101 protein-coding genes and 15 pseudogenes (1 of these 116 cut by a window edge) are annotated in these 114,691 nt (G+C 58.5%); 66 read left to right on the top strand and 50 right to left on the bottom strand.

Going from position 1 to position 114,691, the window contains the following annotated elements:
• The 3 genes in view from AC0L4F_RS00580 to fliP are tightly spaced (each overlapping or abutting the next) and all read left to right on the top strand, a layout consistent with a single transcriptional unit that may run on beyond the window.
• Positions 1–442, top strand: the 3' portion of a protein-coding gene (locus AC0L4F_RS00580) for a FliH/SctL family protein (RefSeq protein WP_244684065.1). Its footprint begins 173 nt before the window's first position; only the last 442 of its 615 coding nucleotides appear in the window; its start codon lies beyond the left edge, outside the window; it ends in the stop codon at positions 440–442.
• The gene (locus AC0L4F_RS00575; protein ID WP_244684063.1) at positions 420–710 is read left to right on the top strand and encodes a FliM/FliN family flagellar motor switch protein; all 291 of its coding nucleotides are present in this window, start codon (positions 420–422) and stop codon (positions 708–710) included. The genes AC0L4F_RS00580 and AC0L4F_RS00575 overlap by 23 nt, the downstream gene beginning before the upstream one ends.
• A complete protein-coding gene (gene fliP / locus AC0L4F_RS00570) occupies positions 710–1,453 on the top strand; it encodes a flagellar type III secretion system pore protein FliP (protein ID WP_244684060.1) in 744 nt (247 codons plus the stop codon). The genes AC0L4F_RS00575 and fliP overlap by 1 nt, the downstream gene beginning before the upstream one ends.
• 226 nt (positions 1,454–1,679) lie before the next feature.
• Here the strand turns inward: fliP and AC0L4F_RS00565 are convergent, their stop codons facing one another.
• Both AC0L4F_RS00565 and AC0L4F_RS00560 read right to left on the bottom strand, forming a co-directional pair.
• Positions 1,680–1,928 (bottom strand): hypothetical protein, encoded by a 249-nt coding sequence (locus tag AC0L4F_RS00565; protein WP_244684058.1) that lies wholly within the window; start codon positions 1,926–1,928, stop codon positions 1,680–1,682.
• 48 nt (positions 1,929–1,976) lie between these two features.
• Complete coding sequence (locus tag AC0L4F_RS00560) at positions 1,977–2,132, bottom strand: hypothetical protein (RefSeq protein WP_244684056.1); 156 nt, start codon at positions 2,130–2,132, stop codon at positions 1,977–1,979.
• Between the two features lie 233 nt (positions 2,133–2,365).
• Between AC0L4F_RS00560 and AC0L4F_RS00555 the strand changes: the two genes are divergently transcribed.
• Entirely contained in the window at positions 2,366–2,530 is a 165-nt protein-coding gene (locus AC0L4F_RS00555) for a hypothetical protein (protein WP_244684054.1), read from the top strand.
• Between the two features lie 69 nt (positions 2,531–2,599).
• Here AC0L4F_RS00555 and AC0L4F_RS00550 read toward each other — a convergent pair whose 3' ends face one another.
• On the bottom strand, positions 2,600–3,508 hold the full coding sequence (locus AC0L4F_RS00550; protein ID WP_244684052.1) for an AEC family transporter: 909 nt from the start codon (positions 3,506–3,508) through the stop codon (positions 2,600–2,602).
• A gap of 55 nt (positions 3,509–3,563) precedes the next feature.
• Between AC0L4F_RS00550 and AC0L4F_RS00545 the strand changes: the two genes are divergently transcribed.
• Positions 3,564–3,833, top strand: coding sequence for a hypothetical protein (locus tag AC0L4F_RS00545; RefSeq protein WP_348524042.1), 270 nt, complete (start codon positions 3,564–3,566; stop codon positions 3,831–3,833).
• 196 nt (positions 3,834–4,029) lie between these two features.
• Here AC0L4F_RS00545 and AC0L4F_RS00540 read toward each other — a convergent pair whose 3' ends face one another.
• The 7 genes from AC0L4F_RS00540 to AC0L4F_RS00510 all read right to left on the bottom strand — a co-directional run bounded on the left by AC0L4F_RS00540 (position 4,030) and on the right by AC0L4F_RS00510 (position 10,127).
• The gene (locus tag AC0L4F_RS00540) at positions 4,030–4,215 is read right to left on the bottom strand and encodes a hypothetical protein (RefSeq protein ID WP_244684047.1); all 186 of its coding nucleotides are present in this window, start codon (positions 4,213–4,215) and stop codon (positions 4,030–4,032) included.
• A 67-nt stretch (positions 4,216–4,282) separates the two neighbouring features.
• Positions 4,283–5,386, bottom strand: a complete 1,104-nt coding sequence (locus tag AC0L4F_RS00535; RefSeq protein ID WP_244684045.1) for a flagellar basal body P-ring protein FlgI — start codon at positions 5,384–5,386, stop codon at positions 4,283–4,285.
• Between the two features lie 4 nt (positions 5,387–5,390).
• The gene (locus tag AC0L4F_RS00530) at positions 5,391–5,663 is read right to left on the bottom strand and encodes a flagellin (protein ID WP_473445816.1); all 273 of its coding nucleotides are present in this window, start codon (positions 5,661–5,663) and stop codon (positions 5,391–5,393) included.
• Positions 5,572–6,402 (bottom strand): flagellin, encoded by an 831-nt coding sequence (locus AC0L4F_RS00525; RefSeq protein ID WP_244684043.1) that lies wholly within the window; start codon positions 6,400–6,402, stop codon positions 5,572–5,574. Before AC0L4F_RS00525 ends, AC0L4F_RS00530 begins: the two co-directional genes overlap by 92 nt.
• Entirely contained in the window at positions 6,402–7,859 is a 1,458-nt protein-coding gene (gene flgK / locus AC0L4F_RS00520; protein WP_244684041.1) for a flagellar hook-associated protein FlgK, read from the bottom strand. Before flgK ends, AC0L4F_RS00525 begins: the two co-directional genes overlap by 1 nt.
• 28 nt (positions 7,860–7,887) lie before the next feature.
• The gene (locus AC0L4F_RS00515; protein WP_244684039.1) at positions 7,888–9,186 is read right to left on the bottom strand and encodes a flagellar hook protein FlgE; all 1,299 of its coding nucleotides are present in this window, start codon (positions 9,184–9,186) and stop codon (positions 7,888–7,890) included.
• A gap of 83 nt (positions 9,187–9,269) precedes the next feature.
• Entirely contained in the window at positions 9,270–10,127 is an 858-nt protein-coding gene (locus tag AC0L4F_RS00510; protein ID WP_244684036.1) for a flagellar motor protein MotB, read from the bottom strand.
• Between the two features lie 204 nt (positions 10,128–10,331).
• Here AC0L4F_RS00510 and AC0L4F_RS00505 point away from each other — a divergent pair, with 204 nt between their 5' ends.
• Both AC0L4F_RS00505 and AC0L4F_RS00500 read left to right on the top strand, forming a co-directional pair.
• Positions 10,332–12,458, top strand: a complete 2,127-nt coding sequence (locus tag AC0L4F_RS00505) for a YjbH domain-containing protein (RefSeq protein WP_244684026.1) — start codon at positions 10,332–10,334, stop codon at positions 12,456–12,458.
• Complete coding sequence (locus AC0L4F_RS00500; protein ID WP_244684015.1) at positions 12,455–13,132, top strand: YjbF family lipoprotein; 678 nt, start codon at positions 12,455–12,457, stop codon at positions 13,130–13,132. Before AC0L4F_RS00505 ends, AC0L4F_RS00500 begins: the two co-directional genes overlap by 4 nt.
• Before the next feature lie 133 nt (positions 13,133–13,265).
• Here the strand turns inward: AC0L4F_RS00500 and AC0L4F_RS00495 are convergent, their stop codons facing one another.
• The 3 genes from AC0L4F_RS00495 to AC0L4F_RS00485 form a co-directional block, all read right to left on the bottom strand.
• A complete protein-coding gene (locus AC0L4F_RS00495) occupies positions 13,266–15,149 on the bottom strand; it encodes a polysaccharide biosynthesis protein (RefSeq protein ID WP_244684005.1) in 1,884 nt (627 codons plus the stop codon).
• Between the two features lie 149 nt (positions 15,150–15,298).
• Positions 15,299–15,943 (bottom strand): sugar transferase, encoded by a 645-nt coding sequence (locus tag AC0L4F_RS00490; protein WP_244684002.1) that lies wholly within the window; start codon positions 15,941–15,943, stop codon positions 15,299–15,301.
• Positions 15,940–16,785 carry an NAD-dependent epimerase/dehydratase family protein gene (locus AC0L4F_RS00485; RefSeq protein WP_244684000.1) on the bottom strand — a complete coding sequence of 282 codons (846 nt, stop codon included), beginning with the start codon at positions 16,783–16,785 and terminating at the stop codon, positions 15,940–15,942. The genes AC0L4F_RS00490 and AC0L4F_RS00485 overlap by 4 nt, the downstream gene beginning before the upstream one ends.
• Before the next feature lie 185 nt (positions 16,786–16,970).
• Between AC0L4F_RS00485 and AC0L4F_RS00480 the strand changes: the two genes are divergently transcribed.
• Both AC0L4F_RS00480 and AC0L4F_RS00475 read left to right on the top strand, forming a co-directional pair.
• The gene (locus tag AC0L4F_RS00480; RefSeq protein WP_244683998.1) at positions 16,971–18,014 is read left to right on the top strand and encodes a polysaccharide biosynthesis/export family protein; all 1,044 of its coding nucleotides are present in this window, start codon (positions 16,971–16,973) and stop codon (positions 18,012–18,014) included.
• Between the two features lie 95 nt (positions 18,015–18,109).
• Positions 18,110–19,293 (top strand): annotated as a pseudogene (locus AC0L4F_RS00475) (MFS transporter).
• 8 nt (positions 19,294–19,301) lie between these two features.
• Here the strand turns inward: AC0L4F_RS00475 and AC0L4F_RS00470 are convergent.
• From AC0L4F_RS00470 to AC0L4F_RS00460, 3 genes and pseudogenes are all read right to left on the bottom strand, one after another.
• Entirely contained in the window at positions 19,302–19,898 is a 597-nt protein-coding gene (locus AC0L4F_RS00470; protein ID WP_244683996.1) for a Smr/MutS family protein, read from the bottom strand.
• Entirely contained in the window at positions 19,895–20,932 is a 1,038-nt protein-coding gene (mltA, locus tag AC0L4F_RS00465) for a murein transglycosylase A (protein WP_244683994.1), read from the bottom strand. Before mltA ends, AC0L4F_RS00470 begins: the two co-directional genes overlap by 4 nt.
• Before the next feature lie 9 nt (positions 20,933–20,941).
• Positions 20,942–21,602, bottom strand: a pseudogene (locus tag AC0L4F_RS00460) (Tim44/TimA family putative adaptor protein).
• Positions 21,603–21,711: 109 nt separating this feature from the next.
• On the opposite strand from AC0L4F_RS00460, the gene AC0L4F_RS00455 reads away from it, so the two are divergent.
• Both AC0L4F_RS00455 and secB read left to right on the top strand, forming a co-directional pair.
• Entirely contained in the window at positions 21,712–22,200 is a 489-nt protein-coding gene (locus tag AC0L4F_RS00455) for an FxsA family protein (protein WP_244683992.1), read from the top strand.
• A gap of 52 nt (positions 22,201–22,252) precedes the next feature.
• Positions 22,253–22,747, top strand: a complete 495-nt coding sequence (secB, locus tag AC0L4F_RS00450) for a protein-export chaperone SecB (RefSeq protein WP_244683990.1) — start codon at positions 22,253–22,255, stop codon at positions 22,745–22,747.
• Positions 22,748–22,751: 4 nt separating this feature from the next.
• On the opposite strand, the gene dnaQ is transcribed toward secB, so the two are convergent.
• From dnaQ to AC0L4F_RS00430, 4 genes and pseudogenes are all read right to left on the bottom strand, one after another.
• Positions 22,752–23,441 (bottom strand): DNA polymerase III subunit epsilon, encoded by a 690-nt coding sequence (gene dnaQ, locus AC0L4F_RS00445; RefSeq protein WP_244683978.1) that lies wholly within the window; start codon positions 23,439–23,441, stop codon positions 22,752–22,754.
• The gene (coaE, locus tag AC0L4F_RS00440) at positions 23,434–24,027 is read right to left on the bottom strand and encodes a dephospho-CoA kinase (RefSeq protein ID WP_244683976.1); all 594 of its coding nucleotides are present in this window, start codon (positions 24,025–24,027) and stop codon (positions 23,434–23,436) included. Before coaE ends, dnaQ begins: the two co-directional genes overlap by 8 nt.
• Positions 24,024–24,853: pseudogene (locus AC0L4F_RS00435) on the bottom strand (shikimate dehydrogenase). Before AC0L4F_RS00435 ends, coaE begins: the two are co-directional and overlap by 4 nt.
• Entirely contained in the window at positions 24,850–25,449 is a 600-nt protein-coding gene (locus AC0L4F_RS00430; protein WP_244683973.1) for a Maf family protein, read from the bottom strand. The pseudogene AC0L4F_RS00435 and the gene AC0L4F_RS00430 overlap by 4 nt, the downstream one beginning before the upstream one ends.
• A gap of 555 nt (positions 25,450–26,004) precedes the next feature.
• Between AC0L4F_RS00430 and rho the strand changes: the two genes are divergently transcribed.
• From rho to AC0L4F_RS00400, 6 genes and pseudogenes are all read left to right on the top strand, one after another.
• Positions 26,005–27,276, top strand: a complete 1,272-nt coding sequence (rho, locus tag AC0L4F_RS00425) for a transcription termination factor Rho (RefSeq protein ID WP_244683971.1) — start codon at positions 26,005–26,007, stop codon at positions 27,274–27,276.
• A 13-nt stretch (positions 27,277–27,289) separates the two neighbouring features.
• Positions 27,290–28,575: pseudogene (gene mnmE, locus AC0L4F_RS00420) on the top strand (tRNA uridine-5-carboxymethylaminomethyl(34) synthesis GTPase MnmE).
• A gap of 11 nt (positions 28,576–28,586) precedes the next feature.
• Positions 28,587–30,449, top strand: coding sequence for a tRNA uridine-5-carboxymethylaminomethyl(34) synthesis enzyme MnmG (gene mnmG, locus AC0L4F_RS00415; RefSeq protein WP_244683969.1), 1,863 nt, complete (start codon positions 28,587–28,589; stop codon positions 30,447–30,449).
• 79 nt (positions 30,450–30,528) lie between these two features.
• A complete protein-coding gene (locus AC0L4F_RS00410; RefSeq protein ID WP_348524041.1) occupies positions 30,529–31,050 on the top strand; it encodes an RsmG family class I SAM-dependent methyltransferase in 522 nt (173 codons plus the stop codon).
• Entirely contained in the window at positions 31,043–31,852 is an 810-nt protein-coding gene (locus tag AC0L4F_RS00405; RefSeq protein ID WP_244683967.1) for a ParA family protein, read from the top strand. Before AC0L4F_RS00410 ends, AC0L4F_RS00405 begins: the two co-directional genes overlap by 8 nt.
• Before the next feature lie 13 nt (positions 31,853–31,865).
• The gene (locus tag AC0L4F_RS00400) at positions 31,866–32,759 is read left to right on the top strand and encodes a ParB/RepB/Spo0J family partition protein (protein WP_244683965.1); all 894 of its coding nucleotides are present in this window, start codon (positions 31,866–31,868) and stop codon (positions 32,757–32,759) included.
• Between the two features lie 43 nt (positions 32,760–32,802).
• Here AC0L4F_RS00400 and hemW read toward each other — a convergent pair whose 3' ends face one another.
• Genes hemW through rph form a run of 3 tightly spaced genes read right to left on the bottom strand, consistent with a single transcriptional unit; the run spans position 32,803 to position 35,277 of the window.
• Positions 32,803–33,963: a radical SAM family heme chaperone HemW gene (gene hemW, locus AC0L4F_RS00395; RefSeq protein WP_244683963.1), complete on the bottom strand. Its 1,161-nt coding sequence runs from the start codon at positions 33,961–33,963 to the stop codon at positions 32,803–32,805.
• Positions 33,956–34,567, bottom strand: a complete 612-nt coding sequence (gene rdgB / locus AC0L4F_RS00390; protein WP_244683960.1) for an RdgB/HAM1 family non-canonical purine NTP pyrophosphatase — start codon at positions 34,565–34,567, stop codon at positions 33,956–33,958. The genes hemW and rdgB overlap by 8 nt, the downstream gene beginning before the upstream one ends.
• The gene (gene rph, locus AC0L4F_RS00385) at positions 34,564–35,277 is read right to left on the bottom strand and encodes a ribonuclease PH (protein ID WP_244683949.1); all 714 of its coding nucleotides are present in this window, start codon (positions 35,275–35,277) and stop codon (positions 34,564–34,566) included. Before rph ends, rdgB begins: the two co-directional genes overlap by 4 nt.
• Positions 35,278–35,394: 117 nt before the next feature.
• Between rph and hrcA the strand changes: the two genes are divergently transcribed.
• Both hrcA and AC0L4F_RS00375 read left to right on the top strand, forming a co-directional pair.
• Positions 35,395–36,459 (top strand): heat-inducible transcriptional repressor HrcA, encoded by a 1,065-nt coding sequence (gene hrcA, locus AC0L4F_RS00380; RefSeq protein WP_244683947.1) that lies wholly within the window; start codon positions 35,395–35,397, stop codon positions 36,457–36,459.
• Positions 36,460–36,468: 9 nt separating this feature from the next.
• The gene (locus AC0L4F_RS00375; RefSeq protein WP_244683944.1) at positions 36,469–37,032 is read left to right on the top strand and encodes a nucleotide exchange factor GrpE; all 564 of its coding nucleotides are present in this window, start codon (positions 36,469–36,471) and stop codon (positions 37,030–37,032) included.
• 60 nt (positions 37,033–37,092) lie between these two features.
• On the opposite strand, the gene mutS is transcribed toward AC0L4F_RS00375, so the two are convergent.
• Complete coding sequence (mutS, locus tag AC0L4F_RS00370) at positions 37,093–39,744, bottom strand: DNA mismatch repair protein MutS (RefSeq protein WP_244683942.1); 2,652 nt, start codon at positions 39,742–39,744, stop codon at positions 37,093–37,095.
• A 153-nt stretch (positions 39,745–39,897) separates the two neighbouring features.
• On the opposite strand from mutS, the gene AC0L4F_RS00365 reads away from it, so the two are divergent.
• Entirely contained in the window at positions 39,898–42,153 is a 2,256-nt protein-coding gene (locus AC0L4F_RS00365; protein ID WP_244683939.1) for an NADP-dependent malic enzyme, read from the top strand.
• Positions 42,154–42,161: 8 nt separating this feature from the next.
• Positions 42,162–43,031 carry a ribokinase gene (locus tag AC0L4F_RS00360; RefSeq protein WP_244683937.1) on the top strand — a complete coding sequence of 290 codons (870 nt, stop codon included), beginning with the start codon at positions 42,162–42,164 and terminating at the stop codon, positions 43,029–43,031.
• 57 nt (positions 43,032–43,088) lie between these two features.
• Here the strand turns inward: AC0L4F_RS00360 and msrA are convergent, their stop codons facing one another.
• A complete protein-coding gene (gene msrA / locus AC0L4F_RS00355) occupies positions 43,089–43,751 on the bottom strand; it encodes a peptide-methionine (S)-S-oxide reductase MsrA (RefSeq protein ID WP_244683935.1) in 663 nt (220 codons plus the stop codon).
• A 234-nt stretch (positions 43,752–43,985) separates the two neighbouring features.
• Between msrA and AC0L4F_RS00350 the strand changes: the two genes are divergently transcribed.
• Positions 43,986–44,402, top strand: coding sequence for a DUF7282 domain-containing protein (locus tag AC0L4F_RS00350; protein WP_473445804.1), 417 nt, complete (start codon positions 43,986–43,988; stop codon positions 44,400–44,402).
• A 104-nt stretch (positions 44,403–44,506) separates the two neighbouring features.
• On the opposite strand, the gene AC0L4F_RS00345 is transcribed toward AC0L4F_RS00350, so the two are convergent.
• Entirely contained in the window at positions 44,507–45,727 is a 1,221-nt protein-coding gene (locus tag AC0L4F_RS00345; RefSeq protein ID WP_244683922.1) for an argininosuccinate synthase, read from the bottom strand.
• Between the two features lie 222 nt (positions 45,728–45,949).
• Between AC0L4F_RS00345 and AC0L4F_RS00340 the strand changes: the two genes are divergently transcribed.
• The 4 genes from AC0L4F_RS00340 to AC0L4F_RS00325 all read left to right on the top strand — a co-directional run bounded on the left by AC0L4F_RS00340 (position 45,950) and on the right by AC0L4F_RS00325 (position 49,224).
• Positions 45,950–46,636, top strand: a complete 687-nt coding sequence (locus AC0L4F_RS00340) for a hypothetical protein (RefSeq protein WP_473446055.1) — start codon at positions 45,950–45,952, stop codon at positions 46,634–46,636.
• 134 nt (positions 46,637–46,770) lie between these two features.
• Complete coding sequence (locus tag AC0L4F_RS00335; protein ID WP_244683917.1) at positions 46,771–47,295, top strand: flavin reductase family protein; 525 nt, start codon at positions 46,771–46,773, stop codon at positions 47,293–47,295.
• A complete protein-coding gene (locus AC0L4F_RS00330) occupies positions 47,276–47,986 on the top strand; it encodes a 4'-phosphopantetheinyl transferase family protein (protein ID WP_244683913.1) in 711 nt (236 codons plus the stop codon). Before AC0L4F_RS00335 ends, AC0L4F_RS00330 begins: the two co-directional genes overlap by 20 nt.
• On the top strand, positions 47,983–49,224 hold the full coding sequence (locus AC0L4F_RS00325; protein ID WP_244683901.1) for a glycerate kinase type-2 family protein: 1,242 nt from the start codon (positions 47,983–47,985) through the stop codon (positions 49,222–49,224). Before AC0L4F_RS00330 ends, AC0L4F_RS00325 begins: the two co-directional genes overlap by 4 nt.
• Here AC0L4F_RS00325 and AC0L4F_RS00320 read toward each other — a convergent pair.
• Entirely contained in the window at positions 49,134–49,565 is a 432-nt protein-coding gene (locus tag AC0L4F_RS00320) for an Hpt domain-containing protein (RefSeq protein ID WP_348524040.1), read from the bottom strand. The two genes, AC0L4F_RS00325 and AC0L4F_RS00320, sit on opposite strands and share 91 nt — an antisense overlap.
• A gap of 206 nt (positions 49,566–49,771) precedes the next feature.
• Between AC0L4F_RS00320 and AC0L4F_RS00315 the strand changes: the two genes are divergently transcribed.
• Complete coding sequence (locus AC0L4F_RS00315) at positions 49,772–50,992, top strand: PP2C family protein-serine/threonine phosphatase (protein WP_244683899.1); 1,221 nt, start codon at positions 49,772–49,774, stop codon at positions 50,990–50,992.
• Here AC0L4F_RS00315 and AC0L4F_RS00310 read toward each other — a convergent pair.
• Positions 50,989–51,441, bottom strand: a complete 453-nt coding sequence (locus AC0L4F_RS00310) for an NUDIX domain-containing protein (protein WP_244683896.1) — start codon at positions 51,439–51,441, stop codon at positions 50,989–50,991. The genes AC0L4F_RS00315 and AC0L4F_RS00310 overlap by 4 nt on opposite strands.
• Positions 51,442–51,516: 75 nt before the next feature.
• On the opposite strand from AC0L4F_RS00310, the pseudogene hslO reads away from it, so the two are divergent.
• The 10 genes and pseudogenes from hslO (at position 51,517) to AC0L4F_RS00260 (ending at position 61,847) form a co-directional block, all read left to right on the top strand.
• Positions 51,517–52,505, top strand: a pseudogene (hslO, locus tag AC0L4F_RS00305) (Hsp33 family molecular chaperone HslO).
• Positions 52,495–53,094 carry a CoA pyrophosphatase gene (locus tag AC0L4F_RS00300; RefSeq protein ID WP_244683893.1) on the top strand — a complete coding sequence of 200 codons (600 nt, stop codon included), beginning with the start codon at positions 52,495–52,497 and terminating at the stop codon, positions 53,092–53,094. Before hslO ends, AC0L4F_RS00300 begins: the two are co-directional and overlap by 11 nt.
• Positions 53,091–54,287, top strand: a complete 1,197-nt coding sequence (locus AC0L4F_RS00295) for a CCA tRNA nucleotidyltransferase (protein WP_244683890.1) — start codon at positions 53,091–53,093, stop codon at positions 54,285–54,287. The genes AC0L4F_RS00300 and AC0L4F_RS00295 overlap by 4 nt, the downstream gene beginning before the upstream one ends.
• Positions 54,280–54,858 carry a LysE family translocator gene (locus AC0L4F_RS00290; protein ID WP_244683887.1) on the top strand — a complete coding sequence of 193 codons (579 nt, stop codon included), beginning with the start codon at positions 54,280–54,282 and terminating at the stop codon, positions 54,856–54,858. Before AC0L4F_RS00295 ends, AC0L4F_RS00290 begins: the two co-directional genes overlap by 8 nt.
• A 183-nt stretch (positions 54,859–55,041) precedes the next feature.
• A pseudogene (locus AC0L4F_RS00285) lies at positions 55,042–56,899 on the top strand (ABC transporter ATP-binding protein).
• Positions 56,896–58,727: pseudogene (locus tag AC0L4F_RS00280) on the top strand (ABC transporter ATP-binding protein). Before AC0L4F_RS00285 ends, AC0L4F_RS00280 begins: the two co-directional pseudogenes overlap by 4 nt.
• Positions 58,724–59,251, top strand: coding sequence for a P-loop NTPase family protein (locus AC0L4F_RS00275; protein ID WP_244683874.1), 528 nt, complete (start codon positions 58,724–58,726; stop codon positions 59,249–59,251). Before AC0L4F_RS00280 ends, AC0L4F_RS00275 begins: the two are co-directional and overlap by 4 nt.
• A 22-nt stretch (positions 59,252–59,273) precedes the next feature.
• Positions 59,274–60,496 (top strand): annotated as a pseudogene (locus tag AC0L4F_RS00270) (class I SAM-dependent RNA methyltransferase).
• A gap of 23 nt (positions 60,497–60,519) precedes the next feature.
• Positions 60,520–61,293 (top strand): ion transporter, encoded by a 774-nt coding sequence (locus AC0L4F_RS00265; protein ID WP_244683864.1) that lies wholly within the window; start codon positions 60,520–60,522, stop codon positions 61,291–61,293.
• Between the two features lie 62 nt (positions 61,294–61,355).
• Positions 61,356–61,847, top strand: a complete 492-nt coding sequence (locus AC0L4F_RS00260) for a L,D-transpeptidase family protein (RefSeq protein ID WP_244683862.1) — start codon at positions 61,356–61,358, stop codon at positions 61,845–61,847.
• Positions 61,848–61,854: 7 nt separating this feature from the next.
• On the opposite strand, the pseudogene AC0L4F_RS00255 reads toward AC0L4F_RS00260, so the two are convergent.
• Positions 61,855–62,788: pseudogene (locus AC0L4F_RS00255) on the bottom strand (ABC transporter ATP-binding protein).
• A 127-nt stretch (positions 62,789–62,915) separates the two neighbouring features.
• Here AC0L4F_RS00255 and AC0L4F_RS00250 point away from each other — a divergent pair.
• Both AC0L4F_RS00250 and AC0L4F_RS00245 read left to right on the top strand, forming a co-directional pair.
• Entirely contained in the window at positions 62,916–63,101 is a 186-nt protein-coding gene (locus AC0L4F_RS00250) for a zinc-finger domain-containing protein (protein WP_244683860.1), read from the top strand.
• Between the two features lie 14 nt (positions 63,102–63,115).
• A complete protein-coding gene (locus tag AC0L4F_RS00245) occupies positions 63,116–63,412 on the top strand; it encodes a hypothetical protein (RefSeq protein WP_244683858.1) in 297 nt (98 codons plus the stop codon).
• Positions 63,413–63,421: 9 nt separating this feature from the next.
• Here the strand turns inward: AC0L4F_RS00245 and AC0L4F_RS00240 are convergent.
• Together AC0L4F_RS00240 and AC0L4F_RS00235 are read right to left on the bottom strand one after the other, a co-directional pair.
• Positions 63,422–63,862 (bottom strand): annotated as a pseudogene (locus AC0L4F_RS00240) (GAF domain-containing protein); the annotation flags it as partial.
• A 230-nt stretch (positions 63,863–64,092) separates the two neighbouring features.
• Positions 64,093–64,650: a GAF domain-containing protein gene (locus AC0L4F_RS00235; RefSeq protein WP_244683846.1), complete on the bottom strand. Its 558-nt coding sequence runs from the start codon at positions 64,648–64,650 to the stop codon at positions 64,093–64,095.
• A gap of 180 nt (positions 64,651–64,830) precedes the next feature.
• Between AC0L4F_RS00235 and polA the strand changes: the two are divergent.
• A pseudogene (gene polA / locus AC0L4F_RS00230) lies at positions 64,831–67,631 on the top strand (DNA polymerase I).
• A gap of 102 nt (positions 67,632–67,733) precedes the next feature.
• On the opposite strand, the gene AC0L4F_RS00225 reads toward polA, so the two are convergent.
• The gene (locus tag AC0L4F_RS00225) at positions 67,734–67,937 is read right to left on the bottom strand and encodes a CsbD family protein (RefSeq protein WP_244683843.1); all 204 of its coding nucleotides are present in this window, start codon (positions 67,935–67,937) and stop codon (positions 67,734–67,736) included.
• Between the two features lie 95 nt (positions 67,938–68,032).
• Positions 68,033–68,624, bottom strand: a pseudogene (locus AC0L4F_RS00220) (DUF1285 domain-containing protein).
• A 69-nt stretch (positions 68,625–68,693) separates the two neighbouring features.
• Between AC0L4F_RS00220 and AC0L4F_RS00215 the strand changes: the two are divergent.
• The 5 genes and pseudogenes from AC0L4F_RS00215 to AC0L4F_RS00195 form a co-directional block, all read left to right on the top strand.
• Positions 68,694–69,686 (top strand): annotated as a pseudogene (locus tag AC0L4F_RS00215) (AAA family ATPase); the annotation flags it as partial.
• Positions 69,678–70,577: a DUF58 domain-containing protein gene (locus AC0L4F_RS00210; RefSeq protein WP_244686273.1), complete on the top strand. Its 900-nt coding sequence runs from the start codon at positions 69,678–69,680 to the stop codon at positions 70,575–70,577. The pseudogene AC0L4F_RS00215 and the gene AC0L4F_RS00210, both read left to right, overlap by 9 nt.
• Positions 70,574–73,339: a DUF4159 domain-containing protein gene (locus AC0L4F_RS00205; RefSeq protein ID WP_244683841.1), complete on the top strand. Its 2,766-nt coding sequence runs from the start codon at positions 70,574–70,576 to the stop codon at positions 73,337–73,339. The genes AC0L4F_RS00210 and AC0L4F_RS00205 overlap by 4 nt, the downstream gene beginning before the upstream one ends.
• The gene (locus AC0L4F_RS00200) at positions 73,336–75,375 is read left to right on the top strand and encodes a DUF7408 domain-containing protein (RefSeq protein ID WP_244683838.1); all 2,040 of its coding nucleotides are present in this window, start codon (positions 73,336–73,338) and stop codon (positions 75,373–75,375) included. Before AC0L4F_RS00205 ends, AC0L4F_RS00200 begins: the two co-directional genes overlap by 4 nt.
• Before the next feature lie 500 nt (positions 75,376–75,875).
• The gene (locus AC0L4F_RS00195) at positions 75,876–77,318 is read left to right on the top strand and encodes an NAD-dependent succinate-semialdehyde dehydrogenase (protein ID WP_244683836.1); all 1,443 of its coding nucleotides are present in this window, start codon (positions 75,876–75,878) and stop codon (positions 77,316–77,318) included.
• A 113-nt stretch (positions 77,319–77,431) separates the two neighbouring features.
• Here the strand turns inward: AC0L4F_RS00195 and AC0L4F_RS00190 are convergent, their stop codons facing one another.
• Positions 77,432–78,286 carry a DUF4437 domain-containing protein gene (locus tag AC0L4F_RS00190; protein WP_244683826.1) on the bottom strand — a complete coding sequence of 285 codons (855 nt, stop codon included), beginning with the start codon at positions 78,284–78,286 and terminating at the stop codon, positions 77,432–77,434.
• 393 nt (positions 78,287–78,679) lie between these two features.
• Between AC0L4F_RS00190 and AC0L4F_RS00185 the strand changes: the two genes are divergently transcribed.
• The 4 genes from AC0L4F_RS00185 (at position 78,680) to dctP (ending at position 82,541) form a co-directional block, all read left to right on the top strand.
• Positions 78,680–79,468, top strand: coding sequence for an SDR family NAD(P)-dependent oxidoreductase (locus AC0L4F_RS00185; protein ID WP_244683824.1), 789 nt, complete (start codon positions 78,680–78,682; stop codon positions 79,466–79,468).
• Positions 79,469–79,537: 69 nt separating this feature from the next.
• Positions 79,538–80,080 (top strand): TRAP transporter small permease, encoded by a 543-nt coding sequence (locus AC0L4F_RS00180; protein ID WP_244683822.1) that lies wholly within the window; start codon positions 79,538–79,540, stop codon positions 80,078–80,080.
• 76 nt (positions 80,081–80,156) lie between these two features.
• Entirely contained in the window at positions 80,157–81,443 is a 1,287-nt protein-coding gene (locus AC0L4F_RS00175) for a TRAP transporter large permease (protein WP_244683812.1), read from the top strand.
• A 45-nt stretch (positions 81,444–81,488) separates the two neighbouring features.
• On the top strand, positions 81,489–82,541 hold the full coding sequence (gene dctP / locus AC0L4F_RS00170; protein WP_244683810.1) for a TRAP transporter substrate-binding protein DctP: 1,053 nt from the start codon (positions 81,489–81,491) through the stop codon (positions 82,539–82,541).
• A 54-nt stretch (positions 82,542–82,595) separates the two neighbouring features.
• On the opposite strand, the gene AC0L4F_RS00165 is transcribed toward dctP, so the two are convergent.
• Positions 82,596–82,967, bottom strand: coding sequence for a winged helix-turn-helix transcriptional regulator (locus AC0L4F_RS00165; protein WP_244683808.1), 372 nt, complete (start codon positions 82,965–82,967; stop codon positions 82,596–82,598).
• Positions 82,968–83,116: 149 nt separating this feature from the next.
• Between AC0L4F_RS00165 and AC0L4F_RS00160 the strand changes: the two genes are divergently transcribed.
• Complete coding sequence (locus tag AC0L4F_RS00160; RefSeq protein ID WP_244683806.1) at positions 83,117–84,139, top strand: zinc-binding alcohol dehydrogenase family protein; 1,023 nt, start codon at positions 83,117–83,119, stop codon at positions 84,137–84,139.
• A gap of 42 nt (positions 84,140–84,181) precedes the next feature.
• Positions 84,182–84,910: an SDR family NAD(P)-dependent oxidoreductase gene (locus tag AC0L4F_RS00155; protein WP_244683804.1), complete on the top strand. Its 729-nt coding sequence runs from the start codon at positions 84,182–84,184 to the stop codon at positions 84,908–84,910.
• A gap of 100 nt (positions 84,911–85,010) precedes the next feature.
• On the opposite strand, the gene AC0L4F_RS00150 is transcribed toward AC0L4F_RS00155, so the two are convergent.
• The 4 genes and pseudogenes from AC0L4F_RS00150 to AC0L4F_RS00135 all read right to left on the bottom strand — a co-directional run.
• Complete coding sequence (locus tag AC0L4F_RS00150) at positions 85,011–86,132, bottom strand: mandelate racemase/muconate lactonizing enzyme family protein (protein ID WP_244683801.1); 1,122 nt, start codon at positions 86,130–86,132, stop codon at positions 85,011–85,013.
• Positions 86,133–86,148: 16 nt separating this feature from the next.
• Positions 86,149–87,753: a GMC family oxidoreductase gene (locus AC0L4F_RS00145; RefSeq protein WP_244683799.1), complete on the bottom strand. Its 1,605-nt coding sequence runs from the start codon at positions 87,751–87,753 to the stop codon at positions 86,149–86,151.
• A gap of 80 nt (positions 87,754–87,833) precedes the next feature.
• On the bottom strand, positions 87,834–88,208 hold the full coding sequence (locus AC0L4F_RS00140) for a beta-keto acid cleavage family enzyme (RefSeq protein WP_280520463.1): 375 nt from the start codon (positions 88,206–88,208) through the stop codon (positions 87,834–87,836).
• Between the two features lie 22 nt (positions 88,209–88,230).
• A pseudogene (locus AC0L4F_RS00135) lies at positions 88,231–88,698 on the bottom strand (beta-keto acid cleavage family enzyme); the annotation flags it as partial.
• Between the two features lie 237 nt (positions 88,699–88,935).
• Between AC0L4F_RS00135 and AC0L4F_RS00130 the strand changes: the two are divergent.
• Positions 88,936–89,700: an SDR family NAD(P)-dependent oxidoreductase gene (locus tag AC0L4F_RS00130; protein ID WP_244683796.1), complete on the top strand. Its 765-nt coding sequence runs from the start codon at positions 88,936–88,938 to the stop codon at positions 89,698–89,700.
• Positions 89,701–89,716: 16 nt separating this feature from the next.
• Here the strand turns inward: AC0L4F_RS00130 and AC0L4F_RS00125 are convergent, their stop codons facing one another.
• Positions 89,717–90,427 (bottom strand): GntR family transcriptional regulator, encoded by a 711-nt coding sequence (locus AC0L4F_RS00125; protein WP_244683794.1) that lies wholly within the window; start codon positions 90,425–90,427, stop codon positions 89,717–89,719.
• Between the two features lie 202 nt (positions 90,428–90,629).
• Between AC0L4F_RS00125 and AC0L4F_RS00120 the strand changes: the two genes are divergently transcribed.
• From AC0L4F_RS00120 to AC0L4F_RS00105, 4 genes are read left to right on the top strand one after another with little or no spacing between them, the layout of a single operon-like run.
• Complete coding sequence (locus AC0L4F_RS00120) at positions 90,630–91,337, top strand: CoA transferase subunit A (protein WP_244683792.1); 708 nt, start codon at positions 90,630–90,632, stop codon at positions 91,335–91,337.
• Positions 91,338–91,395: 58 nt separating this feature from the next.
• Complete coding sequence (locus tag AC0L4F_RS00115) at positions 91,396–92,019, top strand: CoA transferase subunit B (RefSeq protein ID WP_244683789.1); 624 nt, start codon at positions 91,396–91,398, stop codon at positions 92,017–92,019.
• Between the two features lie 28 nt (positions 92,020–92,047).
• Complete coding sequence (locus AC0L4F_RS00110; protein ID WP_244683787.1) at positions 92,048–92,836, top strand: 3-hydroxybutyrate dehydrogenase; 789 nt, start codon at positions 92,048–92,050, stop codon at positions 92,834–92,836.
• 2 nt (positions 92,837–92,838) lie between these two features.
• The gene (locus AC0L4F_RS00105) at positions 92,839–94,761 is read left to right on the top strand and encodes an acyl CoA:acetate/3-ketoacid CoA transferase (protein WP_244683784.1); all 1,923 of its coding nucleotides are present in this window, start codon (positions 92,839–92,841) and stop codon (positions 94,759–94,761) included.
• Positions 94,762–94,782: 21 nt separating this feature from the next.
• Here AC0L4F_RS00105 and AC0L4F_RS00100 read toward each other — a convergent pair whose 3' ends face one another.
• Together AC0L4F_RS00100 and AC0L4F_RS00095 are read right to left on the bottom strand one after the other, a co-directional pair.
• Positions 94,783–95,313, bottom strand: a complete 531-nt coding sequence (locus tag AC0L4F_RS00100) for a gamma carbonic anhydrase family protein (protein ID WP_244683782.1) — start codon at positions 95,311–95,313, stop codon at positions 94,783–94,785.
• Positions 95,314–95,370: 57 nt separating this feature from the next.
• Positions 95,371–96,390, bottom strand: a complete 1,020-nt coding sequence (locus AC0L4F_RS00095) for a LacI family DNA-binding transcriptional regulator (RefSeq protein WP_244683780.1) — start codon at positions 96,388–96,390, stop codon at positions 95,371–95,373.
• Between the two features lie 316 nt (positions 96,391–96,706).
• On the opposite strand from AC0L4F_RS00095, the gene AC0L4F_RS00090 reads away from it, so the two are divergent.
• Entirely contained in the window at positions 96,707–97,360 is a 654-nt protein-coding gene (locus tag AC0L4F_RS00090; RefSeq protein ID WP_244683778.1) for a ZinT family metal-binding protein, read from the top strand.
• 60 nt (positions 97,361–97,420) lie between these two features.
• Positions 97,421–98,650 (top strand): GTP-binding protein, encoded by a 1,230-nt coding sequence (locus AC0L4F_RS00085; RefSeq protein WP_244686271.1) that lies wholly within the window; start codon positions 97,421–97,423, stop codon positions 98,648–98,650.
• A gap of 112 nt (positions 98,651–98,762) precedes the next feature.
• Here the strand turns inward: AC0L4F_RS00085 and AC0L4F_RS00080 are convergent, their stop codons facing one another.
• From AC0L4F_RS00080 to AC0L4F_RS00065, 4 genes are read right to left on the bottom strand one after another with little or no spacing between them, the layout of a single operon-like run.
• Positions 98,763–100,274, bottom strand: a complete 1,512-nt coding sequence (locus tag AC0L4F_RS00080) for a tripartite tricarboxylate transporter permease (RefSeq protein ID WP_244683775.1) — start codon at positions 100,272–100,274, stop codon at positions 98,763–98,765.
• Positions 100,275–100,277: 3 nt separating this feature from the next.
• Entirely contained in the window at positions 100,278–100,724 is a 447-nt protein-coding gene (locus tag AC0L4F_RS00075) for a tripartite tricarboxylate transporter TctB family protein (RefSeq protein WP_244683773.1), read from the bottom strand.
• A complete protein-coding gene (locus AC0L4F_RS00070) occupies positions 100,706–101,632 on the bottom strand; it encodes a BMP family lipoprotein (protein ID WP_244683771.1) in 927 nt (308 codons plus the stop codon). The genes AC0L4F_RS00075 and AC0L4F_RS00070 overlap by 19 nt, the downstream gene beginning before the upstream one ends.
• A 20-nt stretch (positions 101,633–101,652) precedes the next feature.
• The gene (locus AC0L4F_RS00065) at positions 101,653–102,615 is read right to left on the bottom strand and encodes a Bug family tripartite tricarboxylate transporter substrate binding protein (RefSeq protein ID WP_244683768.1); all 963 of its coding nucleotides are present in this window, start codon (positions 102,613–102,615) and stop codon (positions 101,653–101,655) included.
• Between the two features lie 264 nt (positions 102,616–102,879).
• On the opposite strand from AC0L4F_RS00065, the gene AC0L4F_RS00060 reads away from it, so the two are divergent.
• Positions 102,880–103,728, top strand: coding sequence for a MurR/RpiR family transcriptional regulator (locus AC0L4F_RS00060; protein ID WP_244683766.1), 849 nt, complete (start codon positions 102,880–102,882; stop codon positions 103,726–103,728).
• On the opposite strand, the gene AC0L4F_RS00055 is transcribed toward AC0L4F_RS00060, so the two are convergent.
• The 3 genes and pseudogenes from AC0L4F_RS00055 to araD all read right to left on the bottom strand — a co-directional run.
• Positions 103,725–104,618, bottom strand: coding sequence for an SMP-30/gluconolactonase/LRE family protein (locus AC0L4F_RS00055; protein ID WP_244683764.1), 894 nt, complete (start codon positions 104,616–104,618; stop codon positions 103,725–103,727). The two genes, AC0L4F_RS00060 and AC0L4F_RS00055, sit on opposite strands and share 4 nt — an antisense overlap.
• 46 nt (positions 104,619–104,664) lie before the next feature.
• The gene (locus tag AC0L4F_RS00050) at positions 104,665–105,561 is read right to left on the bottom strand and encodes a dihydrodipicolinate synthase family protein (RefSeq protein ID WP_244683762.1); all 897 of its coding nucleotides are present in this window, start codon (positions 105,559–105,561) and stop codon (positions 104,665–104,667) included.
• Positions 105,562–105,577: 16 nt separating this feature from the next.
• Positions 105,578–107,302, bottom strand: a pseudogene (gene araD / locus AC0L4F_RS00045) (L-arabinonate dehydratase); the annotation flags it as partial.
• 240 nt (positions 107,303–107,542) lie between these two features.
• Here araD and AC0L4F_RS00040 point away from each other — a divergent pair.
• From AC0L4F_RS00040 to AC0L4F_RS00025, 4 genes are read left to right on the top strand one after another with little or no spacing between them, the layout of a single operon-like run.
• Positions 107,543–108,592, top strand: coding sequence for a type 2 periplasmic-binding domain-containing protein (locus tag AC0L4F_RS00040; RefSeq protein ID WP_244683758.1), 1,050 nt, complete (start codon positions 107,543–107,545; stop codon positions 108,590–108,592).
• Between the two features lie 59 nt (positions 108,593–108,651).
• On the top strand, positions 108,652–110,583 hold the full coding sequence (locus AC0L4F_RS00035) for a tripartite tricarboxylate transporter permease (protein WP_244683756.1): 1,932 nt from the start codon (positions 108,652–108,654) through the stop codon (positions 110,581–110,583).
• A gap of 21 nt (positions 110,584–110,604) precedes the next feature.
• Positions 110,605–110,832, top strand: coding sequence for a LacI family DNA-binding transcriptional regulator (locus tag AC0L4F_RS00030; protein ID WP_244683754.1), 228 nt, complete (start codon positions 110,605–110,607; stop codon positions 110,830–110,832).
• Positions 110,784–111,635 carry a substrate-binding domain-containing protein gene (locus tag AC0L4F_RS00025; protein WP_244683752.1) on the top strand — a complete coding sequence of 284 codons (852 nt, stop codon included), beginning with the start codon at positions 110,784–110,786 and terminating at the stop codon, positions 111,633–111,635. Before AC0L4F_RS00030 ends, AC0L4F_RS00025 begins: the two co-directional genes overlap by 49 nt.
• Here the strand turns inward: AC0L4F_RS00025 and AC0L4F_RS00020 are convergent.
• The gene (locus tag AC0L4F_RS00020; RefSeq protein WP_244683749.1) at positions 111,613–111,885 is read right to left on the bottom strand and encodes a hypothetical protein; all 273 of its coding nucleotides are present in this window, start codon (positions 111,883–111,885) and stop codon (positions 111,613–111,615) included. The genes AC0L4F_RS00025 and AC0L4F_RS00020 overlap by 23 nt on opposite strands.
• A gap of 356 nt (positions 111,886–112,241) precedes the next feature.
• Here AC0L4F_RS00020 and AC0L4F_RS00015 point away from each other — a divergent pair, with 356 nt between their 5' ends.
• The 3 genes from AC0L4F_RS00015 to AC0L4F_RS00005 all read left to right on the top strand — a co-directional run.
• Positions 112,242–113,315, top strand: a complete 1,074-nt coding sequence (locus AC0L4F_RS00015) for an ABC transporter substrate-binding protein (protein WP_244683747.1) — start codon at positions 112,242–112,244, stop codon at positions 113,313–113,315.
• The gene (locus tag AC0L4F_RS00010) at positions 113,251–113,850 is read left to right on the top strand and encodes an ABC transporter substrate-binding protein (RefSeq protein WP_244683745.1); all 600 of its coding nucleotides are present in this window, start codon (positions 113,251–113,253) and stop codon (positions 113,848–113,850) included. The genes AC0L4F_RS00015 and AC0L4F_RS00010 overlap by 65 nt, the downstream gene beginning before the upstream one ends.
• A gap of 108 nt (positions 113,851–113,958) precedes the next feature.
• Positions 113,959–114,691: ABC transporter permease (locus tag AC0L4F_RS00005; protein WP_244683743.1), on the top strand; the 733-nt coding region annotated here is incomplete at its 3' end.

Genomic DNA, 114,691 nt, shown 5'->3' with positions numbered 1-114,691 from the left:
GACCTCTGATTTGGCTCAGAATCTCTTGGATCTCTCCTTTACCTACAATGAGGCCTATAGCCATCTGCTGCGCGAAATGCGGCCCCTTCTGATTGAAATTATTGACAAACTCTTACCAGAAGTCATGCGCCGCTCTATTGGACCCCGGATTGTCGAAGAGCTTCAAAATGCCGCCAGCGAAAATCTTGCCTGCGATGCCCATATCCTGGTCCATCCCGGTTTGGTCGAAACGGTTGAATCCCTGATCGAACGCGAAGACAGCTTTCCGGTCCTGATCCGTGGCGATGTGAAAATGGCCGAGGGTCAGGCGCAGCTTTCTCTCGCTGACCGCGAAATCGAAATCAATCTGGATGACGTGATTTCGGAAATTTCCGCCGCGCTGGACGCATTCACCCTCGATCTTCAGAAGGAAGACAGCCATGGGCGACAACACGCCGTTTGATACCACCAAAAGTCCGTTCACCTCGGTCCCGATCGAAATTACGATTTCCGTCGGCAAAGCCCGGCCCACCGTCCGTGACCTTCTGCGTCTTGGGCCGGAATCTGTGCTGACGCTCGACAAACGGGTCGATGACCCTGTCGAACTTTATGTTGGGACACGCCTGATTGCGCGCGGCGAATTGATGGAGGCCGGGGAAGATATGCCCGGGCAATTGGCCGTTCGCCTGACCGAGGTCGCAGACCTGCGAGACAACCTGGAAGAAGGCTGATGTCGGCCTGTCTTACGCGCGTTGTCCCGGTTGTTTTGATCGTCTTTCTTGCGCTCACCGGAACAGAAATCCAGGCTCAGGAATTGTCGCTGGATCTTGGCGATGGCGGGTCAATCACCGTGCGGTCGATTCAGTTGATCCTATTGATCACGGTGCTCAGCCTTGCGCCGGGCATCGCCATCATGGTCACGTGTTTTCCGTTTATTGTCACGGTGTTATCCATTTTGCGCCAGGCTCTGGGCCTGCAACAGGCGCCGCCGAACATGTTGATTGTGACGCTGGCCATGTTCCTGACCTATTACGTCATGGATCCGGTGTTTACCGCCGCGTGGGAACAGGGAATTCAGCCGGTTTTTGAAGAATCCCTGCCGTTGGAAGATGGTTTCAAACGGGCACTCAATCCTTTTCGCGCCTTCATGGCTGCCCGGCTTGATTCTGATACGTTTGATGCCATGGCCGCCTTGCGCCCCGATGTCGAGGCAGAGGTGTCGCCCGAGGCGCCGTTGAGCGTGCTGATCCCCTCTTTTCTGTTATCCGAAATTTCCCGGGCATTTCAGGTCGGGTTCCTGATTTTCCTACCCTTCCTCATTATCGATCTGGTGGTTGCGGCGATCCTGATGTCGATGGGCATGATGATGGTGCCGCCGGCCATTGTGTCCCTGCCGTTCAAACTGGCGTTTTTTGTGGTCGCGGATGGCTGGGCCTTGGTCACCAGCAGTCTGGTGCGCGGCTATCTGGAGTAGAAATTCCAACCGGATGCCAGTTACACTGGCGGCTGATCTAGCGCAAAACTGGGTTTCTCAGGTCATCTTTCCACGCTGGGGCTGATCCCAGCGAAATGTCCGGCAGCATGGCAATCATCGTTATCATCCATGATCTTGATACCATCGCCAACCTGTGTCACCGCATTCTGGTGGTTGATGCCGTTCGGAACATCGAAACCGGGAGAGCGTGCATCAACACTCGAAATCAACGGCACGTTTGCAGGTTAACCCGCCGCCAGCCGTTGCTTTCTGGCAGGTCTTTGCACGCCGCTTCGATCCGGTCGCAACCATCCTCCAGAACCTCCATCGAGGTGGCCGTGGAAATCGAAATATGCGGTTCCATGCCGTAAGCTGCACCATGGATCGAGGCCACGCCGACGCTTTCCAACAGATAGATCACGAAATCCAGATCGGTTTCGATTGTCCTGCTTTCGGGTGTGATCTTGCCGGGCAACCCCTCGACTGCCGCCGCTTGACTGATCGAAGCGGAACAAGAGAATGATTACGATTGCAGTTTGTTGAACGCGCCGATCAACAAACCAGTCATCGAAAATGGTTCCGGCACCGCAGACGCAATCGCGGTAACGGTGTAGTCGGCGCACCAAATACGGTCGTAAATCTCTTCGCAGAACACAAACACCTGCGGGGGGGTCTTCAACACCTCACCCAGCGCGACCAAAAACAAGATCTGTTAAAGACCACCGCCCACACAGATCCGGTCAAGGGCGACATCCATCTCAGGCCGACCATACATGTGGGATCGCGACAGCTGCGGGTCGATGCACTTGGCCGACGGGTGCACACCCCGGATGCGTAGAAACCGACATTTTCGCGCATCTTGAAAACATCAGCCCCGAAGAAGCAAAACGCAAGTATTTCGAAGGCTTCGAGATGCCGCAGGTGTCCGACATTGCCGACGCCGTGGAATACGCCGTTGATACGCCGCAATATGTCAATATCGGCTTGATCGAGCTTCTGCCGACCTTGCAAGTGCCGGGTGGATTGCGCACCGGCAAACGGGTCGGTGACGAGGTGGTTTTGACCGGCAACAAATAAGCGACACGCATTGCAGACGACGGCCGGGTTCCCAGGATCCGGCCATTTTTCCATACGGGGCCACCCGTATTAGCCGGGGGCAAAAATCATCAGGACCAGAGGTATTGTGATCGCTGCCAACAATGTCTGACAGGTCACAAGCCCCGCCATCAACGCGCCGTCACCGCCCAATTGCCGCGTAAGGACATAGGACGTTGGCGCCGTCGACACCGCCGAAAACACCACCAAGACCAGCGCCGTGCCGACGTCGAGACCAAAAGCCAAGGCAACCAGCCAGGCCAGCATCGGCATGCCAAACAAGCGCAGCACCGTATTGCCCGCCAAAACCAAAAGATCGCGCCGCAGCGCCGCGGGTTGCAGGGCCGCCCCCACACACAGAAGCCCAAGCGGCAGGCTGGCCCGTGCCAGAAGATTCAGAAAGCTGCCCGTGCCATAGGGCAGGCCAAACCCCGTCAGCGCCACGGCAAATCCGCCGATACAGGCCAGGATCAGCGGGTTGCCGAAAATTGTCTTCAGCAAGGCCACAGGCCGACGGGCCGGACCGGCCTCGGTCAAGGCCAGGATCGACAACAGGTTGACCAGCGGCACCGCAATCGCAAGGTAGACCGCCGCGCGGCCAACCGCCTCGGCACCGCCAAGGCTGCCGATGACAGCAAATCCAAGATAGGTATTGAAGCGGACAACCCCCTGAAATGCCGGCCCAAAGCGGGCGGCTGGGGTTGGCCGCATCCGGCGCGCCAGCCACAGCCCCCCAGCGGCAACCAGGATCGTGGCCACGGCCGCAGCACCCATGCGGGCCAGCGCCGGGTCACTTAATGGCGCACGCGACAGACTGGTAAACAGCAGCGCGGGAAAGAAAATGAAATAGGTCAGTCTCTCGGCACCGACCCAGAAATCAGGATGCGGAAACCCGGACCGTGCCAGCCAGAACCCCAGACCAATCAGCGCAAAAAGCGGCCATATTGTAAAGAAAAGCACGTTGTGTCACCGGAAATTCGGACAGATCCCTTTTCTTTAGAACCGCACAAAAGCAATGTCACGGGCGTCGTCAATCCTGCATATCGCGCAACCGACGCTCAGCCAACAGATCGCTTACCTCGAAACGTATTTCAGCATTGTCCTGCTTAACAACAAGGATATAGGCGGCGTGAACAGCGAACTTCACACCATACGCCAGGTGATTGAAACCGCCGCAACCCGCGCTGGTATCGGCCCATGTGCCGGGCAGATTTTCAAGTTGGACATCAAAACCGCGGGCCTCCGCCGTGGCAACGATCTCACCCAACAGATCCGCGACGCGTGAAAACTCTGCCGGATCGGATGTCGCCCTTCGACGGTGCGTGCCTCAAAAGTGGTAATGCCATGCTCTACGGCGGTGCGGAAAATACTATCCAAACTTCCCGGCGATGTAAGTGGGGCAACTTCGTTGGTGACGGCGGCAAGATTCATCGGTTCACGCAGCTTTCTGTGTTTTGGAACATGGATTGGGCACAACGCCGTCAATCGCCCCAAATATGCTCACCGCTGCCCTCAATTGGAAAATACCAATGAAGCATGTCGTCATACCGGAATTCTATGCAGATCGTCGGTGGTCGCACCGAGTGTCGCAAAGCCGAAAGAAAATTATTGGCGCCCGAGACACCCAAAGCAACGGCAAACGGCATGCGCGCCACCGGATCGGCCACCTAAGCCACTGAAATTATACACACCAGCCAGATGATGACTGATGTTCTCAATGCTTCTTGCGATGCGCTAACGCACCACAAACTCTGCATGAAGCGCGCCGGCGGCTTTGATCGCCTTGAGGATGTCGATCATGTCACGCGGGGACACCCCCAGGGCATTCAGGCCTGCGACCACCTCAGACAGGGATGTGCCATCCGGCACCTCCGCAAGATTGATGCCCGGCTCTTCCTCAATCTCGGCACGGGTACGGGGCACAACAACCGTTTCACCCTCGGAAAAAGGATTGGGTTGCACCGCGACCGGGGCCTCTTCGATCCGTAAGGTCAAATTGCCCTGGCTGACAGCCACCCGCGAAATTCGCACATCTTCGCCCATGACAATGGTGCCGGATCTCTGATCAACCACGACGCGGGCCTTTCGCTCCGGCTCGACCAGCAGGTTTTCGATACGTCCCAATGCGTGGGCGGTCGACGGCATCCGCGTCGCCCCGATGTCGAGCCGCACCGTGCCGGAATCCAACATCAATGCAACCTGCCGCCCAAAATTCCGATTGATGGCGGTTTCGATACGGGCTGCGGTGGTGAAATCCGGTTCGCGCAACGCCAAGCGCATCACATCCAGCGAAGAAAGATCGAAATCGACCTCCCGTTCGATCCGTGCACCCGCGGGAATGACGCCCGCCGTCGGCACACCAAATGTGACCTGCGCGGCATCGCCTTCGGCCTTGGCGCCTCCGGAAATCACCGTGCCTTGTGCAACGGCATAGATCTCGCCATCGGCGGCATTCAGCGGCGTCATGATCAACGTGCCACCCAAAAGACTTTTGGCATCACCAATCGCCGAAACAGTGACATCAATCATACTGCCGGACCGGGCAAAGGGCGGCAAGGTGGCGGTGACAAACACGGCGGCCACGTTTTTCGGCCGAAACTGTTCACCCGTGACGTTCACACCCAACCGTTCGAGGATGTTGGTCATGATTTCTTCGGTAAATGGCGCGTTGCGCAGCCCGTCGCCAGATCCATCCAGCCCGACAACCAAGCCGTAACCAACAAGGTCATTGCCCCGCACGCCATCAAATTCCACCAGATCCTTGATCCGGATCGGGCTTGCCGTGAGAACCGATGGCAGGATCAGAAAAAAGGCCGCGAAGAGAAGTTTTAAACGCACAAAGTCACCTCATGAAATCCAGCATGGTCAATCGCGATGCCCGCACGGTCACCGCATACAAAGTCTCGATCTGGGTTTGGACCTGTTCCAATCGGGTCGCGGATTCAAACGGATCGACCGAAAGCAAGGCGTTGCGCGACACCTCCAGCGCGAGGGCGGCAGATTCATTTCTGGTCCGGCTCTGTTCAATCTGTGACTGAACAAGCCCCAGACCAGCAATGGTGTCGGTCAATTCCGGTTGCAATTCCAACAGTGCATTGCCCGCCTGATTGACCATGACCACCTGCAAATCCTGGCTGAATCCAAGGGTTTGATCCCCTGCGAGCGCCGCCATTGCCACGGATTTCAGCGATTTCTCGAAAAATCGGATCATCCGCACGGATCGACAGGCCAACCCGAACATCTTCTGACAGTTGCAATGGCGTGCCATCCACCGTGGATCCAACATATCCCAAGGTTTCGAAATCACCACCGGGGGTGTCAAACCAAGCGTCGAGCGCAGATTGAACACCAGTCAAAGTGGTTTCACCAGCGACCGCCGCGCGCAACCCCGACATCAGTTCCGAGGCCGGCGCCAATGCGCTGGTATCAAAAGACGCGCCTGCAAACAAAGATCTGTTTGCTGCATTGGTATTCAATTGGCCGACGATCGTGGCAAAGGACTGTTCCGCCTGGGCCGATGCGGTTTTCAACCCCTGTTGTCCCCCCGGTTGCGCCGCCAGAAACAAAGCTGAGGAAAGCTCTACCGTCACGTCCTGGATAACACCGAGCGAACTCTGCATCGCCAGGGTTGTCGTGTCACTCTCTGTGATGGCAAAGCGATAGCTGTCCAACATTTTCAAGCTGCGCTCGATGTCGTTCAGATGCGCGTAATCACCCTGAAGGTGGCTGCGGGTGTCCGCGGCCAATCCGGTGGTAAGCTCCATTTGCAGCTTCTGAGATTCTGTTTTCAGGTCGAATTGACGCTTGCGCAGCGCGAAACTATGGGACAGGTCGCCAAGTGTTGTCAGGTTCATCAGGTAATCCCCAAGAGAAGATCGTACATCTCATCGACAGTTTTCAAAACCTGTGCATTGGCGGCATAGGCTTTTTCGATTTGCAGAAGTTTCTGAAGTTCCGTGTCGGTATCGACACCGGATCGCAATTTCTGTTCGGTCAGCTCGCTGCTGCGGGCGGCTGCAAAGCTCAGGCGGTCTTCGGTTCTGGAAAGATCTGCGCCAATCTTGGAGAACAGGGTTGTCGTCAATTCAGAGGCGGTAGCAGCCAGCCCGGCCTGATCACCAGATGCGACGGTCAAATCCTCGTTCAATCGGTCGATCATCGACAAAATGAGATCACCCTGTCCCGGCGGCCCGGGTATCGTGGCATAAAGACCATCGCGCAACCGCCACAACGCACCACCCGCATCCGTGTTCACCTGATCATTCAACGATAGACGACGGGCAAGGCCAACCTCTTCTGTGGTGTCAAACGCCTGGCCATTATCGGTAAACAAACCCGGATCATTCACCCCGATCGTCGGGTCCAATCCCGAACTCTGGAACCGCTCGACCAGATTTCGCGCCAGCGCATCAACTTCGGCCTGATAAGTGACCAAAGTATCATCCCGCAGTTCAAACAAGGCCGCCATGCGACCGCCTTTGACCCTGCTGTTTTCGGATCCCACCGGAATGTCGATGCCATCAATGGTCAGGCCAGATAGCGCACCATTTTCCAACGACTTGAATTCAGTCACCATAGTGGCGGCAGTAAACTCAATTTCGGCTGCGTTTCCGTCCAACAAAACAGCGCCGGACGTTGTGACCAAGGCAACCGCCCCCCGATCACGGGGCAGGACACGCAATGGTACGATTTCAGAAACCTTATCAATGGCTTCTTGTCGAATATCATAAAGCGCCTGCGTATTGTCACCGGTCAACTCTGCGCGGGAAATCCGGGTGTTCAGCTCGACAATATTACTTAGATGACTGTTCAAGTCCGCAACCATACGGCCAATCCCCTGGTCAATTTCGGTGCGCAAGCTCTGCACGCCCGAAGACGCCTGGGAAAAAGCAGTCACAAGATCATTTGCCTGGGAATAGACATCCTGCAACCTGTTCGTCAGATCCGGCCTGCTCGCCGCGGACACCAGCGCGGATTCAAACCGTGTCATCAAATCCGCCAGTGATCCCGCATCATCCGGCGCGCCGAACAATTCTTCCACCCGTGACAGATAGCTGGTGGTGGTATCGAGCTCTGATGTGCTGGCGCTGGCGCGGCGCCATTCGTCCAGCAGGGTCGGATCGACGGAACGTGTAATTCCGTCAATTCTGACCCCGCCGGACGTGCCATTCACGCGGGAGGAAACTTCGATATTGCGCGTTGCGTAATTCTCGTTCGTGGCGTTGGCCAAATTGGAAGACACCAATTCGGCCGCCAGGGAAGAGGCGCGCAACCCCGAAAGTGCATTGGATATTGAACCGGTGAAGGACATGGATCACCTCAAATCGGCGCGACGGCCGTTAACGTTTGATGTTGGTGGTTTCCTGAAGCATCTCATCCACGGTTTGAATAACCTTGGCATTGGATGAATAGGCCCGCTGGGTCTTGATCATCGAGGTCAGCTCTGTCGCCACGTCGGTGGTCGATTCCTCGCGCGAGAAGGATTTGATGTCGCCGGTTGGACCCTCACCTGAATCCCACAGGAAGTAAGACCCGCTTTCTGGCGAGGCACGATAGGTCTGCTGATCAAGCGCCTGCAACCCGTTAGGATTCGGCATATCGGCAAGCGGCACCTGGTATAGCCGCTGAGTTTCGCCACTGTCATAAATCGCGTAAACAAAGCCGTTTTCATCCACTTCGACCGAGGTCATATTGCCAACCGAAGAGCCGTCTTTGGTGATCGAAATTGGTGCAAAACTGTCGGACAATTGCGACAATCCGCGCGTGTCCCCAACCGTACCAATGTTGAAATTGATCGGCCCGCCGGCGACGGTTACCTCAACCGATCCGGTGGCGGGATCATAGGCGCCGCCGGACACCGTGGTGACCGATGCAATCGTGCCGCCAGTGGCGCGGCTGTTGTCAAAGGCGACAGTGTATTCCCCAACCACAGCATCATCCTGGGCGGAATCGGTCATCACCATCGTCCATTCATTTGATGACCCGGTGGCCGGAACCGTTGGTGTGAACGACATTGAAATCGTCTGCGATGTGCCGAGATTGTCAAAATATTCGACCGAAAGCGAATATGGATCGCCAGATGACCCGGCATCGGTTGCCGTGGCCGGCAGATTGAGGCTCATATCAACTGTGGTTGTCGGATCTCCGGTCAGGTTCTGCGAAAACTGAATTGGTTCCAACCCATCGGCCGTATCGCGGGAAAACGCCGGGATCGTCCCATCAATGCCGGCAGGCCAGCCCATCAACACCAGCCCGGATGGGGTGCTGAGGTAGCCATCTTCGTCAATGCGGAAAGACCCGGTTGTGGTCAGCAGCATTTCCGCATCAACGCCGTTGGACCGCACGTCCCCCCCGGCGGCAACCGGCAACATGCCACGCCCACGCACCGCAAGATCGGTTGGATTGGAGGTGGTGACCAACGACCCGCCCTGATCAATCATCCTTTGTGTGCTGGTGCGGACGCCCCCGGCGGTATAGGTGCGCGAAGATTGGTTAAGGACCAGGGAATGAAAATCCGTTTCAACCCGTTTATATCCATAGGTCGAAGAATTCGCGATATTGTCGGAAATACCTGCCAATCGGGTGGCATTTGCGGTTAACCCCGCAACGCCCGCATTCAGGGAGGAGGAAATCGTCATGGACACGCCTTTCTGCTGCATCAAACTTAGATGCAACAGATAGACATCGCCCCTTAACGCTGACCTAACAGCTAAAATGCGCTCTAGTTTTGGTTCCGCAGAAAAATCACTTCCAACCGGCTGTTGCGCAGGGAAAGCGGATTTACCTCTGCCAGTTCCCGGTCGGCATGGCCGGTCACCCGCGCCACATCCCCCTTGGGCAGGCCCTCTTGCTCCATCAGGTTACGAAAGGCCTGGGCCCGCTGAACCGATTGATCCCAACTGACATTTCGGCGCACGACAATCGGGCTTGTGGGCACATGACCCTCGATTGCAACCGGGTTTGACACCGTTTTCGCAGCCTCGGCCAGCGCATCGGCCAGCACGGAAAGTGTCTCTGTCGGATTGCCAAGATCGTCAAACAACCGGCTGTCCGGCAGTTCGAACAATTCAACCACAAGCCCCTCATCCGTGCTTTTCAGCACAACATGTTTCAGGGCGTTTTCGATAACCATGCTTTCACCACCATGGCCATAAAGCGCCTCTTTGATGGTATTTGCCCGCTCTTGAAATGCATCGTCATCGCCCTGGCCATTGTTTTCGCCCTGGGGATTGATCCCGGTATCCCCCCGCGCCTGGGCGCTGTTGGTCGGGTGTCGGCTTGACGCGCCGGTGCCGTTTTGCGGCAGGGTTTCCTCGGAAAACACGCTGTCACCGCCAAAGGCCCCCGTGCCGCCGCCGGACACCCGGTTGACCGGAATGGTTGGCGCAAAATAATCCGCCAAACCCTTTCTTTGTTTTTCCGTTGTCGCGTTCAACAGCCACATCAAAAGGAAAAACGCCATCATCGCCGTGACAAAGTCCGCATATGCGACCTTCCAAGCACCGCCATGGTGCGCATCACTGGCAACAACTTTTTTCCTTTTGATGATCACTGGCGCGACGTTTCCGTCTACAGCCATTTTTCACCACCTATTTTCACCCACCTTTTGCAATATCAGGCCAGCTGTTACCGCTGCCTTAACACTTACAATTGGAACTTTTTTCGCCCTGGCAGATCGGCGTTCGGTATTTGCCACAATCCTGGGTTTCCCTTGGCAGCACGATGGACTTGTCCCGACATTACCCGTAGTAATCCAGAGAGTTTCAGCGGGCGGGACGTATTGATGCCAAATACTTTGAAAGCTACCCTGAAGGGCAGTGCAGCTGTGATGCTGGCGGGCGCAAGCCTGTTTGCCGCGCCGGCCGGTCTGGCCGAAGGCATCCCATCATACAATCTGTATGGTGTGCCCGGTCTGATCGACATGCCGACGGCCAATGTATCGCCGGATGCCACGCTGAGCATCACGGCGGCCAATGCCGGAAACCACACGCGCGGCACGCTGAGCTTTCAGATCACGCCGCGCCTGTCCGGCAGTTTCCGCTATTCCGGGATTTCCGAATTTCCGATCGGTGGGTCGGTTGATGGCGTCTATTACGACCGCAGTTTCGACCTGCGCTACCAATTGCTTAAGGAAACTGACTACCTGCCCAGCGTTGTGGTCGGGTTACAGGATTTCATCGGCACCGGCATTTATGGTGGGGAGTATCTGGTCGCGACCAAAGAGGTGCTGCCGGGTCTTGAGCTGACTGGCGGGATTGGGTGGGGCCGATTGGGCTCTCGCAATCCCTTTGGGTCGACGGGCACACGCCCGAATGTAGACATCGGCACGGGCGGAACGCCGACCTATGACCAATGGTTTCGCGGCGATGCCGCCGGCTTTGGCGGGGTCAGCTATTCACCCACCGAATTCCTGACATTCTCGGCGGAATATTCCTCCGATACCTATGCCCAGGAACAGCAACGCGGCGAGCATGACGACGATTCGCCATGGAACTTTGGCGTGGATTACCGGTTCCGCGATGGCACGCAGCTTTCGCTTTACCATACCTTTGGCAACACCTTTGGCGCGCAGATTTCTTTCCACACCAATCCGAAATCTGCGGCGACCCCGGGCGGACGCGAAACCGCCCCGGTCCCGGTATCGGTGCGACGGCCCGGCGCGGCAAATGACCTCGGCTGGACGGCTCTGCCCACAAACAGCTATCGGCAGACTCTGACCGCTGCGCTGGAAAATGATGAATTGGTGCTTGAGGGGCTGACCCTAGAGCCCCGTCAGGCCACCGTGCGTCTGCGCAATCCGCGTTACGGCCAGGTGCCACAGGCCATTGGTCGCACGGCCCGCGCCATGACACGTGTTCTGCCCGCATCGGTGGAAACCTTTGTCATTGTGCCAGTGGTCGAAGGTATGGCGCTTTCTGCGGTCACGGTGCGCCGGTCCGATCTTGAAGCTTTGGAACATTCCGACAATGCCGAAATTCTGGCACGCGCGTCGATCACCGATGGTTTCGGTCGCGCGCCTTCGGCTTTTGACGAAGTATACCCACGGTTCGGTTGGGCGATTGCACCTTACACGCAATTTTCGGTTTTTGACCCGGATAACCCGGCACGGGCTGACCTTGGCATTCGGGCCAGCGCAAGTTTCCGGCCGACCGCGAATTTGGTGTTTTCCGGATCGATCACCAAAAAGCTCGCCGGCAACCTGGACGAATCCAGCCGGAACACCGGATCGGCTCTGCCGTCGGTACGCACGGAAAAGGCCCGGTATTCACAAGAGGGCGATCCCGCCATCGAGCGGCTGACCGTCGCACATTATGCCCGTCCCGGAACAAATCTGTATAGCCGCGTGACCGCGGGTTACCTTGAATCAATGTATGCCGGGGTGTCCGGCGAATTGTTGTGGAAACCAGTAAACAGCCGTTTGGCCCTTGGCGTCGAAATGAATTACGTCAAACCACGCGACTACGATCAGCTGTTCGGCCTGCGGTCTTCGGAAACCCGCGCTGGCGTGATCCCGGATTTCAACGGCCATGTGTCGGCCTATTACGACATTGGCAACGGGTTCCACGGCCAGCTTGATGTCGGCCGTTACCTTGCCGGCGATTATGGTGCGACAGTGACTCTGGATCGCGAATTTGCCAATGGCTGGCGCGTCGGGGCCTATGCCACCTTTACCAACGTTGATTACGATGACTTTGGCGAAGGGTCGTTTGACAAAGGCATCCGCGTAACCATTCCGCTTGGAAGCGTGTCCGGTTCGCCATCGACCGACAGAACCACTTTTGACATTCAATCGCTGACGCGTGATGGCGGGGCCAAGGTGCTTGTTGATGGGCGACTTTATGAACAGGTTCGCGACTATCACCAACCACAAATGGCCAAGACCTGGGGCAAGTTCTGGAGATCAGCGTGAAACAAAAGATCCGGCGGAGTGGTTTCGCCCCCGTGGCCGCGTTGTGCGCGACGGCCTTGCTCGCGGCCTGTAGCGGTGGCGGCGAAGGCCGAGATGGCCCGGAACTCATTCGTAACGCCGTTGTGGAACGGTTTGGTCCCAACGGTCGTGGGCCCGTGCGTGTTACCCCCGCCCAGGTTCAGCAATTGACCGCAAGAGCGACCAATGCGTTGATCTTGATCGACTTTCCCAAGACCCAGTCGAATGCCGTTCTGGTCCGTATTGGCCAAAACCGGTCTGTGGAAACCTATGCCACAGCCGCCCGCCAGACCTTGTCCATGGAAAATGGTCTGTTGCGCGGCACCCGCGGTATGGGCGGTGATTTGATGTCAGCTGATCTTGGTCGGTTGCCACAGCTGATCGCCCGTCGGCAATCCGGGTCGACACAGCGGGAAGTGCGGATTCTGAACGGCGAAGACATCACCGTGCGGCAGCAGTTCAGCTGCGACGTGGCTGTGACCGGGACCGGTGGCGCGCCGCGCGTGACCACAATGACCGAAAACTGCACCCAACAGAACGGCAACATCCGCTTTACCAATACCTATGACGTGGATGGTCAGGGCCGTGTTGTCAGCTCTGATCAATGGGCCAGCAACTATCTGGGCCAGGTCAAGATTCAGCAACTGCGCTTTTGATCGCCTGGATCACTCTCACTGCTTAACTATGTGAGAGTGGTCGAGGCAAAGACCACCATTTCACCGATAGATCATAATGCCCGCCCAACACATCTGGCACGGCATTATGCGGGGCTGAGGATCTACAAAATCCTCAGATGACCTCCAGCGTTCCTTCGGACTGCTGATTTTTGTCTCGCCGACGCTCGACCCAGCGGGTAGCAATTTCATTTGCCGCATCACAATCATGCGCCGCCACCGCCTTGCGCACTTCGGCCATGACATTCGCCATTTCCAGCTCGGACAAATGGGTTTCCTGCGCACGCAGAATTTTCGGGTGCGGTGTTGTCAGCATGTCGGTGCCAATCAACAATTCTTCCTCAAGCTTTTCACCGGGGCGCAAACCGGTAAACATGATCTCGATATCACCATTAGGATTGGCGGCATCCCGCACCTTGTCGCCGGCATTTTCGATCAGCTTGCGGGCAATTTGCCAGATCGAAATCGGCTTGCCCATGTCCAGCACAAAGACATCACCGCCGCGGGCAAACGACCCGGCCAAAAGCACCAAACGCACAGCTTCGCTGACGGTCATGAAATAGCGGGTCACATCGGAATGCGTCACCGTGACCGGCCCGCCTTTGGCGATCTGATCCTGAAACAGCGGGATGACCGACCCGGAAGAGCCAAGCACATTGCCAAACCGCACCATCGAATACATCGTATGTTCAGACCGGGTGGCAAGATCCTGGATCAACATCTCTGCCAGCCGCTTTGTCACGCCCAGAACACTGGTCGGGCGCACAGCCTTGTCCGTGGAAATCAGGATGAACCGTTCCACGTGATTTCGCCGCGCAGCATCCGCCAGCAATTTGGTGCCAATGACATTGTTACGCATGCCTTCGATGGTGTTCAGCTCTAGCAACGGCAGGTGTTTATAGGCCGCTGCGTGCAACACCACATCAATGTCGTGATCGCCAAACACCCGGTCCACAAGACCCTGTTCACAGATCGAGCCCAGCACCGTGACGATTTCCACACCGGGATTGATCGACGCCAACCGCCGCTGGATATTATACAGCAGCAGCTCCGAGTGATCGAAAAGGATAACTTTTGATGGCTGGCAGCTTGCGATCTGACGGCAGAGTTCCGATCCGATTGATCCCCCTGCCCCGGTGACCATCACACATTTGCCTTCATAGGCGCCGCTCACCCCGGGCAATTCTGCCTCCAGGTGGTTGCGCCCCAGCAGTTTGGAGAAATCCAGCGGTGTGGTCGACACCGGGCCGCTTTGCGTGATCAACATCTGGGCAAAGGACGGCATGATATGCACTTCGCAGGACAGATGGCTGAGCTGATGCGCGATGCGCGCCTTGTCAGCCTCGCTTGCGGAGGGCATCGCCAAAATAATCCGGTCAATTCGCAGGTTTTCAACCATACGCTCCACCCGGCTGGACGGGGCCACCTTGAAGCCCGCAATTGTCAGCCCGTGCATCGCCGGATTGTCATCGACAAACCCGACAAGCGACAATTCAATATCGGTCAGCAACGCTGATGCCAGCTGTTGCCCTGTGCGCCCGGCACCGTAAATCAACACCCGTTTCAAAGACTTGCCGCGACGATAGATCCGGATCACCACCTCGCGCAGGATCAGGCGAATGCTGGCAGAGGAAATCAGCAGGATCATGGATGCGATGACAAAAAGCTGGGGTGAGATACGCGAGCCAATCATCACTGAGGTCAAAAGCCCGGACACGCCAACAGCCGCCGCAACCAGGGCGGTCTGTAAGACACCCTTAAGCTCATATGAGATAAGTTTGGTTCGGTGCAGGTCGAAATAAAGGACCACGGCCAAGGCAACCGGACCCATCACAGCCAAATAAGGCAGACTTGCGCGCAAGACCTCGAAAGACGGAACCTGGCCCACCAAAAGCGAATTGGCCCCCACAAAGGAAAGCACAACAAGACAAAAATCGATCGTTGCAATGATCACAGCCTTCTGGCCACGGCTCATCCGAACCAATAGACTGTATAGCATTGGCATTCCCCAGGCAGTTGCGACACCGATCAGCAAGGACAGCGCAGACTTACATATCGGCGTATTAGTCACTGTATCGTGACAGGTCTATTCGGGCTAAATTCGTTCTCGCGGGTGCAGCATTAGCGCCACATATGGCAATTTTCCGCCTATTTGCCCGGCAAACCGGCTGATTTACGCGACGTTCTTACAGGAATTGCGCGAAACACAGTGGCAAACATCAACCTAAGGTCGAAAAACACCGATTGATGTGCGGCATAGATCAAATCCAGTCGGGCTTTGCGGGGCACACAGCGGCGGGCATAAACCGCATCGGTTTCTTCCGACGACTGACAGGGACGCAAGAGCATTTCTTCGTGGCGATGAAAGACCAAGGTCGCGAGACCGGTCACACCTGGCCGCGACTGCAGCACCTTGGAATAATATTCTGGAAACCGTTCCACATACATCTGCAGCGGCGGGCGCGGGCCGACAAAGCTCAGATCACCTTTCAGGATATTCAGAAGTTGCGGCAATTCATCCAATCGCTTGGCGCGCAGAAACTTGCCCGTCTTGGTGATGCGCCCGGATTTGTCACCGCCAGAGACACCGGTGTTCTGGTCGGTTTTGGTCATTGTGCGGAATTTGTACAAATTGAATGGCACCCCCGGTGCTTTCATCCGCTCCGACACGTACAGAACCGGCGCGCCATCCCGCCAATAAATCAAAAACGCCACCCAAAGGATAAGGGGGCTCAGCACGACCAGCAGAAACAAAGCACTGGCAATATCAAACAAACGTTTCTGTGGTGTCACGCCCCACCCCCGTATTTGCGCCATTCCTGAACCAGCTCAACGGCATCTGTGCTTTGCGCCCCCAAGTCAACCAAGGCGTTCAATCGTCCGACATCCACCGCCATAACCGGCAGGGCCTCTTGCGGGGCGGCGCGCCATAACACTGGCCGATCCGCCGCGACCACAATATCCTGCATGGCAACCGGCGTTTTCCCGGCCACATTGATCACCTGCGGCAGGTGCTCTGTCGGCAAGGACACCAGTGTTTCTATCACCTGAGCCAAGGTTGACGGCTGCACGTAGCTGCGCCGGGGCCCGGTGCCATCGGCAAATTGATCCAGGGTGATAGGCCCATCACCGGCCAAGGCAGAAAACACCCCATCAGCGCCCGCGACATTGGCAATCCGCAAACACACAGATCGGGGCGAGGATTTGGAAACCGCCGTCTCCATTTGCAATTTTGCCCGCCCATAGGCGTTGCGGGGCACGCAAGGCGCGGATTTATCCAAAACCTGATCGGATGGCGTATAGACCGCAACGCTTGACGCATGAATGACGCGGTCAGCACCACAAGATGTGCCAATTTGTTGGGCAATGCGGGCCAAATCAATGTTTTCTTCGACCGGCGCGCCTCCGCCTGGCACCACACCCCACAACGCAACGACGGCATCGGCCCGTGGCAATTTGGCCACATTGTCACCCGGTGCCCATTGACAGTCCACGCCGCGGCCCGCTTTGCGCGCGACCCGGACAAAGATTATGTTTTCGGATGGTTTTTCCAGCCAGACCTTGGCCAGCATTGCGGCAACCCGCCCGGATGCGCCCAAGACCAAAACCGTCTTTTTCGTCGTCGTTTGAGTCATACAAGCAATACTCTGAATTTTCTTCACCTCACACTCTGTTTATCATCGCCAAGAGCCGCTAGAAAGCGCTTGGACGATGCGACGGTGATCAGGAGAATATCTTCGTGAAGATGATGACGCGCCTTCTGGCCATTGCTTTAATGTTTGCGGTCTCTGCTTGTGGCAACCTGCCCCGCGGTGCCGCCTTGCAACGTGAAGTTATCCGCGAAGCAAACGCCGAAACGGCCCAATTCGATTTGGTGCCAGTCACCCGCGCAAATGCTGAATTGATTGCCAAATGGCCGGTGACCGGTTGGACCGGCGGGTTTCATTGGATCAAATCAAGCCGTGGTCCCAAGAGCCAGGTGCTGCGCACCGGCGACCGGATCGATCTTAATATCTGGGACAACCAGGAAAATTCCCTGCTGACCCAATCCGGCAACAATTTGGCGATATTGAACGGGTTGATGGTGTCGCCTTCCGGCACGATTTTCATTCCCTACATTGGCGATGTCGTGGTGAACGGGTTGACCCCGGACGGGGCCCGCAAACGCATTCAAAGCGAACTGGCCACCATCGCGCCAGACGCCCAGGTCCAGCTGACCGCCACACCGGGCGTCGACAATTCGGTGTCTGTGGTTGGTGGCGTGGCGTCACCCGGAAGTTACCCGCTGCCGAACCGCAATACCTCTATTCTCAGTGTGATAGCCTCTGCGGGCGGTATCAATAACAACTTCCGCAATCCGGTGGTTTCCCTGCACCGTGGCAACGCGACATATTCGATCCCGGCCAAGGATCTGTTTGCCAGCCCAGACAAAAACGCCCGGCTTTATGGCGATGACAAGATTATCGTTCAACAGGACGAACGCGCCTTTACCGCACTTGGCGCATCCGGTTCGGAAAGCCTGATTTACTTCCCCAAGGAATATGTCACCGCGCTTGAGGCGATGTCGTTGATGGGCGGAATTCAAGATGACCGGGCCGACCCCAAAGGCATTCTGGTCCTGCGGGAGTACCCGGCAAAGGCCGTTGTTGCCGAACCCAAAGTGGGACCGCGCCAGCAACAAGTCATCTTTTCGCTTGATCTCACGACAGCAGACGGGTTGTTTGCCGCACGTAACTTCTTGATCAATCCCAATGACACTGTTCTGGCAACTGAATCGCCGGTTGTGGCCCTGCGCACCGTTCTGTCCCTGTTTGGGGCGGCGTTGAACACCACGACCCGGGTCGCCACAGCGGTTTCGAATTAACCTGTAATCCAGCGCGACTGCTCCGGCACGAACGTGCAAGAGGAGCAATCGCTTTGCGTGACCGATCTTTTTTGGTTGCTAACGCGCCCTGGTTGATGGCCGGGACGTTGCTGACCTTTTTGTCCAGCTTCGGCCAAACTTATTTCATTTCGATATTTTCCGGCGAAATTCGTGCGGAATTTGGCCTGACACATGGGCAATGGGGCGGGATTTATTCCCTTGGAACCACATTGTCGGCCGCCGTCATGGTCTGGTCTGGCGGGCTGACGGATCGGTTTCGGTCCCGATTGCTGGGGTCGGGCGTTCTGATCCTTTTGGCCTTGGCATGTCTGGCGATGGCTGTGTCCACTGTTTGGCTGTTGCCGGCGGTGATATTTGCCCTGCGCCTGACAGGTCAGGGGATGACAGTCCATATTGCCGCTGTTTCCATGGCGCGCTGGTTTGTTGCCTCACGCGGCAAGGCGCTGTCGATCGCCTCGGTCGGATCATCGCTGGCCGAAGCGGTGATGCCAATCCTGTTTGTCGCCCTGTTGACGGTCTGGGATTGGCGCCAGCTTTGGGTTCTGTCCGCTTTGATCGCCATTGCCGGCGTGCCGCTGTTGCGATTGTTGCTGCGCCGCGAGCGTACACCTCAAAGCATGGCGGAAAACGATCAAAGCACAGGCATGAAAAACATGCATTGGACCCGCGGCCAGACGCTGCGCCATCCGTTGTTCTGGTTCATGGTGCCCGCGCTATTGGGCCCGCCGCGTTCATCACAGCGTTTTTCTTTCAACAGGTCCATTATGCAGAGATCAAAGGCTGGACCCATCTTGATCTGGTCAGCCTGTTCCCAATCTACACCGGGTTTGGCATTGCGGCGATGCTGGGGTCGGGGTGGTTGCTGGACCGTGTCGGCACCGGTCGTCTGATCCCATATTACCAATTGCCGATGGTTGTGGCCTTTGCGTGGTTCGCCATTGCCGGCTCGCCAATGTCGGCGCTGGTTGGATTGTTCTTCCTGGCGATGACCGCCGGGGCCAACGCCACATTGCCAAACGCCTTTTGGGCCGAGTTTTACGGCACCGCCAATCTGGGCGCGATCAAGGCGATGTCCGCCGCTGTCATGGTGCTGGGATCTGCGCTTGGGCCGGGGCTGACCGGCGCTTTGATCGACCTTGGGATCGGGATCGAGACGCAATATCTGTTTGTTGCCGGCTATTTCATCTTTGCCACGGTGATGATGAAAATTGGCATCGCGCAGGTGGGTCATACCCAATCGGACAGATCAAAAGGCTAAGATCGACGTCACCGCCGCCGGCGCAGATACACATAATACGCGCCTCCACCGCCATGGCGCAAATGCGCTTCGCTGATCTGCATCACCAAGGGGCCAAGCGGCGGCATCCGCAGCCATTGCGGCACTTGATGGCGCAAAACCCCCATGCGTTGCGGGATTGGGCCTTCGTCGGGTTTGTGTTTGCCTTTGCCGGTGATCACCAGAACCAGCCGCAGATCGCGGGCGGCGGCGCGCTGAATGAACCCGATCAACGCCGGATAGGCCCGATCCAGGGTCATACCATGCAGGTCCAACCGGGCCTCGGGCTTCAGCTTGCCACGCTTCAGGCGCGTGAACGCCTTTTTGTCCATCGCAATTGGATCGGCGGCCAATGACGCCGACAGGGAAGGGGCCAGCGAATGCGGTAGTCTGTCCTGGCGCGCCGTTTCGCCGACCCGAAACTCCGGTATCTGTTGCGGGTGTTCCGGTGCCGACTTTGGGCTGGGTGATTTTGGCGCGGGTCGCGCGGCGGGGGTCGAACGGGGTTTTCCCAATGGGGTGGTGGTCTTGGCCACTTGCCCCCAAAGTTCAACTTCTTCGGCCCGCAGCTTGCGCTTGCGCGTCATTGAATCGATTCCGGCAGCAAGGCATAGGCGCGTTGAATTGGCATCAGCACCAGCAACCGACCGGGGTCGCGCAGCTTGCCCGCCGCACGCCCCGCGGCATCGCCGGTGCCAAAAAACACATCCGCGCGCTGTGCGCCTTTGATCGCTGACCCTGTGTCCTGGGCAATCATCAACCGGCGCAGCGGATCGGCACCGTCCTTTTCAATCCAGACAGGCGAGCCCAACCGCACAATAGAAGGGTCAACCGCGATCGAGCGCATGGTGGTGAGCGATCTGTTCATGGCCCCCAAAGGCCCCTTGTCGGCAGGCACCTCTGATACTTCGCGGAAAAACACATAGGACGGGTTATGGTGCAACAGATCCTCACCCAAATCGCCGTTGCGTTTCACCCAGTTCTTGATCACTTGCGCTGACACCTGATGCGCCTGATAGACGCCGCGCCGCACCAGTTCCATCCCGACAGAGCGGTATTCATGACCGTTCTTGCCACCATATCCGACCCGGACCACCGATCCATCGTTCATGCGAATACGGCCAGAGCCCTGAACCTGAAGGAAAAACAATTCGACCGGATCATCTACCCAGGCAATTTCCAACCCGCGCCCATCCATGACCCCAGTGGTCAGGATGTCGCGCCGGCTTAGCCAAGGTTGGTTGCGCCGTGCTTCGCCCGGCATGCGGTAGACCGGATAACGATAGCGCGGCGTGCGATAGCGTGATCCGTCAAGCTCTGGTTCAAAATATCCGGTGAAAAGGGCCGGTTGCCCATCTTCGATCAGCACCGGCCGGAACGTCAGTTCAAAAAACGCCCGGCCGTCTGACATGTCATGCGCCAAAGCGCAAAGCGCCTTCCAGTCCGGGCCCTTCATATCAATGCAGGTATTGCGGAAAACCGTCAGGGCCGCATCGTGATCATCCTCTTGCCAGCCGTCCAGCTGGTCAAAGGACATCACCGAATATGTGGTCTCAGCAGAGGTCGGCGCACCGCCCATCGTCAGGCCAATCAAGCCAAGAAGGGACAGCAACCTCCGCATCGTAACAGATCACTCATCCGTGGCCACAAGCGCCCAATTCGGGTCATCGGAGCCCATATCGCGCGCAAAGGTCCAGATATCTTTTTGCTTTTTGACCTGGGTCGGGCTGCCTTCGATGATCTCACCGCTGCGGTCGCGCACAATCTGGGTCAATTCGCCGATGAACTTCATCGTGATCTCGGCCCGGTTTGTGGCTTCGTCCAATGTCGCGTTGTGCAGGGTCAATTCGCGCACGCCGACAAATTCGGCTTCGATGGTCAGACCCTGCTCTTCACGAGAACTCCACCACCTCGGCAAATGTTTCATACACATCTTCGGCCAGGAACGGCTTGATCTCTGCCAGATCACCGCGTTCAAAACCCATCAAGATCATTTCATAGGCACCGCGAGCGCCGCCCATGAATTCCGAAACGCTGAACCCCGGTTCAATCCGCTTCATCCGCGCCAGCGCATCAGCGGCGTCGCTGTCGGCGTCGACGTTATCAACGATATCGTGATCTGGCCCGCCTTCGATGACCTCGAACTCGCGGCGCGAATCCTTGGGCTCGGCCCCGCGTGGCACTGGCGGCTTCTCAAAACCGTCACGTGTGCCGAGCACGGATTTCAGCCGCAGAATTAGAAAAACAGCAATCCCAGCAAGGACTAAGAGCTGGAGCAGGGGCGAATTCATCTGGACCTTAATCATTGGCGCACTTTGAAAGCGGTTGGTGTTGCACTTATGTAAGCGCTAGGTGGGGTCAAGTCCACCACACCATCGGTAACCTTCGGGATAACAACAAATGTATCTTCTACTGGCCTTCCTTATCGTCCCCATCATCGAGATTGCGCTTTTCATCCAGGTCGGTGGCGCAATTGGCCTGTGGCCGACATTGGCAATTGTGGTGATCACCGCGATCCTTGGCACGATGCTGGTCAAACAACAGGGACGTCAGGCGCTGGCCGGTTTGCAACGCTCGTTTTCTGAACTCCAGGATCCAACCAAACCACTGGCGGACGGGGCGATGATCCTGATCTCTGGGGCATTGCTGCTGACACCGGGATTTTTCACCGATGCGGTTGGGTTTGCCCTGTTGATGCCGCCGGTGCGCCAGGCGGTCTATGAATTTGCCCGCACGCGGATCAAAGTCCAGAAATTCCAGATGGGGCAGGGGCAACCGCATGATCCCCGCCAACACCGGCCCCAGGACACCGTGATTGACGCCGAATATTCCGAAGTCCCGCCAGAAAAGGACGACAAAGCCGGCCCATCAGGATGGAGCAACCATTGAGGATAGGACACGGGGCTGGTAAAGCACCAAAAACTTCCTGCGGAGAGGACATATGGCGGAAATCGAAAATGGCGCGGCGGAACAAGCTGCACCGGTCAAAATGAACGTTCTGGCACAATATGTGCGCGATCTATCGTTCGAAAACATCCTGTCGCAAAAAGGCGCCACCGGAGAAGTCCAGCCTGACGTTCAGGTTCAGGTCAATCTGGATGCCAAGAAGCGCCAGCAGCCGAACCAATACGAAGTTGTGTTGAAGCTGAAAATCACCTCGAAAGCCAAAGAAGGTGACGCGGTTCTGTTCCTGTTGGAAATGGATTACGCTGGCGTTTTCAATATCGAAAACGTGCCAGAAGAACAGCTGCATCCGTTCCTGTTGATCGAATGCCCGCGGATGATTTTCCCATTCGCACGCCGCATCGTCAGCGATGTGACCCGCGATGGTGGCTTCCCGCCGCTTAACCTGGAAAACATTGATTTTATTGCACTTTATCGCAATGAAATCGCGCGCCGGGCTGCGGAACAGGCCAAGGTCACACCCGACGCATAAGCCGTCAGGCTTTTTTCCATAAAGCATCATCGCCCATGGCGTCGACAAATTCGGCATGGGCGGCCAATTCGGCCTCTGTCAGACGCGGGGGTAGGGGATTGGCCCGCGGTTTGGGTTTCCAAACACCGCCCTGGCTGGCAACATTGGTTTTCTCGACATTGGCAAGGACAAGCCCCGGCTGTCGGCCACCAATAAGTTCCAGATAGACTTCGGCCAGAATTTCACTGTCGAGAAGCGCGCCGTGCAAGGTCCGTGCGGAATTGTCGATATTGAACCGACGACACAGCGCATCCAGCGACGCCGGCGAGCCGGGAAATTTCTTGCGCGCCATGGCGACCGTGTCCAGCGACCTCTCCATTGGGATCTTTGGCATGTTAAGCCAGCCAAGTTCCGCATTGAGGAATTTCATGTCAAAGGACGCATTGTGGATCACGAGGATCGAATCCTCGGCCACGAAATCAAGAAAATCCTGCGCAATCGCCTTGAACAACGGTTTGTCAGCCAGAAATTCGTCACCCAAACCATGCACTTCGAAGGCTTCTTTTGGCATGGACCGCTGGGGGTTGATGTATTGATGATAGGTGCGGCCGGTCGGCATGTGGTTCAGCAATTCCACCGCGCCGATTTCCACAATCCGATCGCCACTTTCGGGTTCAAACCCGGTGGTTTCCGTATCCAGAACGATCTCACGCATCTGCAAATCCCGATCTTATCTGTTGCACCACATCTTTGACCTGTGTCCGCGCATGTTCAAGCGTATCGGTCTCGATCTGAAAAGTGGCCCGCGCCAATTTTTCGTCAATCGGCATCTGCTTCGCGAGAATTTGCTCAAACTGAGCGGCGGTCATTGTCCCACGCGCCATGACGCGGCTGCGCTGGACCTCTGGGGTCACAAACACGCAGGCCACGGCGTCCATCATCGCCTCGCCGCCGGTTTCGAACAACAATGGAATATCAAACACCAGAATGTCCGCATCTGGATCGCGGGCAAAATTGCCCCGGTCCTGGGCAACCAGCGGATGCACTATTTCTTCCAGCTGATGCAAGGCATCTGGATCGGCGGCGATGATGTCCTTCAATCTTGCCCGAGAGACAGCGCCATCCTGGATTGCCGCCGGCCAGACCTTGGCGATTGGTGCCACCGCGGCACCGCCGACATCATACAATTGATGAACCGCCGCATCCGCATCCCAAACACGACAACCCAGTTCCGCAAACATGGCGGCCGTGGTGGATTTTCCCATGCCAATTGACCCGGTCAGGCCGAGCCGGAAGGTCATGACAGGACAGCCGCCCGCAAGGCGTCATCAACGTCGGGGCGATGCCCAAACCAGCGTTCGAATCCCGGCACCGCCTGATGCAAGAGCATTCCCAAACCATCAACGGTGTGACAGCCGCGCTGCGCGGCTTCTTCCAGAAGATGGGTGCGCAGCGGGTTATAGACCAGATCCGTGACCAAGGTGCCCGGGCGCAGCCCATCCAAGGGCACGCGCATGTCTGGCTGCCCGGTCATACCCAAGGCCGTGGTATTGACCACCAGCGCAGCCTCTTCGAGGTAATTGCCAACCTGAACCCATTCAACCACTTGAATTCGCTTGCCAAAATCATGTTGCAGTTGCTCTGCCTTGATCTTTGTCCGATTGGACAAAAGTATCCTGGGCACGCCGGCATCAATCAATGACGACACCACCGCGCGACTGGCACCGCCGCGCCAAACACCACCGCGGGCCCATCTGTCGCCGCCCATTGCGGCGCATGTTGGCGAAGGTTTTCGATAAACCCGTATCCGTCGGTGTTGTCGGCCATGATCTTGCCATCACGCCGAAAGATCAGCGTATTGGCCGCACCGATAATTGTGGCGCGATCTGTGATCTGATCGGCGATCTCCAGCACCTTGATCTTGTGCGGGATGGTGATGTTGACCCCGACAAACCCCATCTTTGGCAATGCCCGCAACACAGAGTCCAGGTTCGCCGATGCGACATCCATCGGGATATAATGCCCGCGAATGCCATACCGCCGCAGCCAATGGCCATGCAGCACCGGTGATTTTGATTGTGTGATCGGATGTCCGATCACCCCGGCCAGGGGCACATTTTCAATCATGTTGCAATGTCTCCTCGAATCGCGAGCCAATTCAACAGGGGCAGAAGCGGAAGGCCAAGTACAGAGAAGTAATCTCCGCTGATTGATGTAAACAAGCGGCTGCCTTCTTCTTCCAATTTATAGGCGCCAACGCTGGATTGGATGCTGTCCCAGTTGCGGTCGACATAGTCGTCCACATAAGTATCCGACAGGTCGCGCATCTGCAGGGTCACAACCCCGACATGTCGCCAGACCGGTTTGCCGTCTTCCACCGCGACGCAGGCAGACAGAAGCTTGTGCCGTTGACCCCGCATTAGATGCAATTTCCGGACCGCATCCTGTGGCGAACTTGGTTTCGACAGCAGGCTGCCGTTCAGGTCCAGCACCTGATCACAACCAAGCACAAGCGCATCGGGCCGTTTACCAGCGGCCTTGGTTGCTTTCATCTCTGCCAGCAGATCGGCGATATCCCGTGGGCTGGCATCTTCGGCCAACATCCCGGCCTTTACCAATTCTTCATCAATCCGTGATGGCATCGTTTCAACCTGCACATGTGCCCGCCGCAGCAAATCTGCGCGAACTTCGGAGGCAGATGCCAAAACAAGCGGTTTTTTCATGTGGATAAATCCGTGGATAAGCGGCGGAACGAATTAAGGAATACCGAAGCGAAACTTAAAGGTCGAGACCGGATACATCCACAGACCGCGTATCTCGTGGCCTTGTCACAAAAGTTTTAACAACGGGAAAAGCATAAACCCGCAGCAGGGGGGATATCATCCATCCTGATTTCACCCCCGGAGATACACACAGGCCGGAACAGGCCAAATCCCTGGTCAACGGGCTGAAAACAATTGAAATTTCCAAAGACTGATTGCCGAGGTCCAAATCTTTCCCCCAAGCACCTGTCAGGTTTCGCACAGTGTTGATAAGTCTAGGGATCACAAGATAATCCACAAGAAACCGCGACACTAACCTTCATCATCCTTTCTTTTCTTTTCTTTATTTTAATAAGAACCCACACGAACGACAGGCCGCCGAAGAAAATCGGTAACGGCAAAGATTGACTTTGGTCGCCAGTCTCTTTACCTAAGGCCTACGCTACCGTCCGGTTGGCGCATTTCCCATTCAGAACTTGCCAGAACGCCAAGAAGCGGCGCAGGCGCGGATATTTCATGACAGAAGAACACCTGAACCTTGCTGACCTGAAGGCCAAGAGCCCCAAGGACCTCCTTTCCATGGCAGAGGAGCTGGAGATCGAGAATGCCTCGACCATGCGCAAGGGTGAGATCATGTTCCAAATCCTGCGTGAACGCGCGGATGAGGGATGGAAAGTCTCTGGTGATGGTGTTCTGGAGGTGTTGCAGGACGGGTTTGGATTTCTGAGATCCCCCGAAGCGAATTACCTTCCGGGTCCTGATGACATCTATGTATCGCCGACGATGATCCGCAAGTTCTCCTTGCGCACCGGGGATACGATTGAAGGGGAAATCAGCGCGCCGGACGACAGCGAACGCTATTTTGCCTTGATCAATGTGACAGCGATCAATTTCCAGGATCCTGAACGCGCCAAGCACAAGATTGCTTTTGATAACCTGACGCCGCTTTACCCCGATGAACGGTTCAAGATGGAAATCGAAGATCCGACCATCAAGGACCGCTCGGCACGGGTGATCGACCTGGTTGCGCCGATTGGCAAGGGCCAGCGGGCCTTGATCGTCGCGCCGCCGCGGACCGGTAAAACCGTGTTGCTCCAGAATATTGCGCATTCGATCGAATCCAATCACCCGGAATGCTATCTGATCGTTTTGCTGATTGATGAACGTCCCGAAGAAGTGACGGACATGCAGCGGTCGGTCAAAGGCGAGGTCATTTCGTCGACCTTTGATGAACCTGCGGCGCGTCACGTTGCAGTGTCGGAGATGGTGATCGAGAAAGCCAAACGTCTGGTTGAACATAAACGCGACGTGGTGATCCTGCTCGATTCCATCACGCGGCTCGGCCGGGCGTTCAACACGGTGGTGCCGTCCTCCGGCAAGGTTCTGACCGGTGGTGTCGACGCCAACGCCCTGCAGCGTCCGAAACGGTTTTTTGGTGCGGCGCGTAACATCGAAGAGGGTGGTTCGCTTACCATTATCTCAACTGCACTGATCGACACCGGCAGCCGGATGGATAAGGTGATCTTTGAGGAATTCAAAGGGACCGGCAACTGTGAGATTGTCTTGGATCGCAAGGTTGCAGACAAACGCGTGTTCCCGGCGATCGATATTCTGAAATCCGGAACGCGGAAAGAAGATCTGTTGATCGAAAAGCTGGATCTGCAAAAGACATTTGTGTTGCGGCGCATCCTGAACCCGATGGGGACAACAGATGCGGTGGAATTCCTGCTGTCGAAATTGAAGCAGACCAAAACGAATTCGGAATTCTTCGATTCGATGAACACCTGAGCCGGGGGCGGCAATGGACACCATATTTGCCCTGGCATCGGCCCAGGGAAAGGCCGGCGTGTCGGTCATTCGGATTTCCGGCCCGCAGGCATTTGCCGCGGGCCGATTGCTTTGCGGGGATCTGCCAGAGCCGCGTCGCGCTGGCCTGCGGATCCTGACCGATCGGGCAGGGCGCCGCATTGATCAGGCGCTGGTTTTGTGTTTCTCCAACGGCGCGAGCTTTACTGGGGAAGAGAGTGTTGAGCTGCAAGTTCATGGCTCTGTTGCGGTGGTGCGCAAGATTCTGGCAGAGCTGACGGCAATGTCCGGTCTTCGGTTGGCGCAAGCCGCGAATTTACCCGCCGTGCATTTGACAATGAATGTATGGATCTGGCCCAGACCGAAGGCTTGGTAGATTTGATTGATGCCGAGACCGAGGCGCAGAGACGTCAGGCGTTGCGCGTGCTGTCCGGTGATCTTGGGCGATTGGTTGCGAAATGGCGCAATGATTTGGTCCGGGCCGCGGCGCTGTTAGAGGCGGTCATTGATTTTGCCGATGAAGAAGTGCCGGTTGATGTCACGCCAGAGGTCGCGTCGCTGTTGGATGGTGTTGAAGAGGATATTGCACGGCAGGTTGCGGGGGTTGCAGTATCAGAACGGATTCGATCCGGATTCGAAGTCGCAATTGTTGGAAAACCCAACGTCGGAAAATCGACGCTGCTCAATGCCCTGGCGGGTCGTGAAGCGGCGATCACATCGGAAATTGCTGGCACAACGCGGGATGTGATTGAAGTTCGCATGGATTTGAATGGCCTTCCGGTGACCTTGCTTGATACTGCGGGTCTGCGTGAGACCGAAGATCAGATTGAGGCAATGGGCGTTGCGCGGGCGCGCGAAAGGGCGCTGGCGGCAGATCTGCGCATGATACTTTTGCTTCCAGGAGATACCCCGGATATAGAAGTCTTGCCGGGTGATCTTGTGGTGACTGCGAAGGCCGATCTTCATCAAGTAGACGGATTGTCGGTTTCCGCGAAATCTGGTGTAGGAATCGACCATCTTGTGTCTCGCATAACGGATGTGTTGACGGATCGAAGTGCAAATGCGGGTTTGGCGACGCATATGCGGCACCGTGACGAAATGGAACGCGCGCTGGCGGGACTTAAGATTGCGAAAGATTGGGTTCAAAAAGGACCGGATGGATATGATATAGCTGCAGAAGAGTTACGCATCGCGATTCGTGCGTTAGAGGGGTTGCTCGGGCGGGTCGACGTCGAGGACCTGCTTGATGAAATATTCTCTCGGTTCTGTGTCGGAAAATAGGAGTGTTTCACGTGAAACATTTTGACGTCATCGTGGTGGGTGGTGGACATGCTGGTTGTGATGCCGCGCATGCTTCGGCGCGGATGGGGGCCAAGACCGCTCTTGTTACGCTGAAAATCGACGGGATAGGGGTTCTTTCCTGTAATCCCGCTGTTGGCGGGTTGGGTAAAGGCCATTTGGTTCGCGAAGTTGATGCGCTGGACGGCGTCATCGGCCGCGTTGCCGACCGTGCCGGTATTCAGTTTCGATTGCTCAATCGGCGTAAAGGCCCCGCTGTTCAAGGCCCCAGAGCGCAGGTAGATCGTGCGGTTTATCGTCAAGAGATGTTGAAGGAAATGCAGTCTCTTCCCGGTCTTACGATTGTCGAGGGTGAGGTTGCCGATCTGCGCATGACTGGAACGACCGTCAATGGCGTCGTTCTCTCGGATGGATCTGAGCTGAGTGCGACTGCCGTGGTTTTGACCACCGGCACGTTTTTGCACGGATTGATCCATATCGGGGATGTGTCTTATTCCGGCGGACGAATGGGCGATAATGCTTCGAACGCGCTGGCGGATCGTTTGTACGCAATGGACCTGCCGATCGGCCGCTTGAAAACAGGTACACCGCCGAGATTGAATTCCGAGACCATCAATTGGGATCTATTGGAAAATCAGCCGGGCGATAGAACCCTGTGTTGTTTTCCTTTCTGTCCACCGGGCCGACATTGGCACAGCTTCCCTGTGGGATTACCCATACGAATGAAGCCACCCACGAGATTATTCGCAAGAATTCTTGATCGCTCAGCGATGTACGGTGGTCATATTGATGGCGTCGGCCCGCGGTATTGTCCGTCGATTGAGGATAAGGTCGTACGCTTTGCCGACAAAGCCAGTCACCAAATTTTTCTGGAACCTGAGGGACTTAACACCAACGCGGTCTATCCAAATGGGATTTCCACTAGCCTTCCAGAAGAAGTTCAACACGACTATGTCCGGTCAATCCGTGGGCTGGAGAATGTGGAAATTCTTCAACCCGGGTATGCAATCGAATATGATTACGTCGACCCACGCGCGCTGAACTCGCAACTTGCACTAAAGGGGTTGAGCGGCTTCTTTTTGGCTGGTCAAATCAATGGCACCACGGGCTATGAAGAAGCTGCGGCCCAGGGTCTGGTTGCCGGATTGAACGCGGCGACGCATGCTCTGAAAAAAGATCCCGTTCTGTTTAGCCGTTCGGAAAGTTACATTGGTGTGATGGTCGATGACCTGATCAGCAGAGGCGTGTCCGAGCCCTATCGGATGTTCACCTCTCGGGCTGAGTTCCGTCTTTCTCTCAGAGCTGACAATGCAGATCAGCGACTGACGCCGCGTGGCATCTCAATAGGTTGCGTGGGTGACGCGCGGAAAGCGGTGTATAGTGAAAAGGCAGAAAAACTCGAGACCGGACTGGATATGCTACAGTCCAATACCTTCACGCCGCGCGATGTTGCGGGTGTTGGAATTGTTGTTGCCAATGACGGTGTTCGCCGCAGCGCCTATCAACTTCTATCCTTTCCCAACGTGACCGTTGCTGAACTTGGCCCATTGGTTCCCGGATTGAACGATCTCGATCCGGAAATTGTTGATCAGTTGGCTCGCGATGCTCTCTACTCAAACTATGTGGATCGGCAGAACCGTGATGTTGAGGCGCTCAAACGTGACGAGAAACTGACAATCCCGGCGGATTTTTCCTATGACCTGGTGCAGGGGCTGTCGAACGAATTGAAGTCAAAGCTGAACACAGCCCGGCCAGAGAATATCCTTCAAGCGTCTCGGGTAGAGGGTATGACGCCGGCGGCGCTGACATTGATCCTTTCGTGGTTGCGAAAACTTTCACAGCGGCGCAGTGCATGATTAACCCAACACCTGAGTCTCTCAATGTTTCACGTGAAACATTTGATCGATTGGAAATATTCGTGGCATTGCTTCGCAAGTGGTCACCGCGCATAAACCTTGTGTCCAAGTCAACGATGGATCAAGTCTGGGAGCGTCATATTGCAATTTAATCCAGGTTGTTGAGGCAGCTGGAGCTACGGGTGAAAAATGGGTTGATCTTGGTTCGGGCGGTGGCCTGCCTGGATTGGTGATTGCGTTGTCTAATCCAGATCTAACGGTCACAATGGTCGAGTCCGATTTACGTAAATCGACCTTCCTGCGAACTGTCCTTCGCGAAACCGGATGTAAGGCAGAGGTTATTGCCGAGAGAATAGAGGCGATTACGCCCCAGAACGCAGACGTAATTTCCGCCCGAGCACTTGCGCCGCTGGCCAAGTTGCTTGATTTCGCCAGTCTACACCTCAACCCCGATGGATTCGCGCTCTTTCCAAAGGGCGTGACCTGGAAAAAAGAGCTGAAAGAGGCAGAGAGCATGTTTTCATTTCAGCACGAGATAATTAAAAGTCGTACCCAAGAAGGCGCCGTCATTCTTCGAATAGGAGAGATTTCCCGTGTCTGATCCGATCCGGCCCGCTGGTCCAAAGATCATCGCTGTCGCTAATCAAAAAGGTGGAGTTGGTAAAACCACGACCACAATCAACCTCGGCGCGGCTTTGGCCGAGCAGGGGTTCAATGTTCTGATTGTCGATCTCGACCCTCAGGGCAACGCATCTACCGGAATGGGGGTGGTGCCGAAGGATCGGGACCTTACAACCTATGAATTGTTGCTGGAAGATGTCGATCTTGCAGAGGCAATCAAGACCACGGCTGTCAAAAACCTCGCGATCATACCGGCAACTGTGGACCTCTCATCGGCAGATATCGAACTGATCTCAAACGAAAAACGCAGTTTTCTGTTGCATGATTCCTTGCGGCAAACGGCCATTGATCAATTCAAATTCGACTTCGTCTTGATAGATTGCCCACCTTCGCTGAACCTTTTGACAGTGAACGCCATGGTGGCTGCACATTCCATTCTTGTTCCACTTCAAAGCGAATTTTTTGCCTTGGAGGGGCTCTCGCAATTGATGTTGACCATTCGGGAAGTGCGCCAAACCGCAAACCCCGCACTCCGGATCGAGGGCGTGGTGCTGACCATGTACGATTCCCGCAACAATCTTTCGCAACAGGTCGAAACGGACGCGCGGGATAATCTTGGTGATTTGGTGTTCCAAACCCTGATTCCCAGAAATGTTCGGGTTAGCGAAGCACCGTCCTATTCCATTCCCGTGTTGGAATATGATAGTGGTTCCAAAGGCGCGATGGCATATCGCGCTTTGGCGCAAGAACTCGTCGGCAAGAACGCACGACGCGCAGCATAATCGGGGGCGATCTATGAATTCAGGAAAAGAGAAGCGCCGCGGCCTGGGTCGCGGTCTTTCCGCGTTGATGGCGGACGTTGAACCTACTGAAAACGCGGAAACACCTCGGCGCGCGGATCGTCACATTCCGGTTGAACAGATCTTCCCAAATCCTGAACAGCCACGGCGGCAATTTTTGCCGGATGCGCTGCAGGAATTGGCGAATTCCATTGCGACCAAGGGTGTCATCCAGCCGCTGATCGTGCGGCCAAAAGGCGAGGATCAGTTCGAAATCGTTGCGGGGGAACGCCGCTGGCGCGCCGCCCAAATGGCGCAACTGCATGAAGTTCCGGTTATTGTTCGCGAGTTTACTGACACAGAAGTGTTGGAAGTTGCGATCATTGAAAACATCCAACGTGCGGATCTGAACCCCGTGGAAGAGGCGATGGGCTATCGCCAATTGATGGATAGGTTTGGTCATACCCAAGAAAAATTGGCCAGTGCGCTCGGCAAAAGCCGCAGCCACATTGCCAACCTACTTCGCCTTTTGAATCTGCCCGGTGACGTGCTTGACATGTTGCGCGCCGGGGATCTTTCGGCCGGACACGCCCGGGCGCTTGTTCCCTGCGAAGATCCGATTGGCATGGCGCGTCGGATCGTATCACAGGGCCTTTCTGTCCGTGATACGGAAAAAGCTGTCAAATCGCCCAAGCCAGAGGCCCCCTCGAAAAGTGAGTTCGGTGGAGCTGCATCATCAGGCGGCGGAAAAGACGCCGACACGCGCGCACTTGAGGGCGATCTATCTGCGCATCTGGGGCTTCGAGTGAGTGTAGAGCACAAAGCAGGGACCGAAGGCGGCAAGCTCGTACTGAACTATAGTTCGCTGGAGCAACTTGATGACATTTGTCGATTGCTCGCCGGATCGTGAAATCGACGGCGAAGCAATATTCTGCCAACAATAGGACGTTTGATCAGCTGAAATCTCTGATCAACTCGCCGATTACCGCATTGAGTACCGGACGTCCGGCGGCGGTGACGGCAATTTGGCGATCCTGATGGGTCAAAACCCCAAGTGAGACGAGAGATTGCAATCTGTCGGATGGGATGGATAGGCCGGTGCGACGCTCCAGCCTGTCCAAATCAAGTGGTTCAATAGTACGAAGCCCCATCATCAGGTATTCCAACCCAATATCTTGAAGTGATAGGGGATCACGCTGCTCTGCGTCGTTTTCCTTGACGGCGTGGAGCCAGGCACCGGGGTTGCGCCGGGCCTCTGTGGCCCACCGTTGCCCTTGCAGCGTCAGCCGCCCGTGTGCGCCCGGCCCGATACCGGCGTAATCTCCGCCCCGCCAATAGATCAAATTATGTCGGGATTCCTGACCGCTGCGCGCATGATTTGACACCTCATAGGCCGGCAATCCCGCGGCGGAACACATCTCCTGTGTCACCTCATACATATCAGCGGCGATGTCGTCTTGCGGCAGACCCCGCAGTTTTCCGGCGCGAAATCGGTCCCCAAATGCGGTGCCGTCTTCGATTGTCAATTGATAGAGCGACAGATGACTTGCGCCCATGTCCAAAGCACGTTGCAGCTCAGCCCGCCAATCATCAATGCTTTGGTCCTGACGGGCGTAGATCAGATCGAAACTCATCCGGTCAAACGTCGTTTGCGCAATTTCAATTGCCGCTTCGGCCTGGCCGAGATCATGCAACCTGCCGAGGCGTTTCAAATCCGGATCATTCAACGCCTGAACCCCAAGCGACACGCGGTTGACACCGGCGTCGCGAAAGCCGGCAAACCGCGCTGCTTCAACGGAACTTGGGTTGGCCTCAAGGGTGATTTCAACGTCATTCGCCAGGGTCCAGCGCGCAGCGATACGTTCCAAAATGGCGCCGACGGTGCTGACCTGCATCAACGACGGTGTCCCACCGCCAAAATAAACCGACCGCAAGACCCGGTCCGGGGTCTCTGCGGCAATTCGGTCGATTTCTATCAAATAGGCTGCGGTCCAGGTCTCATGATCAATTCGGCGGGTGACATGGCTGTTAAAATCGCAATAGGGGCATTTCGCCTCGCAAAACGGCCAATGAAGATAAAGCCCAAATCCGCCGAGTTGCCAATCTTCAGTCAAAGCATCCTGCCACAAGTTTTTTAAATGCGTCGCCGCGATGGCTTATCCGGTTTTTTTCCCAACGATCCATTTCACTACAGGTGATGTCATAGCCGTCCGGCATGAAAATCGGATCATAGCCATGGCCCAGCGCGCCGCGCATCGGCCAGACAACCTGGCCCGCCATCACGCCGGGGAAAACCTCGTCGTGGCCATCTGGCCAAGCCAGCACCAAGGTGCAGCAAAACCGGGCCAGACGGGGGTGCGGGGCATTGCGCGCTTCCAGCGCGTCATGACTGCGCTGCATTGCCATGACAAAATCGCGCCCATTTGGGGTCTCCGCCCAATCGGCGGTATAGACACCGGGCGCATTGTCCAGCGCCTCGATCTCGATACCACTGTCATCCGCCAGCGCAGGCAGGCCCGTGGCCTGCGCTGCTGCATGTGCTTTGATCCGGGCATTGCCGACGAAGGTATCTTCGGTTTCGTCCGGTTCCGCCAGCCCCAGCTCGGCGGCGCCAACAACCTCGATCCCATAGGGCTTCAGCAGGTCCTGAATTTCTTCCAGCTTGCCCTTGTTGTGGGTGGCAATAACCAGCTTCTTGTCGGCAAATTTCCGGGTCATGCCACCGCCGCTCTTTGCAGTTCGGCCAATTCGGTCACGCCTTTTTCGGCCAGGTCCAGAAGTTCGTTCATCTGAGCGCGGGAATATGTCGATCCCTCGGCCGACATTTGCACTTCGATCAATTGTTTGCTGGCCAGCATTATGAAATTGCCGTCGACGCCGGCTTCGCTGTCTTCGGGATAATCGAGGTCCAGCACCGGCTGACCGGCATAAATACCGCAGCTGACAGCGGCAACCGGGTCGACCAATGGGTCCGATATAACATCGCCGACCTTCATCAGCTTGTTCACCGCCAGTTTCAAGGCCACCCAACCACCGGTAATTGCGGCACAGCGCGTCCCGCCATCGGCCTGAATGACGTCGCAATCGACGGTAATCTGACGTTCGCCAAGGGCCACGCGATCGACACCGGCCCGCAGGGAGCGACCGATAAGTCGCTGAATTTCAACAGTTCTTCCGCCCTGTTTCCCCATCGAGGCCTCGCGGCGCATCCGTGTGTTGGTGGCGCGGGGCAGCATGCCATATTCGGCAGTGACCCAGCCAAGACCCGAACCCTTGATAAAGGGCGGCACGCGGTCTTCGATCGTGGCGGTGCACAACACATGGGTGTCACCAACTTTGATCAGGCAAGAGCCCTCGGCATGTTTGGTCACACCGGTTTCGATTGAAACGGCGCGCATTTCGCTTAAATTCCGTCCAGAGGGTCGCATGATCTTGTCCTTGTTGGTTTCAATGTTGGGATACGGGGGGTAGGCATGTTTCGCAACCCTGTCGTGATCCGGTGAAAAACCGGGGAAAGCGCCGGAATAGGAAAGGTAGCGAACCAGATGAGCGATGGTTCCAGACTTCTGGAAGAAATGAATGACCGCTCGCGCGAAGTGTTTCGTCGCGTTGTCGAAGGTTATCTGAGCAATGGCGAGCCTGTCGGCTCTCGCACGTTGACCCGCAGCATGTCGGAAAAGGTCAGCGCCGCGACAGTGCGCAATGTGATGCAGGATCTGGAATACCTTGGTCTGCTCGACAGCCCGCATATCTCGGCCGGGCGCATCCCGACGCAACAGGGGTTGCGGATGTTTGTCGATGGCCTGCTAGAGGTTGATGACCTCGCGGTTGAGGATCGTGCGGCGATTGATTCCACCCTTGGCGACAATGGGCGGGATGTGTCGAACCTGTTGGATCGGGTTGGATCGGCCTTGTCGGGGGTGACGCATGGCGCGTCGTTGGTGCTGACCCCGAAACACGAAGCGCCCATTCGCCACATCGAATTTGTCTCGCTGGCCCAGGATCGCGCGTTGGTGGTTCTGGTCTTTGCGGATGGACATGTGGAAAATCGCATCTTCACGCCACCGCCGGGCCAGACCCCCAGCTCGATGCGCGAAGCCGCGAATTTTCTGAATTCCCTGATTGGGGGCCGCACGCTCAGCGAATTGCGCACGCAGTTTACCCGCGAAATTGCCAACCGCCGGCAAGAAATCGACCAACTCAGCCACGATCTGGTGGAAAGCGGCCTTGCCGTCTGGTCGGAAGAGGCCGCTGATTCGGCGCGTCTTTTGGTTCGGGGGCGGTCGAATCTTCTGGGGGATCAGGATGAAGAGGCCGACCTGGATCGCATCCGGGTGCTGTTTGACGACCTGGAACGCAAACGTGACATTGCGGAATTTCTGGAACTGACCGAAACCGGCGAAGGTGTGCGCATTTTTATCGGCTCCGAGAACAAACTTTTCTCACTTTCGGGTTCCTCTTTGGTGGTCTCTCCATATATGAACGCGGATCGAAAGATCATCGGTGCGGTCGGTGTGATTGGCCCCACGCGGCTGAACTACGGGCGCATCGTTCCGATCGTGGATTACACGGCACAGCTGGTTGGAAAATTGATTTCCGACCGAAGTTAGAGGTGAAGAATGGCAGAGCCGGAAAAGGACGATTTCCTCGATGATATCGACGAAGCCGAGGCCGAGGAATTGGCGGATGAGTTTGAGGAATTGGAGCCGGAAGCGATAGAGTTGGATTCGCTGCGCGCGGAACGTGATGCGCTTCAGGACAAATTCATGCGGGCTTTGGCGGATGCCGAAAACTCGCGCAAGCGGGCGCAAAAGGAACGTCATGATGCCGAACGCTATGGCGGTTCGCGCTTGGCGCGGGATTTGCTGCCGGTGTACGACAACCTGAAGCGTGCTGTTGAATCCGCGCCGCAGGAGCAAAAGGAACTTGCCGCTGCCCTGATCGAAGGTGTCGAATTGACGATGCGGGAAATGGTTTCTGTGCTGAAAAAACACGGGATCGAACCCATTGCACCCAAGGTTGGTGACAAATTCGATCCGCAGCACCACGAGGCGATGTTCGAAGCGCCGGTGCCCGGCACCAAAGCGGGCGAGATCATTCAGGTCTCTGCTGACGGTTTCATCATGCACGACCGGCTGTTGCGCCCGGCGCAGGTGGGTGTGTCGTCAAACACCGGCGGCTAAGGTCAAATGTGCGGGGCGGTTGCCGCGCACATTTTCCTGCCTGGTTCTATTTGACCGCCCTCACTGGACGGTCAGTGCCTTCAAGTCATAGATCAATTGCAAGGCTTCGCGTGGCGAAAGCTCGTCTGGATGAATTTCATCCAGTCGGGCTTTGATCGGTGATGTCTCTGCTGCGGGCGCGGGCGCTGGCGCGGCGGCAACTGCAGAAAACAACGGCAGATCGTCGATTACGGCCTTTTGCTTGCCGCCCTCACGCTCGCCTTTTTCCAACGCATCCAGGATTTCCCGCGCACGGCTGACCACCACTGGCGGCAGCCCTGCCAATTGCGCGACCTGCACACCATAGCTGCGATCCGCCGCGCCCTTTTTGACCTCATGCAGGAAAATCACCTCGTTTTCCCAATCCTTGACGGCAACGGTGGCGTTTTCCACACCATCCATGCGCCCGGCCAGTGACGTCATTTCGTGGTAATGCGTGGCAAACAATCCGCGACAGCGGTTCATGTCATGCAGATGTTCCAGCGTCGCCCAGGCAATCGACAACCCGTCATAGGTCGCTGTGCCCCGGCCGATTTCATCCAGGATCACCAGCGCGCGGTCGTCCGCCTGATTGAGGATCGCAGCAGTTTCGACCATTTCGACCATAAAGGTTGATCGGCCCCGCGCCAGATCATCCGACGCGCCGACCCGGCTGAACAATTGGCTGACCAATCCGATGTGCGCCACCTCTGCCGGGACAAAAGACCCCATTTGCGCCAGGACCGCGATCAGGGCGTTCTGGCGCAGAAAGGTCGATTTACCCGCCATGTTCGGCCCGGTCAGCAACCAGATGGCCGCCGCGCTGTCGCCATCGCTCAGGTCACAATCATTGGCGACAAAGGCATCACCGGATTTTCGCAATGCCGCTTCGACCACCGGATGGCGTCCCCGTTCCACGTGAAACATCCGCGAGGAATCGACGGTTGGTTTGGTCCAATCCTGTTGCACGGCCAGTTCTGCCAAGGCGGTGCTGACATCCAGCTCGCTCAGGGCACGTGCCAAATCGCCAAGGGGCCCGGCCGCGTCGAGCACGCTTTGCCGCAGATCCGCAAACAGCCGTTTTTCGATCTCTAGCGCGCGATTGCCGGCGTTCAGGATCCGGGTTTCCAGCTCGGACAGTTCAACGGTGGTGAAACGCACCTGATTGGCCGTGGTCTGGCGGTGGATGTAACGTTCCGACAGTGGTGCCGACAGCATCTTTTCTGCATGGGTGGCCGTGGTTTCGATGAAATAACCCAACACGTTGTTATGCTTGATTTTCAGCGAATTGATGCCGGTGTCGGCAATATAATCCTGCTGCATCCGTGCAATCACACTGCGGCCTTCGTCGCGCAGCGTGCGCGCCTCGTCCAGTTCTTGGTGATAGCCGGCTGCGATGAACCCACCATCACGCGCCAAAAGCGGCGGTTCCGCCACCAATGCCTGATCCAACAGGTCGTGAAGCGCGTCATACCCCGACAGGCGCGCCACGGCATCCTGCAACCGGGCCGGCAAGTCGGCGTCTTGCTGATCCGCACCGATCCTCGCGGCCTGTTCCAACGCATTGCGCATTGCGGTCAGATCGCGGGGGCCACCCCGGTCCAGCGCCAATCGTGACAGGGCGCGGTCAATGTCCGGCACCTTGCGCAGCGCATCCCGCAGCGCGGATCGAAACCCGGTGTTTTCCGTGGCAAAGCCTACAGCCTCCAATCGTGCTGAAATTTCAGCCATATCGCGGGACGGGCTGGACAATCGCCGTTCCAGCAACCGCCCGCCGCCAGCCGTCACCGACAGATCAATGGTCGCCAACAAAGATCCAGCACGCCCGCCGGACAAGGCCGAGGTCAACTCCAGATTGCGCCGGGTGGCGGCGTCGATCTGCATGACACCGCCGCTGGATTCCTTTTGTGGCCGGCGCAGCAGCGGCAATTTGCCTTTCTGGGTGATTTTCAGATAATCGACCAAGGCCCCCATGGCCGACAGTTCGGCACGCTCGAAATGGCCAAAGGCCTCAAGCGAGGCGACGCCAAACACTTCTGTGATCCGGTCGGCGGCCAAAGCGGAATCAAACGATCCTCGGCCCAATGTGGTCAGCGCCGCGCCGGCATCGGTCACCACATCCGCGATGTCGCGTTCATGGGCTTCGGCCACCAGCACCTCAGAGGGTGACAGACGCGCCAATTCCGGGCCGAACCGGACCTGTGGCAAGCTCATCACGTGAAACGCCCCGGTGGATATGTCGACCCAGGCCAGGGCGGCCTCGTCACGGACCAGGGCACAAGCGGCCAGGAAGTTATGTCGCCGCGCCTCCAGCAGGGTCTCTTCGGTCAAGGTGCCCGGCGTGACCAGCCGCACGACATCGCGTTTCACCACGGATTTCGATCCGCGTTTCTTGGCCTCGGCGGGGTTTTCCATCTGTTCACAGACCGCGACGCGAAACCCCTTGCGGATCAGCGTCAGCAAATAGCCCTCGGCGGCATGCACCGGCACGCCGCACATCGGAATATCCACGCCGTCATGTTTGCCACGTTTGGTCAACGCAATGTCCAGCGCCTCTGCTGCGGCGCGGGCGTCGTCAAAGAACATTTCGTAAAAATCACCCATCCGGTAAAACAGAAGTGAATCCGTATGATTGGATTTCAGCTCCAGATACTGTGCCATCATTGGCGTGACGGTTGATTTTTCGCGGCTCATAAAGTCCCCCAGGGTTTCGGCGGACCATACAAAGCCCGCATTGTCACGAAAAGCCGAAAGCACCATCGGCCAGACACTGCAACAGCTGTCCTTGGCAGCGGGTCAGCGCTTCGGTAAGAGCAATAGGACCATATGGAACGGGAGGCCCATCAAATGCCAAAAGCCAAGATCACACGGGAAGAAGCACTGGCCTTCCACCTGGAGCCGACACCGGGCAAATTCGAAATTTCGGCCACGGTGCCGATGACCACCCAGCGGGATCTGTCGCTGGCCTATTCCCCCGGTGTGGCCGTCCCCTGCGAAGAAATCGCTGCCAATCCGGAAACCGCGTATGATTACACCAACAAGGGCAACCTTGTGGCGGTGATTTCCAACGGTACGGCGGTTCTGGGCCTTGGCAATCTTGGCGCGCTGGGATCAAAACCGGTGATGGAGGGCAAGGCGGTGCTGTTCAAACGCTTTGCCGACGTCAATTCCATCGACATCGAACTGGATACCGAAGACCCGGACGCCTTTTGCAATGCGGTGCGTCTGATGGGGCCGACGTTCGGCGGCATCAACCTTGAGGACATCAAGGCGCCCGAATGTTTCATCATCGAACAGCGCCTGAAAGAAGAGATGGACATCCCGGTGTTCCACGATGATCAGCACGGCACAGCGGTGATCTGTGCGGCCGGGTTGATCAATGCGCTGCATCTGTCGGGCAAGAGGATCGAAGATTGCCGCATCGTGTTGAATGGGGCCGGCGCGGCGGGGATTGCCTGTCTGGAGCTGGTGAAATCCATGGGCGCGCAGCAGGACAACTGCATCATGTGCGACACCAAGGGCGTGATCTATCAGGGCCGTACCGAAGGTATGAACCAGTGGAAATCGGCCCATGCCGCCAATACCGATCTGCGCACTCTGGAAGAAGCGATGAAAGGGGCGGATGTGTTCCTTGGGGTGTCGGCCAAGGGCGCGGTGACCCAGGACATGGTCACCAGCATGGCCGACAATCCGGTGATTTTTGCCATGGCAAACCCCGATCCCGAAATCACCCCGGAAGAAGCGCATGAGGTTCGCCCCGATGCCATCGTCGCCACCGGGCGCAGCGATTACCCCAATCAGGTCAACAACGTTCTGGGGTTCCCGTATCTGTTCCGTGGGGCGCTGGACGTGCATGCCCGCGCGATCAACGACGAAATGAAAATCGCCTGTGCCGAGGCGCTGGCCGAACTCGCCCGCGAAGATGTGCCCGACGAAGTGGCGCTGGCCTATGGCAAAAACCTGACCTTCGGGCGGGATTACATCATTCCGACGCCGTTTGACCCACGGCTGATCCACCGTATTCCGCCCGCCGTGGCCAAGGCCGGGATGGACACCGGCGCTGCGCGGCGGCCGATTGTCGATATGGAGGCTTATGAACAAAGCCTGAAATCCCGGCTTGATCCGACCGCGTCCATCCTGCGCGGCATCAATACCCGTGCGCGGGCCAATCAGGCGCGGATGATCTTTGCCGAAGGTGATGATCCCCGCGTGTTGCGCGCGGCGGTGATGTATCAACGCAATGGTCTGGGCAAAGCTCTGGTGGTGGGGCGCGAAGACGACGTGCGCATGAAGCTTGAAGCCGCCGGTCTGGGCGATGCGGCCCGCGAGCTGGAAATCATCAATGCGGCGAATTCCCGTTACCTCGATACCTACAAGGATTTTCTCTATCAGCGCCTGCAACGCAAGGGCCATGACATGAAGGACATTCACCGGCTCGCCGCGCGCGACCGGCATGTCTTTGCCGCGCTGATGTTGGCGCATGGTCATGGGGACGGGCTTATCACCGGGGCGACCCGCAAATCGGCGCATGTGCTGGAGCGGATGAATTATGTCTTTGATGCCGATGCCGAACATGGCGCGGTGGGTGTCACGGCGTTGCTGCACAAGGGGCGGATTGTTCTGATCAGCGATACATTGGTGCAGGAATGGCCGGACGAGGAAGATCTGGCCACCATCGCCGAACGCAGCGCCGATGTGGCCCGCGATCTGGGGTTGGAACCGCGCGTTGCCTTTGTCAGCTTTTCAACCTTTGGCTATCCGGTGTCGGAACGCGCCACCAAAATGCATGTCGCGTCCCAGGTTCTGGACCGGCGCGGGGTGAATTTCGAATACGAAGGCGAAATGACCGTCGATGTGGCGCTGAACACCAATGCGCAAAAAGCCTATCCGTTTTCGCGTCTGACCGGACCTGCCAATATCCTGGTCGTGCCGGCACGGCATTCGGCCAGCATTTCGGTCAAATTGCTTCAGGAAATGGCAGGCGCAACGGTGATCGGGCCAATTTTGGCGGGGGTCGATAATTCTATCCAGATATGTTCGAGCAATTCGACCGCAAATGACATTCTCAACATGGCGGTGTTGGCAGCCTGCAAAGTGGGCTAGGGCGCGCGATGATTTACAATCTTGGGTCAATCAACGCCGATCTGTTTTATCAGCTGCCGCATCTTCCGGGGCCGGGGGAAACCTTGGCCTCGACCGGGTTTCATCGCGGGCTTGGTGGCAAAGGGGCCAATATGTCGGTGGCGGCGGCCCGTGCGGCGGCCCATGTCGCCCATATTGGCGCGGTGGGTGAGGATGGCAAATGGGCGGTTGCCCGGCTTATGGAATACGGCGTTGATACCCGTCATATCGCCAGCAGTGAGGCCGCCACCGGCCATGCGGTGATCTATGTGGATGGTGCGGGCGAAAACCAGATTGTGTTGTTTGGCGGTGCCAATCTGGGTCTGGGGCAGGGGCATGTGACCGCCGCGCTGGGCGACGCGGGGCCAACCGATACCCTGATGTTCCAGAACGAGACCAATCTGCAAAGCTATGCTGCCGGCCTGGCCCGCCAAAAAGGAATGCGCGTGGTCTATGCCGCCGCGCCATTTGATGCCGCCGCCGTGGCCGAGGTGTTGGAACGTATCGACCTGTTGGTGTTGAACGAGGTAGAGGCCGCGCAGCTGACGCAAGCCATGGGATGCGCGATCACCGCTCTGGATGTGGCGGATATTGTCATCACCCTGGGTGGTGATGGGTGCCGTCATATTTCCAGCGGCGCCGGGATCGACCGGCATTTCCCCGGCATCAAGGTCGAGGTGGTCGATACCACCGGGGCCGGCGATACGTTTACCGGTTATCTTGTGGCGGGTCTGGATGCCGGCATGTCGATGGAGGCGTCGATCGAACGCGCCCAGCGGGCTGGCGCGTTGATGGTGACACGCCAGGGCACGGCGGATGTGATCCCGGATCTGAAGGATCTGGCCGGGTTCCAGCGCTGATTTTGCGTTGAAACCCGGGTTTGGGGTGCGCGTCAGCGAACGGCGCGCAGCCCGGCGTCAGCTTCCAGCAAATGGCGCAGCATCACCCCAGAGGGCCCGCACCTTGGCATCACGACCACAGGCCGCGCGATACTTCTTGTACGCCTTGGCACGGGTGACATAGCCGAACCGGGTTAATGTGCTCTCGGTCGATTTATAGTAGTTCTGGTGAAAGTCTTCGGCGGGATAGAATGCCGATGTGTTCAGCACGGGTGTCACAATTTTCCGGCCCAATTCTGCCTGGGCTGCGGTCTTGGCCTCGTTGGCCAGTGTTTTTTCCTGCGCCCCATTGGCGAAAATCGCCGTGCGGTAAGAGTCACCTCTGTCACAGAACTGGCCGCCCGCGTCCGTCGGATCAACAGAACGGAAAAACAGCGACAGCAGCTGCCTGCGGCTGACCACATCGGCGTCGAACATGATCTGAACCGCCTCGTAATGGCCAGAGCCACCGCGCGTCACATCCTTGTAGCTTGGGTTCGCCTTGGTCCCGCCGGTGTAGCCGCTGACAACCTCTGTCACGCCTTTGACCTTTTCAAAATCGGCTTCGACGCACCAGAAACAGCCGCCAGCCACGGTCAGCACCTGTTTGTCTGCCGCTTGGGCTTGTTGTGATTGGGCGCATAGCCCGACGATGATCAGCGCCGCCAACAGCGCAGGTTTAAAAATGTCAAAACGGGTCATGATCGGTCCTCCTGATGTCAGCCTTGTCCGGGACGGCGCCGTCGGACAAGCCCTGACATCAAACGTCACACAGAGGTGAGCCGAGTTTACCGACCACGGCGACCGCGGGGGGCGAAAATTCGCGGTGTGAGAAAAAAACTTTTCCTGAAATGAAACTTTTTCGGAAACCGCTGCGTATCTCCCTCAGATGGCGGGGATGCTCCGCTGTAACCAAAGACCGAAGGAGACTATCAAATGACACGTTTCGCCATTGCAACCGTCGCCGCAGCCCTGACCGCCACGGCCGTTTTCGCGGGTGGGCACGGTATGGCCCCCGCTGTCGAAGCCGTCGATCAGGATGTATCGAACGGCGTTGTAAGTGCCTCCAAAATCACTGCGGGTGAAAATGGCTGGCTGGTTGTGCACCGCACCGATGCAGAGATGAAGCCCGGCCCGGTCGTGGCCTATGCCCCGATCCGCAAAGGTGAAACCACCGACGTGGCCGCGATCCTGCAAGAAGAGGTCGCATCCGGGGACATGTTGATGCTGATGATCCACGCCGAAGCGGGCGGGATGAAAACCGGTGTGTTCGAATACACCCTTGGCGCAACCGAAGATGGCCCGATCAAACCCGACGGCAAGCTGGTGATGACAACCATCACCGCCCAGTAACCGCCGGATCTATGTCTTAACGAGTTCGATTTTATGCGTCACCAATTGCCCGGCAAAACCCTCAGCCGCCGGGCAGTTGGCTTAACGAGTGGTGCGCGGGGCTGTCAGCCCTTCAGCCGACGGTTCCGCGCTGCCAACAGTTTCAGCCGCAGGGCATTCAATTGGATGAAGCCGGCTGCGTCTTTCTGATCATATGCGCCCGCGTCATCTTCGAAGGTCACATGCGCCTCTGAATAGAGCGAATGATCGGACCAGCGGGCCACGGTGCGCGCCATGCCCTTGAACAGCATCAGTTTGACCGTGCCGGTGACATGTTCCTGGCTTTTGTCGATCAGCGCCTGCAACATGTCGCGTTCCGGGCTGAACCAGAAACCGTTGTAGATCAGTTCCGCATAGCGCGGCATGATCGAATCTTTCAGATGGCCTGCGCCGCTGTCCAATGTGATCTGTTCGATGCCGCGATGCGCCTCAAGCAGGATGGTGCCGCCGGGCGTTTCATAGATGCCGCGCGATTTCATGCCGACAAAGCGGTTTTCGACGAAATCCAGACGCCCAATGCCATGACGGCGGCCATATTCATTCAATTCGGTCAGGATGGTTGCCGGGCTTTTTGCCACGCCATTGATCGCAACCGCGTCACCCTTTTCGAAGGTCACTTCGATGTATTCAGGCGCATCCGGTCCGCCAATCGGGTCTTCGGTGCGCTGATAGACGTACTCTGGTGCCAGTTCTGCCGGATCTTCCAGCACCTTGCCCTCGGACGAGGTGTGCAGAAGGTTGGCATCAACCGAAAACGGCGCTTCGCCGCGTTTGTCCTTGGCGACCGGGATTTGATGCGCTTCGGCGAATTCCAGCAATCTGGTGCGCGACGACAGATCCCATTCCCGCCACGGCGCGATCACCTTGATATCGGGGTTCAGCGCATAACAGGCCAGTTCGAACCGCACCTGATCATTGCCCTTGCCGGTCGCGCCATGCGCCACCGCATCGGCGCCGGTTTCTTCGGCAATCTCGACCAGACGTTTGGAAATCAACGGGCGCGCGATCGAGGTGCCCAGCAGATACAGCCCCTCATATACCGCATTGGCGCGGAACATCGGGAAGACGAAGTCGCGTACAAACTCTTCGCGCAGATCTTCGACATAGATGCCGGCCGCGCCCATCATCTCGGCTTTTTTGCGGGCCGGTTCCAATTCCTCGCCCTGGCCCAGATCGGCGGTGAAGGTCACCACCTCACAGCCATATTCCGTTTGCAGCCATTTCAGAATGATCGAGGTATCAAGGCCGCCGGAATAGGCCAGGACAACTTTCTTGGGCGCGGACATGTGCGATTTCCTTTTTGAATGACGGCACGCTGGAACAACGGCGGGAATAACAGCAGTATTAGCGGCGGGCGATAGCGGTTTTTGCGTCTCGGGGCAAGGTGGTGGCGTTGACCTTGGTCGCGGCAACGCCCACCATGCCGCCAAACAGTTGTTTCAGGAGTTCGCGATGAAAGCCCTTTCGATGTTCACCCATTCTGTGCGGCTGGTGGTGCAGAATTGGATGTGGCGTTGCGGATCTCGCTGGTGCTTTATGCGGTTCAGGTCGTGTCCCAGATCTATAGCCACAATGCCAGCAGCGGCGAGATGGTCACAGATTTATTTGGTGTTCAGGTGCCGCTGATTTCGCCTGCCGAGGGGTTCATGATGCTGATCCTGAGTTTGGCCGCCACATGCGCCAGCCTGTGGATCGCGGTGGCGTGGCATCGCTATGTCCTGTTGGGGGAAACGCCGGACGGTTGGTTGCCGAAATGGCCGGGCAGCGCGATTTTGGGCTATCTGTGGCGGTCGATCCTTTTGGGGCTGACCGTGGGTGCGGCGATCGTCCCGGTGATCATTGTGTTTGGCTTTCTTCTGGCGCCGATCCTGATGATCGCGGCGGCGGTGGGGGTCGGATCTTATGTGTTTTTCCGCCTGTCGCCGATCCTTCCGGCCATTGCTTTGGGTGACAATATGACCTTTCGCGATGCTTGGCGTGTCACTGCCGAACATGCCAGCACCGTCTTCGGGCTGGCGGGGTTGATGATCCTCATGTCGCTGGTGTTGCAGATCCCGACCCTGGTCAGCGGCGATCCGTCATCCTTGATCAGCCTGATTTACAGCATCGTCGTCAGCTGGTTCGCCACAATGATCGGGATTTCGCTTTTGACCACGGTGTTTGGTCATTGCGTCGAGGGGCGCGGCATAGATTAAGCCCGCTTGTGCCCCATTTTCGTCGCGAAATTCCGGTATTTTCAGCATGAGATCAGCGAAAACAGGGCACAGTCGGGGGTGATCCGGCAGTTTGGTTTTCGCTTTACCCTGTAACCAGTGAATGCGATGTGCTGATGAATACGCCCTTTCGGACCAATATGATGATCACACCTGTGCCTTTTCGACCTGATGCCGAGCATATGCGACTTTATCGCAATGCACTGGGCCAGTTCGCGACCGGGGTTACCGTGGTCACCACAATGACCGATCAGGGGCCGACCGGCATGACGGTGAATTCCTTTACCTCGGTGTCCCTGACCCCGCCGCTGGTGCTTTGGTGCCTCTCGGACCGGTCGCATCGCTATGATCTGTTCTGCAACGCCCAGACCTATGTGTTGAACGTGCTGCATTCCGGGCAATACGATCTGGCCATGGCCTTTGCCAAGGACGGCGGTCATTTCACCGAAGACAACAGCGAGATCGGCGCGCTGGGCGTGCCGGTTCTGCGTGATGCGCTGGCCAGCTTTGAATGCAGGCTGCATGAAACCGTCCCGGCGGGGGATCATTCGATCATTCTGGGTCAGGTCGCGCATCTGCGGTATCGCGACGGCGATCCTTTGGTTTTTCATGGCGGGCATTTTGGCACCTTTGCTGGCTGATCCATCCTTTGAAGGGCAGGGGTTTCTAACCCCGCCAGAGCTGCGCAGCCAAAGCGACACCCGTGTTTTGATGTTGGCGCAGTATGATCTTGATCAGTATCACGACAGACACTTTGCACATTTCGGCCTGACCCGACCGGGGTTTCTGGATCGGGCGGTGCCAAAACGGCGGGCCGAGTTTCTGGCCGGGCGTGTTTTGGCGGGGTGTGCGCTTGCGCTGTTTGGGGTCAAAAATGGCGCGGTCGGACGCGGGGCCCAGGGCAATCCGCTCTGGCCGTTGGGATTTCGCGGTTCAATCAGCCACAGTCACGGGACGGTCGGTGTCTGGCTCGGGCGGGCGCAGATCGACCTGGGGTTGGATATCGAGGCTTATGCCGACCCCCGCGCCACACGTGCCATTCGCCAATCGGTATTGACTAAAGGTGACTTGGCGGTGCTGGGCCCCGAACCGGAATCCGCCACCTGTACCGCAGTGTTTTCGGCTAAAGAGGCGCTGTACAAGGCGCTTTTCCCGCGCGTCGGCCGGTTGTTTGGTTTCGACCATGCCGAGGTGATCACACAACACGCCGAAGGTTTGACCCTTCGGTTGACCAAACCCCTGCCGCCGGATTTGGTTGTGGGGCAAACATTTGACATTGGCGTGCAATGTGACGACACCAAGGTCATCAGCCGCTGTGAGATCCCGATATGACATCCCAAGACCTGCGCGACACTGCCCTTCACCTGTTTGCCAAAGCGGTCGAAGCCGCTGATCCGGCCTTGGCCCTGCGCCATGCCTTGGGGGAGCATCCTTTGCCTGACCCCGCCGGTGAATTGCATGTGATTGCCATTGGCAAGGCCGCGCCGGCCATGTTGCAAGAGGCGCTGCGCCATGTGGATCGCCCGGTGCAGGCCCTTGCTGTGACGCATTACGAAAACGAAATGGATGTGCCGGGTGCCACTGTGCTGCGGTCGGCCCATCCGGTGCCGGATGCGGCGGGTCTGCGTGCGGGCCAGGACATCATGACCCGATTGGCGGCTGTCGGGGCACAGGATGCGGTTGTGGTTTTGGTGTCCGGGGGTGGATCGGCGCTTGTGCCTGCGCCGGCGGACGGCATTTCGCTGGACGACAAGGCGGCGGTGAACAAATTGCTGTTGGGCGCCGGGTTGGACATTGTCCGCATGAACCTGGTGCGCCAACAATTGTCACAGCTGAAAGGCGGCGGGTTGCTGCATTGCGCGGCACCGGCACCGGTCACTGCCTATTTGTTGTCTGACGTGATTGGCGACGATCTTCGGGCGATTGCTTCTGGCCCCACGGTCGGCCCGATCGGCAGCAAGGAAGAAGCGGTTGCGGTGCTGAAAAACGCCGGTGTTTGGGACGATTGCCCCGAAAATGTGCGGAACCATCTGTTGGCGGAATCGGTGGCTGTATCCACACCGCCAGTGCAAAACCATTTGATCGGCTCGAACCGCAAAAGTCTTGAGGCGATGTTGGCGGCGACAACCGGCAAAGCCGAAATCGTGTCTGACGCGCTGGAGGGCGATGTCGCCGATGCGGCGGAATTTGTCCTGCAAGCGGCATCGCAGGCGCGGGGCAAAGGGCCGATGGCGCTGATTTTTGGCGGTGAAACCACGGTCGTTCTGCGCGGTGACGGACGTGGTGGTCGCAATCAAGAGCTGGCTTTGCGGGTCGCAATGGCGGCGAAAAACCATGAGCTGCCGGAAAATTGGTTGTTCCTGTCCGGCGGCACTGATGGTCGCGATGGTCCGACCGATGCGGCCTGCGGCATTGTTGGCCCCGAAACCGCGGATGCGATCGGCGCCGACGCAGAAACCCTGTTGGCCAATAACGACAGTTACGAAGCGCTGCGTCGGGCCGGGGCCTTGTTGATCACCGCGGCCACCGGCACCAATGTCGCCGATGTCCAGGTGTTCCTGATCGGCTGATCGCCGATGCGCCGCTCGCCGGCCAGCCGGGTTTCCAGACCCGAGGCAAATTCCGCCCGCGACGCGATATAAACCTCGCGAATGTGATTGGTGTCGACGCTGGCGCCGTTGCCCGCCCCGGCTGCGGTTTCACCGGATTGGCAGAGTGCGGCGAACCGGTCGAAACCCAGGTTCATTGCACTGCCCTTCAGGAAATGCAGTTGCGATTCAAGATCTTCGTGGTCTGACACCAATGTGTCCATGACCCCATCTACCTCTTCCAGGAACAGCTCGACAACTTCGGCAAAGTCTTCTTCGCCGATTTCTTCGCGCAGTTCCGAAACCCGTGCCCAGTCAATCATGTTTCGGCCTTTCAAAATATCCCGAGACTTACGCTAGCAATTCGAAGTCAAGATTCTCTTTCGGAAATAGATCAAATTTTCGAAGAATGCCGACTTTCACCTGAGGTTAATCCTGGGGGTTCATATCAAAGGAACCAAGGAATCACTGTGGGTTACAAGTAATGGATGTGGCGACACGACCAACCGATCAAATGGATGCGAAATTAATGCCAAGTCAGTTTCGTGTCCTGATCGTCGATGACAGCAAGCTTCAGCGCAAGATTCTGTCATCTTCGCTGCGCAGGCAGGGCTATGATGTTGTCGAGGCCGAAAGCGGCAAGGCGGCATTGGCCTTGTGTGAAACCATGCCGCCGGATCTGGTGCTGAGCGACTGGATGATGCCGGGGATGGATGGGCTGGAATTTTGCAAGCGGTTCCGCGAAATGGAACGCGCGGCTTATGGCTATTTCATTCTGTTGACGTCCAAAAGTGAAAAGGGTGCCGTGGCGCGTGGTCTGGACAATGGCGCCGATGATTTCCTGGCAAAACCGGTCAACGGTGACGAATTGCGGGCCCGGATCACGGCGGGCGAACGCATCATTCGAATGCAACGCCAGCTTAGCGATCAAAACCGGGTCATTTCCCAGAATATGGCGGAACTTCAGGGGCTTTATGACGCGCTCGACAATGACCTGATCGAAGCAAAAAAGCTTCAGCAATCTTTGGTGCGCGATCGGTTCCGGCAATTTCAAACGGCGGATCTGTCGTTGCTGTTGCACCCCAGCGGCCATGTTGGCGGCGATCTGGTTGGGTTCTTTCCGGTCGGCAAAACCCGGTTGGGGGTCTATGCGATTGACGTCTCTGGTCACGGCATTTCTTCGGCGCTAATGACCGCGAGATTGGCGGGATACCTGTCTTCGACCACGCCGGAGCAGAATGTTGCGTTACGCGAAACCGGCGACGGGTTGTTCATCATGCTTCCCCCGGCAGAGGTGATTGCCCGGTTGAATGCCCTGGTCCTGGAGGAAATGGACACAGAGCATTACTTTACCATGCTCTTGGCTGATGTGGATCTGTTGTCGGGGCGGGTGCGCATGGCGCAGGCCGGGCATCCACATCCGCTGGTGCTGCGGGCCGATGGCAGTCAGGAACTGATCGGGTCCGGGGGGCTTCCCGTCGGGTTGATTGAGGGGGCAAAATTTGAACAGTTTGAAACACTTCTCCGCCCCGGTGACCGGTTGTTCCTGTATTCGGACGGCATTACCGAATGCCCGCTGCGTGATGGCGGATTTGTCGAGGATGACGGGTTGAAGTCCCTTTGCCACAATATGGCGCATCTGGCAGGCCAGGACTTTCTTAAATCCATGGTGTGGAATTTGGCGGAACTGGCGGGCCAGGACGAATTTCCGGATGATGTCTCTGCCGCGTTGCTGGAATTTCACGGTTAACGGATAAGCCCTGCGCGCAATGCCTTTTGGGTCATCAACCGGTCTACTGGATTGTCCAGCAGGTCGGGCGCCATGTGGGTATCAATGAAATTCACCGAATGATCTGCCTCACTCGGGGGGCCGTGGCGGCGCACCGGGTGGGCAATATATATCGTACAAAGTTTTTCCGCCCACAGATCGTATTCGGGCATGAAAATATAGCGTCGCGCCGCTGCCATCCGCCGCGGGCGGGCAATGTGCCATCCGGTTTCCTCAAACACTTCGCGGTGCAATGACTGGATCGGCGATTCACCGGGATCAATGCCGCCGCCGGGCAATTGAAGCGGCTCGTCCGCGCCGCCCTGATGGGTCACCAACAGCTGACCGCCGAGCGGCAAAATGGCATAAACACCGGGCCGAAGCCGATAGGAAATGCCGGGTTTTGGTGCCTGTCCCACACGTCGGATCATATCGCCCCCCTTGGCCCTTGGGATCTCGTCGCTATATAGAGGCCTTACGCCGACCACGGGCAACAAGGAAATCCCATGACATCCGTAAATGCCATCGCCTGGGACGATACTGTCCTGCCGTTTCAGCTTGACGCTTCTGACATCCGGGGACGTGTTGCCCGGCTTGACGGGGTATTGGGCGGTATCCTGAAACAACATGACTATCCGCAGCAGGTCGAGGCGCTGGTTGCTGAAATGGCGCTTTTGACCGCGTTGATCGGGCAAACCATCAAATTGCGGTGGAAATTGTCGCTTCAGGTGCAATCGAACGGCCCGGTGCGGATGATTGCCACCGATTATTACGGTCCCACCGACGAAGGTGACCCCGCCCGCATTCGCGCCTATGCCAGTTTTGACAAGGATCGTTTGACCGACGCCAACCCATTTGACCAATTGGGCAGCGGGTATTTCGCCGTGTTGATCGACCAGGGTCAGGGCATGCAGCCCTATCAGGGGATCACGCCGCTGGCCGGCGCCTCGCTCAGCGCCTGTGCGGAAAGCTATTTTGCCCAATCGGAACAATTGCCAACCCGGTTTTCGCTCAGCTTTGGCACCTCGATTGAACCGGGGCAGCCGGAACATTGGCGCGCTGGCGGCATCATGCTGCAACATATGCCCAAGGCCTCGCCATTTGTTGCCACGGATGGCGGCTCGGGGATGATGAGGGGCTTTTGACCGTTGATGATTTGCTGGCGGATGATGAAGAGGGCGAGAACTGGAACCGGGCGAATATCCTGCTGGATTCCGTAGAACAGCTGGAATTGATCGGGCCGACGGTCCCGCCCAACGATCTTTTGGTGCGGTTGTTTCACGAGGAACGGCCAAGGGTTTTCGATACCCAGCCGGTGACCTTTGGCTGTACCTGCTCCGAAGATCGGGTGCGCCAGAGCCTGTCGATCTATTCCGCGCGCGACATCGAAAAGATGACCACGGATAAGGGGCTTGTGACCGCAGATTGCCAATTCTGCGGGGCACATTACGAGATGGACCCGAAATCGGTCGGACAGGGGTCTGATGGCGGCTGACCCCCTCGCGCCCGTTCTGGCGGCGTTGCATTGCACCAGCGTGACGTCGTCGGATTTCGATCTGAACCCGGACATCAAATTGCCCGCGGGCCGAAAATTGCGGCCAGCGGGCGTGCTTTGTGCCTTTGTTTTGCGCGATGGCGCACCGCATGTCGTGTTGACCAAGAGATCCTCGGCGTTGAAGCACCATCCGGGGCAAATCGCCTTTCCCGGTGGCAAACAGGACGAGGGCGATGCAGATGTCACCGCCGCCGCCCTGCGCGAAGCGCATGAAGAGGTCGGCCTGCGCCCGGATCAGGTCGAGGTTCTGGGCCAGTTGCCAACGCATGAAACGGTCAGCAGTTTTCTGGTGACGCCGGTGTTGGCGCGTGTGCATGGCGATTTCGTCGCGATCCCGGAACCGGGCGAGGTGTCCGAAGTGTTCACGGTACCGCTGTCGCATGTCGCGGATCCAACCCGGTATCTGATCCAATCTCGGCGCTGGCGCGGGGTGCGGCGATACTATTACACTGTGCCATATGGCCCTTATTACATCTGGGGTGCGACGGCCCGCATTTTGCGCGGCCTGGCAGAGAGGATGGCGCAATGAAACTGGTCAACAAGATCAAAGGCAAGGTTGATCTACCGGAACGGGTTTCGGGCGACTGGCTGCGCAATTCGGTGACACAAAGCGTCTGCGCCATGCTGACCGATGCCGGTCATGCGGCGCATTTTGTCGGCGGCTGTGTGCGCAATGCGCTGATTGATGCCCCGGTGTCCGATATCGACATCAGCACCGATGCCCGGCCAGAGCGGGTGATGGAACTGGCCCGGACGGCGGGGTTTCACGTGGTGCCAACCGGGATCGACCATGGCACGGTGACCGTCGTTGCCGATCACATTCCGCATGAAATCACCACATGGCGCAAGGATGTGGAAACCGATGGTCGTCGCGCGGTGGTGGCTTTTGCCGATAGTATTGACGAAGATGCCCGGCGGCGCGATTTCACCATGAACGCCCTTTATGCGGATGCCGAAGGGGTGATCACCGATCCGGTTGGCGGCCTTGCCGATCTGGCAGAGCGCAATATCCGCTTTATCGACGATGCGGATGCCCGTATCCGCGAAGATTACCTGCGCAGTTTGCGGTTTTTCCGCTTCAACGCGTGGTACGGCGCGGCCAAGGGTGGTTTTGACGCAGATGCGCTTGCGGCGATTGCCAGCAATCTCGATGGTCTCGACAGCCTGTCACGGGAACGGGTTGGATCAGAATTGATTAAGCTTCTGGCGGCCCCCGATCCGACGCGTGCGGTGGCGGCGATGAAGCAATCCGGCGTTTTGCTGCGGCTTTTACCGGGGGCGGATGATACCGCGATTGGCCCGCTGGTCTATGTCGAAGAAGAAACCGGAATTGCCCCCGATCCGATCCTGCGTCTGGCGGCGCTGGGCGGTATTGATGTCAGCGACCGGTTGCGCCTGTCCAAGCCTCAGGCCAAGGATCTGGCATTTTTTCATCAATCGGTGGGCGCGATGACCCCGCCGGGTGAAATCGGTTACCGCTTTGGCGCCGAGCTGGCAGAGAAGCTTTTGGTTCTGCGTGCGGCGATGATGCAGGAACATATTGACGCGCGGGCATTGGCGCGGGTGGCAGAGGGCGCCGCTGCGCAATTTCCGATCACCGCCGCCGATCTGATGCCGGAATTCCAGGGTCCGGCGCTGGGCGACCGGTTGCGTCAGCTTGAGGCGCGCTGGATTGCCTCTGGGTTTTCGCTGGGGCGAGAAGATCTTTTGCCGGATGATTGATCCGCTTTTTGGTTTTGTGTTTTTCGGGCTGTTTTCGCCGGGGCCGAATGTCATTCTTTTGACGGCCTCGGGCGCGCGGTTCGGATTCACCGCGACCCTGCCGCATCTTCTGGGGGTGGTTCTGGGGGTCGGGATCACGGCGGGATTGACCGGGTTTGGGCTTGGCGCGCTCTTGGCGGCGGCACCGCGATTGGAAACCGTGTTGCGGATTGCGGCGGCGCTGTGGATCTTGTTCATGGCCTGGACGTTGTGGAATGCCAAACCCAAAGACGCCGAAACCGGGCAGCGCCCGATGACATTGGTGCAGGCGGTTTTGTTCCAATGGGTCAACCCCAAGGTCTGGGCCGTGGCGCTGGCGGCAGCTTCCGCCTATCCCGGTGGTGTGTCACCCTGGGCCGAGGCGCTGCGCCTGGGCGCGACGTTTTCCGGTATCAACCTGTTTGTCTGCCTGTTCTGGACCAGTGCGGGGGCCTTGCTGGCCTTTTTGCTGAAGGCTCCTGCGGCCTGGCGGGTGTTTAACCGGGGCATGGCATTGGCGCTGGCCAGCTATGCAATGTTGTTGTTTTTGTGAAGATGGCCCAAAGGGGGTGACAAACCGTCACAGGCGGGCTAAGAGATCATCCATCTGAACAGGAGAGATCAATATGGAGCCAGTAAACCGTTTTTGCCTCGGCTGAACCGCGTTTTCTGATGCGTGGTTTGTGCCACGCCTTTGTCCATTTGATCCCGTACTTTTGCTCGCAGGAGCGTCTCCATGTTCAAATTTTTCGAAATCCCTGATTGATCCCTATTGCCCCTATCCCCAGACCGATCACCCACCGCAGACGCTTTGGGCGTTCATGTGGAATTTTTCCCAACCCTTCAAACGGGTGTTTGTGATCGCGGCGGTGCTGTCGGTTTTGGTGGCGGCGGTGGAAATTGGCCTGATCTGGGCCATGGGCTGGGTTGTGGACATATTGTCCGGCACCCCGGAACAGGTCTGGGCCGATTATGGCAATTGGTTGATTGGATTGGCGGTTTTTCTGTTGGTGCTGCGGCCGTTGCTTCAGGCGCTGGATGTTGCGATCCTCAACAATACCATTCTGCCCAACTTTGGCACGTTGATCCGGTGGCGGGCGCATGGCCATGTGCTGCGCCAATCTGTGGGCTGGTTTGAAAACGATTTTGCCGGTCGCATTGCTAATCGCATCATGCAGACCCCGCCAGCGGCGGGCGAAGCGGTGTTTCAGGTCTTTGACGCCATTACCTTTTCTCTGGCTTACGCCATTGGCGCTTTTGTGCTGCTGGGTCAGGCTGACTGGCGGCTGGCGGTGCCGATGGTGTGTTGGCTGGTGCTCTATGGGGTTCTGATCCGGTGGACGGTGAAACGGGTTGGCCCCGCGTCAAAAGAGGCCAGTGATGCGCGGTCACTGGTGACCGGACGTGTGGTTGATGCCTATTCCAACATTCATTCGGTCAAGATGTTCGCCCATCAGGATCATGAATTGAACTTTGCCCGTGAGGCGATCGAAAATGCCCGTGTCACCTTTCAAAAGGAAATGCGGATTTTCACCACGATGGATTTACTGCTGACGGTCCTGAACGGGTTTCTGATTGTCGGGGTCGTCGGTTGGGCATTGGCGCTTTGGATGCAGGGTCAGGCGAGTGTGGGTATCGTTGCGGCGGCAACGGCACTAAGCCTGCGGTTGAATGCGATGACCGGCTGGATCATGTGGGCACTGACCTCTTTCTTTCGGGAATTGGGGGTTGTGGCGGAAGGCATGGAAACGATTGCCCAGCCGATTGAACTGCGCGACGTGGCACATGCCCCGGCGCTGGATCTGACCAAGGGCCGGATCGAACTTGACGGGTTGTCCCATCATTATGGTCGCGGGCGTGGCGGGCTGGACCGGGTCACGCTGACGATTGAACCGGGCGAAAAGATTGGCCTGATTGGTCGATCCGGTGCGGGCAAATCGACCTTGGTCAAGCTGCTGTTGCGGTTTTACGACGCGGAAACCGGCGTGATCCGCATTGACGGCCAGGACATTGCGCATGTGACGCAAAACAGCCTGCGGCGTCAGATTGGCATGGTGCAGCAGGACAGTTCGCTGTTGCATCGTTCGGTGCGTGACAACCTGCTTTATGGGCGCCCCGATGCATCCGAGGAGGAGATGATCGCCGCCGCCAAACAGGCCGAGGCACATGATTTCATCCTTGAGCTTGAGGACCCAAAGGGTCGGCGTGGCTACGACGCCCATGTCGGCGAACGCGGGGTCAAACTTTCGGGGGGACAACGGCAGCGGGTCACGCTGGCGCGGGTGATCCTGAAAAATGCACCGATCCTGTTGCTGGACGAAGCGACAAGCGCATTGGACAGCGAGGTCGAGGCCGCAATCCAGACCACGCTTTATGGCATGATGGAGGGCAAAACGGTGATTGCCATTGCCCACCGTCTGTCCACTATTGCACAGATGGATCGTATCCTTGTGTTGGACGAAGGTCGGATTGTCGAACAAGGCAGTCATGACGCGCTTTTGGCCGAAGGCGGGCTATATGCAGCCTTCTGGGCGCGCCAATCGGGCGGGTTCCTGAACACAGACGATGACGAAGATGCGGAGGCCGCTGAATGAAACCGGTAGATTGGATCAATCCCTTTGCGCATACCGATGTGCCGCCGCCGCGTAGCTTGTTGGGGTTCATGCGTTGGGGGCTGCGCGGTGCTTTTCCGGCCATTGGCTTTGCCGGGGGCATTTCGGCCTTTGCAGGCGTGCTAGAGGTGCTGGCCGCCATGACCCTGGGCCTGGTGATTGATGCGGCGTTGACCTCTTCCCGGATCAGGTGTTTTCCGAACATCTCTGGCTGATGATCGGGGTGGCCGGGTTTTTTCTGGTGCTGCGCCCGCTGGTTTTGATGGCGTCGGCCTATACGCAATCCATCGTGATTGCGCCCAATGTGCTGAACCTCGTGTTGTCGCGGCTGCATCGGTACACGCTGGGGCAGGCGGTGACCTTTTTCGACAATGATTTTGCCGGGCGTATCGCACAAAAGGAAATGCAGACCGCTCGTGCGATGACCGATGTCGTGGTCGAGGTGGTGCATACCGTGCTGTTTGCGCTGGCCTCGGTGATCGGTTCGGTGCTGTTGCTGGGCACTGTGGACGGGCGCATTGCGCTGGGGCTTTTGCTGTGGATCATCGGGTATTTCCTGATGATCCGGTATTTCATGCCGATGATCCGCAAGCGGTCGAAATCGCGCGCGGCGGCGCGGGCGATGGTGACAGGCCAGGTTGTGGATACGGTGACCAACATCAAGACGGTCAAACTCTTTGCCCATGCAGATCATGAAGATCGCGCCGCGCTGGGCGCAATGGGGCGCTTTCGGGATCGGCAGCTTGAATTCGGGGCCGTGTCGGTCAAATTCCGTTTTTGGCTGATGTCGCTTGCCGGTGTCCTGCCTGTGCTGTTGGTGGGGGGCGCGCTTTGGTATTGGTCGCGCGGTTTGATCACTGCGGGCGATATTGCCGCGACCGGCGCGGTCAGTTTGCGTTTGGCGCAGATGACCGGTTGGGTCAGTTTCACGTTGATGGGGCTTTATGCCAATGTGGGCGAGATCGAGGATGGGATGCGCACCCTGACCCCGCCACATGAGCTGGTGGATGTGGCCAATGCGACAAAACTGGATGTCAGCACAGGCCAGATCGAATTTCGGGATGTGAATTTTGCCTATGGCCGTGACATCGGCGGGGTCGAAAACATCACGCTGACCATTCAGCCGGGCGAAAAGCTGGGTATTGTCGGGGCGTCTGGGGCCGGGAAATCAACGCTGGTGGCGTTGTTGCTGCGGCTTTACGATTCTGAAAGTGGCCAGATCCTGATCGACGGTCAGGACATTTCAGGCGTGACACAGGAAAGCCTGCGACAGGCGATTGGCATGGTGACCCAGGAAACCGCGATGTTTAACCGCGCCGCACGCGACAACATCGCATATGGCAAGCCCGACGCCACCGAAGAAGAGGTGATCGCCGCCGCCACCCGCGCCGAGGCGCATGATTTCATCGTTGATTTGCAAGATCACGAAAAGCGGGACGGTTATGACGCGCATTTGGGTGAACGCGGCGTGAAATTGTCCGGCGGTCAGCGCCAGCGGATTGCCTTGGCGCGTGCCATTGTCAAAGACGCGCCGATCCTTGTGCTGGATAAGGCGACAAGCGCGCTCGACAGTGAGGTCGAGGCGGCAATCCAGACTGCGCTGGATCGGGTGATGGAGGGCAAGACCGTGCTGGCGATTGCCCACCGTTTGTCCACCATTGCGCGGATGGACCGGATTATCGTGCTGGACCGGGGCCGCATTGTCGAAGAGGGCGGACACGAGGAATTGTTGGCGCAAGACGGGCTTTATGCCCGTTATTGGGAGCGGCAATCAGGCGGGTTCCTGAATCTGACCGAAGCGGCGGAATGACACGCATCATGATTGTCGGTCAGCCCGGCAGCGGGAAATCGACGCTGGCGCGGACCTTGGGCCGACGGCTGGACCTGCCGGTGATCCATGTGGATATGATCCACTGGATGCCGGGATGGGTTGAACGGCCAATGGTGGAAAGGGTGGCGCTGGCGCGGGCGGCCGAGGCGGGCGAAAACTGGGTCTTTGAGGGCGGGCTTTCCGCCACCTGGCCCAGCCGCATGGCGCGGGCGGATATGTTGATTGTGTTGGATTTGCCATTTCTGTGCCGGGTCTGGCGGGTGTTCTGGCGTACGATCCGGCTTTGGGGGCGGACGCGGGCCGATCTGCCGGAAAACTGCCCCGAGCGGTTTGACCGCGAATTCTGGCTCTGGATCTGGCGTACCCGCAATACCAACCGGGCGCGGATGCTGGCGCTGGCCGATCTGGCGGCCAAAACCAAACCAGTGCATGTTCTGACGTCGCCAAGGGCGGTTCGGGCGTTTCTGGCGGATCTGGAACGGCCAAACACTCGACAGGGCTGACAGATCAGGGCAAAGAGCCACAATGAACACATATGACATTGTCCGTTTGGGACATCACGGCGACGGCATCGCCGAAGGCCCGATTTTTGCACCGCTGACCCTGCCGGGCGAACAGATCAGTGGCCGGTTGAACGGCGACCGCTTGAGCGAAGTCAAGATTATCGCGCCCTCTGATGACCGGGTTGCGCCGCCCTGTCGGCACTTCAAGGCCTGCGGCGGTTGTCAGCTGATGCATGCCTCTGACAGTTTTGTGGCAAATTGGAAGCAGGATGTCGTGGTGCGTGCGCTGTCAGCCCAGGGGATTGATGCGGCGTTCCGCCCGATCGAAACCTCGCCCGCGGGCAGCCGGCGGCGGGCCACGTTTTCCGCGCGACGCACAAAAAAGGCGGCCATGGCCGGATTTCATGGTCGCGCCTCTGGCGTGATCGTGGAAATCCCGGATTGCCACCTGTTGCATCCTGACCTTCTGGCCGCCCGTCCAGTGGCCGAGGCGCTGGCCGTGCTTGGCGCAAGCCGCAAGGCCGCGCTCGCGGTGCAGGTCACATTGTCGGCCAATGGTCTGGATATTCTTGCCACCGGCGGCAAACCTTTGGATCGCACGCTGGAGGTTGGGTTGGGCGAACTTGCCGCCAGCACAACATTGCCCGGCTGGTGTGGGGGGAGGAGCCGATTGCCATGCGCGCCCCGCCAGCCCAATCATTCGACGGAATCCGTGTTGTGCCACCGCCGGGGGCATTTCTTCAGGCAACTGACCATGGCCAATCGGTATTGATCGCCGCCATGACAGAGGCGGTGCAGGGAGCCGACCGGGTGGCGGATCTGTTTGCGGGTTGTGGAACGTTTGCCCTGCCGCTGTCGCGTGCTGCGGCGGTGCATGCCATCGAAGGCGCGCGCGACATGCTGGAGGCGCTGGATGACAGTTGGCGCAAGGCCGAGGGCCTGAAGAAAGTCACCACCGAACCCCGAGATCTGTTCCGCAACCCGCTTTTGCCGGATGAATTGAATCGATTTGATGCATTGGTGCTGGACCCGCCCCGCGCCGGTGCCGAGGCGCAGGTGGCGGAAGTCGCCAAATCCAAAATTGCGCAAATCGGCTTTGTTTCGTGCAACCCGGTTACCTTTGCCCGTGATGCTTCGGTGTTGATTGCGGCGGGGTTCCGCCTTGATTGGGTGCAGGTGGTCGACCAATTCCGCTGGTCGTCCCATATCGAACTTGCAGCCCGGTTTTCGCGCCCTCATATGTGACGCGTAATCAAAGGGTGGGATAGATGCAGGCGAAACTGGCGGCGTGGTTGGATCAGGCGTGGGTCCGCAATTCAATCATTGGCGTGATCTTGTTCAATGCGGTCATCCTGGGGTTGGCCACATCGGAAACGATCATGGCACAGGCCGGTGGTGTCATAGACCTGCTCGACCGGATCTGTCTTGGGATCTTTGTGGTGGAGCTGGCGTTGAAACTGGTGGCGCAGGGCGCGGGGTTCTTTCGCCGTCCCTGGAACCTGTTTGATTTCGTGATTGTCGCCATTTCATTGATCCCTGCGGCCCAGGGCCTGTCGGTGTTGCGCGCCCTGCGTATTCTGCGGGTGTTGCGGGTGCTGTCGGCCGCGCCGCGTCTGCGCCGGGTGGTCGAGGGGTTCATCACCGCATTGCCCGGCATGGGCAGCGTGTTCCTGTTGATGGCGATCATCTTCTATATCGGTTCGGTCATCGCGACCCAGCTGTTCGGCCCGACCTTCCCGGAATGGTTCGGCACGCTTGGGCGCAGCGCCTATTCGCTGTTTCAGGTGATGACGCTGGAATCCTGGTCAATGGGCGTCGTGCGCCCGGTGATGGAGGTCTTTCCCTACGCCTGGGCATTTTTCATCCCGTTCATCATGGTCACCACATTTGCGGTGGTGAACCTTTTGGTGGGTTTGATTGTCAATTCGATGCAGGATGCCCACCACGAAGAGGATGTCGCTGCCACCGACGCCTATCGGGACGAGGTTTTGGTGAGGCTGGAGGCGATTGAAAAACGTCTGGATGCGGCCAACCGGCAATAAAGTGATTTCGCCAAATGCCACAGCCGTGGTATGAAGGCAAAAAAATCACCGGGCAGTGCACAATGTTTCGTTTTCGTTTTATCCTTCTGATTTTATTGGCTTTGTCGGTCACGGCCTGTAGCAAGTTCAAGACCTATAATGGCCCCGAAGTGACCCGCGTCGTCGTCGATAAGGACGCGCGCAAGATGTATTTGCTGCATCATGCCGAGGTTTTGGAACAATATGACGTTGGCCTGGGCTTCGGCCCGGTGGGTCACAAGGAAAAACAGGGCGACGGGCGCACCCCGGAAGGGGAATACCGGATCGACCGGCGCAATCCGAACAGCGAATTCTACCTGTCGATCGGCATTGATTATCCCAATGCAAATGATGTGGCCCGCGCGCGCGAGGCCGGGGTCAATCCCGGCGGCGACATCTTTATCCATGGCCGCCCAAGCAAGTACCGCAAGGGCGGGCGTGATTGGACGGCGGGCTGTATCGCGGTGACCAATTCGGAAATGCGCGATGTCTATGCCATGGTCAAAAACGGCACGCCGATTTCGATCCTGCCGTGATCGCCCGCTAGGCGCGTGACCGCGTCAGCGACAGGAAGACATCCTCCAGATCGGCCTCTTGGGTTTTCACGTCCCGAATGCGGATGCCCGCTTTGCGCACCGCCTCCAGCACGTCTTCGGCGGTGGTCTGGGCCGATTTATAGGTCAGCAGGATGGCGTCATCCTTGCGCGTGGCTTCAATTCCCGGACCTTCAGGCAGGGTTGTGACAGGGCCTTCCGGGTGAATGACCATCGCCTTGGCATCCAGCCGCCCCAAAAGATTGCGCGTCGAATCGCGGGCGACAATCTCGCCGTGGTTGACGATGGCAATTTCGTCGCACATTTCCTCTGCCTCTTCGAGGTAATGCGTGGTCAGAATGATGGTCATGCCCCGTTCCCGGTTCAGCCTTCGCACGTTTTCCCACAGCATCTGGCGCAATTCGATGTCGACCCCGGCGGTTGGTTCGTCCAGCACAAGGATTTGCGGATGATGCACCAGCGCCTTGCCCAGCAAGAGCCGCCGCCGCATCCCGCCCGACAGGGTGCGAGCATAGGCATTGGCCTTGTCTGACAGCCCGACCATTTCCAGGATTTCATCGCTTTTGCGTTGGGATTTTGGCACGCCATACAGGCCAGGCCTGCACCTCAAGCGCGGCGCGCGGGGCGAAAAACGGATCAAGATTGAGCTCTTGCGGCATGACCCCGATCGCGGCGCGGGATTGGCGTGGATTGATGTCCTGATCAAATCCCCAGATCCGCACCGATCCGCTGGTTTTCAGGACAAGACCGGCGAGGATGTTGATCAGCGTGGATTTCCCGGCACCGTTTGGCCCCAGAAGACCAAAAACCGATCCGCGCGGGATGTTGAGATCAATCCCCTTCAACGCTTCTTTCGCCGGAGTGTTTTTCTGTTCTGCATAGATTTTGCGCAGATTGCTAATTTCTATGGCATTATCTGACATGCGCGTCCCCTTGCCCCCCGGTTCTTCTTGGCACATAACGCAAATAGAACGCATTCTCGGATACGGAAACCGAAATCGGTTCTCTGCGGGAAACCATACGTAGTTCAGCCAAAAGGAAATGGCACGAATGTCGACAAAGGCACCCGAGACCAAGATCGTTGAAAGCCATCGCATTGCTTGTGATGGCGGCGGAGTGGCGCTGGGCCATCCCCGCGTTTGGTTGCAGATCCCCCAGGATATTGGCTGGGTCGAATGCCCGTATTGCGATGCGAAATATGTGCACAAGGATTTCGCGGACACGGCAGCCGACTGATGACGGCGCGCCGCATGTCTGCGGCGCTTCTGGCGCTTGCGGTTGCTGCCACGCTGTTCACCCGTATCGGGTTGAACATGGATCAGAATGATGTCGGTCTTGGCGCCGCGCTTTGGGCGATCTTTCGTTATTTCACCATCTGGACCAACACGCTGATCGGTTTTGCGGCGGCCGGGCTGGCGCTTGGCGGCCGATTGGACGGGCGTATTTCAGCCGGTTTGTTGCTGGCCTTTGCCGGGCTTGGTGCCCTGATCGTTTGGATTGCCCGGCTGATGACACGGATCTGGCCGCAGGGGTCCACCGCCACCTGAGTGCCGCTGCTACCAGTTGTTTGACAGGCGCAATGCCATGCGCAGACAGACCTGATCGGTGACACAGGCGGCAAGATCGGTGATGGTGTCGATGTCATCCTGCGTCCAGTCGCGTGGATTGGAATCAATGGCGCAGAGCGCGCCCATCGCATGCCCATTCCGATCGTGAAACGGCACACCCAGGTAGGCCCGCACCCCAAGATCCGGGATCGCCATATTGTCACAGATCCGCGCGTCCTTGGGCGCGTTCGTCACGATAAGCGGCCGGTTGTCGCGTTTGACGAATTGACAGAACGAATGGCTGAGCGGGGTCTGCCGCTGCAACGCCCAGATCCCTTTCAGCCCGAAACTGCTTTTGAAATATTGTCGGTCTTTGCCTTCTTCTACAACGGACACCAATGCCACCGGCGCGGCCAGTGTGCGGGCAACCAGGCGGGTGTATTTGTCAAATGCCTCTTCCGGGGGGAATCGACCATTTCAAGACCGACCAACATCTCTGCGTAATTTGCCAAATAGTCACTTGTCGCGGGGGATGGCGTATTGTCCCCCGGTATGGGCAGTTCTGACATGTTCGAATCCCTTCGCAGTATTTCACTGCCACAAGCATTGCGGATGTCGGTGTTGATTTGGTTAATTTGTCCTGCCGGATCAAAGGGCTGGATCATGTGGGCCTGTCAGGGTCACCAATGGTATTGCCGCAGCGCAATGCGCAAACAGACCTGATCGGTGACACAGGCGGCGATTTCGGTCATCACCCGAACGCAATTTTCGCTCCATCTGCGGGATTCTGTGTCAATGGCGCAAAGCGCGCCAATTGGATGGCCATGACAATCGTGAAACGGCACCCCAAGATAGGCCTTTATCCCAAGATCCGGGACCGCCAGGTTGTCGCGGACCCGCGGATCGTTAAGGGCATCCGTGATGATCATCGGCTGATTATCGCGTTTCACATATTGGCAAAAGGAATGGGTCAGCGGGGTCTGGCGCAGTTTGGCCCAGGTCGATTCCAACCCGATTTCGCTTTTGAAATACTGGCGATCCCGCCCCTCTTCGACGACACAGACCAGGGCCACAGGCGTGTTCAGGGCCAGGACAACCAAGCGGGTGAATTTATCAAAGGCATCTTCGGCCGGGGCATCCACCAACTGCAACGCGACAAGCAATTCAGATTGCTTCAAAAGATCGTCGCTTTGCTCCGATAACGTGCCAATACCCCTTGGCGTCGAGAGGTCAGTCATAACAATTTCCTCGCTACAGTTGACCCAACAACCTTTTGCCGAATGGTTAACAAAAGGTTAACCAGCCTGGTATTTCTTTACCTATCGCCCGCAAAACTGCGCCAGAGGTAAATCCGGGTGGCAGTGCCCCCCGTGTCGTGGCACAAGTTCGAAACCCAATGACCCCAGCGGAGACGCGTCATGAGTTTCGGAAAAGGCTGCCACCTGCATCTGATCGACGGATCGGCATATATCTTTCGCGCCTATCACGCGCTGCCGCCGTTGACGCGCAAATCCGATGGGTTGCCGATTGGTGCGGTCGCCGGGTTCTGCAACATGTTGCAGAAGTTTGTCGAGGATAACACCGGGCCGGATGCGCCGACGCATATCGCGGTGATTTTCGACTATTCCGGCAAATCATTCCGCAATGACATGTACGATCAGTACAAGGCCAACCGCCCGCCCGCGCCAGAGGATCTTGTGCCGCAATTCCCGCTGACCCGTCGCGCGACCGAGGCCTTCAATATCGCCTGCAAGGAAATCGAGGGGTTTGAAGCTGACGATATCATCGCCACCCTTGCCTGTCAGGCGCGTGAGGCCGGGGGGCGGGTGACGATCCTGTCGTCGGACAAAGACCTGATGCAGCTGGTCGGTGACGGTGTTGAAATGCTTGACCCGATGAAAAACAAACGCATCGACCGCGACGGCGTGATCGAAAAATTCGGCGTCGGCCCCGAACGGGTGGTCGATGTGCAGGCGCTGGCCGGTGACAGCGTCGACAACGTGCCCGGCGCGCCGGGGATCGGGATCAAGACCGCCGCGCTGCTGATCAACGAATATGGCTCGCTCGAAGAGCTGCTGGATCGCGCAGAAGAGATCAAACAACCCAAGCGTCGCCAGACCCTGTTGGAAAAGCGCGACCAGATCGAAATGTCGAAACGGCTGGTGCAGCTTGATTGCGACATGAAGCTGGAATTCACCATCGAAGAGTTGGAGGTCCGCGACCCAAAAGCGGATGTGCTTCTGCCCTTCCTTGCCGAGATGGAATTCCGAACCCTGACCAAGCGGATTGCGGACAAGCTGGGGGTCGATACGCCGGCCATTCCCGATACCACCACCGGCGACGGTGATCCGCAGGAACAGGCCGAGCAGCTGCCAATCACGCCGGAAGCCTATGAATGTGTGCGGGATGCGGCGGCGCTTCAGGTCTGGATCGACCGGATCAAGGATCGCGGCTATGTGGCGGTGGATACCGAAACCACCGGTCTCAATGAAATGCGCGTGGATCTTGTCGGGATTTCGCTTTGCGTCGAGCCGGGGCAGGCCTGTTACATCCCGCTGATCCACCGGGCAGAAAGCAGCGATGATCTGTTTGGGTCGGATAAGCTGGCCGAGGGCCAGATGGGGCTAGAGGCATGTCTGGCGATGTTGAAACCGGTTCTGGAAGATCCGGCGGTGATCAAGATCGGCCAGAACATGAAATATGATGCCAAGATCTTTGCCCGCAATGGCATCGCGGTGGCACCGATTGATGACACCATGCTGATGTCCTATGCGATGAACGCCGGGCTGCACAATCATGGCATGGATGCGCTGTCGGAAAAGTATCTGTCGCACACGCCGATCCCGATCAAGGATTTGCTCGGCACCGGCAAGAGCCAGATCACCTTTGACAAGGTCGCGATTGATGTCGCCACGCGCTATGCCGCCGAAGATGCCGATATCACCCTGCGTCTGTGGCAACTCTTCAAGCCGCAATTGCATCGCAAAAAGGTCACGCGGGTTTACGAATGGATGGAACGTCCGCTGGTGCCGGTTCTGGCCCAGATGGAGATGCACGGCATCAAGGTTGACCGTGACACCCTGTCCCGGATGTCGAATGCGTTTTCGCAGAAAATGGCCGGGCTGGAGGATGAAGATTTATGAACTTGCCGGGCGCAAGTTCAATGTCGGCTCGCCGAAACAGCTGGGCGAAATCCTGTTTGATGAAATGGGGATCGAGGGCGGTAAGAAAGGCAAGACCGGGGCCTATGCCACCGGGGCCGATGTGCTGGCCGATCTGGCGACCGAACATGACCTGCCGGCGCGGGTGCTGGACTGGCGTCAGCTCAGCAAGCTGAAATCGACCTATACCGACGCCTTGCAGGAACATATCCACCCCGATACCGGTCGGGTCCACACGTCATACTCCATCGCCGGGGCCAACACCGGGCGATTGGCGTCAACCGATCCCAACCTGCAAAACATTCCCGTCCGAAGCGAGGAAGGCCGCCGCATCCGCGAGGCCTTTGTCGCCGATAAGGGCAATGTGCTGGTCTCGCTCGACTATTCGCAGATTGAATTGCGCATTCTGGCGCATATTGCCGAAATAGAACTCGTTGAAACAGGCGTTCCGAGAAGGCCAGGACATTCACGCCGCAACCGCGTCGGAAATGTTCAACGTGCCGCTGGACGAGATGACGCCAGAGATTCGCCGTCAGGCCAAGGGTATCAACTTTGGCGTGATCTACGGGATTTCCGGTTTTGGCCTTGCCCGCAATCTGCGGATTCCACGGGCCGAGGCCCAGGGTTTCATTGATCGCTATTTCGAACGGTTCCCCGGCATCAAGGAATATATGGATGCCACGGTGGCCTTTGCCAAAGAGCATAAGCGGGTCGAAACCCTGTTTGGCCGTCGGATTCACACGCCGGAAATCGGCGCCAAGGGGCCGCATGCCGGTTTCGCCAAACGCGCTGCAATCAATGCGCCGATCCAAGGGACAGCGGCGGATATCATTCGTCGCGCCATGATCCGTATGCCGGATGCAATCGCGGGCCTTCCGGCGCGGATGTTGCTTCAGGTGCACGATGAATTGCTGTTCGAAGTGGATGCTGCGGCGGCGGATGACCTTATCGGTGTGGCGCGCGATGTCATGGAAGGCGCGGCAAATCCGGTGGTGCATCTGGATGTGCCGCTGGTCGTGGACGCAGGGCAGGGTGCCAACTGGGCCGAGGCGCATTAAAATCGCGTCCGGGCAATGGTCAGAGCGCTGGAATGATCTGGGCCGGACCGGCGGCATGTCCGCCACCGGTCCGACAAATTCGTGTCAGGTTGCGATGATGTATCAGGCCGCGACGCGTGTGGCGAAATCATCCACCATCTTTTCGGCCTCGTCCTTGGCCACGCCATAGCGTTCCTGCAACTTGCCGACCAACTGGTCACGCTGACCGTCGATCACGTCGATATCGTCCTGTGTCAGCTCGCCCCATTCTTCCTTGGCCGAGCCTTTGATCTGTGTCCACTTACCTTGGATGATATCCCAATTCATGGTCTTGCCTCCTTAATAAGGTTCCGTTCACACGCGACCATCGGGCCGCGTTGAAAGACCTATGGCAGGTCCGAACAAAGACAAGGGCAAGTCGATCAGGGCAGCTCTTCCGAGGGGATGATAGGAAAAAACTCGCCACCCGACCACAGGCCGAACCAGCGTTTTCCCACCACTTCCGAATGTGCCCCGATCTCGACCAGTCGGTAAAAGCTCTTGCGGTCGATCAGGGCCTCAAGATTTGCGCGCACAAGGACATATGGCGCAGGTTCGCCTGTTTTTGCATCGCGTTCGACCCGGATCGGAAAATCCGGGCCAGGCGGTGGTAAAATCGCCAACATTTGTTTCAAACGTCAGGGATTGGTCCGCACCGGTGCCGGAAACCTCGAAATCCACGGCGACAAACGGTGCGTCATCAACGGTAATTCCGACCTTTTCCACAGGTGTGACAAGCACATAGCGGTCGCCATCCTTGCGCAGAATAGTTGAAAACAGCCGCACCAGTTCCTTGCGCCCTATGGGGGTGCCAAGGTAAAACCACGTCCCGTCCCGTGCGATCCGCATATCAAGATCACCACAGTCAGGTGGGTTCCAAAGGTGCACAGGCGGTAAACCCTTACCTTTGCTGGCCGCCTTGGCCGAGGCCGCAAGCCCGTCAGCCGAGGGGACCACGCGATTTTGTGACGTCATTGCTTTTGCCATTTCTTTTTTCAGCGATACACTCACCTACAACGACATAGTGCGCAAGGAGCAGTTTCCATGAATGACGCCCCCGATCTAGTTGCTGACATCGAGGCGCTTGAACAAAAGCTCGCGCTTGCGCGGGCTTCGATCACCAAGCGGTTTATCGGTCAGGAACGGGTGGTTGACCTGACACTGTCGGCGCTGCTCTGTGGCGGGCATGCGTTGTTGATCGGTTTGCCGGGCTTGGGCAAGACGCGGTTGGTGGAAACACTGTCGACCGTGATGGGCCTGCATGGCAACCGGATTCAGTTCACGCCGGATCTGATGCCGGCCGATATTCTGGGCTCGGAGGTTCTGGAAACCAGCGAGGATGGCAGGCGCGCGTTCAAATTCATCGAAGGCCCGATTTTTTGTCAGCTTCTGATGGCGGATAAGATCAACCGCGCCAGCCCGCGCACGCAATCGGCCCTGTTGCAGGCGATGCAGGAAAAACAAGTGACCGTTGCGGGCGAAAACCGGGTGCTGACCGCGCCGTTTCATGTGTTGGCGACACAAAACCCGATCGAACAGGAGGGCACCTATCCCTTGCCAGAGGCGCAGCTGGACCGGTTTCTGGTGCAGATTGATGTGCTTTATCCCGACCGCGACACCGAACGCGACATCCTGTTGGCCACCACCGGCGTGGCAGAGGAAGAGGCGCATGGTGTCTTTACCGCCGAAGAATTGATTGCCGCGCAGACCCTGTTGCGGCGGATGCCGGTGGGCGAAAGCGTGATGGAGATGATCCTGGATCTGGTGCGTGCCTTCCGCCCCGAAGAGGCCGAGGCCAGCGACCTTGTGCGCGAAAACGTGGCCTGGGGTCCGGGGCCGCGTGCGGCGCAGGCCCTGATGCTGACGGTGCGCGCCCGGGCCTTGTTGGACGGGCGTTTGGCGCCCTCGGTCGAGGATGTGCTGGATATGGCGCGCCCGGTGCTGTCGCACCGCATGGCGCTGAACTTTGCGGCACGGGCACGGGGCATGTCGCTTTCGGCGCTGATTGATGACACGGCAGCGGGCCTGATGCGGTCCGGTCCGGGCGGCTGCGTGAGCCAAACCCCCGCCCATCTGCGCGCAAGATCCGAGGCCGAGGCAGCAACCCTGCCGCCGCTTCTGGCCAAGGCCGAACAACTGGCTGGCACTGTGCTGCTGGGTGAACACGGGCGGCGGCGGGCCGGAATGGGCGATGATTTCTGGCAATACCGTCCTGCGCAACCGGGCGACCGGCGGCGCAGCATCGACTGGCGGCGCTCTGCCCGGTCCGATGGCACCTATGTGCGCGAACGCGAATGGCAGATTGCGCAAAGCGTGATGCTCTGGGTCGATCAGGCGGCCTCGATGCGGTTCGCTTCGACCAAGGATCTGCCGGAAAAGGGGGATCGCGCGCGGCTGATTGCGCTGGCGGCGTCGATTCTGATGATCCGGGGCGGCGAACGCGTCGGATTGACCGGCGGTGTGTTGCCCCCGCGACGCGGCGAGGCGCAGATCCTGCGGCTGGCCGACGCGTTTTCCACCGATCAACCCGAAGATTACGCCGAACCCGAAGCACGATTGATGCTGCCGCATGCGCGGGCAATCTTTGTCTCTGATTTTCTGGCGGATCCCGCACCGGTCGAAGCGGCGTTGACCAAAGCCGCGGATCGTGGCGTGCGCGGCGTGCTGTTGCAGGTGCTCGACCCGAGCGAGGAGGCGTTTCCGTTTCGCGGTCGGACGATTTTCGAAAGCGTTGGCAAATCTGTCCGCCATGATACGTTAAAGGCCAGCGAGCTGCGCGATCGCTATCTGGCGCGCCTGGCCGAACGCAAGGATTGGCTGAGCCGGATCGCGCGAGTCACGGGGTGGCAATATCATGTGCACCACACCGACCACTCGGCCCATGCCGCGCTGTTGTGGCTTTATCGCGCGATGGAGGTGGGGCAATGACCCTCTTTGGCATCGGGTTCCTGACACCTTGGCTGCTTTTGGGGCTAATCGCGCTGCCGATCCTTTGGATCATTCTGCGCGCGGTGCCGCCCGCGCCGATCCGGCGGATGTTTCCCGGTGTTGTTCTACTGTTGGGTCTGAAAGATGACGACCAGATCACCGACCGCACACCTTGGTGGCTGTTGTTGCTGCGCATTCTGGCAGTGGCGGCGATTATCATTGGTCTGGCCGGTCCGATCCTGAACCCGCGCGAAGCGGGCGAACGCGGCAGCGGGCCGCTGCTGATCGCGATGGATGCAAGCTGGGCCAGTGCCGGGGATTGGGGCGCGCAACAAGAGGCGCTGGAGGCTTTGTTGCAGGAGGCGCAGCGTGATGGGCGCACCGTGGCCATGTTGCGGATGACCGACCCGAAACCATTGCAGTTTCAAACCGCAGACGCCTGGCGTGCGCGCCTGCCGGGCTTGGGGCCAGAGCCATGGGTGCCGGGCCAGGATCTTTATACCGCCGCAGCCGTGACATTGGGCGCAGAGCGTTTCGATACGCTTTGGCTGTCGGATGGGCTGGAACATCCGGGCCGCGATGACATGCTGGCCACCTTGGAAACGCATGGCGCGGTGCGGGTTGTTCAATCTGCCCGGCCCCTGATTGTGATGGCGCCGCCGGGATTTGCCGATGGCGCGATTGAGTTGGCGTTACGGCGGCTGGACACTGCCGGTCCCTATGTGGCCAGCGTTGTGGCCCAAGGGCGCGACCCGTCGGGCAATGCCGCCGTTTTGGCGCGGGTGCCGGTGGAATTTGCCGCTGGTGCGGACCGCGCCGAGGTCTCGCTGTCCTTGCCGGCGGAATTGCGCGGCCGGATCACACGGTTTGAGGTTGAGGGCCAGCGGTCGGTTGCGGCTGTGGCTTTGTCTGACGACAGTCTGCAACGGCGCGAGGTGGCGTTGATTGCCGGACGCGAAGACCGCGAAGGACTGGAGCTGTTGTCGCCGCTGCATTATCTGGAAAAGGCGCTGGCCCCCAATGCCGAGCTGTTGCAGGGCGCGCTGGGCGATATCATGCCCGCCAACCCGGATGTGGTTGTGCTGGCCGATGTGGCGACACTGGCCCCGGCCGAGGAAGATGCGCTGTTGGATTGGATCGAACAGGGCGGTCTGCTGCTGCGCTTTGCCGGGCCACGGCTTGCGGCGTCTGATGTCAGCCGGGCCGAAGAACATGCGCTGATGCCGGTGCGGCTGCGCGCGGGCGGGCGCACCGTGGGCGGCGCAATGTCCTGGGGCGAGCCAAAGGCACTGGCACCTTTTGCCGAGGACAGCCCATTTGCCGGATTGCCGGTGCCGGACGAAGTGCGCGTCACCGCCCAGGTCATGGCGCAGCCCGATCCGACCTTGGCCGATCGGGTGATCGCGCAACTGGCCGATGGCACGCCATTGGTCACGCGCAAACGTATTGGACAAGGGCAGGTCGTGCTGGTGCATGTCACCGCCAACGCCGAATGGTCGACCCTGCCGCTGTCGGGTCTGTTTGTGCAGATGCTGGATCGGTTGGCGGTGTCATCCTCTGCCACCACGCCAAGCGCCGAGTTGCTGGATGGAACCACATGGCAACCTTTGCAGGTCATGGATGCCTTTGGCAGCTTGCGGGATGCAGGGACGCGCCCCGGGGTCGAGGGGCCGGATCTGGTCACTGCGGAACTTGGGCCGGATCTTTTGCCGGGCTTGTATCAGAACGAGGATCGTCGATTGGCGCGCAATGTGGTGACCACGGAAACCGAACTGGCCCCGGCGATCTGGCCCGCGCGCATCCCGGTCGAAGGGTTGAGCAAGCCACAGGAAACCCCGTTGGCCGGCATCTTGATGAGCGCGGCTCTGGCCATGCTTCTGGTTGATGTGATCGCGTCACTGGCGTTGGCCTGCCGGCTGTCGGGCGGGGTGCGCACAGCTGCAACCGTGGGGTTCGCCCTGTTGCTGGTGCCGGAATTTGTCCATGCGCAAGAACGACAAGACAACGATGATTTTGCCCTGACTGTGACATCCGAACTGGTGTTGGCCCATGTGCTGACCGGCAACGGTCAATTGGATCAAATGGCCGAAGACGGCCTGCGCGGCCTGTCGGAAACGCTGTTCTTTCGCACCTCGGTCGAGCCTGCCGATCCGGTTGGCGTTGATCTGGAACGCGACGAACTGGCGTTTTTTCCCTTTCTGTACTGGCCGATCAGTGTGGATCAGCCGATCCCGTCGGATGAAGCCTATGCCAAGTTGAACCAATATCTGCGCTCTGGCGGGATGATCCTGTTTGACACCCGCGATGCGGATGTGGCCAGTTTCGGGGCAGCATCGCCCAATGGCCAGCGTTTGCAACGGCTGGCTGCGCCACTGGATATTCCGCCGCTGGAACCGGTGCCGGCCGATCACGTTCTGACCCGCACATTCTATCTGTTGCAGGATTTTCCAGGTCGGCACGCCGGTCGCGATATCTGGGTCGAAGCCGCGCCGCCGGACGCCGAACAGATCGAAGGCATGCCGTTTCGCAACCTGAACGACGGGGTGACGCCGGTGGTGATTGGCGGCAATGATTGGGCGGCGGCCTGGGCCATGGATGCGGGCGGCAATGCGCTTTATCCTGTCGGACGCGGCTATTCCGGCGAACGCCAACGCGAGCTGGCCTATCGTTTCGGGGTCAATCTGATCATGCATGTGTTGACCGGAAATTATAAATCGGACCAGGTGCATGTGCCTGCGTTGCTGGACAGGTTGGGCCAATGAGCGGAACCATTGTTTTTGATCCGATGCTGCCCTGGGCGGTTCTGGCCGGGGTCGGGGTCTTGGTGCTGATTGCCGCTGGTTTGGCCCTGTGGCGGGGCTTGTCAGGCTGGGGATTGCGATTGTTGGGTGGTTTGGTGGTGCTGGCGGCTCTGGCGCAACCGGCCTATCAGGAAGAAGACCGCGCGGCGCTGACCGATATTGTCATGTTGGTCGAAGACCAAAGCGCATCGCAGGCGCTGGATGACCGCGCCACAATGACCGCCGCCGCCGCGGACACGATTGAAACGATGCTGAACGCCCGCGACAATACCGAGGTGCGGCGCATCGTGGTTGGCGATGGCGAAGGCGATTTTGGCACGCAGATGATGACCGGGTTGAACACCGCGCTGGCCGAGGAACCGCAGGCGCGGATTTCCGGCATTATCGCGCTGTCGGATGGCCGGGTGCATGACATGGAACGCGCGCCGAACCTGCCTGCGCCGCTGCATCTTTTGATGACCGGGCATGACACCGATTGGGATCGTCGCCTGATTGTGCGCAACGCCCCGGCCTTTGCCATTCTGGGGGAACCCGTCACCCTGACCCTGCGGGTCGAGGACAGCGGCGCCGCGCCGGGGGACACGGAAACGCCCCTGTTGGTGTCGATCGACGGGGCGGAATCGCAAAGCTTTACCGTGCCGCTGAACGAAGACATCGAAATCCCGATGACCCTGCCACATGGTGGGCGCAACGTGCTGCAATTCATCGTCCCAGAGGCCGAGGGAGAGCTGACGGACCGCAACAACACCGCGCTGATCCAGATCAATGGCGTGCGCGACCGTTTGCGGGTTCTGCTGGTCTCGGGCGAGCCTCATCCCGGCGGGCGCACCTGGCGCAACCTGTTGAAATCGGATTCCTCGGTTGATCTGGTGCATTTCACCATTCTGCGGCCACCGGAAAAACAGGACGGCGTGCCGGTGCGGGAATTGTCGCTGATCGCCTTTCCAACACGGGAATTGTTTCTCGACAAGATCGACGATTTCGACCTGATCATCTTTGATCGCTACAAACGCCGGGGCATCCTGCCGGCGATCTATCTGGATAACGTGGCGCGATATGTCGAAGACGGGGGGGCGGTGTTGATCGCGGCTGGTCCTGATTTTGCCAGTGCGGATTTGCTCTATCGGTCGCCTTTGTCCGTGGTGGTGCCGGCCGCGCCGACATCCCGGGTGATCGAACAGGGCTATGCGCCGAAAGTGACCGACGAGGGCGAGCGTCATCCGGTGACCGCCGGATTGGGCAACCCAGAGGATTGGGGCCGCTGGCTGCGCCAGATCGAGATCACCCCGGAACGCGGCACGACGCTGATGTCCGGTGCGGAAGATCAACCGTTGCTGGTGCTCGACCGGGTGGGCGAGGGGCGGGTTGCGCTTTTGGCCAGTGATCATGCCTGGCTCTGGAGTCGCGGGTTCGAAGGCGGGGGGCCGCAATTGGAATTGCTGCGCCGTCTCGCGCATTGGATGATGAAAGAGCCGGAACTCGAAGAAGAGACCCTTTATGCCGAGGCAACCGGCCAGACCATGCGGATTGTGCGCCGCACGCTGGATGAAACCGCCGGGCCCGTCACGGTGATCGGGCCGGATGGATCCGAAGTGGTATTGGATCTGGAAGAGGTCAGTCCGGGCCGGTTCGAAGCGGTACATGAGGGGCCGGAAATCGGGCTGTATCGTCTTGTGGATGGCGATCTGGAGAGTGTTATCGGGCTGGGCCCCGCTGCGCCCAAGGAATTTGAAGAAACGATTGCCACCGCATCCGTGGTTCAGCCATTGATCGACACGATGCGTGGTGGGGTGCTGCGATTGGAAGACGGCCTGCCGCGGATTCGCAATGTGCGCGAGGGCCGGCCCGCCGCCGGACGCGGCTGGATCGGGCTGACACCGCGCGGGGCCTTTGAAACGCGGGATGTGACCCAGGTGCCATTGTTGCCTGCCTGGCTGGTGTTGCTACTGGCTTCGGGCTTTATCGTCGGGGCCTGGCTGCGCGAAGGGCGCAGTTAGGGCACATCGCGGGTTTTCGACGGCAACAAAATCCAGCGCAGGGAACCAGCCGGGCGTCCAAAAAAGGCGTGACCTCGGTTGCCGCTTGCGCATCAGGCGCATTTCAACCTGCACCTTACAGACAGCTATCAAGCCAAGATCACGCCGCAGAATGCCCGGATACCAAAGGCATCTCTTTGCGGCCTGATCCCCCGCAGCATTTCCACAATTTGCCGTATCCGAGGATCATGGCGCTGCCTGTGTCCCATGGGGCGTCTCTTGGCATGGCCGGGGCGCGGTTGTGCTGGAAGTCCCGGCTTGCAAGCATACATCAAAACATATATAGCTTTATATATTATAGGCGCGACGTGGCCGTAAACCCGCGCGCATCCGGCGACATTGTGCCACCCATTGCGCCCGCGCTCGGAAACCGGGGCGCGAATTTTCGCGACTGACGGGGGCTGTGCACCGGCCAGCACCACCAGGGCCGCATGTCGACGGCCATAAGAGGGAAAGAGATCATGAACGCATACCCAGACCTGAACTTGCTGATTGATGGCGACTGGCGGCCAAGCACCAGTGGCGCCACATTGGATGTCATCAACCCGGCGACGGAAGAGGTTCTTGGCGCTTTGCCCGCCGCCACGCCAGAGGATCTGGACGCCGCATTGCGTTCGGCTCAGCGCGGGTTTGAGACATGGCGCGCCCTGTCGCCCTATGCCCGTGCCCGCATTCTGATCGACGCCGCCAATCTTGTTCGCGACCGGGTGGAGATGATTGCCACTGCGGTGACGCTGGAAAACGGCAAACCGCTGGCCGAGGCGCGGATGGAAATCGGCACGGTGGTCGATATTCTGGAATTCAGCGCCGAAGAGGGCAAGCGCCTGCATGGCCGCATTGTCGAGGGGCGCGCGCCCGGCGTGCGCCATTTCGTGGTCAAGGAACCCGTCGGGGTTTGCCTTGCGATCACGCCATGGAATTTCCCGATCAACACGGTTGCGAAAAAGCTGGGCGCGGCGCTGGGCGCGGGATGTTCGGTGATCCTGAAGGCATCAAACGAAACACCGGCCGCGGCGATCCTGCTGGTGCAGGCGCTGGTTGATGCGGGGCTGCCCGCCGGTGTGGTGAACGTGGTCTTTGGGCCGTCGGGGCCGCTGACCAAACATCTGATGTCGTCTGATATTGTGCGTAAAGTGTCGTTGACCGGCTCGGTCCCGGTGGGCAAGCAATTGGCGGTTCTGGCCGCAGACCGGATGCAGCGCCTGACGATGGAGCTGGGCGGTCATGCGCCGGTGGTGGTGTTTGACGATGTCGATATCACCAAGGCGGTTGACCTTCTGGTGCCGGGCAAGTTCCGCAACGCGGGGCAAATCTGTATCTCGCCGACGCGGTTCTTTGTGCAGGATGCGATCTATTCCGATTTCGTCGATGCCTTTACCGCCCGCGCCGCCGAAATCAAGGTGGGCAACGGTCTGGAGGCTGGCACAATGATGGGTCCGCTGGCCAATGCCCGGCGTCTGGGCGCGATGGACGAATTCGTAGAAGATGCCCGCAAACGTGGGGCAACCATCACCACCGGCGGTGAACGGATCGGCAATCGGGGCTATTTCTTTGCGCCGACGGTGATCAAGGACGCCCCGGACGACAGTATGATCATGACAGAAGAACCCTTTGGTCCGATGGCGCCGATGACCCGGTTTTCCACGATTGAAGAGGTGGCCAAACGCGCCAATGCGCTTGAACTTGGGCTGGCTTCTTATGCTTTGACCAACTCGATGGAACGCGCCACGCGAATTGGTGATGCGCTGGAGGCCGGAATGGTGGGGATCAACACCGTTGGTGTCGCCATTCCTGAAACCCCGTTTGGCGGCGTCAAGGAAAGCGGTTACGGCGTCGAGGGCGGGCCAGAGAGCCTGGAGCATTATGTCGTGCCGAAATCCATCGCGCAAAAGGCGTTCCTGTAAGGGTGGCATGGGCCTTGGGGCGGGCATTTTGAAGGGCCCGCCCGCCTTTTGGCCCCAAACGTGCCAGGCCGCAGTCCAATACTGCGGCCTGCGTTTTTATCAGCGGGCTGGCGTTACATCGCGGCGAGCGTATAGCGGCCTTCGGTGTGCATATAGAGGATGCAATCGGCGTCGGAAGTACAGGATACGGCGTGCGATGCCGTGCCTTTTGATCCGAAATAGCTGCCCGGGTTCAGGCTGTTGGTTTCGGTTTCACCCGACATGGTTACGCTGGTGGTGCCCGCAATGGTGACCGCACGCATCAAAGGTGCTTCGGTGCTGATCGTGCCGGCATAACCTGCTGGCAGTTTGACAAAGGTGCCGTTCTTTTCGGTGCCTTCAAGACTGCCCCAAAGATAGGCCATCTGCGCGCCACCAGCCCCCTCGATCCATTGCGCGTCTTCGGCATTCAGCCACATGACGTTGCGCGCGTCGATGTTGATAGGAAGTTCGCCACCGTCGAATTCCTTGTCTTTCGGTTGAACAAGGTAAGGACCGGACAGAATTTCCAGAAAGATCATCGACCGTTCGCCAGCGGCGGTTTTGGCGGCGGTAATGTGATTTTCGCCCAATGGCTGGGTCCAGAACGATCCCGGGCCCATCCACATCTTGGCGGCGGCGGGGTCGTCATTGTGGACCTCGCCACTGATGACCACGGCACGATAGGTGATGTTGTGGATGTGCGGCGGCGATTGAAACCCTTCGGCAAAAGTCACCAACATGCCCGATGGCACATCTTCGCGGATGTCACCCCAAAGCGCGCCGGACCGCGGGCTTGCGTCGCCGCGTGCCGGGTTCAGCTCTATGAATTTGACATCCGTGTCCTTGACCAATTCGTTGCCGGAATGCGCCTCGGCCAGGGTTTGGGTGGCACCCGCTGCCGTCAATGCAAGCGTTAGTCCAAGAGTGGTAAGATTGTGCAGTTTCATGTCATTTCCTCCATGTTGACATTTCGTGACAAGCTTACGGTTTCCAGTTTACTTACATTTTCGCAAGTAGGCACATTTTTTACCTATACAGACATTGATAACCAATTTGGGGCCGTTGCGCCGGGATCGGGGCAGTGTGGGAAAAAGCCTCAAATCTCTATTGTTATATAGTTCTATATGTTTTAATATTTAGGAGAGGCCAGCAAAGATCACGATTCGGGAAGGCCAACCCAGAGCGTAAAGGAAGGAAAACCTTATACTTACAAAATTGTAGGTACTTGCATTTAGATAAGGACAAACAGATCCTTTCCCAAATGCACATAGCCGAAAAATCTCGGCAGCCATGCGGCAAGGGAAACCAATGCCCGCGGCGATCGAAGTGGAGGAGACAATATGACCAAAGACAAAGACCTTGCCGGAAAAACCGCCGTTATCACCGGGGCCGGGCGTGGCCTTGGGCGTTCGATCGCGATGTCCTTTGCGCGGGCCGGGGCAGATATTGCTATCTGTTCGCGGACCGTGGCCGAGCTGGAAGCTGTCAAATCAGAGGTCGAGGCCGAAGGCGTGCGATGCTTGATGCATGCGGTCGACCTGTCGGATGAAGTCGCAACCAAGCATTTCTGTGACGATGTCCTGACGCAATTTGGCAAGATTGACGTGTTGGTCAACAATGCCGGCGCCCAGCTTGAAACCGGTCGGATCGAACAGTCCGATCCGGGCAAATGGTGGAAAACCATCGAAATCAATGTGCGCGGGCCTTACCTTGTGACCCGTTTTCTTCTGGATGGCATTTCCGAGGGCGGCAAGATCATCAACGTATCATCGGGGATGGGCAAACGGCCAGGCGACAAAAACAGTGCCTACCATATTTCCAAGGCCGCGATGAACATGTTCACCGATGGGCTGGCGAATGAACTTTGGCCGCGCAAGATTGATGTCAACAATCTGATCCCCGGACCGGTCGCGACAAGCATGTTGAACCACGACGCAGCCGACGGCCCCCGCACCAGCCCAGAGGACGTGCTGGAACGGTTTGCCGAAGGGGTGCCGCCCGGCTTTCCCGAATGGGAACGGCTGAAACATCCAGACGAAGTTGGCGAATTGGCACTGTACATGGCGACGCGCCCCATTGGCGGTCCGACCGGTCAGAGCTTTTCGCTCGCACGCCGCCCACTTGGGTAAGGCCGCGCCAACAACGCCAACAGCCGCGCGTCGTGCGGGCGCTGTTGGCACAGGGGAGGAGGACCGATCATGAGATCTTTGATAAGTGGCCTGAACCAGACCAACACTATGATTTGCAGGGTGTTGCGATGGCTGACCATAATTTTGATGGCCCTCATCATGTTGAACGTATTTGTCGGCGTGTTCTGGCGTTACGTCCTCAACAGTTCGCTGCCCTGGTATGAAGAGGCGGGCAAATACATGATGTTCTGGCTGGTCTTTGTCGCCGCGCCGATTGTGCTGAAAAACCGCGGACAGATCGCGCTGGACATCATTCCGAACATGCTGCCGCCGCGCATTCGCAATATCAATTACATGATCATCTATTCCGTCGTGTTCGGGTTGATGTGCGTCTTTATCTGGCAGGGCTACAGCCTCGCCTGGATCGCGCGAAAACAGCAACCTTCGTCGTTCGAGCTTTCGTTCTTCTGGATCTATTTCGCCATCCCCTTTGGCAGCGCAATCATGGCTCTGATCTCGTTCGAATTCTCTCTGACGGCCCTGCTTGGCATTTTCAAACCAGACGAAGTCGATCTGGAGCCGGGCAACATGATCGACAATTCCCTGTCCTGACGACGCCCTGACGCCTTTTGGCAATTGCACGTTCCCCTGCGTCGACCGCAGCGGGTTCTGAGGAGGAGAGACTACAATGCCTTTGACGTTTTTCTGGGTCTTTTTGGGCCTGATGGCCGCCGGGATACCAATTGTGTTTGCCCTGGCGGCGGGGCCACTGGCCGGGTTCCTGCTGGCCGATCAGGGGGCGTTCATGAAAATGCTGCCGCAGCGGATGTTCGGCGGAATTGCCCAGTTTCCGATCCTGGCCATTCCGTTGTTCATTCTGGCCGGCGAAGTGATGAATGTCAGCGGCATCACCAAGAGCCTTGTGACCTTTGCCAATGTGTTGGTCGGCCATGTCCGTGCCGGTCTGGCGCAGGCCAATATCGTGGCATCCATCATGTTTGCCGGTCTGTCCGGGTCGGCGGTTGCGGATACCTCGGCGCTGGGGTCGATCTTTATCCCGGCGATGGAAAAAGACGGCTATTCCCGGGCGTTTGCGGCGGCGGTGACGGCGGCATCCTCGGTCATCGGGCCGATCATTCCGCCCAGCATCATCATGGTGATCTATGCCTATGTGATGAATGTTTCGGTGGCGGCATTGTTCCTGGCGGGGATCATCCCCGGCATCATGGTGGGCGTCGGATTGATGGTTGTGACCGCGATCATCGGCAAGAAACGCAACTATCCCAAGGCCCACCGGCGCGCCACCACCGGCGAAGTCTGGACCGCGTTCAAACCCGCCTTCCTGCCGCTTCTGACACCGGTGATCATCCTTGGCGGCATCGTGTCGGGCATCGTGACACCCACCGAAGCGGCAGGTGCGGCGGTGTTCTATGCGCTGGTCCTGTCGATGCTGATCACCCGCACGGTCAAGCCTGCCGACCTGATCGGCATCTTTTACCGCACCGGTCTGGTGTCATCTTCGATCCTGTTGATTGTTGGCTCTGCCACGATCTTTGGCTGGGCGGCGACGGTGTCGGGCGTGCCGCAGGCGCTGGGCAAGATGTTGTTTACCATCACGGAAAATCCGTTCCTGTTGCTGCTCTTGGTCAACATCTTGTTGTTGTTCATCGGCATGTTCCTGGATGCGGTGCCTGCGATCCTGATCCTTGGGCCGATCTTTGCGCCCGCTTTGGCCCAGGTTGGCGTTGATCCGGTACACTTTGCCATCATCATGTGCGTCAACGTCACCGTTGGATTGGTGACGCCGCCGATGGGCATGATCCTTTTCGTCGCGTCTGGCCTGACCCGAACCGGAATCGAGGTCATCTCAAAGGAACTGTGGCCCTATCTGGCGGTGCATTTCCTGGTGATCATCCTGATTTCGATGATCCCGGCCCTGACCCTGACGATCCCCAAACTCTTTGGCTTCATGTGAGCATCGAGGCCTGATTACACCCACCAGACAAACGGGAGGAACCACATGTCTGTCTCAACAAAACTCAATACGCTTACCATCGGGTTGACCAGCGCGCTGGCGCTGACATCCGCCGCACAAGCCGCTGACTATACGTTGAAAATCGGCCATGTTGCCGCCGTCAGCCAGCCGCTGTCGACCTGTGCCGAAGTGATGAAATCCCATGTGGAACGCTATTCGGGCGGCCGTATTGAGGTTCAGCATTATCCCGCAGGGCAGCTTGGCAATTTCCGCGAAAACGTCGAGGCGGTGCAGATCGGCACGCTTGAGATGACCCTGACCTCTGGTGGTGGCATTGCCAATTTCTTTGGTCCGATCCAGGCCTTTGATATCCCTTATCTGTTCGCCAATGATCAGGTGATGGACAAGGTGATGGCCGACCGCGCGCTGACCGAAAAACTGCGTGCGGATGTGTTGGATGCGACGGGCACGGTACGGCTGATGGGCATGACCGGCGGCGTCGGCTGGCGCGACTTCTTTGCGGACACGCCCGTGAAAACCGCCGCAGATCTGGAAGGCGTCAAAATGCGCACGGTGGAATCGCCGGTGTCGATGGAATTCGCCAGCGCGCTGGGCATGAATCCGACGCCGGTGCCTTGGCCAGAGCTCTATACTTCGCTTGCGACGGGCGTGGTGAATGGTACCAAAAACGCGCTGTCGGATGTCGTCGACACATCACTGAATGATTACGTCAAATACGCGGTCGCCGACCACCACACCCACAACCTGATCTTCTGGTGGATGGCCGACACATGGCTGCAAAGCCTGCCCGAAGACCTGCAAGGTGTGGTGGCGGATGGTTTTCATGAGCTGACGAAAACCTGCAACGGTCTGCCCGGCGCGCTGTACCTTGAAAAATATGAGAAATTCGTCGCCTCGGGGGGCGAGGTGCACATTCCGTCAGAAGAGGAAAAGGCCACATTCCTGCCCGGACAACAGCCGGTCATCGACTGGTTTGTCGGCAAATACGGTGCGGAATACTACGATCTGGTTCAGGCCGCTGTGGAGCGTGCCAATGCCGACATCGACGCCGAAAAAGCCAGCTTTGTCGGGAAATAACCGCCTGCGCCGGCCCTGAAACCCGGGGCCCGCCCTTGCCATAGCAGTTCGGGATCAGGCGGCATTGTCCTCTGCCGTCTGGTCCGCGCCTTCTTCGGCAAGTTTGCGTTTCTTGAAGGCAATGCCCCATTCCCGCATCACCGAAAGGACAGGTTCCAATGACCGCCCGAATTCGGTCAATTCGTATTCCACCCTTGGCGGCACCTCGGCAAAGACATGGCGCTTGATCACGCCGTCAGCCTCCAGTTCGCGCAATTGCAGGGTGACCATGCGTTGGGTCGCATTGGGCATATTTCGGCACAGCTCGCCAAACCGCAACCGCCCGACAAGCAGATTGCATAGGATCACCGGTTTCCACCGACCGCCAATGACGCTCAGCGTGGCTTCGACGTTGCTGCCGGTTCTCCAGTCATATTTTCGGGCCATGTGGCGCACCTCAACGATCGGGGGTTCGGTCGGTCAAAAACTAAGAGAAACCGAGATAACTGTCAATAAACGCCAATACCGACAAAAATGTAAGTGAGGCGGGTTGGCCATGCAAACCCGCACCCGAAACTGCCGCTTTGGAGAATGAGATGAAAGCTTTTGGATACACGCAACAGGGGAAGATTTCCGATGCTTCCTCTGTCGTGGAATTTGAAACCGATCGGCCAACACCGGGGTCGGCGGATATCCTGGTCGAGGTTTGCGGCGTTTCGGTCAATCCGGTTGACGTCAAGGTGCGGGCCAATCGGCCACCACCCGAGGGTGGGCCGCGAATCCTGGGATTTGATGGCGCCGGAATCGTGCGCCAGACCGGCGATGCGGTGACGCGGTTCAAACCCGGCGACGCGGTGTTTTACGCCGGCGATTTCACCCGATCCGGTTCCAACGCCGCATTTCAGCTGGTTGATGAACGGTTGGTCGGGCACAAGCCGGGCGCATTGGGTTTTGCGGCTGCGGCGGCCCTGCCACTGACCAGCATTACCGCCTGGGAAATCCTGTTCGATTGCTTTCGCCTGAGCGAAGGCGGCGGCCAGGGCGAGGCGATTTTGATCATCGGCGGGGCCGGTGGCGTCGGGTCGATCCTGATCCAGCTTGCCAAGCAATTGACCGGGCTGGTTGTGATTGCCACCGCATCGCGCGACGACAGCCGCGCCTGGGTCAAGAAGATGGGGGCGGATCATGTGATTGATCACCGCAATCCCTTGGACACCGAAATCGCGGCTTTGGGTCTTCAGCCGCGCTATGTCGCGGCGCTGAACCAGACGGATCAGCATTTTCAATCCATCGTCGAGCTGATCAAGCCGCGCGGTCACATCGCGCTGATCGACGACCCACAAGCGATTGATATCACAGCGATCAAGCCAAAGGCGCTGACCCTCAGCTGGGAGTTCATGTTTGCCCGGTCCCTGTTCCAGACCGACGATATGCAGGTGCAGGGCATGCTGCTGGACCGGGTTTCGGCGCTTTTGGATGCGGGCAGATTGGTCACGACGGCCAACCGGCACCTTGGGCCGGTAAACGCCGAAAACCTACGCGCGGCATTGCGCGAACAGGAAAGCGGCACGGCGATAGGCAAGATCGTTCTGGATGGTCCGGGCAATCCAGAGAGCTAAGGGATTTGCCGCAAGCGCGGCATCGCAAGAAGGGAAAAAGATATGAACCGTCTCGATAACAAGGTCGCCATCATCACCGGCGGCGCGAATGGGCAGGGGGCTGTTGAGGCCGAATTGTTCATTGAAGCCGGGGCAAAGGTGGTCATCACCGACATCAACACCACCGCAGGCGAAGAAACCGCCGCGCGTCTCGGGGACAAATGCACCTTTGTGCGCCATGATGTAACCTCGGAAGAGGACTGGGCGCAGGTGGTCAAGACAACGCTGGAACTGCATGGCCAGATTGACGTGCTGGTGAACAATGCGGGCATTTTCAAGGTGCTGACGCTGGAGGACACAGACCTCAAGGTTTGGGATCAAACGGTTGCGATCAATCAGACCGGCGTGTTTCTGGGCATGCGCGCGGTGGCGCCAGCGATGAAGCAACGCAAATCCGGCAGCATCGTGAACATTTCGTCGATTGCCGGGCTTACATCGGCCAAGGCACATGCCTATTGCGCCACGAAATGGGCGGTGCGCGGCATGTCAAAGGCGGCTGCGGTAGAGTTTGGTCCGTCCAATATCCGCGTGAACTCGGTCCACCCCGGGTTCATCGACACGCCGATGCTGGACGGTCACGGCGTTCCGCGCGAACAGCTGGTGGCCAAAGTGCCGCTGGGCCGCACCGCAGAGGTGATCGAAGTGGCGCGGGTCGTGCTGTTTGTTGCGTCAGATGACAGCAGTTACTGCACCGGCCATGAATTTGTCGTCGACGGCGCGATCAAGGCCTGATTGCCCGCGCGCTTCGGGAATTTCCGGGGCAGGGTGTTTTGATCCAGACATGCAAAGGGGGCCGCGATGGCCCCCTTTGACGTTGTAACACGGGCGTTTGTCAATCAAATGCCCGTTCCAGCACCGCGATATTCACCCCAAGCCCCGGCGCGTCGGACAGGGTGACCCAGCCGTCGGTCAGATCGAGCGCAAAGACCTCGTCGCGGAAATCGTTTTCGTTGGCGTCGCATTCCAGCAACCCCGGCCCGCCCGCCGCCGCCAAAAGATGTGCCGAGGCCGCCAGCGCAATGCCACCCCCCAGCGAATGCGGGCAAAAGGTCAGCCCATTGGCCACCGCCTCTCGCGCCACGGGAAGACATTCGGTAAACCCGCCCCATTTGGCGATGTCGGGTTGGACGAAATCCAGCCATTTGTTGCGCGCCACCGCATCATATTCGGCGCGGGTCTGAAAATTCTCGCCCCCGGCGATGGGCACATCGGTTGACCCCCTCAGAATGTGCCATGCGGCGGGGTGAACATCGACGGCCATCGGCTCTTCGATCCACATCGGTTGATGCGGGGTGATCCATTGCATCGCGATTTCCGCCTGATCCGGCGTCCAGCCCTGATTGGCGTCCAACAGAAACCGCTCGCCAGCTTGCAGGTCGCCCGCAATCGCGGTGACATTGGCGCGATCCATGTCGTCGCCAAAGCCGACCTTGAGCTTGAAATTGCGGTGACCCTTTTGCCGGGCCCTGGCCACGGTATCCAGTACACCCACCGGATTGATGCCACTGGCATAGGCGGGCATGCGGTTGGTCTTGGCCCCCAACAGCGCAAACAGTGGCTGGTTGTTGCGCTTGGCGATCATGTCCCACACGGCGATGTCGACGCCGGCGATGATCTGGGCAATGGGCCCCGGTTCGCCGGTTTGAAGCCGCAGGATACGCAGTTTGGCGTTCATCGCATCGTAACAGGCCGCGGGATCGGAAAACTCCAAACCCACCATGCGCGGTGCGATTTCGCTTTCCACCAAACGCTGGCGATGCTCGGCGCCACAGACCGGAAAGTTGCACCAGACCTCGCCATAGCCCTGCACGCCAGAGGCATCGGTCACCCGGATCAACAGGGTGGGCCGGTCGTGCATGATGCCGAATGAGGTGCGCACCGGGGTCGAAATCGGCGTGCGCACCAGTGTCGCTTCGATCGCAGTCAGGGTCAGTTGTGTGTCAAATTTGGTCACGTCTTTGGTCCTTGGCTCATGTTTTGCGCGCGTCTTCCAGGATCATGTCGCTGGCTTTTTCTGCGATCATCACGGCGGGGGCGTTGGTGTTGCCGGATACAATTTCCGGCATGATCGAACAATCCACCACCCTTAGCCCGGTGATGCCATGCACCCGCAGCCGGTCATCGACCACGGCCATCGGATCGGCCCCCATTTTGCACGATCCGGTGGGGTGATAGACGGTGGTGGTGTTGTCGCGCACCCAGTCCAGTGCCGCATCGTAGGTATCGAGATCAAGGTCGCGGGGCGGGCGGAATTCTTCGACAATTTCTCCGGTCAATGCGCTTTGCCGTGCGATTTTGCGTGAAATCCGCACGCCTTCGACGGTTTTGCGGCAATCGCTGTCGGTCGCCAGATAGTTCGGCTGAATCTTCGGGGCCATGGCCGGATCGGCACCGGCCAATGTCACCTCGCCTTTGCTTTCGGGGCGCAGGACACAGACGGTGGCGGTAAAGGCGGAAAACGGATGCACGCCCTCGGCGGGGCTGTCGGCGGACCATGGATTGATGTGAAACTGAATATCGGGGCTGTCCAGTTCGGGCGCGCTGCGCAAAAATCCGGCCACCATGCTGGCGCCCATCGTCATCGGGCCAGTACGGTTCAGCCCATAGCGCAGGGCGGTTTTCACCTTGGCCAGCGGGCTGCGGACCTCGTCGTTGACGGTTTTGTTGCGGGTTTTGAACGTGGTGCGGGCCTGCAAATGATCCTGAAGGTTCTTGCCCACACCGGGCAGATCATGTTTCGGCGCAACACCGGCTTTGCGCAACTCTGGATCGTTGCCAATGCCCGACAGCATCAGGATCTGGGGCGAGCCTATTGCACCAGAGGACAATATGACCTCGCGCGCCGCTGTGAGGGTGCGGGTCTGACCGGCGCGATCGGTGATTTCCACGCCGGTGGCGCGGGTGCCGTCCAACACGACCTTGCGCACCTGGGCGTTTGTCATGATCTCCAGATTTGCCCGGTTTTTGACCGGCTTCAGATACCCCACCGCCGTGCTGCATCGCCGCCCGTTGCGGATGGTCAGCTGGTAATATCCGACACCTTCCTGTGTGGTGCCGTTGATGTCAGTGTTTGCCGGATACCCCGCCTCTTGCGCGGCACGTATCCAGGCATCACAGATTGGGTGGGTGTATTTCGGATCGGACACGGCCAGCGGCCCACCCGCACCATGAAGATCATCGGAGCCGCGTTCGTTATCCTCTGACTTCTTGAAATACGGCAGGACATCGTCCCAGCCCCACCCCATATTGCCCAAGTCCCGCCAGCGGTCATAATCCTGGGCCTGACCACGCACATAGAGCAGGCCGTTCAATGCAGACGACCCGCCCAAAACCTTGCCGCGGGGCCAGTTGATGGATTTCCGGTTGAGACCGGGCACCGGCTCGGTCTTGTAACACCAATCATAGCCGGGGTTGTTCATGGTCTTGAAATACCCGGCGGGCACGTAAATCCAGGGATAGCGGTCCCTTGGCCCGGCCTCGATCAGCAAAACCCGGTGCTTTGGGTTCGCGCTAAGCCGGTTGGCCAGAACACAGCCAGAAGACCCGGCCCCGACAATGATGAAATCCGCTTGCATGTGATCTCCTGCGTGTGGAACGTGGCGCACGTCAACAGGCGGGGGAAAATCCCCCGCCAAATGGGCGATTTAGGCGATGATCAGAGGGGCCTTAGCCCGAGGATTTCCCGGGCCTCGGCCGGGGTGGCCATGGACCCGCCCAACGATGTCACGATGCTGACACCCTTTTCCACCAGTTGGGCATTGCTTTTGCACAGCTCGCCCTTGTCGATATAAACCGTGTCTTCCATCCCGATGCGCACATGGCCGCCCATCAAATAGGACAGCGCCATCATGCGGAAGGCATTTTTGCCAATGCCAAAGGCGGCCCATTCGCTGTTTTCGGGAAGCTGGGAAATCAGATAGGCCAGCGTCTGGTAATTGGCCGCAGAGCCAAAGTTGATCCCCATCACAAACTGGAACATCGCGGGTGATTTCAGGATGCCCTTGGCGATGAAATCCTTGGCCATGTTCAAATCGCCCAGAGTCAAAGATTTCGATCTCTGGCTTGGTGCCGGCTTCGGTGGCGATATCGGCCATCACCTTTAGCGTCGGGGGCGTGTTGATCACGGTCCAGGTCTTGTTGACCATGGTGTTGAAATCCAGCGTACAGATTTCCGGTTTCAACTCTTTGACATGCGCCGACCGCAGGCTGGGGTGGCACAGGGTTGTGCCGGGGCAGGCGACGCTGGGGTCTTCTTCGCTGGGGACGAAGCGCTGGCCCTCGCCGGTGGTCAGGTTGATGACAATGTCGGAGCCTGCGTCGCGGATGCGGTCCACGACCTCGCGATAGAGATTGATATCCATCGACCCTTTGGCGGTGTCCGGGTCACGCACATGCATATGCGCGATTGCGGCGCCGGCCTTGCCCGCGTCTATGGCGGCCTGGGCGATTTCCGCAGGCGTCACCGGAAGATTTTCGTTTTGCGATGGCATGGTTCCGTTTCCGGTGACCGCGCAGGTCATGATGGTTTTCTGAGCCAAGACAGGCGTCCTTTCGTGATTTCGGCATCTTTCCGGGCGTGATTTCCGGAAAATTTTGCCCTTGGTCGGCCCTTCAAAGCGGCCCGGCAAATTTCTATTGTTATAAACTACTATATGTTTTAATGTTTGTAAATATGCCAGCCGCCAAATTTTGGTCGGCCTGCAATGCGGACACCGGCGCCCCAGCATGGCGCCACCACACCGAAGCGGGAGAAACATATGGAAAATCAATCTGATAAAACGAAAACCGCCCTTGTCACCGGCGGGGCGTCGGGCATTGGTCTTGCCAGTGTGACCGCGCTGGCGAAAATGGGTGTCCGGGTTGCCATGAACCATCTGGAGGACGATTCGCAGGGCCCGGAGCAGATTGAAAACCTGCGCGCACAGGGGCTGGATGTGATTTCCGCGCCGGGCAATGTCTCTATCCCCGGCAATGCAGAGGCCATGGTGGAAAAGGCGGTCGCGGATCTGGGCGGGCTGGATTATCTGGTCAACAATGCCGGGATTGCGGGCACCCGCGATCCGATCCCCGCATCGGACTTGGACCGTATTGACGAAGACCTGTGGATGGCGCTGCTCAACACCAATTTGATTGGGGTGTTCCGCTGTTCCAAAGCCGCGGCAGGCGCGCTGCGTGCCTCTGGCGGGGCGATTGTGAACACAGCTTCAACCGCCGGCATGGGCCTTCAGGGCAGCAGCACGCCCTATGCCGCCAGCAAATCCGGCGTTGTCAGCGTCACCCGATCCTTGGCGCGGGGTCTTGCGCCGGATGTGCGGGTGAATGCGGTGGCCCCCGGCCAGGTGGCAACCCCCTGGACCCAAAACTGGCCGCAAGAGCGCAAAGATGCCGCGCTTTCCAAGATGTTGATCAAACGGCATGTTCAGGCCGAAGATGTGGCGCAAACCATCGTCTATCTGCTGACCGGCGCGCCGATGATCACCGGGCAGACCATCGTCGTTGATGGCGGCATGACCGTGTCCTGACCGGTTGGCGGTCTGACTATCCGAGAAAGTCGATGCGAAATTCCAGCGCCTCTCCCGGATAGATCAGATCGCCAAAATAGATCAGCTGATCGGCGTCATCCTTGACCTTGCGCACGACCTTGAACACCGGAGAGTTCACTTCGACCTGCAATCCTTCGGCCATTTCCAGATCCGCCGAGGCCAGTGCCACCGTTTGCGTCGCCGAGCCAAGCGTAATGCCCAGTTCCTTGAACGCCCGGACAATCAATTCTAACTCAAACTTTTCAGGAGCGCTTTCATAGATGTCTTTCTTGAGATGCACATCCAACATGCAGAACGGTTTGCCGCCCAATTGGTGCCGCCGTTTCAGCCGTTTGAAGGTGACGCCATCAAGGATGACATCGTCCAGCGGCGCGGCGTCGGTGTTCAGGTCCACCTCCAAGGGTTTGTCGCCGCCCAAAAGCTGGCTGAGATCCGATTTTACCGAAAACACCCGGCGCGGCAGAATATCGACCTGTTTGACAAAGGTGCCGCGCCCGGATGTCCGCTCGATCAATCCTTCGGCGTCCAGCGCATTCATCGCTTCGCGCACGGTCAGGCTGGTGACGCCAAAGACCTCGGCCAGCTCCTTGAGCGTCGGAAGTTTGTCGCCGCTCTTCAGCTCGCCGTTGCGGATACGGTTGCGCAAAAGCGAGGCAACTTCGACGTGCAGGGGCACATGGGCCCGGCGCATGGAACGGAGAGACACGGTAGCGGACCTTTCAAAAGCCGAAAACATAAAGACATATATAACTATTCGCGTTGCGGCACAACACGGCATGAAATTGTCGGCGCGCCGGGCGAAGCGGGGGTCGCGCTGACCCTTTCACGATCCTTTGGCCGGAGCTGTGGCCAAGGGTCAAACCCCAACTTGTCGCCCGGTTACGGCGGGGCGGTACGAAAGGATCTTCATGAACAAAATTTTTGAGACACCACAGCAGGCGCTGGAGGGCGTGTTGCATGACGGCATGTTGATTGCGGCGGGTGGTTTCGGGCTTTGCGGTATTCCCGAGTTGTTGATCGACGCGCTGGTGGAAAGCGGGGTCAAGGATCTGACCGTGGCGTCGAACAATTGCGGCGTGGATGGTTTTGGTCTGGGCAAGCTGCTCGATACGCGTCAGATCAAGAAGATGATGTCGTCTTATGTCGGCGAAAATGCTGAATTCATGCGGCAATATCTGTCGGGCGAGCTGGAACTGGAATTCAATCCTCAGGGCACTTTGGCCGAGCGTATGCGGGCCGGCGGCTGTGGCATTCCGGGGTTTTACACCAAAACCGGCGTTGGCACGGTGATTGCCGAGGGCAAGGAAGTCAAAAACTGGAACGGTCAGGATTACATCCTCGAGGAAGGCATTTTTGCCGACCTGTCGATCGTCAAGGCGTGGAAGGCCGACGACACCGGCAATCTGGTGTTCCGCAAGACCGCGCGCAATTTCAACCCGCCTGCCGCGATGTGTGGCAAGATCTGTGTGGTTGAGGTCGAGGAAATCGTGCCGCGCGGCAGCCTTGACCCCGATCACATCCACCTGCCGGGCATCTACGTGCACCGGATCATTCAGGGCGACCACGAAAAACGCATCGAACAACGGACAGTTCGGAAAAGGGAGGAAGCACAATGAAAAGTGGGAACCGGTTTTCATGCCCGTGCGTCGACCAACAAAAAAGGGAGGAAGCCTGATGCCTTGGGATCGTAATCAGATGGCGGCGCGCGCCGCACAGGAACTCGAAGACGGCATGTATGTGAACCTTGGCATCGGCATTCCGACGCTGGTGGCGAACTACGTCGGCGACAAGGACATCACCCTGCAATCGGAAAACGGCATGCTGGGCATGGGCCCCTTCCCGTTCGAGGGCGAAGAAGACCCCGACCTGATCAATGCGGGCAAGCAGACGATCACCGAACTGGCGCGGACGTCCTATTTCGACAGCGCCACCAGCTTTGGCATGATCCGCGGCGGCAAGATCGCAGCCGCGATCCTGGGCGCGATGGAAGTGGCGGAAAACGGCGACCTGGCGAATTGGATGATTCCCGGCAAGCTGGTCAAAGGCATGGGCGGCGCGATGGATCTTGTGGCCGGTGTCGGCCGGGTGATCGTGGTGATGGACCACCAGAACAAACATGGCGATTCCAAAGTGTTGAAGGCCTGCACCCTGCCGCTGACCGGGCGCAGCGTCGTGGACCGGATCATCACCAACCTCGGCGTGCTGGACGTGGTCGAAGGTGGGCTTAAAATCGTCGAATGCGCCGATGGCGTCACAGAAGCAGACCTGCGCGCCGCAACAGAAGCGACCATACTCTAACATCGAAACGCCAGCCTTGGAGAAATCTATGACGGATATGAACGGAAAAACCGCAATCGTGACCGGATCAACGTCGGGAATTGGTCTGGGGCTGGCACGGGGTTTCGCAGCCGCCGGGGCACATGTCGTGCTGAACGGTTTTGGCGATGCAGCGGAAATAGAGGCCACGCGGCGGGAATTGGACGGCCTTGGCGCCGGTCGCGTGATCTATGACGGTGCCGATATGACAAGGCCGGACCAGATCGAGGCGATGGTCACCACCGCCGCCGCCGAATTCGGCAGGGTTGATATTGTGGTCAACAATGCCGGTGTTCAAACCGTGTCACCGGTCGAAGACTTCCCCAAGGAGCGTTGGGATATGATCATCGACATCAACATGAATTCGGCATTTCATGTGGTGCGTGCGGCGGTTCCGCATATGAAATCAGCAGGTTGGGGGCGGATCATCAATATCGCCTCGGCGCATGGGCTGGTGGCGTCGCCGTTCAAATCCGCCTATGTCACCGCGAAACACGGGGTTGTCGGTCTGACCAAGACCGTCGCCTTGGAGGTCGCGCAGGACGGCATTACCTGCAATGCGATCTGCCCCGGCTATGTCCTGACGCCCCTGGTCGAGTCGCAGATCCCCGACACCGCCAAGGCGCGCGGCATGACCGAAGAAGAGGTCAAGCGCGACGTGTTGTTGGCGGCGCAATGGACCAAGAAATTCGTCACCGTAGAGCAGCTTGCCGGGGTTGCGCTGTTTCTGTGTTCCGATGTCGCGGAAAACATCACCGGAGTCGCCCTGCCGGTTGATGGCGGCTGGACGGCGGCCTAGACATGAGTATGCGCAACAAAATCGTATCCGCGGCAGAGGCCGCTGCATTGGTCAAGGATGGTGATGTTGTCACGACCTCGGGATTCGTCGGCATCGGGGTGCCGGATGAATTGCTGGCCGCGGTTGAGACACGTTTTTTGGACACAGGCCATCCACGTGACTTGAGCCTTGTGTTTGCCGCAGGGCAGGGCGATGGCAAGGATCGGGGCCTGAACCGGCTGGGCCACCAAGGTTTGCTGAAACGGGTGATTGGCGGCCATTGGGGGTTGATCCCCAAGGTCGCGGCGCTGGCCGTATCGGGCAAGATCGAGGGCTGGAACCTGCCGCAGGGCTGCATCAGCCAGCTGTATCGCGACATTGCGGCGGGCAAGCCGGGGATGCTGTCCAAGGTGGGGTTGGAGACCTTTGTTGATCCGCGTCTGGGTGGCGGCGCGATCAACGATATTTCGACCGCACCGCAGGTCGAATTGATGCAGATCGGCGGCGAAGATGTGCTGTTTTATCCGGCGCAACGGCTGAGTGTGGCGTTGTTGCGCGGCACCACGGCGGATGAAGCGGGCAATATCACGATGGAGCGCGAGGCGCTGACCATCGACAATCTGGCGCAGGCGATGGCGGTCAAGAATTCCGGCGGCGTGGTCATCGTTCAGGTCGAACGCGTCGCCCGTGCACGCACACTTGCCGCGCGCGAGGTGCATATTCCCGGAATTTTTGTCGATGCCGTTGTGGTGTCGAAACCGGAAAACCACGTCCAGACCTATGCCACCGCATTCAGTCAGGCCTTTACCAATCGCATCCGCCCGCCCGAAGGGGAAATGCCGCCGATGCCACTGGATGCGCGCAAGATCATTGCCCGGCGCTGTGCCTTTGAATTGCCGATCAACGGGGTGGTCAATCTTGGGATTGGCATGCCCGAAGGCGTGGCCTGTGTCGCTGCCGAAGAGGGGTTGCTGGACCATCTGACCCTGACGGCAGAGCCGGGGGTGATCGGCGGGCAACCGGCCTCGGGGTTGGATTTTGGCGCGGCGGTCAATACCGATGCGGTGATCCCCCAGAACAACCAGTTTGATTTCTACGACGGCGGCGGGCTTGATCTGGCCTGTCTTGGGCTGGCGCAGGCCGACCAAACCGGCAACGTCAATGTCTCGCGCTTTGGGCCGCGACTGGCCGGGGCGGGCGGATTTATCAATATCAGCCAGAACGCCCGCGCGCTGGTCTTTGCCGGAACGTTCACCGCCAAGGGGCTGGTGGTCGGGATTTCCGAACAAGGTGTCGATATTCAACAGGAAGGCACACATCGCAAGTTCCTGTCTTCGGTCGAACAGATCACATTTTCCGGTGCGCGGGCGGCGCGGCTGGGGCAGAAAGTGCTCTATGTGACCGAACGCTGTGTGTTCGAGCTGACCACCGAGGGGCTGAAGCTGATCGAAGTGGCGCCGGGTATCGACATTGACCGGCATGTGCTTGCGCTGATGGATGTGCCCCCGAACCTGGATGAGGTACAGGAGATGGATGCCCGGATCTTTGCCGAGGGCGAAATGGATCTGCGCACCAACCTGCTGCATCTGGATTTGCCGGATCGGGTGGCGCTGGACGCGGGGCGCGACCGGCTGTTCCTCAACTTTGAAAAGATGCGCGTCAGAAGCGAGGGCGATGTGCGTCGGGTCGGCGAATTGGTGGCCAGAACCTGCGCCGCGTTTGGGCGGCGGGTTGATGTGGTGGTGAACTATGACGGCTTTCGGATTGATGAAACGCTGGAGGCTGGTTGGGCGCGCATGGTCGCGGATCTGACCGGGAAATACTATGGCACCGTGTCGCGATACTCCGGATCGGCCTTCATGCGGATGAAACTGGGCGAGGTTTTTCCAGACGCGCGCACCCATATCTTTGAAACGGGCCAGCAGGCGCGCGCCTTTCTGGATTAAAGGCGCGCAGCGGGTCGGGTGTCATTCGACAATGGTCATTTCGGCTTCGAAACGTTTCCAGTTCTTGACGTAGTTGTCGGCAGGTTTGCGCAGCGTGGCCAGCCCCTCTTCGCCAAGCGCGCGCACGACTTTGGCCGGCGATCCCATGACGAGGGAGCCGTCCGGGATCTCTTTGCCTTCGGTCACCAGAGCGCCCGCGCCGATCAGGCAGTTTTTGCCGATTTTGGCACCGTTCAGGATGGTCGCCCCCATACCGATCAGGGTGCCGTCGCCGATGGTACAGCCATGCACAATCGCGCGGTGCCCGACGGTGACGCCCTTGCCGATGATCGCCGGAAAACCGGGATCGGCGTGGATCATGGCGTGTTCCTGGATATTGGTGCCGTCGCCGATGCTCAGCGGTTCCTTGTCACCGCGCAGGACGGCCCCGAACCAGATGCCAACATCCCGCCCCAACCGCACGTCCCCAATGACATGCGCGCCCGGGGCGACCCAATAGGTGCCGGGACCGGCGGTTTGCGGCGCAATGTCGCCAAGTGCATAGATCGTCATTCAACAGGTTCCTTTTCAAAGGTCCGAACAGGCAGGATTCTGTGGCCGCCGGGACGGTCAGGTGCTGCCCCGTTCGATAAGTTCAAAGCCAAGGTTGATTTTCTGGGGGGCGCTGTCCGGGGTTTTGGCCCGGCGCAGGATGCTCTGTGCGATCAGACGGCCCATTTCTTCGTGCGGGGGGCGAATGGTTGTCAGGGGCGGGCGGCTGGCCACGGTGGGATCAAGATCCCCGAACCCAATGACCGAAATATCCCCGGGCACGTGCCGACCCATGTCTTGCGCAGCGGTCAGCCCGCCGAGCGCCACGGCATCGCCGGAAAAGGCCACGCCATCGACATCGGGGAATTCTGTCAAAATCTGCTGCATGATCGCCATACCGGCGGCGGCGTTGCGTTCGCCCACTTCCATCACCCGCCCCGTGACCTCGTCTTGGGCTGCGACCACCGCCATAAAGGCATCGGCACGGACCTGGGCGCGGGGATCACGCGCCAGTTGATGCCCGACAAAGACAAGGTTGCGGCGCCGCTTTTCAATCAGATGCTGCGCCACGGCGCGGCCCGCGCCCTCCATCGAGAAGCCAATGACATTGTCCAGCGGCCTGTCGGTGTAATCCCACATCTCGTAGACCGGGCAATTCGCCCCCAAAAGCAGGCGCATTGCATCGCGGCTGTGATGAATTCCCGTCACAATCAGGGCCACGGGGTTCCAGCGCAAAAAGGCCTGAATGGCCTGTTCTTCGCGCAGCGGGTCATAGTCATGGGTGCCCATCATCAACTGAAGGCCCGATGTTTCCAATTCCGACGACATCGCCTGAAGCGACTGGCTGAAAATCGCATTGGCCAGCGTTGGCACCACCACGCCGACAATCGGCGACTGTGCGCCGGCCATTGAGCTGGCAATCGGGCTGGGGGCATAGCCCAGTCGTTTGACGGCCTCCTGAACACGGGCCGTGATGTCCGGCGACGCCGCGCCGGGGGTGCGCAACACACGCGACACCGAAGCGAGTGAGACGCCAGCGGCGGCGGCAACATCCTGCATACGGACCTGTTTGCGGCTTTCAGGGGTCTCTTTTTCCACGGGGCTTGTCCGATTCCATTTCTTGGAGAACGCTTACAGGATTAAGTGCCTATTTTCAAACATTGGTGCATAGTCGTACAATTTAAACGGCTATTTGGCGGTAAGAGCATGAAATAGCCTGTGAAAGCGCTTTCACAGTTTCCGTGATTTTAAGGACCCTTCTCAATATTTGGCGGCGTGACATCCGGGGCTCTTGTTGGTTTTCGTCCATATCGCTGTTGCTGGCGGCAGAGTGATAGGGTAACGCTCCGATTTGTTATGTTATAACATGCCGAATCAAATTGACCCACTGGTCGCAATAACCCGGAGATCCCCCATGCCACTCAAATCGGCCAAACATATCAGCGTGATCGCCATTTGCGCGTCGATCGCGTTGACCCCTGCGGTGTTCGCTAAATCCAGCAAGGCGCACGACAGCGCCCACAGCCATTCCGCCGAAGACATCTACAAAGGCATATTTGATGACGATCAAATCCAGCCGCGTGACTTGTCGGATTGGGCCGGTGACTGGCAGTCGGTCTATCCACTTTTGCTGGATGGATCATTGGATGATGTGATGGCGGACAAGGCGGCGCATGGCGACCGCACCGCCGCCGAATACAAAGCCTATTACGAGGTCGGATATGCCACCGATGTAGAGCGCATCCTTTTCGAGGGCGACACCGCCACCTTCTTTCGCAACGGCGCGCCGCTTCAGGCCCGGTACAAAAACGACGGCTACGAAGTATTGACCTATAACTCGGGCAATCGGGGCGTGCGCTATGTGTTTGCAAAGGTCAGCGGCGATGCCGATGCGCCGGCGTATTTTCAGTTCAGCGATCACCGCATCGCACCGGCCAAGTCGGATCATTATCATCTTTATTGGGGTGATGATCGCGCGGCCTTGCTCGAAGAACTGACAAATTGGCCGACCTATTATCCGTCCGACCTCAGCGGCGCTGACATCTCGGCGGAGATGCGCGCGCATTGAGCCCGGGCACCGGGACATGTCGGGTGACATGCCCCAACCACCACTTCCATCAAACGAGCGATTGTTCCCCATGAAAACGCAGATTCCCGCCTTCCTGTCACCGTGCTTTCCGGCTTTCTTGGTGCTGGCAAAACCACGCTTTTGAACAGCGTCCTGAACAACCGGGAAGGGCGGCGCGTTGCTGTGATCGTGAACGACATGTCCGAGGTCAACATCGACGCCGATCTGATCCGCGAAGGCGGTGCCGATCTGAGCCATACCGATGAAACACTGGTTGAAATGTCGAATGGATGTATCTGTTGTACCCTGCGCGATGATCTGCTGCTTGAGGTGCGGCGGCTCGCCGGTGAGGGGCGATTTGACTATCTGTTGATTGAATCTTCCGGCGTGTCAGAGCCCCTGCCGGTGGCGGCGACCTTTGATTTCCGCGACGAAGAGGGCCAGAGGCTGTCGGATGTGGCGCGGTTGGATACGATGGTTACGGTTGTGGACACAATGAACCTTCTCAAGGATTACGCCAGCCATGATTTCCTGAAAGACCGGGGGCAGGAGGTTGGCGATGCCGACGACCGGACCCTGGTTGATCTTCTGGTGGATCAGATCGAATTTGCCGATGTGGTTGTCCTGAACAAGGTCAGCATTGCCGGCGCAGAGCGGTTGGATGCGGCGCGCAAGATCATTACCGCGCTGAACCCCGATGCAAAGATCGTCGAAACCGACTATAGCGCTGTCCCGCAGGACCGGATTTTCGACACCGGCCTGTTTGATTTTGAAACCGCGCATGAACACCCCCTTTGGGCAAAGGAGCTCTATGGTTTCGCGGATCACGTGCCAGAGACCGAAGAATATGGTGTTTCGTCCTTTGTGTATCGCGCACGGCGGCCATTCCACCCGCAAAAGATCCATGATGTGCTGAATGGCGCGTTGCCGGGTGTGCTTCGCGCAAAGGGTCATTTCTGGATTGCGACCCGGCCGGATTGGTTGGCCGAATTTTCCCTGGCCGGCGCGCTAAGCTCGGTACGACCGCTGGGCAAATGGTGGGCAAGCGTGCCCCAGGACCGACGCCCCAACCATCCAGAGGCCATCGCCTATCTGGAGCGGCATTGGGCAGAGCCATTCGGGGATCGCAGACAGGAATTGGTTTTGATCGGGTCCGGCATGAACAAGCCAGAGATCACTGCCGCCCTTGATGCGGCATTGCTGGATGACGACCAGATGGCACAGGCCGAGGATTGGCCGAAATTGCCCGATCCGTTCCCGAATTGGCGCGAGGCCCCGGCGGCAGCATGACACAGGTTGCGTTCAGCCAGTGACGGCACCCCGTGCCGAAGGGCGTGCCAGAACGACAGCAGCGGGCCGTTGATACGGCCCGCTGGCAGTTTCGGACAAGTGCAAAGGCGGCTTATGCTGTGCCTTTGCGGGCGATCAGGTTGGTCAGGATCTTTTTGACCGGAAATGCCGTGGCACAGAGCACCAGAACCCCAATCCCCAACAATGCCGCGCTGCCGGGCCGTTCGAGAAAGACCAGTGGATCGCCCCGCGACAGCAACATGGCGCGGCGGAAATATTCCTCCATCATTGGTCCCAGGACAAACCCGATCAGCATCGGGGCCGGTTCAAACCGGAACAGACGCAGCACATAGCCAATGACGCCAAAGGCCAGTGTCGCCCATACATCGGTCAGCGAATTGGAAATGCCGTAAACCCCGACACAGATCATCATGATCACCGTGGGATAAAGATAGTAATGCGGCACCCGCAGCAGACGCACCCAGAGGCCGATCAACGGGATGTTCAGCACCAGCAAGAACAGATTGCCAAACAGAAAGCTGACAACCAACCCCCAGAACAGGTCCGGGTGATCCGAAATCAATCGCGGCCCCGGCGTAATGCCGTGGATCATCAGTGCGCCCAACATCAGCGCCATGGTGGTTGATCCGGGAATGCCCAGTGTCAGGGTTGGAATGAATGCGGTCTGTGCCGCGGCATTATTGGCCGCCTCCGGCACGACAACCCCCTCGATTGCGCCTTTGCCAAAGTTGTCCTTGTTGCGGCTGACGCGTTTTTCCAGAGCATAGCCGACAAAGCTGGCCACGGTCTGACCGGTGCCGGGCAGGGTGCCGAAAAACGCGCCAATGGTGGACCCGCGCAGCGCCGGCAGAAAACTGCGCCGCCATTCGCCCCAGCTGGGATAGATGTCGCGCCCGCGCAGGGTCTGGCCGGCATAGCTTTGGGTGGCGCCGCGCAGCGATATCATGACCTCGGAAATGCCGAAAAGCCCCATGGCCACCACGACCAGCGATACACCGTCGCGCAATTCGGCAATGCCGCCGGTGAACCGGGTGTCGCCGCTATTCACATCCACGCCGATCGTGCCCAGCAGGATGCCAAGACAGACCATCATCAGCCCGCGCAAGACACCGGAGGAGCTGACAATAGATGCCGCAATCAGACCCAGCACCATGACAGAGAAATATTCCGCCGGCTGGAACAGCAGCGCAAATTCCGCCAGCCGGGGTGACAGCAACACCATGACAATCACGCCAAAGATCGCCCCGAAAAACGATGCGACCGAGGTGGCAAAAAGGGCAACACCGGCGCGCCCCTGTTGCGCCATCGGATAGCCGTCGATGCAGGTGACCGATGACGAGGGGGTGCCGGGAATGTTCAACAGGATCGACGCGATCGAGCCGCCGTATTCGGCACCGTAATAGACCCCGGCCAGCATCACCAATGCGGTGGACGGTTCCAGATAGAATGAAATCGGCAACAGCATCGCCACCGCCGCAAGCGGGCCAACGCCGGGCAACACGCCAATAAAGGTGCCAAGGAACACACCGACAAAACAATAGGTCAGATTGGTCATTGTGGCCGCTGTGGCCAGCCCAAGGCTGAGATTCGCAAACATCTCCATGTGTTAGATCCCCCGGATCGCGACAAAGGGCATGCCCAGCCCGCGGACAAAAATCAACCAGACGCCAATCGCCACCCCAACCGCCAGGGCGGCGCGCAATGGCCAGCGAAACCCCGGAATGGCCGATCCGGTGGCAAACACCGCCACCGCCGTGGCCGGCAAAACCCCAAGTAATGGCGTCAAGAAGGCAAAGGCCGACACGCCGGCCACCACGCCAAGCACGGCAATCGGGTCGGCCTTTTCGGTGGCCATCGGTGCACGCAGGTTCTGGACCAAACCAATGGCGGCCAAAACCGCCAAAAGGGCACCAACAAGCAGCGGAAAGGCCCCCGGACCCATGCGCCGGAACGAGCCGAGATCAAGGCTGGCCACGGCACCAAAGGCAAAGGTCAGCCCCGCCACCAGCATGATCAGCGGCCCAAGATGGGTGATCAGCTTTCCATTATGCATGTCAGACCCTCGGGCTGAAATTCCGGACCATCATAGCTTTCTGGCACGTGAATTGTACCGGTGCGAATGTCTTCGGCGGCAGCGGCGATCTTTGCCCGCACTTCCGCCGGTACCGTGGCTCCCATCGACAGGTCGACAAATTCGCCATCGGCCAGACCGAATTGGATCACGCGCTCCGGGGTGATGTGCCGGGTCATATCGGCCACCGCACGTGTGACGCCCAGGTCGATGCGGGCAATTGCCGAGCCGACAAAAACCTCCGGGTCGACCGTGACCCAATCCAGCGCATTGCCAATCTGATGCGCGCCGCCCTCGCGGCAGGCGGCAATGGCCCCGCTGCGGGCGCCGTTCAGCATGGTAAACATGATATCGGCACCTGCGGCAATTTCTGCCGCTGCCCAATCGCGGGTGATGCGGCTGTCATCCTGGGTGCCGCAGAAACCGGTCAGCACCTGCACCTTTGGGTCTGTGTGGGCCACGCCGGCAACAAAGGCCGCCCGCCCCTTCAGCCCCGGCGGCACCCGATGGCCGGACAGATGCCCGACAATGCCGGTTCGGGTCAGTTGCGCCGCCAGAACCCCGGCCAAAAAGGCTGAATCCTCCTGCCGCACATCATAGCTGGCCAGATTTGCCGCCGTTTTATGGCCCTGTACCACAGCAAACCGTTTGTCCGGAAAGGACGCGGCGATTTCCGGGGTGGCGATATTGCCCTGTCCGCCGATAAAGATCAGGCCGTCCACCTGTGGTACGACCTCGGCCAGGCGGGCGCGGATTGCATCCTGATCATAGCGCACATCCGAGATGACCGAAATATCGGCCATCTCGCGTGCGGCATTGGCACCGATCAGGGCGCTGGCGTTGAAACCGGCGTCATCCACCTCTCCAACGAAGAAAACTGCGATTTTCATCGGTTGCTCCTTGCCTTGGGTCATTCCATCGCTGCTTTGACCATGGGCGTCCATTGGTCGAGCTGGGCACTGACGTATTCGGAAAACGCTTCGCTTGTCTTGGGCGCGCGGACCAAACCCCAGGTGTCAAACTGTGCCTTGACCTCGGGCAGGGCCATTGCGTCGGTCAGGGCGCTGTCCAGTTTGGTTTTGATGTCTTCCGGCACGCCGACAGGTGCGCTGAACCCCAGCCAGTTTTCGGCCACGATGTCATAGCCCAATTCGGTGAATGTCGGCACATCCGGCAGCGAGCTTAGCCGTTCGGTCGCGGTCACCGCCAGAGGGATGGCTGTGCCTTCTTCGACGGCGGGCAGGTTCTGGGGCACCGCGTCAAAGATCGACGGCACCACGCCACCCCGGAAATCCAGCCGCATCGGACCGGACCCTTTGTAGGGGATGTGGAACAGTTCTGTGTCGCTGACGTTTTGGAATTGTTCAGCGATGATATGGCCCCAGGACCCCACGCCGGAACTGCCGTATTCATATGCGCCGGGATCGGCCTTGGCGGCGTCAATCAGGCCCGCAAGGTCGCTGACCCCCATCGACGGCGCGGCAAACAGGCCAAGATGCACGGTGCCGACATAGGTGATATGGTCAAAATCCGCGATTGCATCATAGGGCGTGTCGGGAAACCGGATGGGCGCCACGTTGAACGGCGTCAGGTTCGACAACATCAATGTATAGCCGTCCGATTCCGCCTCTTTCAGGGCAGAGGCCGCCACGGTGCCGGCAGCGCCGGGTTTGTTTTCGACGACAAATTGCTGACCCAGGCTGGCCGAGAGTTTTTCACCCAAAAGCCGCGCCACCAGATCGCTTGACCCGCCGGGGGGAAAGGATACCAGTATCCGCACCGGACGCTCCGGCCAGTTGGTATCGGCCAGGACCGGCATGGACAGTGTCGCCAAAGCGGCGACTGTTGTGGCAAGAAGTGTTCTGCGCTGCATGTTCTGTTTCCCTGTTGATGTCTTGATGAAACCAAGGTTCCACAGCTTTGCGATTCCGCCTAGCAATGAAATCATGATTTCATGAATCCGAGATGTGAAATTCTAGTTTCGCGTAAATCCTGTGCGCATTTTTGCGATCATTGCACGAAATCCGGCAGGAATTGCGCCGCAAATCCGCCGAACTGTGCCATCCGCAGGCTGGAAAACGCGAATCACCGTCACTTCCGGCTTGTTCGCGCGCGCGCCGTCGCGCAAATTGCCGCTATGAAACCCGAGTTCCACGACGCGACCTTTTTGGCCCGTATTCGCAGCTGTTTGCCCGATCTGCATCGCGCAGAGCGCAAGCTGGGCATGTTCCTGCTCGATTTCCCGGGCGATCTTGCCTCTTACGATGCCCAGGAACTGGCCCGGCTGAGCGGTGTGTCCAAGGCAACCGTGTCGCGGTTTGTGCGTCGCATTGGCTTTGCCTCTTACGACACGGCCCGGCGCGCAGCACGGGAAGAGCGCCAGAACGGGTCACGCCACTTTCTGGCCCATGCCGAGGATATTTCCGCCGAAAAGCAAATCGCCGCCAGCATGCAGGAAGAGCTGCAAAACATCGCCTGGACCTTTGAACGTATCGACAGCGCCGATCTGGATGATTTGGCGCATTCCATCGTCGGGGCGCGCAAGGTCTGGCTGGCGGGGTATCGCATCAGCCGCAGCATCGCCGATTACGTGTATTGGCAATTGGTCAAGGTGGTGCCGGATGCCACCGTCATCCCCCAGGCGGGCGAAAGTCTGGGAGAGCACTTTGCCGCCATGCAGCCCGGTGATCTGGTGATCTGGATCGCATTGCGCCGCCGTATGGCCAACACCGATGCCGCGCTGGCTGAATTGCAGGCGCGCGGGATCACCACCGCCCTGATCACCGACGAGGGCAGTGATCTGGACGACCGCGTGCGCTGGCATTTCCGGTGCCGCATCGAAACCTCAAGCCCGCAGTTCAACCATGCCTCTGTGCTTTCGCTTTGCCATCAGATCGTGACACGCGCGACGGTACAGGCCGGGTTGGACGGGCGCAGTCGCCTGCGCGAGATTGATGAAATCAACGAACGTCTGGGCGAGGTCTAGGCGCCCGAAACCCCAAGCGCGATCATGTAGACGCTTGTTGTTGCGGTGATGAAAAGCTGGTGTTTGGCGCGGCCGCCAAAACAGACGTTCGAGACCAGCTCTGGCACAAACACCTTGCCCAGAAGCCTGCCGTCGGGCGCAATGCAATGCACGCCATCCGCGGCAGAGGTCCAGATATTGCCGTGCACGTCCAACCGGAATCCATCCGCCGCCCCGGGTGACACTTTGTGGAACACATCGCCACCGCTGAGGCCGCGATCGCCCTCCACGGCAAAGGCGCGGATATGTCGGGTGCGCACCTTATCGAACCTGCGCCCGGTATCCGCCACGTAAAGCACGCTTTCATCCGGTGAAAACGCCAATCCATTGGGGCAGTCAAAGTCGGTCAACACCGCATCCATTGTGCCGGCGTCGGGATCGACGCGATACACGTTGCAGGGCAGTTCCTCGGTTCCGCGATGGCCTTCGTAATCGCAGATGATGCCGTAATGCGGGTCGGTAAACCAAATGCTGCCATCGGATTTGACCACGACATCATTTGGTGAATTCAGGCGCTTGCCCTGAAAGCTGTCGGCAATCACGGTGATGGTGCCGTCGAATTCGGTTCGTGTCACCCGCCGCGTGCCATGTTCACAGGACACCAGCCGCCCTTGCCGGTCGCGGGTGTGGCCATTGGCAAAATTCGACGGATTGCGATAGGTCGACAGCCCGGTTTCCCGGTTCCAGCGATGGATGACATTGTTGGGAATGTCCGAAAACAGAAGACAGTCCGCATCGCCGAACCAGACCGGGCCTTCGACCCAGTCAAATCCGGTAGCGAGCTGTTTCAGATGCGCGTTGCCAATGACATAGGTGTCAAACACCGGGTCGATAATTTCGTATTTGTCCATGTCGTGATCTTCCCATTCCCGATCCTGCCAAAGGCAACAGCGCCTATCAAATCAGGTTATTCGCCGCCATGAAACCATCAAGTTGCGCCTGTTGGGCCGCGGTCAATGGCCAGGCCGAGGGCGGGCGCGTCGGACCACAGTCGAGACCCTGCGCCAGCAATGCCGCTTTGACGCCGGTGACATTGGTGCCGTTCAATTCCTCGGCGCGAATGTCCTCGAATGTGCGCATTTCTGCGATCAATGCGTTGGCGGTCGGATAATCGCCTGCATCCAGCGCCGCATGGATCGCGACCGACCGTTCCGGCCAAACGTTGATCAAGCCAGAGGTGAAGCCGCGCGCACCGACAGCATAGAGGGGCGGGGCCCAAACCTCGGCCAGACCGCCAACCCAGACAATCGACGGATCGCAGGCCTTGATCGCCTCTGCCAGTTTCAGGGGGTTGGGCGTGGCCCATTTCACGCCCTTGACGCCATCAACGGCACAGAGCGCCTCGATCCCTTTGGTGCCGATGGCATCATTGCGCAGATAGAGCATAAGCGGCAGGCCGGCGGCATCCGACACCGCCTTGATGTAATCGACGGTGCCACGGGGGCTTACAAAGGGGTCGGGCGGCTGGTGGATCATCAGGGCGGTTGCACCCGCATCGGCGCTGGCCTTGGCCAGACGCACGGCATCGCGCACACCGCGCCCGACACCGGCCAGAAGCGGCGCGCGCCCGTTGATCAGACCGGCAACATCGCGCACCATGGTGATGGCTTCGTCGGTGGTCAGGGCATAGAATTCGCCGGTGTTGCCATTCACCACGGGCATATGCACCCCGGCCCCCAATGCGCGGTCGATGATCGGGGTCAGCTTTTGCGGCGCGACGTCGCCCGCATCATCATAAGGCGTGACAAGAATACCGGAAATGCCCCGCAGGGCCGTGTCGAGATTGAGGGCCATGCGCCTCTCCTTTTCATCAGAAAATATCGGGTTCGCCTGCTGCTGCACCAAAGTCGCGCTGCAAATAGTCAAAGTCACATCCGCTGTCGGCCTGACCCACATGCTGCGAGAACATCCAGCCCCAGCCCCGTTCGAAACGACGTTCCGGCGGCGACCATGCGGCGCGGCGCGCGGCGATTTCGGTCTCGTCGACCAGCATGTCCAAACGCCGCCCTTCCAGATCCAGCCGCACGATGTCGCCTGTTTTCAACAGCGCCAGCGGCCCGCCAACAAAGCTTTCGGGGGCGACATGCAGTACGCAAGCACCATAAGACGTGCCCGACATCCGCGCATCGGAAATCCGCAACATGTCGCGGTGACCCTGTTTGATCAGCGCCTTGGGGATCGGCAACATGCCCCATTCCGGCATCCCCGGTCCACCCTGCGGTCCGGCATTGCGCAGCACCAATACGGTGTCGGGCGTTACATCCAGATCCTCGTCGTCGATGGCCGCCTTCATCTCGGGATAGCTGTCAAAGACCAGCGCCGGGCCTTCGTGTTGATAATATTTCGGATCACAGGCCGCCGGTTTGATCACCGCACCCGAAGGGCAGAGATTGCCCTTCAGCACCGCAAGCGAGCCTTCCTTGTAGACCGGATTGGACAGCGGGCGGATCACATCGTCATTGTAGACAACCGCGCCTTCCAAATTCTCGGCCAGGGTTTTGCCCGTCACGGTGATGCAGGTTGTGTCCAGCCGATCCTCGATCTGCTTCATCAGCGCCCGCAAACCGCCGGCGAAATAGAAATCTTCCATCAGATAGTCTTTGCCCGAAGGCCGCACATTGGCGATCAGCGGCGTGACCCGGCCCAGCGCATCCAGATCGTCCAGCGTCAACTGCACCCCGGCGCGGCGTGCCATCGCGATCAGATGCACCACCGCATTGGTCGAACAACCGGTTGCCATGGCGACGATTGCCGCATTGCGCACGGCGGCTTCGGTCACGATCACCTCGGGCGTCAGATCCTCCCAGACCATATCGACAATGCGGCGGCCACAGTCGGCGCCCATGCGTTGATGGCCGGAATCCGCCGCCGGGATCGACGAGGCCCCCGGCAAGGTCAGCCCGAGAGAGTTGGCAATCGCCGTCATGGTCGAAGCCGTGCCCATGGTCATACAGGTTCCCGCCGAGCGCGCGATGCCACCCTGCACCCCGACCCATTCGGCGTCGGAAATATTGCCCGCGCGCCGCTCATCCCAGAATTTCCACGCGTCAGAGCCAGAGCCCAGCGTCTTGCCCGCGTAATTGCCGCGCAGCATTGGCCCGGCAGGCAGGTAAATCATCGGCACATCGGCGGTGATGGCCCCCATCACCAGCCCCGGGGTGGATTTGTCACAGCCGCCCATCAGCACCACACCGTCCAGCGGATGTGAGCGGATGTTTTCCTCAACCTCCATCGCCAGCATGTTGCGATACAGCATCGAGGTCGGCTTGGAGAAGCTTTCATCCACCGAAAGGGACGGCAATTCGACCGGAAATCCCCCGGCCTGCAAAATCCCGCGTTTCACATCCTTGACCCGTTCCGGAAAGTGGCTGTGACAAGAGTTCAGTTCCGACCAGGTATTGAGGATGCCAATGATCGGCCTGCCCATGAACTCTTCTTCGGAATACCCCAGCTGCATCATCCGCGACCGATGGCCAAAGCTGCGCAAATCATCCGGCCCAAACCAGCGCGCGCTTCGCAATGTCTCGGGTGTTTTGCGGGGGCGATTTCATTGTGGTCTCCAACCTCGGGTCTGAATTATCTTGTTCTATGTTTGCGTATACATTTACGGCTGTCAATGATCAAGGGTGCGAATTTATTGCGGTTTATTGCTCCAATCAAAGATGTTGACAGAATGTTGTTGGGTATGATGTAAGTCTGTGTATGCGCATGCATCGCATGGTCCGAAGATACGGACCGACAAAAACCGGGGCTTCACCCCGACCGGGAGGACATCATGACTATTCAACGCAGAACACTTTTCGCCGGATTTGCCGCCGCTGCTTTGCTGGCCGCTCCGTTTGCTGCCACTGCTCAGGAATTGCCGCGCAATGTGCGCATGGTGATCGGCTCGACCTCGACCGGGGGCGACACATATCAGAACTCGGCGATTGTTGCGGACGCATTGGCCGAGCATCTGGGGATCAATATCAAGGTGGATGCGGTTGGTGCCTCTGCGGCGTTCAAGGCATTGGATCGCGACAGCCGCGGCACCACGTTGATGGTGTTCCACGATCAATCCTATCTTGGCAACCTCTATGGCGTGACCGGCTATGCCGATCCATTTGCCGATTACAACGTTGGCCCGACCGTCGCGATCAACCCCGGCAACGCCTATCTGGTGCCTGCAAATTCGCCGTATAACACGATGGAAGACATCCTTGCCGCAGCAGAGGCGGGGACGCGGGTGCGCGTCGCAATCCAGCCCGGCGGCGTGTCGGAAATCGGATTTTCCGCGATGAAAAACGCGGCAAAGCTGCGCAGCCCCGGATCCGAAGAAAATATCGTTGCGGTCAATACCGGCGGTCAGTCGGACAAGAACCAGACCATGTGGGATGGGCTTTCGGATGTGATCAACGGCTCTATTCAGGGCAATGAACAATTCACCCAACTGCCGGCCGACGATCCCAAGGCCATGAAATTTGTCTGGATCACGGCCCGCGCCGCGACGCTGGAACAGGCGCCAGAGGCCGGCATGGGCGGCACCACGCGCGACGACATGTTGCAATTTGCCTCGCCGGTGACCTCGGTGCCGGTGGATGCCGAAGGTGATTTCACTTTCGACAAGGAATTCTTCTTCTTGTTCAACAAAGATATGGATCCGGCGATTGCCGCCCAGATCGACACCGCCCTGACCGAAATCTTTGCCAAGGGCGAAATTCAGGCGCGGCAGAAGGAATCCTTCTTTATCCCGAACTTTTTGCCACAGGCGGATGCGCAACAGCATCTTGGGGACAAGCGCGATACCTATCGCAAGGTGATTGCCGAAATCGCAACCGGTTCCTGATCTGATACGGTCCGACCCCGCATTGGGGTCGGGCCCTGCGACCCCTGGCGGAGGATGCAATGACCCAAGTGACCATTGATTTTGAGACCTCTTATCTGGTCTTTCCGACGTTGATCGCCTGTATTCTGGTGCTGTTGGGCGGCGCCATTGTGGTGACCCGCTTTGCCCGCATTGCCCATTGTGGCGCCTATCTGGCGCAAATTGCCAACCGTATGGACCGGCTGCGGTTCCTGGGCGCTCTGGCGCTGACACTGGTGTATTTCATCGCGATGGTGCCGGTCGGGGATGTCTGGCCCAATACCGGCATGGGGTTTTTGATCTGTTCGATCCCCTATGTGCTGCTGACCGGATTGTTGTTCATGCATGATCGCGGTTTGCGCCAGGCCTGGCCCCCTGATCGTGGTGGCGCTGATTGCGCCGACGGTGATCTGGTATCTCTTTACAGAGCTTTTCTTCCTTACCCTTCCCTAAAAGGTGCCCCCATGGATTTCCTGGCCAATATCACGCCGCTGTTTGTGCTTCTGACCGTCGGTGGCACGTTGATCGGCATCATTTTTGGCGCCATTCCCGGCATGACGGCCACCATGGCGGTGGCGGTCTGTTTGCCGCTGACCTATTCGCTGGGGTTGGAAAACGGGCTGGCGCTGTTGTTGGGGCTTTATGTTGGCGGGATTTCAGGCGGGCTGGTGCCCGCGATCCTGTTGGGTATTCCCGGCACGCCCAGTTCGATCACCACCACATTCGATGGCTATCCAATGGCCAAACGCGGCGAAGGCGAAAAGGCCCTGCGTATCGGCATCGTGGCGTCACTGGTCGGCGGGATTGTCAGCCTTGTGGCGCTCTATTTCTTTGCGCCTGCCCTGGCGGATTTTGCCATCGCATTTTCCTATGTCGAGAAATTCCTGATCATCCTGTTTGCCCTGACGGTCATGGCGGCGCTGTCGTCCGACATGCTGATGGGCATCTTTTCGGGTTTTCTGGGCATCTTTGTCAGTCTGATTGGCACCTATTCCATTCAAAAGGGCGGCAATGGCGAGCTGCGGTTGGTGCCGCCGGGCACGGAATATTGGCTGGACAGCGGGTTTTCCCTGTTGCCGGTGCTGATCGGGTTGTTCGGGCTGGCCGCCATCCTGGAACAGGCCGAAATCGGCGTGCCCAAGGGCCAGTCACGCGATGACGTGAAAATCGGCGGCGCCAAGAGCTTCAGCTTTTCGATTTTCAAAGGCCAGTTCACCAATCTGATCCGGTCTTCCGGCATCGGCACCTTTGTTGGCATCTTGCCGGGCGTTGGCGGTTCTGCGGCCTCGATCCTGGCCTATTCCAATGCCAAGACGTTTTCGTCCCATCCCGAAACCTTTGGCAAAGGTGAACCGGCTGGGATCATGGCATCAGAGGCCGGCAACAATGGATTGACCGGTGGCGCGTTGGTGCCGCTTCTGTCACTTGGCATTCCCGGCGATGCCACAACGGCGCTTCTGATCGGGGCTTTCACGCTTCAGGGGATACAGGTTGGCCCGCTGTTCATCGGCAACAATCCCGACACCTGGAACGCGATGATCATCGCCATGATGCTGGCAAATCTGGCAATGTTTGCAATGATGTATTACGCGATCCGCTATTTTGCCCTGGTGGTCACGATCCCGAAACACATCCTGTTTCCGATCATCCTGATGATGTGTGTCATTGGCGCCTATACTATCAATTATGGCATTATGTTCGATGTCTGGACCTTGCTGATCTTTGGTATCTTCGGCTGGGTCGCAACCAAGATCGGCATCGAAATCGCGCCCTTTATCATCGGCTTTATCCTGGGGCCGTCCGCCGAGATCTATTTTGTCAAAAGCGTCGAATCCTTTGGTGATCTGACGATTTTCTTTACCAAAAGCTGGATTGCGGTTGTGTTGTGGCTGCTGATTATTGGCTCGCTGGCCGGGTCGGTGGTGATGGCGCGCAAACGTCCACCGCAACCGGCACCGCATGGGGACTTGTAAGCCCCCGAACTTGGGTCGATTATGCTGCCGATGAAAAAGGATAGCCCCCCGGATAACGGCAAGGCCCGTGTGACAATGGCGGCGGTTGGCCGCATGGCTGGCGTGTCGCAGGTGACGGTGTCGCGTGCGCTGTCGCATCCGGGCAAGGTGTCGCCGGATACGCTGCGCCGCATTCGTGACGCGATAGAGGTCACGGATTCGTGCCCAATGCGCTGGCGGGGGCGCTGGCGTCGAAACGGTCGAACCTGATCACCGCCTTGATCCCGTCGCTGACCAATATCGTCTATTCCTCGTTCGCGGCCACGTTTTCGGCGCAGATGCGCGGCCATGGTTACCAGATCCTGTTGTCGGAAACCGGGTTTGATCCCGATGCCGAAGCGGGGTTGATTGCCGCCCATCTGTCACGTCGTCCCGATGCGATGCTTTTGACCGGAATTCATCACAGCGCAGAGACCCGCAGAATGCTTTTGGGGGCCAATATCCCGGTGATTGAGGTCTGGGACGTTACCGACAGCCCGATCGACATGTGCGTTGGTTTCAATCATGTCGATGCCGGGCGGGCCGCTGCGCACTATCTGGCGGAACGAGGTTACAAAACCGCGGCAACCATCACCGCCGGCGATGAACGCGCAATGCGGCGCCAAGGTGCCTTTGCCACCAGATTTCAGGAAATGACCGGCGCGGCAGTGACCGACGCCAACACCGGTGGCCCCGCCAGCATTGGCGCTGGGCGGCGCGCCCTGGCGCATTTGATCGACCAAAATGGCCTGAAGGGCGGCGCAGTGTTCTGTAGTTCAGATTTGCTGGCGCATGGTGCGCTGATCGAGGCCCGGCACCGCGGTCTTGTGGTGCCGGATGATCTGGCGCTGATGGGCCTGGGCGATCAGGATTTCGCCCGCGATCTGGAACCGGCGCTGACCACGGTGATGATCGACCGGGTGCGTCTGGGCCATACGGCGGCGGATGCGCTTTTGACCCGTTTGGCGGGCAACACCCCGGAAACCCCGGTCATGAATCTGGGGTTTGAGATCATTCGCCGGGCGTCGGCATAAAACGGCCCACTTCGCCCGCCAGAAGGTTTTGACGGGGTTTCTTTTCATTGGATTTGGGGCCGGAAACGTCGCAATTTGACCTTAGGTAAGGCTTTTGATGATCAACAGATTCGGTGGATTTCAGGCCGCGATCTGAACCCAGATGTCGCAAACAGACCACGCGAAAATGCTGAAATTCCGGGGCGTTCCCGTTAATTTGCCAATAAAAATGATAATTTGGGTGGATACCTGCGCCTGTTTCTGTTTCCATAGATGTGTCGCATTTGTGTGCCGGGTTTCAAATCGGCGTAACCGCCGTTGGAGAAATATCAGCTTTGCAAACCGTGACTGGGTCAAGGAGGCAAGATGACCGAGACGATGCCGGGTTCTCAAACCGGTTTGGCCGAGGCGCCTTTATCGACTGCGCGTATCGCGCCCGACGCTTCGGCGTTTGGCGCGCAGCCGGGAACATTCTTCCGGCGCGGCGCGGGCCTTCCGACTGCACATCGATCAAATGCATCACATGGACTGGCCGTTCGGCGGCCGCGCGCCATATCATGACATGGATATTCCCGCGTTCCCTGACCGGGGTGCGGGCAACAAAATGAAAACAGGGAGACACAGCAAATGACGAAACCCAAGGATCTGGGCCTGATTGACCGCCTGACCAACGAGGCTCGGCTTGGCCGTTTGTCACGCCGTGCGTTCATGCGCCATTCCGTTGCGGCGGGTCTGACCACCGCGACCGCCACCGGGCTTTGGACGTCCGAGGCGAAAGCCCAGCCGAAATCCGGCGGCGCTTTCCGTGTGGCCATTCACGACAACAACAGCTCTGATACCCACAACCCCGGCACCTATTTGTCGGTGCAGCAGATTTTCCTTGCGCACACGCACCGGTCGTTCCTGACCCTGATCAACACCGATCAGACATTGGGCGGCGACGTGGCCGAAGATTGGTCGGGTTCCGAAGACGCATCGGAATGGACCTTCAAGATGCGTGACAATGTCACCTTCCACGATGGCAGCAAGGTTACGGCGGATGACGTCATTGCTTCGATGAACTTCCACCGTGGCGACGCGTCGACCTCGGCGGCCAAGGCGCTGTTGGCGGATGTTGTCGACATCACCAAGACCGATGACCTGACCGTGGTCTTTAAACTGGCCGGTCCGAATGCCGATCTGCCCTGGCTGATGACCGATTATCACCTGGCGATCCTGCCGGCGACCGAAGACGGCATTGATTGGGAATCCGGCATTGGCTGTGGCCCCTATAAAATCGTCGACGGCGAATTCGGTGTGGGCTTCAAGCTTGAGCGTCACGATGGCTGGCACCTGGAAGGCGCCTATTTCGACACGGTCGAAATGATTGCGATCAACGACCCGAACGCCCGTCAAACGGCGCTGGTCACCGGCGATGTCGACGCGGTATCGGCGATTGACCTGAAAACCATGGCGCTGATGCAGCGCAACCCGAACCTTCTGGTGGACAATGTGCCGTCGGCCTCGGCGATCACCATGCCGATGCATTGCGACACCGCGCCGTTTGACGACGTCAAGGTCCGCATGGCGCTGAAACTGGCCATGAACCGCGATGAAATCGTCGAGAAGATCGCCTTTGGCGCGGCCATTCCGGGCAATGATTTCCACCATTCGCCTGGCCCAGCCCTATTATCCCGAAGGGCTCGACCAGTTGGCGTATGACCCGGACAAGGCCAAGGCATTGCTGAAAGAAGCCGGTGCAGAGGGGCTGGAGGTCAGCGTTTCGACCGCAGATTCCCTGTTCTCGGGCGCGGTCGACATGTGCGTTCTTTATGCAGAGCAGGCCAAGGCCGCGGGCATCAAGGTCAACGCCATCCGCGAGCCGAATGATGGCTATTATTCGGATGTCTGGCTGAAAAAGCCGTTCTGTGCCGTGGCATGGGGCGCACGTCCGACACCGGATGTGATGTATTCGCTGGCTTACAAAGATGATGCCGCCTGGAACGAAAGCCGCTGGATCAACGAACGGTTCAACGTGCTGCTGCGTCAGGGCAAAGGCGAGCTGGACGATGGCAAGCGGTCGGAAATCTATCGTGAAATGGCGGAAATCGCCCGCGATGATGGCGGAACGATCATCCCGTTCTTCCGCAACTTTGTGTATGGACGCCGTTCCAACGTCCAGACCACGGGCGAGCTTGCCGCCAGCTGGGAAATGGATGGCTGTCGCGCCGCCAGCCGCTGGTGGTTCGACGGTTAACGCCGACACTTCGTGGTGGTTCGGGGGCAATTGCCCCCGGACTGCCGCTTTGGCCGGAAGGCCCAAAAACCCGCCGAATACAGCGCGGGATAACAACAGAGGGACAAGATGGGCGACATCTTTGGTCTGGTTCTGAAGCGACTGGGGTTTGGCCTTATCACGCTTCTGATTATTTCAGTGATCATCTTTTTCATGGTCGAACTTTTGCCGGGCGACATCGCCGAGGCGGTTCTTGGCCAGGGCGCAACCGAGGAAACCCTCGCCGCCATGCGCGAACAGATGGGTTTGAACAAACCGGCGTTTGTGCGTTATTTTGAATGGCTTGGCGGGGCAATTATCGGCGATTTCGGCACATCAGTGGTCAGCGGTGACCGTGTGATCGACATAATCGGCGACCGATTTGTCAACACGTTGTTCCTTGCGGCCTATGCGGCGGTGATTGCTGTTCCCTTTGCGATTACGCTGGGCATTATCGTGGCGCTGTTGCGCAACACGCTGTTTGACCGGGTGGCAAATGTGCTGACCCTGACGTCGATTTCCAGCCCGGAATTCTTTCTTGGTTACATCCTGATCCTGTATCTCGCGGTGAAAACCAGCATGTTCCCGGCGATTTCCAGTCTGAGCTCGGGGATGACATTCCCGGAACTTCTGCACCGGACCTTCCTGCCTGCCCTGACGCTGGTTCTGGTGGTCACGGCGCATATGATGCGGATGACGCGGGCGGCAATCATCAATCTCTTGGCGTCCCCCTATATCGAAATGGCCCGGCTGAAAGGCACGCCGCCCTGGAAGGTGATCGTGAAACACGCGCTGCCGAACGCTTGGGCGCCGATCATCAACG

Source organism: Marinovum sp. J2-8 (assembly GCF_055808435.1).
The sequence above is the reverse complement of the archived record's forward strand: the minus strand, read 5'-3'. Positions and strand labels throughout refer to the sequence as shown.

Coding starts and splice junctions, on each gene's coding strand:
- AC0L4F_RS00575 (WP_244684063.1), top strand. CDS start 420: ATGGGCGACAACACGCCGTTTGATACCACCAAAAGTCCGTTCACCTCG.
- fliP (WP_244684060.1), top strand. CDS start 710: ATGTCGGCCTGTCTTACGCGCGTTGTCCCGGTTGTTTTGATCGTCTTT.
- AC0L4F_RS00555 (WP_244684054.1), top strand. CDS start 2,366: ATGCCGCAGGTGTCCGACATTGCCGACGCCGTGGAATACGCCGTTGAT.
- AC0L4F_RS00545 (WP_348524042.1), top strand. CDS start 3,564: ATGTCACGGGCGTCGTCAATCCTGCATATCGCGCAACCGACGCTCAGC.
- AC0L4F_RS00530 (WP_473445816.1), bottom strand. CDS start 5,663: ATGGTCAATCAGGCGGGCAATGCACTGTTGGAATTGCAACCGGAATTG.
- AC0L4F_RS00525 (WP_244684043.1), bottom strand. CDS start 6,402: ATGAACCTGACAACACTTGGCGACCTGTCCCATAGTTTCGCGCTGCGC.
- flgK (WP_244684041.1), bottom strand. CDS start 7,859: ATGTCCTTCACCGGTTCAATATCCAATGCACTTTCGGGGTTGCGCGCC.
- AC0L4F_RS00515 (WP_244684039.1), bottom strand. CDS start 9,186: ATGACGATTTCCTCCTCCCTGAATGCGGGCGTTGCGGGGTTAACCGCA.
- AC0L4F_RS00510 (WP_244684036.1), bottom strand. CDS start 10,127: ATGGCTGTAGACGGAAACGTCGCGCCAGTGATCATCAAAAGGAAAAAA.
- AC0L4F_RS00505 (WP_244684026.1), top strand. CDS start 10,332: ATGCCAAATACTTTGAAAGCTACCCTGAAGGGCAGTGCAGCTGTGATG.
- AC0L4F_RS00495 (WP_244684005.1), bottom strand. CDS start 15,149: ATGCTATACAGTCTATTGGTTCGGATGAGCCGTGGCCAGAAGGCTGTG.
- AC0L4F_RS00485 (WP_244684000.1), bottom strand. CDS start 16,785: ATGACTCAAACGACGACGAAAAAGACGGTTTTGGTCTTGGGCGCATCC.
- AC0L4F_RS00470 (WP_244683996.1), bottom strand. CDS start 19,898: ATGACGCGCAAGCGCAAGCTGCGGGCCGAAGAAGTTGAACTTTGGGGG.
- mltA (WP_244683994.1), bottom strand. CDS start 20,932: ATGCGGAGGTTGCTGTCCCTTCTTGGCTTGATTGGCCTGACGATGGGC.
- AC0L4F_RS00455 (WP_244683992.1), top strand. CDS start 21,712: ATGTATCTTCTACTGGCCTTCCTTATCGTCCCCATCATCGAGATTGCG.
- secB (WP_244683990.1), top strand. CDS start 22,253: ATGGCGGAAATCGAAAATGGCGCGGCGGAACAAGCTGCACCGGTCAAA.
- dnaQ (WP_244683978.1), bottom strand. CDS start 23,441: ATGCGTGAGATCGTTCTGGATACGGAAACCACCGGGTTTGAACCCGAA.
- coaE (WP_244683976.1), bottom strand. CDS start 24,027: ATGACCTTCCGGCTCGGCCTGACCGGGTCAATTGGCATGGGAAAATCC.
- AC0L4F_RS00430 (WP_244683973.1), bottom strand. CDS start 25,449: ATGAAAAAACCGCTTGTTTTGGCATCTGCCTCCGAAGTTCGCGCAGAT.
- rho (WP_244683971.1), top strand. CDS start 26,005: ATGACAGAAGAACACCTGAACCTTGCTGACCTGAAGGCCAAGAGCCCC.
- AC0L4F_RS00400 (WP_244683965.1), top strand. CDS start 31,866: ATGAATTCAGGAAAAGAGAAGCGCCGCGGCCTGGGTCGCGGTCTTTCC.
- rdgB (WP_244683960.1), bottom strand. CDS start 34,567: ATGACCCGGAAATTTGCCGACAAGAAGCTGGTTATTGCCACCCACAAC.
- rph (WP_244683949.1), bottom strand. CDS start 35,277: ATGCGACCCTCTGGACGGAATTTAAGCGAAATGCGCGCCGTTTCAATC.
- hrcA (WP_244683947.1), top strand. CDS start 35,395: ATGAGCGATGGTTCCAGACTTCTGGAAGAAATGAATGACCGCTCGCGC.
- AC0L4F_RS00375 (WP_244683944.1), top strand. CDS start 36,469: ATGGCAGAGCCGGAAAAGGACGATTTCCTCGATGATATCGACGAAGCC.
- mutS (WP_244683942.1), bottom strand. CDS start 39,744: ATGAGCCGCGAAAAATCAACCGTCACGCCAATGATGGCACAGTATCTG.
- AC0L4F_RS00365 (WP_244683939.1), top strand. CDS start 39,898: ATGCCAAAAGCCAAGATCACACGGGAAGAAGCACTGGCCTTCCACCTG.
- AC0L4F_RS00360 (WP_244683937.1), top strand. CDS start 42,162: ATGATTTACAATCTTGGGTCAATCAACGCCGATCTGTTTTATCAGCTG.
- msrA (WP_244683935.1), bottom strand. CDS start 43,751: ATGACCCGTTTTGACATTTTTAAACCTGCGCTGTTGGCGGCGCTGATC.
- AC0L4F_RS00350 (WP_473445804.1), top strand. CDS start 43,986: ATGACACGTTTCGCCATTGCAACCGTCGCCGCAGCCCTGACCGCCACG.
- AC0L4F_RS00345 (WP_244683922.1), bottom strand. CDS start 45,727: ATGTCCGCGCCCAAGAAAGTTGTCCTGGCCTATTCCGGCGGCCTTGAT.
- AC0L4F_RS00335 (WP_244683917.1), top strand. CDS start 46,771: ATGAATACGCCCTTTCGGACCAATATGATGATCACACCTGTGCCTTTT.
- AC0L4F_RS00325 (WP_244683901.1), top strand. CDS start 47,983: ATGACATCCCAAGACCTGCGCGACACTGCCCTTCACCTGTTTGCCAAA.
- AC0L4F_RS00320 (WP_348524040.1), bottom strand. CDS start 49,565: ATGATTGACTGGGCACGGGTTTCGGAACTGCGCGAAGAAATCGGCGAA.
- AC0L4F_RS00315 (WP_244683899.1), top strand. CDS start 49,772: ATGCCAAGTCAGTTTCGTGTCCTGATCGTCGATGACAGCAAGCTTCAG.
- AC0L4F_RS00310 (WP_244683896.1), bottom strand. CDS start 51,441: ATGATCCGACGTGTGGGACAGGCACCAAAACCCGGCATTTCCTATCGG.
- AC0L4F_RS00300 (WP_244683893.1), top strand. CDS start 52,495: ATGGCGGCTGACCCCCTCGCGCCCGTTCTGGCGGCGTTGCATTGCACC.
- AC0L4F_RS00295 (WP_244683890.1), top strand. CDS start 53,091: ATGAAACTGGTCAACAAGATCAAAGGCAAGGTTGATCTACCGGAACGG.
- AC0L4F_RS00290 (WP_244683887.1), top strand. CDS start 54,280: ATGATTGATCCGCTTTTTGGTTTTGTGTTTTTCGGGCTGTTTTCGCCG.
- AC0L4F_RS00275 (WP_244683874.1), top strand. CDS start 58,724: ATGACACGCATCATGATTGTCGGTCAGCCCGGCAGCGGGAAATCGACG.
- AC0L4F_RS00265 (WP_244683864.1), top strand. CDS start 60,520: ATGCAGGCGAAACTGGCGGCGTGGTTGGATCAGGCGTGGGTCCGCAAT.
- AC0L4F_RS00260 (WP_244683862.1), top strand. CDS start 61,356: ATGTTTCGTTTTCGTTTTATCCTTCTGATTTTATTGGCTTTGTCGGTC.
- AC0L4F_RS00250 (WP_244683860.1), top strand. CDS start 62,916: ATGTCGACAAAGGCACCCGAGACCAAGATCGTTGAAAGCCATCGCATT.
- AC0L4F_RS00245 (WP_244683858.1), top strand. CDS start 63,116: ATGTCTGCGGCGCTTCTGGCGCTTGCGGTTGCTGCCACGCTGTTCACC.
- AC0L4F_RS00235 (WP_244683846.1), bottom strand. CDS start 64,650: ATGACTGACCTCTCGACGCCAAGGGGTATTGGCACGTTATCGGAGCAA.
- AC0L4F_RS00225 (WP_244683843.1), bottom strand. CDS start 67,937: ATGAATTGGGATATCATCCAAGGTAAGTGGACACAGATCAAAGGCTCG.
- AC0L4F_RS00210 (WP_244686273.1), top strand. CDS start 69,678: ATGCGGTCCGGTCCGGGCGGCTGCGTGAGCCAAACCCCCGCCCATCTG.
- AC0L4F_RS00205 (WP_244683841.1), top strand. CDS start 70,574: ATGACCCTCTTTGGCATCGGGTTCCTGACACCTTGGCTGCTTTTGGGG.
- AC0L4F_RS00200 (WP_244683838.1), top strand. CDS start 73,336: ATGAGCGGAACCATTGTTTTTGATCCGATGCTGCCCTGGGCGGTTCTG.
- AC0L4F_RS00195 (WP_244683836.1), top strand. CDS start 75,876: ATGAACGCATACCCAGACCTGAACTTGCTGATTGATGGCGACTGGCGG.
- AC0L4F_RS00190 (WP_244683826.1), bottom strand. CDS start 78,286: ATGAAACTGCACAATCTTACCACTCTTGGACTAACGCTTGCATTGACG.
- AC0L4F_RS00185 (WP_244683824.1), top strand. CDS start 78,680: ATGACCAAAGACAAAGACCTTGCCGGAAAAACCGCCGTTATCACCGGG.
- AC0L4F_RS00180 (WP_244683822.1), top strand. CDS start 79,538: ATGAGATCTTTGATAAGTGGCCTGAACCAGACCAACACTATGATTTGC.
- AC0L4F_RS00175 (WP_244683812.1), top strand. CDS start 80,157: ATGCCTTTGACGTTTTTCTGGGTCTTTTTGGGCCTGATGGCCGCCGGG.
- dctP (WP_244683810.1), top strand. CDS start 81,489: ATGTCTGTCTCAACAAAACTCAATACGCTTACCATCGGGTTGACCAGC.
- AC0L4F_RS00165 (WP_244683808.1), bottom strand. CDS start 82,967: ATGGCCCGAAAATATGACTGGAGAACCGGCAGCAACGTCGAAGCCACG.
- AC0L4F_RS00160 (WP_244683806.1), top strand. CDS start 83,117: ATGAAAGCTTTTGGATACACGCAACAGGGGAAGATTTCCGATGCTTCC.
- AC0L4F_RS00155 (WP_244683804.1), top strand. CDS start 84,182: ATGAACCGTCTCGATAACAAGGTCGCCATCATCACCGGCGGCGCGAAT.
- AC0L4F_RS00145 (WP_244683799.1), bottom strand. CDS start 87,753: ATGCAAGCGGATTTCATCATTGTCGGGGCCGGGTCTTCTGGCTGTGTT.
- AC0L4F_RS00130 (WP_244683796.1), top strand. CDS start 88,936: ATGGAAAATCAATCTGATAAAACGAAAACCGCCCTTGTCACCGGCGGG.
- AC0L4F_RS00120 (WP_244683792.1), top strand. CDS start 90,630: ATGAACAAAATTTTTGAGACACCACAGCAGGCGCTGGAGGGCGTGTTG.
- AC0L4F_RS00115 (WP_244683789.1), top strand. CDS start 91,396: ATGCCTTGGGATCGTAATCAGATGGCGGCGCGCGCCGCACAGGAACTC.
- AC0L4F_RS00110 (WP_244683787.1), top strand. CDS start 92,048: ATGACGGATATGAACGGAAAAACCGCAATCGTGACCGGATCAACGTCG.
- AC0L4F_RS00105 (WP_244683784.1), top strand. CDS start 92,839: ATGAGTATGCGCAACAAAATCGTATCCGCGGCAGAGGCCGCTGCATTG.
- AC0L4F_RS00100 (WP_244683782.1), bottom strand. CDS start 95,313: ATGACGATCTATGCACTTGGCGACATTGCGCCGCAAACCGCCGGTCCC.
- AC0L4F_RS00090 (WP_244683778.1), top strand. CDS start 96,707: ATGCCACTCAAATCGGCCAAACATATCAGCGTGATCGCCATTTGCGCG.
- AC0L4F_RS00080 (WP_244683775.1), bottom strand. CDS start 100,274: ATGGAGATGTTTGCGAATCTCAGCCTTGGGCTGGCCACAGCGGCCACA.
- AC0L4F_RS00075 (WP_244683773.1), bottom strand. CDS start 100,724: ATGCATAATGGAAAGCTGATCACCCATCTTGGGCCGCTGATCATGCTG.
- AC0L4F_RS00070 (WP_244683771.1), bottom strand. CDS start 101,632: ATGAAAATCGCAGTTTTCTTCGTTGGAGAGGTGGATGACGCCGGTTTC.
- AC0L4F_RS00065 (WP_244683768.1), bottom strand. CDS start 102,615: ATGCAGCGCAGAACACTTCTTGCCACAACAGTCGCCGCTTTGGCGACA.
- AC0L4F_RS00060 (WP_244683766.1), top strand. CDS start 102,880: ATGAAACCCGAGTTCCACGACGCGACCTTTTTGGCCCGTATTCGCAGC.
- AC0L4F_RS00055 (WP_244683764.1), bottom strand. CDS start 104,618: ATGGACAAATACGAAATTATCGACCCGGTGTTTGACACCTATGTCATT.
- AC0L4F_RS00050 (WP_244683762.1), bottom strand. CDS start 105,561: ATGGCCCTCAATCTCGACACGGCCCTGCGGGGCATTTCCGGTATTCTT.
- AC0L4F_RS00040 (WP_244683758.1), top strand. CDS start 107,543: ATGACTATTCAACGCAGAACACTTTTCGCCGGATTTGCCGCCGCTGCT.
- AC0L4F_RS00035 (WP_244683756.1), top strand. CDS start 108,652: ATGACCCAAGTGACCATTGATTTTGAGACCTCTTATCTGGTCTTTCCG.
- AC0L4F_RS00030 (WP_244683754.1), top strand. CDS start 110,605: ATGCTGCCGATGAAAAAGGATAGCCCCCCGGATAACGGCAAGGCCCGT.
- AC0L4F_RS00020 (WP_244683749.1), bottom strand. CDS start 111,885: ATGGAAACAGAAACAGGCGCAGGTATCCACCCAAATTATCATTTTTAT.
- AC0L4F_RS00015 (WP_244683747.1), top strand. CDS start 112,242: ATGACGAAACCCAAGGATCTGGGCCTGATTGACCGCCTGACCAACGAG.
- AC0L4F_RS00010 (WP_244683745.1), top strand. CDS start 113,251: ATGATTTCCACCATTCGCCTGGCCCAGCCCTATTATCCCGAAGGGCTC.